The organism is Arthrobacter sp. B0427-1-12, assembly GCF_059092905.1.
On record NZ_JBNHIC010000011.1, the window covers coordinates 1 to 104,623 of the forward strand.

Annotated in this window: 100 protein-coding genes, 1 pseudogene and 2 riboswitches; of the genes and pseudogenes, 58 read left to right on the plus strand and 43 right to left on the minus strand. The window is 65.7% G+C overall.

The genetic code is table 11. The features are described 5' to 3' along the window. From AC5RWU_RS09020 to AC5RWU_RS09035, 4 genes are all read right to left on the minus strand, one after another. The coding region (locus AC5RWU_RS09020) for a DODA-type extradiol aromatic ring-opening family dioxygenase (protein ID WP_494036958.1) at positions 1-323 on the minus strand (323 nt) is incomplete at its 3' end. Between the two features lie 28 nt (positions 324-351). Next, positions 352-1,212: an alpha/beta fold hydrolase gene (locus tag AC5RWU_RS09025; RefSeq protein WP_494036959.1), complete on the minus strand. Its 861-nt coding sequence runs from the start codon at positions 1,210-1,212 to the stop codon at positions 352-354. A gap of 24 nt (positions 1,213-1,236) precedes the next feature. Beyond that, complete coding sequence (locus AC5RWU_RS09030; protein WP_494029750.1) at positions 1,237-2,994, minus strand: bifunctional 3-(3-hydroxy-phenyl)propionate/3-hydroxycinnamic acid hydroxylase; 1,758 nt, start codon at positions 2,992-2,994, stop codon at positions 1,237-1,239. A 175-nt stretch (positions 2,995-3,169) separates the two neighbouring features. Then, on the minus strand, positions 3,170-3,862 hold the full coding sequence (locus AC5RWU_RS09035) for an IclR family transcriptional regulator (RefSeq protein WP_494029749.1): 693 nt from the start codon (positions 3,860-3,862) through the stop codon (positions 3,170-3,172). 193 nt (positions 3,863-4,055) lie between these two features. Here AC5RWU_RS09035 and AC5RWU_RS09040 point away from each other — a divergent pair, with 193 nt between their 5' ends. Beyond that, the gene (locus AC5RWU_RS09040) at positions 4,056-5,423 is read left to right on the plus strand and encodes an MFS transporter (RefSeq protein WP_494029748.1); all 1,368 of its coding nucleotides are present in this window, start codon (positions 4,056-4,058) and stop codon (positions 5,421-5,423) included. Between the two features lie 133 nt (positions 5,424-5,556). On the opposite strand, the gene AC5RWU_RS09045 is transcribed toward AC5RWU_RS09040, so the two are convergent. Beyond that, positions 5,557-6,906 (minus strand): phenylacetate--CoA ligase family protein, encoded by a 1,350-nt coding sequence (locus tag AC5RWU_RS09045; protein WP_494029747.1) that lies wholly within the window; start codon positions 6,904-6,906, stop codon positions 5,557-5,559. Positions 6,907-6,950: 44 nt separating this feature from the next. On the opposite strand from AC5RWU_RS09045, the gene AC5RWU_RS09050 reads away from it, so the two are divergent. Next, positions 6,951-7,373, plus strand: a complete 423-nt coding sequence (locus AC5RWU_RS09050) for a VOC family protein (RefSeq protein ID WP_494029746.1) — start codon at positions 6,951-6,953, stop codon at positions 7,371-7,373. A gap of 13 nt (positions 7,374-7,386) precedes the next feature. Here the strand turns inward: AC5RWU_RS09050 and AC5RWU_RS09055 are convergent, their stop codons facing one another. After that, positions 7,387-8,244 (minus strand): SDR family oxidoreductase, encoded by an 858-nt coding sequence (locus tag AC5RWU_RS09055; RefSeq protein ID WP_494029745.1) that lies wholly within the window; start codon positions 8,242-8,244, stop codon positions 7,387-7,389. Positions 8,245-8,266: 22 nt separating this feature from the next. On the opposite strand from AC5RWU_RS09055, the gene AC5RWU_RS09060 reads away from it, so the two are divergent. Together AC5RWU_RS09060 and AC5RWU_RS09065 are read left to right on the plus strand one after the other, a co-directional pair. Then, positions 8,267-9,583 carry an AI-2E family transporter gene (locus AC5RWU_RS09060; protein ID WP_494029744.1) on the plus strand — a complete coding sequence of 439 codons (1,317 nt, stop codon included), beginning with the start codon at positions 8,267-8,269 and terminating at the stop codon, positions 9,581-9,583. Between the two features lie 61 nt (positions 9,584-9,644). Continuing rightward, positions 9,645-10,466: an SGNH/GDSL hydrolase family protein gene (locus tag AC5RWU_RS09065; protein WP_494029743.1), complete on the plus strand. Its 822-nt coding sequence runs from the start codon at positions 9,645-9,647 to the stop codon at positions 10,464-10,466. A 41-nt stretch (positions 10,467-10,507) separates the two neighbouring features. On the opposite strand, the gene cycA is transcribed toward AC5RWU_RS09065, so the two are convergent. Continuing rightward, positions 10,508-12,004 carry a D-serine/D-alanine/glycine transporter gene (cycA, locus tag AC5RWU_RS09070; RefSeq protein ID WP_494029742.1) on the minus strand — a complete coding sequence of 499 codons (1,497 nt, stop codon included), beginning with the start codon at positions 12,002-12,004 and terminating at the stop codon, positions 10,508-10,510. A gap of 380 nt (positions 12,005-12,384) precedes the next feature. Then, a riboswitch (glycine riboswitch) is annotated at positions 12,385-12,490 on the minus strand. Between the two features lie 154 nt (positions 12,491-12,644). Between cycA and AC5RWU_RS09075 the strand changes: the two genes are divergently transcribed. After that, entirely contained in the window at positions 12,645-13,418 is a 774-nt protein-coding gene (locus AC5RWU_RS09075; protein ID WP_494029741.1) for a hypothetical protein, read from the plus strand. Here the strand turns inward: AC5RWU_RS09075 and AC5RWU_RS09080 are convergent. After that, the gene (locus AC5RWU_RS09080; protein WP_494029740.1) at positions 13,393-13,854 is read right to left on the minus strand and encodes a MarR family winged helix-turn-helix transcriptional regulator; all 462 of its coding nucleotides are present in this window, start codon (positions 13,852-13,854) and stop codon (positions 13,393-13,395) included. The genes AC5RWU_RS09075 and AC5RWU_RS09080 overlap by 26 nt on opposite strands. Positions 13,855-13,932: 78 nt before the next feature. Between AC5RWU_RS09080 and AC5RWU_RS09085 the strand changes: the two genes are divergently transcribed. Next, positions 13,933-15,144 carry a multidrug effflux MFS transporter gene (locus AC5RWU_RS09085; RefSeq protein WP_494029739.1) on the plus strand — a complete coding sequence of 404 codons (1,212 nt, stop codon included), beginning with the start codon at positions 13,933-13,935 and terminating at the stop codon, positions 15,142-15,144. On the opposite strand, the pseudogene AC5RWU_RS09090 reads toward AC5RWU_RS09085, so the two are convergent. After that, positions 15,107-16,567: pseudogene (locus tag AC5RWU_RS09090) on the minus strand (alpha-amylase family glycosyl hydrolase). The gene AC5RWU_RS09085 and the pseudogene AC5RWU_RS09090 overlap by 38 nt on opposite strands. A 135-nt stretch (positions 16,568-16,702) precedes the next feature. On the opposite strand from AC5RWU_RS09090, the gene AC5RWU_RS09095 reads away from it, so the two are divergent. Then, a complete protein-coding gene (locus AC5RWU_RS09095; protein WP_494036960.1) occupies positions 16,703-18,190 on the plus strand; it encodes a DUF4389 domain-containing protein in 1,488 nt (495 codons plus the stop codon). On the opposite strand, the gene AC5RWU_RS09100 is transcribed toward AC5RWU_RS09095, so the two are convergent. The 4 genes from AC5RWU_RS09100 to AC5RWU_RS09115 form a co-directional block, all read right to left on the minus strand. Continuing rightward, on the minus strand, positions 18,187-18,348 hold the full coding sequence (locus tag AC5RWU_RS09100) for a hypothetical protein (protein WP_494029737.1): 162 nt from the start codon (positions 18,346-18,348) through the stop codon (positions 18,187-18,189). The two genes, AC5RWU_RS09095 and AC5RWU_RS09100, sit on opposite strands and share 4 nt — an antisense overlap. A 53-nt stretch (positions 18,349-18,401) precedes the next feature. Then, a complete protein-coding gene (locus tag AC5RWU_RS09105) occupies positions 18,402-19,358 on the minus strand; it encodes a TIGR03885 family FMN-dependent LLM class oxidoreductase (protein WP_494029736.1) in 957 nt (318 codons plus the stop codon). Between the two features lie 300 nt (positions 19,359-19,658). Next, on the minus strand, positions 19,659-20,843 hold the full coding sequence (locus AC5RWU_RS09110) for a thermonuclease family protein (protein ID WP_494029735.1): 1,185 nt from the start codon (positions 20,841-20,843) through the stop codon (positions 19,659-19,661). Positions 20,844-20,974: 131 nt separating this feature from the next. Continuing rightward, positions 20,975-22,024, minus strand: coding sequence for a hypothetical protein (locus AC5RWU_RS09115; RefSeq protein ID WP_494029734.1), 1,050 nt, complete (start codon positions 22,022-22,024; stop codon positions 20,975-20,977). A gap of 162 nt (positions 22,025-22,186) precedes the next feature. Here AC5RWU_RS09115 and AC5RWU_RS09120 point away from each other — a divergent pair, with 162 nt between their 5' ends. Next, positions 22,187-23,458 carry an MFS transporter gene (locus tag AC5RWU_RS09120; protein WP_494029733.1) on the plus strand — a complete coding sequence of 424 codons (1,272 nt, stop codon included), beginning with the start codon at positions 22,187-22,189 and terminating at the stop codon, positions 23,456-23,458. Between the two features lie 32 nt (positions 23,459-23,490). Here the strand turns inward: AC5RWU_RS09120 and AC5RWU_RS09125 are convergent, their stop codons facing one another. The 3 genes from AC5RWU_RS09125 to AC5RWU_RS09135 form a co-directional block, all read right to left on the minus strand. Next, positions 23,491-24,651 carry an AI-2E family transporter gene (locus AC5RWU_RS09125; protein ID WP_494029732.1) on the minus strand — a complete coding sequence of 387 codons (1,161 nt, stop codon included), beginning with the start codon at positions 24,649-24,651 and terminating at the stop codon, positions 23,491-23,493. 159 nt (positions 24,652-24,810) lie between these two features. Next, a complete protein-coding gene (locus AC5RWU_RS09130) occupies positions 24,811-25,776 on the minus strand; it encodes a hypothetical protein (RefSeq protein ID WP_494029731.1) in 966 nt (321 codons plus the stop codon). 155 nt (positions 25,777-25,931) lie between these two features. After that, positions 25,932-26,279: a DUF3024 domain-containing protein gene (locus tag AC5RWU_RS09135; RefSeq protein WP_494029730.1), complete on the minus strand. Its 348-nt coding sequence runs from the start codon at positions 26,277-26,279 to the stop codon at positions 25,932-25,934. A gap of 88 nt (positions 26,280-26,367) precedes the next feature. On the opposite strand from AC5RWU_RS09135, the gene AC5RWU_RS09140 reads away from it, so the two are divergent. The 6 genes from AC5RWU_RS09140 to AC5RWU_RS09165 all read left to right on the plus strand — a co-directional run bounded on the left by AC5RWU_RS09140 (position 26,368) and on the right by AC5RWU_RS09165 (position 32,199). Then, positions 26,368-26,868: a DUF456 domain-containing protein gene (locus tag AC5RWU_RS09140; protein WP_494029729.1), complete on the plus strand. Its 501-nt coding sequence runs from the start codon at positions 26,368-26,370 to the stop codon at positions 26,866-26,868. Between the two features lie 96 nt (positions 26,869-26,964). Further along, positions 26,965-28,044 (plus strand): MBL fold metallo-hydrolase, encoded by a 1,080-nt coding sequence (locus AC5RWU_RS09145; RefSeq protein ID WP_494029728.1) that lies wholly within the window; start codon positions 26,965-26,967, stop codon positions 28,042-28,044. 1 nt (position 28,045) lies between these two features. Further along, positions 28,046-29,083, plus strand: coding sequence for a YeiH family protein (locus AC5RWU_RS09150; protein ID WP_494029727.1), 1,038 nt, complete (start codon positions 28,046-28,048; stop codon positions 29,081-29,083). Between the two features lie 160 nt (positions 29,084-29,243). Continuing rightward, positions 29,244-29,612 (plus strand): DUF6507 family protein, encoded by a 369-nt coding sequence (locus AC5RWU_RS09155; RefSeq protein WP_494029726.1) that lies wholly within the window; start codon positions 29,244-29,246, stop codon positions 29,610-29,612. Continuing rightward, entirely contained in the window at positions 29,609-31,576 is a 1,968-nt protein-coding gene (locus tag AC5RWU_RS09160; protein ID WP_494029725.1) for a hypothetical protein, read from the plus strand. Before AC5RWU_RS09155 ends, AC5RWU_RS09160 begins: the two co-directional genes overlap by 4 nt. Before the next feature lie 32 nt (positions 31,577-31,608). Continuing rightward, positions 31,609-32,199 (plus strand): hypothetical protein, encoded by a 591-nt coding sequence (locus tag AC5RWU_RS09165; protein WP_494029724.1) that lies wholly within the window; start codon positions 31,609-31,611, stop codon positions 32,197-32,199. Here the strand turns inward: AC5RWU_RS09165 and AC5RWU_RS09170 are convergent. Beyond that, complete coding sequence (locus AC5RWU_RS09170; protein ID WP_494029723.1) at positions 32,196-33,725, minus strand: MFS transporter; 1,530 nt, start codon at positions 33,723-33,725, stop codon at positions 32,196-32,198. The two genes, AC5RWU_RS09165 and AC5RWU_RS09170, sit on opposite strands and share 4 nt — an antisense overlap. Before the next feature lie 143 nt (positions 33,726-33,868). Between AC5RWU_RS09170 and AC5RWU_RS09175 the strand changes: the two genes are divergently transcribed. Beyond that, positions 33,869-34,435, plus strand: a complete 567-nt coding sequence (locus AC5RWU_RS09175; RefSeq protein WP_494029722.1) for a TetR/AcrR family transcriptional regulator — start codon at positions 33,869-33,871, stop codon at positions 34,433-34,435. Between the two features lie 4 nt (positions 34,436-34,439). Here AC5RWU_RS09175 and AC5RWU_RS09180 read toward each other — a convergent pair whose 3' ends face one another. After that, a complete protein-coding gene (locus tag AC5RWU_RS09180) occupies positions 34,440-35,354 on the minus strand; it encodes a LysR substrate-binding domain-containing protein (protein ID WP_494029721.1) in 915 nt (304 codons plus the stop codon). Positions 35,355-35,484: 130 nt separating this feature from the next. Here AC5RWU_RS09180 and AC5RWU_RS09185 point away from each other — a divergent pair, with 130 nt between their 5' ends. From AC5RWU_RS09185 to AC5RWU_RS09210, 6 genes are all read left to right on the plus strand, one after another. Then, positions 35,485-38,982 (plus strand): bifunctional proline dehydrogenase/L-glutamate gamma-semialdehyde dehydrogenase, encoded by a 3,498-nt coding sequence (locus AC5RWU_RS09185; RefSeq protein WP_494029756.1) that lies wholly within the window; start codon positions 35,485-35,487, stop codon positions 38,980-38,982. 60 nt (positions 38,983-39,042) lie between these two features. Then, the gene (locus tag AC5RWU_RS09190; protein WP_494029720.1) at positions 39,043-40,512 is read left to right on the plus strand and encodes an amino acid permease; all 1,470 of its coding nucleotides are present in this window, start codon (positions 39,043-39,045) and stop codon (positions 40,510-40,512) included. A gap of 81 nt (positions 40,513-40,593) precedes the next feature. Further along, the gene (locus tag AC5RWU_RS09195; protein ID WP_494029719.1) at positions 40,594-41,640 is read left to right on the plus strand and encodes an LLM class flavin-dependent oxidoreductase; all 1,047 of its coding nucleotides are present in this window, start codon (positions 40,594-40,596) and stop codon (positions 41,638-41,640) included. Positions 41,641-41,674: 34 nt separating this feature from the next. Then, positions 41,675-41,798, plus strand: a riboswitch (SAM riboswitch). Positions 41,799-41,853: 55 nt separating this feature from the next. After that, positions 41,854-42,360: a flavin reductase family protein gene (locus AC5RWU_RS09200; RefSeq protein WP_494029718.1), complete on the plus strand. Its 507-nt coding sequence runs from the start codon at positions 41,854-41,856 to the stop codon at positions 42,358-42,360. Positions 42,361-42,370: 10 nt separating this feature from the next. Beyond that, positions 42,371-43,651, plus strand: coding sequence for an MFS transporter (locus AC5RWU_RS09205; RefSeq protein ID WP_494029717.1), 1,281 nt, complete (start codon positions 42,371-42,373; stop codon positions 43,649-43,651). A gap of 171 nt (positions 43,652-43,822) precedes the next feature. Next, complete coding sequence (locus AC5RWU_RS09210; protein WP_494029716.1) at positions 43,823-44,296, plus strand: aromatic ring-opening dioxygenase LigA; 474 nt, start codon at positions 43,823-43,825, stop codon at positions 44,294-44,296. A 93-nt stretch (positions 44,297-44,389) separates the two neighbouring features. On the opposite strand, the gene ppsA is transcribed toward AC5RWU_RS09210, so the two are convergent. After that, a complete protein-coding gene (ppsA, locus tag AC5RWU_RS09215; RefSeq protein WP_494029715.1) occupies positions 44,390-46,780 on the minus strand; it encodes a phosphoenolpyruvate synthase in 2,391 nt (796 codons plus the stop codon). A gap of 174 nt (positions 46,781-46,954) precedes the next feature. Further along, the gene (locus tag AC5RWU_RS09220) at positions 46,955-47,794 is read right to left on the minus strand and encodes a pyruvate, water dikinase regulatory protein (protein ID WP_494029714.1); all 840 of its coding nucleotides are present in this window, start codon (positions 47,792-47,794) and stop codon (positions 46,955-46,957) included. A 91-nt stretch (positions 47,795-47,885) separates the two neighbouring features. On the opposite strand from AC5RWU_RS09220, the gene AC5RWU_RS09225 reads away from it, so the two are divergent. Then, positions 47,886-49,817: an S-layer homology domain-containing protein gene (locus tag AC5RWU_RS09225; protein ID WP_494029713.1), complete on the plus strand. Its 1,932-nt coding sequence runs from the start codon at positions 47,886-47,888 to the stop codon at positions 49,815-49,817. A gap of 208 nt (positions 49,818-50,025) precedes the next feature. Next, positions 50,026-50,553, plus strand: a complete 528-nt coding sequence (locus AC5RWU_RS09230) for a DedA family protein (protein WP_494029712.1) — start codon at positions 50,026-50,028, stop codon at positions 50,551-50,553. Between the two features lie 36 nt (positions 50,554-50,589). On the opposite strand, the gene AC5RWU_RS09235 is transcribed toward AC5RWU_RS09230, so the two are convergent. The 3 genes from AC5RWU_RS09235 to AC5RWU_RS09245 are packed head-to-tail and all read right to left on the minus strand — an operon-like array spanning position 50,590 to position 53,016. Then, a complete protein-coding gene (locus AC5RWU_RS09235; protein ID WP_494036961.1) occupies positions 50,590-51,465 on the minus strand; it encodes a DUF1206 domain-containing protein in 876 nt (291 codons plus the stop codon). A 2-nt stretch (positions 51,466-51,467) separates the two neighbouring features. Then, positions 51,468-52,265: an SDR family oxidoreductase gene (locus AC5RWU_RS09240; RefSeq protein WP_494029710.1), complete on the minus strand. Its 798-nt coding sequence runs from the start codon at positions 52,263-52,265 to the stop codon at positions 51,468-51,470. 55 nt (positions 52,266-52,320) lie between these two features. Beyond that, positions 52,321-53,016 carry a PAS and ANTAR domain-containing protein gene (locus AC5RWU_RS09245; RefSeq protein ID WP_494029709.1) on the minus strand — a complete coding sequence of 232 codons (696 nt, stop codon included), beginning with the start codon at positions 53,014-53,016 and terminating at the stop codon, positions 52,321-52,323. A 215-nt stretch (positions 53,017-53,231) separates the two neighbouring features. On the opposite strand from AC5RWU_RS09245, the gene AC5RWU_RS09250 reads away from it, so the two are divergent. Further along, positions 53,232-54,128 carry a glucose 1-dehydrogenase gene (locus AC5RWU_RS09250; protein WP_494029708.1) on the plus strand — a complete coding sequence of 299 codons (897 nt, stop codon included), beginning with the start codon at positions 53,232-53,234 and terminating at the stop codon, positions 54,126-54,128. Positions 54,129-54,188: 60 nt separating this feature from the next. Beyond that, a complete protein-coding gene (locus AC5RWU_RS09255; protein ID WP_494029707.1) occupies positions 54,189-56,432 on the plus strand; it encodes a catalase in 2,244 nt (747 codons plus the stop codon). Between the two features lie 66 nt (positions 56,433-56,498). On the opposite strand, the gene AC5RWU_RS09260 is transcribed toward AC5RWU_RS09255, so the two are convergent. The 3 genes from AC5RWU_RS09260 to AC5RWU_RS09270 all read right to left on the minus strand — a co-directional run bounded on the left by AC5RWU_RS09260 (position 56,499) and on the right by AC5RWU_RS09270 (position 59,630). Continuing rightward, complete coding sequence (locus AC5RWU_RS09260; RefSeq protein ID WP_494029706.1) at positions 56,499-57,362, minus strand: pullulanase X25 domain-containing protein; 864 nt, start codon at positions 57,360-57,362, stop codon at positions 56,499-56,501. A gap of 119 nt (positions 57,363-57,481) precedes the next feature. After that, complete coding sequence (locus AC5RWU_RS09265) at positions 57,482-57,865, minus strand: DUF7793 family protein (protein WP_494029705.1); 384 nt, start codon at positions 57,863-57,865, stop codon at positions 57,482-57,484. Between the two features lie 61 nt (positions 57,866-57,926). Continuing rightward, positions 57,927-59,630, minus strand: a complete 1,704-nt coding sequence (locus AC5RWU_RS09270; protein WP_494029704.1) for a BCCT family transporter — start codon at positions 59,628-59,630, stop codon at positions 57,927-57,929. A 99-nt stretch (positions 59,631-59,729) separates the two neighbouring features. On the opposite strand from AC5RWU_RS09270, the gene AC5RWU_RS09275 reads away from it, so the two are divergent. Further along, positions 59,730-60,368: a cob(I)yrinic acid a,c-diamide adenosyltransferase gene (locus AC5RWU_RS09275; protein ID WP_494029703.1), complete on the plus strand. Its 639-nt coding sequence runs from the start codon at positions 59,730-59,732 to the stop codon at positions 60,366-60,368. A gap of 3 nt (positions 60,369-60,371) precedes the next feature. On the opposite strand, the gene AC5RWU_RS09280 is transcribed toward AC5RWU_RS09275, so the two are convergent. The 4 genes from AC5RWU_RS09280 to AC5RWU_RS09295 all read right to left on the minus strand — a co-directional run bounded on the left by AC5RWU_RS09280 (position 60,372) and on the right by AC5RWU_RS09295 (position 63,478). Further along, complete coding sequence (locus AC5RWU_RS09280; protein WP_494029702.1) at positions 60,372-60,701, minus strand: biotin/lipoyl-containing protein; 330 nt, start codon at positions 60,699-60,701, stop codon at positions 60,372-60,374. Further along, positions 60,694-61,764, minus strand: coding sequence for an alpha-ketoacid dehydrogenase subunit beta (locus AC5RWU_RS09285; RefSeq protein WP_494029701.1), 1,071 nt, complete (start codon positions 61,762-61,764; stop codon positions 60,694-60,696). The genes AC5RWU_RS09280 and AC5RWU_RS09285 overlap by 8 nt, the downstream gene beginning before the upstream one ends. Then, positions 61,757-62,806 carry a thiamine pyrophosphate-dependent enzyme gene (locus AC5RWU_RS09290; protein ID WP_494029700.1) on the minus strand — a complete coding sequence of 350 codons (1,050 nt, stop codon included), beginning with the start codon at positions 62,804-62,806 and terminating at the stop codon, positions 61,757-61,759. Before AC5RWU_RS09290 ends, AC5RWU_RS09285 begins: the two co-directional genes overlap by 8 nt. 255 nt (positions 62,807-63,061) lie before the next feature. After that, complete coding sequence (locus tag AC5RWU_RS09295) at positions 63,062-63,478, minus strand: CBS domain-containing protein (RefSeq protein ID WP_494029699.1); 417 nt, start codon at positions 63,476-63,478, stop codon at positions 63,062-63,064. 248 nt (positions 63,479-63,726) lie between these two features. Here AC5RWU_RS09295 and AC5RWU_RS09300 point away from each other — a divergent pair, with 248 nt between their 5' ends. Beyond that, positions 63,727-64,170 (plus strand): DoxX family protein, encoded by a 444-nt coding sequence (locus tag AC5RWU_RS09300; RefSeq protein ID WP_494029698.1) that lies wholly within the window; start codon positions 63,727-63,729, stop codon positions 64,168-64,170. A gap of 195 nt (positions 64,171-64,365) precedes the next feature. Next, a complete protein-coding gene (locus AC5RWU_RS09305) occupies positions 64,366-64,812 on the plus strand; it encodes a hypothetical protein (protein ID WP_494036962.1) in 447 nt (148 codons plus the stop codon). On the opposite strand, the gene AC5RWU_RS09310 is transcribed toward AC5RWU_RS09305, so the two are convergent. Next, positions 64,809-65,294, minus strand: coding sequence for a hypothetical protein (locus AC5RWU_RS09310; protein ID WP_494029696.1), 486 nt, complete (start codon positions 65,292-65,294; stop codon positions 64,809-64,811). The two genes, AC5RWU_RS09305 and AC5RWU_RS09310, sit on opposite strands and share 4 nt — an antisense overlap. 36 nt (positions 65,295-65,330) lie before the next feature. On the opposite strand from AC5RWU_RS09310, the gene AC5RWU_RS09315 reads away from it, so the two are divergent. Next, positions 65,331-65,660, plus strand: coding sequence for an antibiotic biosynthesis monooxygenase family protein (locus tag AC5RWU_RS09315; RefSeq protein WP_494029695.1), 330 nt, complete (start codon positions 65,331-65,333; stop codon positions 65,658-65,660). A gap of 123 nt (positions 65,661-65,783) precedes the next feature. Here AC5RWU_RS09315 and AC5RWU_RS09320 read toward each other — a convergent pair whose 3' ends face one another. Then, positions 65,784-66,020 (minus strand): hypothetical protein, encoded by a 237-nt coding sequence (locus AC5RWU_RS09320; protein ID WP_494029694.1) that lies wholly within the window; start codon positions 66,018-66,020, stop codon positions 65,784-65,786. A gap of 77 nt (positions 66,021-66,097) precedes the next feature. On the opposite strand from AC5RWU_RS09320, the gene AC5RWU_RS09325 reads away from it, so the two are divergent. The 6 genes from AC5RWU_RS09325 (at position 66,098) to AC5RWU_RS09350 (ending at position 69,414) form a co-directional block, all read left to right on the plus strand. Beyond that, positions 66,098-66,571, plus strand: coding sequence for a sensor histidine kinase (locus tag AC5RWU_RS09325; protein WP_494029693.1), 474 nt, complete (start codon positions 66,098-66,100; stop codon positions 66,569-66,571). Further along, positions 66,568-67,053 carry an ASCH domain-containing protein gene (locus AC5RWU_RS09330; RefSeq protein WP_494029692.1) on the plus strand — a complete coding sequence of 162 codons (486 nt, stop codon included), beginning with the start codon at positions 66,568-66,570 and terminating at the stop codon, positions 67,051-67,053. Before AC5RWU_RS09325 ends, AC5RWU_RS09330 begins: the two co-directional genes overlap by 4 nt. 109 nt (positions 67,054-67,162) lie before the next feature. After that, on the plus strand, positions 67,163-67,804 hold the full coding sequence (locus tag AC5RWU_RS09335; protein WP_494029691.1) for a dTMP kinase: 642 nt from the start codon (positions 67,163-67,165) through the stop codon (positions 67,802-67,804). Positions 67,805-67,839: 35 nt separating this feature from the next. Continuing rightward, positions 67,840-68,379, plus strand: coding sequence for an NAD(P)H-dependent oxidoreductase (locus tag AC5RWU_RS09340; protein ID WP_494029690.1), 540 nt, complete (start codon positions 67,840-67,842; stop codon positions 68,377-68,379). Positions 68,380-68,422: 43 nt separating this feature from the next. Further along, positions 68,423-69,223 (plus strand): MerR family transcriptional regulator, encoded by an 801-nt coding sequence (locus tag AC5RWU_RS09345; RefSeq protein ID WP_494036967.1) that lies wholly within the window; start codon positions 68,423-68,425, stop codon positions 69,221-69,223. A gap of 44 nt (positions 69,224-69,267) precedes the next feature. Continuing rightward, a complete protein-coding gene (locus tag AC5RWU_RS09350; protein WP_494029688.1) occupies positions 69,268-69,414 on the plus strand; it encodes a hypothetical protein in 147 nt (48 codons plus the stop codon). Between the two features lie 187 nt (positions 69,415-69,601). Here the strand turns inward: AC5RWU_RS09350 and AC5RWU_RS09355 are convergent, their stop codons facing one another. Both AC5RWU_RS09355 and AC5RWU_RS09360 read right to left on the minus strand, forming a co-directional pair. Continuing rightward, positions 69,602-70,015, minus strand: a complete 414-nt coding sequence (locus AC5RWU_RS09355; RefSeq protein WP_494029687.1) for an Hsp20/alpha crystallin family protein — start codon at positions 70,013-70,015, stop codon at positions 69,602-69,604. Positions 70,016-70,196: 181 nt separating this feature from the next. Next, entirely contained in the window at positions 70,197-70,541 is a 345-nt protein-coding gene (locus AC5RWU_RS09360) for a hypothetical protein (protein WP_494036963.1), read from the minus strand. 287 nt (positions 70,542-70,828) lie between these two features. Here AC5RWU_RS09360 and AC5RWU_RS09365 point away from each other — a divergent pair, with 287 nt between their 5' ends. From AC5RWU_RS09365 to AC5RWU_RS09390, 6 genes are all read left to right on the plus strand, one after another. Beyond that, entirely contained in the window at positions 70,829-71,155 is a 327-nt protein-coding gene (locus tag AC5RWU_RS09365; protein WP_494029685.1) for a DUF4235 domain-containing protein, read from the plus strand. Positions 71,156-71,208: 53 nt separating this feature from the next. Then, positions 71,209-71,673 (plus strand): nucleoside deaminase, encoded by a 465-nt coding sequence (locus AC5RWU_RS09370; RefSeq protein ID WP_494029684.1) that lies wholly within the window; start codon positions 71,209-71,211, stop codon positions 71,671-71,673. Between the two features lie 65 nt (positions 71,674-71,738). Beyond that, complete coding sequence (locus AC5RWU_RS09375; protein WP_494029683.1) at positions 71,739-72,044, plus strand: acylphosphatase; 306 nt, start codon at positions 71,739-71,741, stop codon at positions 72,042-72,044. Positions 72,045-72,295: 251 nt separating this feature from the next. Further along, positions 72,296-72,805: a diaminobutyrate acetyltransferase gene (gene ectA, locus AC5RWU_RS09380; protein WP_494029682.1), complete on the plus strand. Its 510-nt coding sequence runs from the start codon at positions 72,296-72,298 to the stop codon at positions 72,803-72,805. A gap of 128 nt (positions 72,806-72,933) precedes the next feature. Beyond that, complete coding sequence (gene ectB, locus AC5RWU_RS09385; RefSeq protein WP_494029681.1) at positions 72,934-74,205, plus strand: diaminobutyrate--2-oxoglutarate transaminase; 1,272 nt, start codon at positions 72,934-72,936, stop codon at positions 74,203-74,205. A gap of 43 nt (positions 74,206-74,248) precedes the next feature. Further along, entirely contained in the window at positions 74,249-74,653 is a 405-nt protein-coding gene (locus tag AC5RWU_RS09390; protein ID WP_494029680.1) for an ectoine synthase, read from the plus strand. A 104-nt stretch (positions 74,654-74,757) separates the two neighbouring features. On the opposite strand, the gene AC5RWU_RS09395 is transcribed toward AC5RWU_RS09390, so the two are convergent. From AC5RWU_RS09395 to AC5RWU_RS09435, 9 genes are all read right to left on the minus strand, one after another. Next, positions 74,758-75,630 carry an endonuclease/exonuclease/phosphatase family protein gene (locus tag AC5RWU_RS09395; protein ID WP_494029679.1) on the minus strand — a complete coding sequence of 291 codons (873 nt, stop codon included), beginning with the start codon at positions 75,628-75,630 and terminating at the stop codon, positions 74,758-74,760. 151 nt (positions 75,631-75,781) lie between these two features. Further along, positions 75,782-75,994, minus strand: a complete 213-nt coding sequence (locus AC5RWU_RS09400; RefSeq protein WP_494029678.1) for a hypothetical protein — start codon at positions 75,992-75,994, stop codon at positions 75,782-75,784. 283 nt (positions 75,995-76,277) lie between these two features. After that, on the minus strand, positions 76,278-77,138 hold the full coding sequence (locus AC5RWU_RS09405) for a 3-hydroxyacyl-CoA dehydrogenase family protein (protein WP_494029677.1): 861 nt from the start codon (positions 77,136-77,138) through the stop codon (positions 76,278-76,280). Beyond that, the gene (locus AC5RWU_RS09410; RefSeq protein ID WP_494029676.1) at positions 77,138-78,322 is read right to left on the minus strand and encodes a thiolase family protein; all 1,185 of its coding nucleotides are present in this window, start codon (positions 78,320-78,322) and stop codon (positions 77,138-77,140) included. Before AC5RWU_RS09410 ends, AC5RWU_RS09405 begins: the two co-directional genes overlap by 1 nt. A gap of 66 nt (positions 78,323-78,388) precedes the next feature. Continuing rightward, positions 78,389-79,654, minus strand: a complete 1,266-nt coding sequence (locus tag AC5RWU_RS09415; RefSeq protein ID WP_494029675.1) for an acyl-CoA dehydrogenase family protein — start codon at positions 79,652-79,654, stop codon at positions 78,389-78,391. A 54-nt stretch (positions 79,655-79,708) separates the two neighbouring features. Continuing rightward, positions 79,709-80,479, minus strand: coding sequence for an SDR family NAD(P)-dependent oxidoreductase (locus tag AC5RWU_RS09420; RefSeq protein WP_494029674.1), 771 nt, complete (start codon positions 80,477-80,479; stop codon positions 79,709-79,711). 33 nt (positions 80,480-80,512) lie between these two features. Beyond that, the gene (locus AC5RWU_RS09425) at positions 80,513-81,526 is read right to left on the minus strand and encodes an LLM class flavin-dependent oxidoreductase (protein ID WP_494029673.1); all 1,014 of its coding nucleotides are present in this window, start codon (positions 81,524-81,526) and stop codon (positions 80,513-80,515) included. A 3-nt stretch (positions 81,527-81,529) separates the two neighbouring features. After that, on the minus strand, positions 81,530-83,698 hold the full coding sequence (locus AC5RWU_RS09430) for an acetate--CoA ligase family protein (RefSeq protein WP_494029672.1): 2,169 nt from the start codon (positions 83,696-83,698) through the stop codon (positions 81,530-81,532). Between the two features lie 42 nt (positions 83,699-83,740). After that, positions 83,741-85,717 carry an oxidoreductase gene (locus AC5RWU_RS09435; RefSeq protein ID WP_494029671.1) on the minus strand — a complete coding sequence of 659 codons (1,977 nt, stop codon included), beginning with the start codon at positions 85,715-85,717 and terminating at the stop codon, positions 83,741-83,743. Positions 85,718-85,859: 142 nt separating this feature from the next. On the opposite strand from AC5RWU_RS09435, the gene AC5RWU_RS09440 reads away from it, so the two are divergent. From AC5RWU_RS09440 to AC5RWU_RS09520, 17 genes are all read left to right on the plus strand, one after another. Beyond that, complete coding sequence (locus AC5RWU_RS09440; RefSeq protein WP_494029670.1) at positions 85,860-86,657, plus strand: enoyl-CoA hydratase/isomerase family protein; 798 nt, start codon at positions 85,860-85,862, stop codon at positions 86,655-86,657. Between the two features lie 202 nt (positions 86,658-86,859). After that, entirely contained in the window at positions 86,860-88,020 is a 1,161-nt protein-coding gene (locus tag AC5RWU_RS09445) for an acyl-CoA dehydrogenase family protein (RefSeq protein WP_494029669.1), read from the plus strand. Between the two features lie 111 nt (positions 88,021-88,131). Further along, positions 88,132-89,277 (plus strand): acyl-CoA dehydrogenase family protein, encoded by a 1,146-nt coding sequence (locus AC5RWU_RS09450; protein WP_494036964.1) that lies wholly within the window; start codon positions 88,132-88,134, stop codon positions 89,275-89,277. Positions 89,278-89,285: 8 nt separating this feature from the next. Beyond that, complete coding sequence (locus AC5RWU_RS09455) at positions 89,286-90,080, plus strand: amidohydrolase family protein (protein WP_494036965.1); 795 nt, start codon at positions 89,286-89,288, stop codon at positions 90,078-90,080. Positions 90,081-90,404: 324 nt separating this feature from the next. Continuing rightward, complete coding sequence (locus AC5RWU_RS09460; protein WP_494029666.1) at positions 90,405-91,169, plus strand: SDR family NAD(P)-dependent oxidoreductase; 765 nt, start codon at positions 90,405-90,407, stop codon at positions 91,167-91,169. Positions 91,170-91,214: 45 nt separating this feature from the next. Next, positions 91,215-92,255: an ABC transporter substrate-binding protein gene (locus AC5RWU_RS09465; protein ID WP_494029665.1), complete on the plus strand. Its 1,041-nt coding sequence runs from the start codon at positions 91,215-91,217 to the stop codon at positions 92,253-92,255. A gap of 40 nt (positions 92,256-92,295) precedes the next feature. After that, positions 92,296-93,468 (plus strand): ABC transporter ATP-binding protein, encoded by a 1,173-nt coding sequence (locus AC5RWU_RS09470; protein WP_494029664.1) that lies wholly within the window; start codon positions 92,296-92,298, stop codon positions 93,466-93,468. A 280-nt stretch (positions 93,469-93,748) separates the two neighbouring features. Then, positions 93,749-95,215, plus strand: a complete 1,467-nt coding sequence (locus tag AC5RWU_RS09475; RefSeq protein ID WP_494036966.1) for an ABC transporter permease — start codon at positions 93,749-93,751, stop codon at positions 95,213-95,215. Between the two features lie 51 nt (positions 95,216-95,266). Further along, a complete protein-coding gene (locus tag AC5RWU_RS09480; RefSeq protein WP_494029662.1) occupies positions 95,267-95,773 on the plus strand; it encodes a pyridoxamine 5'-phosphate oxidase family protein in 507 nt (168 codons plus the stop codon). Positions 95,774-95,828: 55 nt separating this feature from the next. Next, a complete protein-coding gene (locus tag AC5RWU_RS09485; RefSeq protein WP_494029661.1) occupies positions 95,829-96,605 on the plus strand; it encodes an SDR family NAD(P)-dependent oxidoreductase in 777 nt (258 codons plus the stop codon). 277 nt (positions 96,606-96,882) lie between these two features. Further along, the gene (locus tag AC5RWU_RS09490; RefSeq protein ID WP_494029660.1) at positions 96,883-97,683 is read left to right on the plus strand and encodes an SDR family NAD(P)-dependent oxidoreductase; all 801 of its coding nucleotides are present in this window, start codon (positions 96,883-96,885) and stop codon (positions 97,681-97,683) included. Positions 97,684-97,752: 69 nt separating this feature from the next. After that, positions 97,753-98,805, plus strand: coding sequence for an LLM class flavin-dependent oxidoreductase (locus tag AC5RWU_RS09495; RefSeq protein WP_494029659.1), 1,053 nt, complete (start codon positions 97,753-97,755; stop codon positions 98,803-98,805). Continuing rightward, positions 98,802-100,463, plus strand: coding sequence for an AMP-binding protein (locus AC5RWU_RS09500; RefSeq protein ID WP_494029658.1), 1,662 nt, complete (start codon positions 98,802-98,804; stop codon positions 100,461-100,463). The genes AC5RWU_RS09495 and AC5RWU_RS09500 overlap by 4 nt, the downstream gene beginning before the upstream one ends. Positions 100,464-100,496: 33 nt before the next feature. After that, positions 100,497-101,663 carry an acyl-CoA dehydrogenase family protein gene (locus AC5RWU_RS09505; RefSeq protein ID WP_494029657.1) on the plus strand — a complete coding sequence of 389 codons (1,167 nt, stop codon included), beginning with the start codon at positions 100,497-100,499 and terminating at the stop codon, positions 101,661-101,663. Next, the gene (locus AC5RWU_RS09510; RefSeq protein ID WP_494029656.1) at positions 101,663-102,553 is read left to right on the plus strand and encodes an HpcH/HpaI aldolase/citrate lyase family protein; all 891 of its coding nucleotides are present in this window, start codon (positions 101,663-101,665) and stop codon (positions 102,551-102,553) included. Before AC5RWU_RS09505 ends, AC5RWU_RS09510 begins: the two co-directional genes overlap by 1 nt. After that, complete coding sequence (locus AC5RWU_RS09515; protein ID WP_494029655.1) at positions 102,550-103,023, plus strand: MaoC family dehydratase; 474 nt, start codon at positions 102,550-102,552, stop codon at positions 103,021-103,023. Before AC5RWU_RS09510 ends, AC5RWU_RS09515 begins: the two co-directional genes overlap by 4 nt. After that, a complete protein-coding gene (locus AC5RWU_RS09520) occupies positions 103,020-104,507 on the plus strand; it encodes an aldehyde dehydrogenase family protein (protein WP_494029654.1) in 1,488 nt (495 codons plus the stop codon). The genes AC5RWU_RS09515 and AC5RWU_RS09520 overlap by 4 nt, the downstream gene beginning before the upstream one ends. Positions 104,508-104,623 lie beyond the last annotated feature (116 nt).

Here is a 104,623-nt window from a genome sequence, read left to right on the forward strand (position 1 = left end):
GAGATCGCGGTGTCGATGTCCCGGTCGATGACGAACTGGGCCAGCTCCTCGGCGATGCCGGTCGGGACGTTGATTGGTCCTTCCCAGGAGTCGTAGTCGCCGGTGCCCACCGCCTCGTAGCCGATGCAGAACGGGGGCATCAGGTCATAGAAGAAGCCGTTGTAGTGGTCCGGGCCGAAGTTGACCACCAGGTCCGGGTTGAAGTCCCGGGCGAACCGGCGGGCCGCCTCGAAGGCGGCCTCGACGGCGGCCTTCACCTCGGCCGGCGGGTTGGTGTGTTCCAGCAGCGGACTGTGGGACATGCACAGCAGGGCCTGGTTCATGGCTGCACTCCTTTGATCATCCTGATGTTCAGCGGCTCACGCCGTGGACGGCGAGGTACTGCCTGACGATCTCGTTGAACTCGTCGGCGCGCTCGACCTGGGACCAGTGGCCGCACTGGCTGAAGATATGCGCGTCGGCGGTCGGGATGACATTGAGCAGTTCCCAGGTGCGCGAGACCGGGATCACGACGTCCTGGACACCGTGGATCAGCAGAACCGGGATCTGAAGCCTGGAGAGCACCTCGAAGTCCAGCGGCAGCGCATCGCGGTCCCGGTCCCGGGCGGTGACAACCTCGATCAGGCGGTCCGAGGCGGTGTCGTTCAGCGCGGCCGCGTAGCGCAGTGAGACCAGTTCGTCGGTGACCAGGGACTTGTCGACGACGAACTGCTCCAGCGTGCGGCGGATGCCGGCCTCGGACAGCTCCGGCTTGGAGTGGCCGGACAGGGCTGCGGTCTTCTTGGCCCCGCCGGTGCCCATGGACACGATGCCCAGCAGGCGCTCCGGGAAGTCGATGGCGAACTGCATGGCGACCCAGCCGCCGATGGAGTTGCCCACGATCCAGGTCTTCTCGATGCCCAGCGCGTCGAGCACGCGCACCGCGTGGCGGACCCATTCCCTGATGCCGTATTCGGTGCCGGGGGCGACGATGGTCTGGCCGTAGCCGATGGAGTCGATCGCGATGCAGCGGCCCTGCTCGGCGATCTGCGGCAGGTTCAGCCACCAGTTCGCCGCGGCGGTCACACCCGTGCCGGAGCCGTGCAGGAACAGGATCGGAGTGCCCTCGCCCAGCTCGTGGTAGTGGGTCAGTTCGCCCTCGGCGGTCTCAAGCCACTTGTCCTCGAGGCCGAAGAAGGCATCGGTCGTGTAATCAGGAATCTGGATGGTCATCTTTTGCTTGCTCCTTATTTGAACCTATGAGGCGAGGGCGTGGGCGCCGTCGGTCGCTGCTGTATCGGTGGCCGTTGCCCCGGGAATGAAGGACATGGACGTCAGGACCGCCTCGAGGGTGCGCCCGGCGTTCTGGGCCAGGCAGGCGCCGGCAATGAAGCGGTCCGGCCGGATGAACAGCACCGGGGTGGGTCGGTCGTCGAACCACTTCTTGAGCTTGCCCGTCACGTCGCCGACAACAATGACGTCCTTCGGATATTCGGCCTCCGCCCAGCCGCGCTGGGTTTCCGGAACGACGGCGGTGAAGGTCGCCCCGAGCGCCTCGAGCTTGGCCAGCTCCTCGGCGGAGAACATACCCTTCGGGTTATTGCCCCAGGCGAGCACGGTCCACCACTTGCCCATGGCATCGTCCAAGGGCAGATTGACGGCGTCTTTGGTGTTCACCCGCGGCTGGATGAACTGGACGCCCACCGGGGAAGTACGGTTGTTGGCGGTCAGCGTCGGGATGAGCCGGCTGGTCAGCCTGGCGGCGGCCTTGCCGGGGGTGGACTCGGTTGGATCCACCACCACACCTTCGGCGTAGCGCGGCATCGGCTTGAACCGCATGTCGGAGAAGTAGGACTTCACCTGCGGGAACAGGTTCAGGGCGGCGGCGATGCTGTCGCGGGCGCCGACGACCACAGGGTTGGTCGGCTTGATGATGGCCCCGAGGGTAAGCGACAGGTCGATCATGGCCTTGGCATGGTCGCGCCGTTCCACATCGTAGGTATCCAGCAGGGCGTCGCTGGCCTGGCCGCGCAGGATGGTGGCCAGTTTCCACGCGAGGTTGGTGGCGTCACGCACGCCGGAGTTCCAACCCTGTCCCATCCACACGGGCATCAGGTGGGCGGCGTCGCCGGCGATGATCTGGCGGCCCTTGCGGAAGGAGCCGGCGATCCGGCCGTGGTGGGTGAAGACACGTTCTCGGATGACGTTCAGGCTGGCGGGATCCGGGACATGGTCCTGGAGCAGTTTGTGGATGAACTTCTTGTCGGTGACCTCTTCGTCCGTCTCATGGTCGAAGATCATGAATTCCCAGCGCCGGACAGCGTGCGCCAGGCCGATGGACACGTAGGGGCGCTTCGGGTCGGCGCCCAGGAAGACGTTGGGAGTGCCCAGCGGGTCGTTGTTCACGTCAACCACCAGCCAGCGGGTGGAGGGCGACTGGCCCTCGAAGCTGACGCCAAGGCGCTTGCGGGTGGGGGACTTGCCGCCTTCGCAACCGACCAGGTACTGGGCGCGGATGCGCTTGGTTTCGGTGGTGCCCGCGTTGTCGAACTCCACGGTGGCAATGAGGCCGTCGGCCGTTTCATCGACGCTTACGACCTTGTGGCTGAAGTGGACGCTGACGCTGGCGAACCGGGACAGTCCGTCACAGAGGGCCTGGTCCACCAAAGGCTGGACGAAGCCGTTCTTGCGCGGCCAGCCGAACTCGTCCGCCTTGGGCTCATTGGTCATGATGATCTTGCCGCGGCCGTTGACCAGGCGCATGATGTGCTGCGGTGTGGTGTGGGGCAGGACCTCTTCGGTCAGGCCGATGGTCTGGACTGAACGCAGGGACTCATCGTCGATCCCGACGCCGCGGGGGTAGTCGATCAGTTGCGGGAGTTGCTCCAGCAGCATAACGTCCCGGCCGTACATGCCCAGCAGGTTGGAGAGCATCAGTCCGACGGGGCCGGCGCCGACCACCAGGACCTCGGTTTCGGCGTCAACGGGGGCATTGAGGTCTGCGACGTTGTTCATGACTGCTTTCTGCATTCTTGAAGGGTTGGCCTTGTGTAGATATCGCACTTATTAAGGCGGTATTTGCACTTCAATGGCAAACATCACAGCATGGGCGCAGGGTATGTGTCAAACGCCACGGGGCGAGGTGGTGCAGGTGACGGAGGCCTGTGGCCAGGCCTCGGAGCCGGAGTGGTCAGGCCAAGCGGCTGGAGATTCGCTCGGCCGCGGCGATGATGGCCGGCCCGGCTCCCTCTGCGAGTTCCTTGCGGGTGGTGATCAGGTTGATGCAGGCAGGCACTTCCAATGCTTCACCCCGGATTGGAGCGGCAAGGCCGTACATGTTCGGCTCAACTTCTCCGTAGGTGATGGCGTAGCCCTTGGCGCGCGCCTCGCGCACGGCATCGGTGTCGGCGTCCGACGGCGGATACCAGGCCTGGATGGCATGCCCGGCCGCTCCGCGATCCACCGGATGCCGGCTGCCTTGGGCGAAGGAAACGTGATAGGCCGCCATTCGGGGTTCGACGACGGCAAGCGCCACCGCATCCGGACCCTCCTTGACCAGCAGGGACAGCGTGGACCGCAGCTCATTGGCCACGTCGCTCAGGACGGGAAGGGCCGCTGCGCGCATAGCCGAATAAGCCGCCGTCGAAAGCGTCAATAGTCCAGCTGACCCGCGGTAGCGGTTGTCCGCCGAGCGGTGGATCAGCTTCTCGTCGCTGAGCGTGTTCAGGACCCGGTAGGCAATAGTGCGGTGGACGCCGAGCCGGTCGGCGACCTCCTGGATCGTCAGGCCGTCACTGGCATCGGCGACCGCTTTGAGTGCCGCGAGGCCGCGGGCAAGGGTCTGGGAGCCGGCCGTGCGTGAAGCTGATTCGTTAGATGCCACACGGAACATCCTAGTGATCCCGATGCTCCGGGCGCGGACACCTGCCTTCAGTCAACAGACCGAACGTTCCGTTTTGACTTAACCGGTGATGCCCATCACCCTTATATCTGTTATCGCTCACATATGAGCGTTAGTTACACAAGCGCATTTCGCAGGCCGGACCTCACCGTCCTGCCAAAGCAACGGAGTTTCGATGACCCAGACACACAGCAACAGCGCGGGGCGCACCCCTGCCCGGACAGCTCAGGACGCTAAGGCCAGCCGCTTGGCGATGCTTTCCAGCTACGTCGGTTCGTCGTTGGAAATGTACGATTTCCTGCTCTACGGCACTGCCGCCAGCCTGGTCTTCCCGGCACTGTTCTTTACCGGCGTGGATCCGGCTCTGGCACTGGCGCTCTCCTATGTGACGCTGGCCGCCGGCTATGTCGCGCGGCCACTGGGCGGCATCATCTTCGGCCACTTCGGGGACCGGCTGGGGCGCAAGAAGATGCTGATCATCACCATGGCCATGATGGGCATCGTCTCCATCGCCGTGGGCCTGCTGCCCACCGCTGCGCAGATCGGTGTCGCCGCACCCATTGCGCTGGTCACCCTCCGCGTGATCCAGGGCATCGCGATGGGCGGCGAATGGGCCGGCGCGGCTTTGATGTCCATGGAGCATTCCGCGCCGACCCGGCGCGGCTTCGGAGCCTCCATCGCAGTCTCCGGCGGGCCCTCCGGCGCGGTGCTGGCCACCCTGGTGCTGGGCATGTTCGCCGCCCTGCCCGAAGAGGACTTCATGACCTGGGGCTGGCGCGTCCCGTTCCTGCTCTCGCTCGTCCTGCTCATCGTCGGCCTGTTCCTGCGCTACCGGGTGACTGAATCCCCGGACTTCGAGAAGGCCAAGGCCGAAGACAAGGGCCACGCGGGCGCGCCCCTCCTCGAGGTGCTGCGCCGCTACCCCAAGGCCGTGGCGCTGTCCGTTGTCGGCGGCCTGGCCCCGCTGTTCATGCAGTCCCTGCTGGCCACGTTCGCGCTGACCTACGCGGTCAACGTCGGCCACGAACGCTCCGACGCCCTGATGATGCTCACCATCGCGAACGCCCTCCACATCCTCACCATCCCGGCGGCGGCACTGCTGTCCGACAGGCTCGGCCGGCGCCCCGTCATGGTGGCCGGCGCCGCCGCCGGCATCATCGGCATCTGGCCGATGTTCGCCCTGATCGAGAACGGCTCCACATTCCTGCTGCTGGTCGGCTTCATCATCGGCAATCCGCTGGTCCAGGCCCTGATGTACGGTCCGATGGGCGCATGGATCGGCGAAATGTTCAGCACCCGCACCCGCTACACCGGCCTTTCGCTGTCCTACCAGCTCGCCACCACGCTCGGCGCCGGCTTCGCCCCGCTGATCGCCAGCTCGCTGCTGGCTGCCGGCGGCGGATCCACTACCTTGCTGGCGGTCTTCTTCGGCGCACTGTGCCTCATCAGCGGCATCGCCTTCCTGCGGGCCAAGGAAACCGGCGGCCGCCGCGCCGCCGCCGAAGCGGATTCAGCTGAGGCGGAACCGGCCGGGGTCCGCTAAGGGCAGGTTCCGCATCGCCCGCTTTTGGTGAGGGCCGCCGTCGGAATCACCGTGTCCGATGGCGGCCCTCACCGTTGCGTCTACCGGCCGGTCCGGTGCAGCACGGCACAGATAATATGGCGGAGTTTTCCGCTCACCGGGTTCGCGGCCGGCGGGTCCGGCGACAGGTCGAGGGCCACGCCGGCAGGCCTTGCTGGTCCAGGTAGCCGCGGAGGCGGCCGGAAACCCTGCCCCAGACATCACTGAGCGCCGCGTCCGGGCCCGGTTCCAGCCGGACTGTGAGGGCGGCCGGGGCGGTCTGCAGCACCTGGAAGCGGTGCACGCCCGGCGTCTCTTCCACCACCGTAGCCAGCGCCATCGGCAGCAACTCCACCCAGCCGGCGCCGGGACTTGGCAGCTTCAGGACGTCGTCGGTGCGTCCTTCGACCTCGACGGTGGGCAGGGGGCTGCCGCAGGGGCAGGGCTGCGCCCCGATCGTGATGCTGTCGCCGAGCTCGTAGCGGATGAGCGGCTGGACGAAATTCGCAAGGTTGGTCACCAGGGCTGACGCTGAGCGGCGGCCGGGCGGGACCGGCCGCCTTGCTTCATCGACGGGCTCCAGAATGTACCAGTCGGCATTGACGTGCTGTCGGCCCCGGCGGCACGGCAACGCCAGTGGCAGCGCCTCGGAGGCGCTGTACGTCTCCGTGAGCGGTGCACCGAAAGCCGCCTCGACGCGCTGACGCGTGCCGGGCAGTAGCGGTTCCCCGCCGCTGAAGACCAGTGCGGGACGGATCCGCAGGCATCCGGCCTCCTGCTCGGCCGCCAGGACACCGAACGCGCTCGCATAGGACGAAAGGATGGCCGGCCGGAACCCGTTCAGCTGCTCCACCAGCTGCGGCAGCGGGTCCAGGACGGACAGGAACCGGGCCTGTCGGCGGCGGGAGGCCCTGGCGCGAAGCCGGCGCTCGAACATGGTGGCGCTGAGGAAATGGCCGCCGGAAGCGAAGACTGCCGACAGCCGTCCGCCCCGGGCAAAGACCCTGACCCACGTGGCGGCGGGGACCGCGCGAAGGTAGCGGACCACCATCAGCCCATTCATGACGGCCAGGGCACTTCGGTCCTGCACCAGCAGCGTGGGGACGCCGGTGGAGCCCGACGTGGTGAAGACGGCGTAGCGGCCCAGGAAATCCGCGCCCAGATTACCCGGACCGGCCACGAAGGACCGCACGGCCGGCAAGGTGACCTCGGGATCGGTCACCCAGTCATCGAACCGGGCCATCAGCTGTTTCTTGTCCGTCGGCGGCAGCTGCTGCAGATCCGCGATGCCGGCCGGCAGGCCGTGGTACTGCTCACCGTAGAAACGGGAGCGGGAGCGGGCATAAGCGACCAGGGTCCGGAGGCGTTCGGCCTGCCGGAGGTGGATGGCCCCGGGCCCTGCCCGTACGGTGGCCCGGGCATCCCGGGCTACCCATGAGGCCGTGACATCATTCCGGGTGGTCACTGCACGAGTCTAACTTTGATCCCGGACAGTGAAAGGATCGGTCCATGGACATTCTGGGCAGCCGGATCCTGATCTGTCTCTCCGACCTGGCCCGCAGCCGGAGGTTCTACCGGGACCAGCTGGGTCTGGCGGTGTACCGCGAGTTCGGCAACCGCGCGGATCCGGGCGTGGTGTTCTTCCTGGGCGGCGGTTTCCTTGAAGTCTCCGGCTCCAGCGGCGGCGGCTCAGGCGGTGGCTCAGTCGGCAGCACCACCGAGGGCGCCGCCGGCGGCGCGGCCGTGTGGCTGCAGGTCCGGGATGTAGCGGCGGAGTACGAGCGGCTGCGGCAGGTCGGCGTGACCATTGTCCGGCCTCCCCGGCGGGAGCCGTGGGGCCTGCTGGAGATGTGGATCAGCGACCCGGACGGCCTGCGCATCGTGATCGGGGAAGTTCCGGCGGACCACCCGCTGCGCCGTGATCCGCGGTAGCCGGCGCCGCCGGCTACTCGTCGATCTGCTGGCGCAGGTAGTCCCGCAGAGACATCGGTTCCCTGCCGGTCAGGTCTCTGACCGCCGTCGTCACGCCGGCGAGTTCCCCGGCGGCGATGGCCGTGTAGGTGCTGACCCAGGCGTCCAGCTGCCAGTCCGGCGCGCCGTAGGCGGCCCGCGACTCGTAGGCCTCCGGCACCGACTCAGCATGGTAGCTGACCGCGGTTCCGCTTTCCTCGCCGATGATCCGCGCGGCCTCGGCCAGCGTGAGCGCCTCGGGTCCGGTCAGGCTGTAGGTCGCGTTAGCATGCGCGGCAGAATCCTGGAGTACGACGGCGGCCACGCGGGCTATATCTTCGCGGGTCACCGCCGCGACAGCGCCGTCGCCAGCGGGGCCGCGGATGACGCCGTCCTCGCCGGCCAGCGAGGGCAGGAAGTCGATGTAGAAGTTGTCCCGCAGGAAGGTGTAGGTCATCCCGCTGGCCTTGATATGTTCTTCGGTGGCGTAGTGGTCCCGGGCCAGCGTGAAAGTGGCGTCCGGGGCTGCTCCGTAAAAGGAGGTATAGACGATGTGCCGGACGCCGGCCTCGGCGGCTGCGTCGATGAAGGTGAAGTGCTGGGCCAGGCGGTCCTCCGACTCGGCGCCGGAGACCATGAACAGGACATCGGTGCCTTCCAGCGCAGACAGCGCCAGGGCCTTATCCGCGTAACTGAACCTCACCGGCGCCGCACCTTCGAGCTGCGGCGCCCGGCCGACATCGCGCACCAGCAGCCGCTGGGCAATCGAGGCATCGGCGAGCCGGCGGGCCAGCAGCCTGCCCAGGTAGCCGGTGGAGCCTGTGACGGCGAGTTCGGGCAGCGCGGTATTCACTGTGGACCTCCTTGGCTGAAGCATGGAGAACGGTACTGCCAGCCAGCCTACTGCCGTGCGCCCTGCCGATGTCAGTGCGGCATGCAAGGATGGTGTCGAACCGCAGGTCGACGATGGGACACTGATGGGATTGATTGCGCGCACGGCCAGAACAGCAGAAACGGCCAAAACAGCAGAAACCGCCAGCACGGCCGAAGCGGCCAGAGCGGCGGAAATACAGCAGGCTGAAGCCACAACCCGTGGTCTCTGGGCGGACGGGCTGGGCAGGGCCGGGGCACGCGCCGCGCAGGTCCTGCTGGTTCTGGCCCTGGTGTTCATCTCCGTCTACGCTCTGCTGCAGGTCCAGTTGGTGGTGATTCCGCTGCTGATTGCACTGATCATCGCCTCGGCGATGGCCCCGCTGATCCGGCTGCTGCGCCGGAACATGTCCGCCATGATGGCAGCCTGGGTCGCGTTCCTGGGCGTGGGAGTGGTCCTCGGCGGCGTGGTCACCGCGATCGTCTTCGCCGTGCGCAGCGAATGGGGTGAACTGGCTACTTCGGCCACCGAAGGCTTCGGCCAGCTGCAGAGCTTCATCGAAAACGGACCCATCCCGATCGACCAGCAGCAGATCAATGAGGCGGTCGACGCCGTCGTGAACTTCGTGACCAGCAGCCAGTTCCGTGCCGGCGCGCTGTCAGGCCTGTCGGCGGCCAGCCAGTTCCTGACCGGACTGGTCCTGCTGGCTGTGGTCCTGTTCTTTTTCCTCAAGGACGGAGACAGGATCTGGAGCTTCTTCCTGAGCTGGGTCAGCCCCCGGAACAAGCCGCGGTGGCGCCGGTCCGGAACCCGGACGGTGGAGGTGCTGGGCGGGTACATGCGGGGCACCGCCACCGTAGCCGCGGTGGATGCGATTGCCATCGGTACAGCCTTGCTGGTCCTGCAGGTGCCGCTCGCGCTGCCGCTGGCCGTCGTCGTATTCATCACCGGCTTCATTCCTATGGTGGGCGCGACGGTGGCCGGAATCCTGGCCGCGCTGGTGGCACTGGTGGCGAACGGGCCTGTGATCGCGCTGATCGTTGTCGCCGTCGTCGTCGTGGTGAACCAGCTGGAGGGCAACTTCCTGCAGCCGGTGCTGATGGGACGTTCACTGAGCCTGCACGGTCTGGTGATCCTGCTGGCCCTGACCGCGGGCACCGTCCTGGGCGGGATCGTGGGGGCGATCCTGGCCGTGCCGTTCACGGCGGTGGCTTGGGCGATCGTCCAGGTCTGGACGGGCCGGGAAACGCCGGAGGAGAAACGGTCCGGCCGGCTCCCCGAGGCGGCGCCGGCGGAGGCGGATGGAGCACAGGCCGGATAGCCGGGTGCGAGTTCACCGGAAGTTTGCCCTTCGTCGTCCATTTTGGACTAGCGTGGGCTAAGTGGCAGGGCGGTTTGTTGCACTGGGCGATTCATTCACGGAGGGCGTAGGTGACTGGGAACCGCGCCTGCCCAACGGCGTGCGCGGCTGGGCGGACCGGGTGGCCAAGCAGCTGAGCCGGCAGGATCCGGACTGGGAGTACGCCAATCTGGCGATCCGCAGCAAACGGCTGCACCAGATCATCGAAGACCAGCTTGAACCGGCGATTGCGATGAAGCCTACGCTGGTCAGCCTCTATGCCGGCGGCAACGACATCCTCGAATTCCGCAAGGACTTGGACGGCCTGATGGACCAGTACGAGGCCTTGGTGGCCCGGCTGGCGGAAACCGGTGCGCAGCTGCTGCTGTTCACCGGCTACGACGTGCAGTTGCATCCGATGCTGGAGCCGATGAAGCGCCGCAACTGGCGGTACAACGAGGCCGTGCGCCGGATCGCCCGCAAGTACGACGCGCTGCTGGTGGACTTCTGGTGTTTCGACGCCTACCACGATCCGCGCATGTGGGACGCGGACCGGCTGCACATGTCCAAGGCCGGGCACAAGTACATGGCCGCGCAGGTGCTGCGCGTCCTTGGCGTGGACCACAAGATCAAGCTCAAACCCTTTGAACCCTGGGACACCAAGCGGACGGTCCGGCAGTGGGCGGCCATGGAGCGCGAATGGATGCGCGAATGGGTGCTGCCGATGTTCGGCCGGCGGATCCGCGGCATTACGCTCGGGGACACGCTCAGCCCGCGCTGGCCGGTGCCGATCAAGCCGGCTGACGGGCTCAAGACGCTGGCCCGGGAGCGCCTGCTGGACGCGGCGGAGGCCCGGGAACCCTGAGAGTTCCCGGGCCTCCGGGGTGCTTCACGGTACTGCCGAGGTTACTTCGCCGCGGCGAAGTACTCCTTGGCGGCGGTCTTGTCCGAGGAGACCTCGGCCGCGTGCTCGGCACGGCGGGCCTGGTGCAGCGGCGTCTTGCGGACGAACCAGTAGAAGGCACCCAGGCCAACGAACCAGAGCGGGGTAACCAGCAGGGCCTGCAGCGTATCCGCTTCTTGGGTCAGGGCCCAGAGCAGGAAGCCGAAGAAGGCAAGCACCACGTAGCACATCGCGACACCGCCGGGCATCTTGAACTTGGAGGCCGCATGCAGGTGCGGGCGGCGCTTCCGGTAGACGATGTAGCTGACCAGGATGATGGTCCAGACGAACATGAACAGCAGCGCGGAGATCGTGGTGACCACGGTGAAGGCCTCGATGATGGACTTGCCCGCGTAGAGCAGCACGACGCCGGCCAGCAGGAAGGAGCAGGAGAAGACCAGTGCGTTAGCGGGGACCCGGCGGCGGTTCAGCTGGCCGAAGCGGCGGGGCGCATCGCCGTCGTGCGCCAGGCCGAACACCATGCGGGAGGTGGAGTAAATGCCGGAGTTGGCCGAGGAGGTGGCGGAGGTCAGCACGACGAAGTTGATCACGCCGGCGGCGATGGCCAGGCCGGCCAGTGTGAACATGGTGACGAAGGGGCTCTTGTCCGCGGTGATCTCGCGCCACGGGGTCACGGAGATGATTACCGTCAGGGCGACCACGTAGAACAGCATCACGCGGATCGGGATGGAGTTGACCGCGCGCGGCAGGTTCTTCTCCGGGTCCTTGGTCTCGGCGGCGGCCGTGCCGACCAGTTCGATGCCTACGAAGGCGAACACGGCGATCTGGAAGCCGGCGACGAAGCCCATCGGGCCGGTCGGGAACATGCCGCCGTCGTTCCACAGGTTGGCGAAGGAGGCGGAGTTGCCGTCCGGGGAGGTGAAGTTGGTGAAGACCATGACCAGGCCGACGACGATCAGCGTCACGATGGCGACGATCTTGATCAGGGCGAACCAGAATTCGGTTTCACCGAAGGCCTTCACGGTAGGCAGGTTCAGCGCGAGCAGCACCACGATTGCGGCCAGCGCCGGGATCCACAGCGGCGCGTCGCCCCACCAGAAGGTGACGTAGCCGGCAATGGCGATCACGTCCGCGATGCCGGTGACGATCCAGCAGAACCAGTACGTCCAGCCGGTGAAGAACCCGGCCCAGGGCCCCAGCAGGTCGCCCGCGAAGTCGCTGAAGGACTTGTACTTGAGGTTGGAGAGCAGCAGCTCGCCCATCGCCCGCATGACGAAGAAGAGCATGAAGCCGATGATCATGTAAACGAAGATGACCGACGGACCGGCCAGCGAGATGGTCTTGCCGGAACCCATAAACAGGCCGGTGCCAATGGCGCCGCCGATGGCCAGCAGCTGGATGTGGCGGTTGGAGAGGGAACGGGAAAGATGCGCTTCCTCGGAATGGGCGACGCCGGCGCCGACAGGGGCGGCGTCCGGGGCCTTGGTGGTTTCAGACATGGTGGTCCTTTGGCTGGTGACGGGTTGTGCCGGCACGGTGGCCACAACGGTGTGGCCGATGTGCGGTTGAGGTGCGCACTGGGCGCTGGAGTTCGCCGGACGCAGCTGTGCTGCCCGGGCGGGAAAGGCTAGGCGCGGGGCATTGCTGTTAGCGATCGGCTAGGTGCCGATGGCCGGTGGATGCCCGGCGGGCAGGAGAAGGATCGGGGAGCAGCGACTGCGGGCCGTCATGAGGAACTCCGGTGGTCAGCGGCGCACGGGTGCGCCGCAGTGGATTGGGTTCCTCCCCGCTCTGTCATGGACCTGAGAGTTTCCGCGCAACTGCGGTGCGCTTGCCCCGTCGGTGGGCCGGCTGACAGCCGGCCGCTTTCCAGAGGTGCCTATCCGCGGCGGTACAGGGGCCTGAGAGATTCCTGGGGAGGAGTTGCTCCTACGGCGCCTGCTGATCGATTGGTGGAATCGGCAGGACTCTCCCGCGGCGGATCAGAGGCATATTCAGTTGGATTGCGGATCACCTGAGTGACCCGAGTCACAACTGTACCGGAACTGCCGGGGCATGGGCAAGCGGAGTTTTTGGGACTACGCTCGAAGGACAGTCTCGGCATCCATCGCGCGGGAAATCGGGTGCAACATGGAGAACATGGTGGAGAAGAGGAATCCTCCGGCCTCGTTCGGCGGGAAATCCTTGCTGCGGTGGCAGCGCTGGGCGCTCGGACTGCTTGGCCTGGCGCTGACCGTCCCCGGACTGGCCGGCGTCTTCATGCCCGGGACCAACGTGGGCGGCGTGCCCCTGCTGATCGCAGCGGGCGCGGTGCTGCTCTACATTGCGGTCTCCGGCCAGCAAGTGCTGGCCATCGGCGCGGATGCGCTGGCGCTTTCGCCGCTGCAGATTAAGAGGATGTTCGTCCAGCAGGTAGTCGACGACGTCCGGAACCAGCCGCTGTCCCTGGTGCGCGACGCCGTCGGATCCGCCCGCGGCGACGGCCTGGCCGTCGACATCCCGCCGGAGGTGGACCAGACCCTGCTCGCCTACGAGCGCCTGGACCGGCTGGGCCGCAGGCACGGCTTCCGCGTTGACCAGCCGGACCGCCCGGAGCAGCAGGGCGCGGATCTGCTGATCACCAGGCTCGACGGCGGCCGGTTGCCGGTGGAGGTGAAGTTCCACCATGCCGCGTCCGGGCCGGTGGTGCACAGCGCCATCCGGCAGGCTGAGTCGATCGGGGCCAAAGAGGCGCTGATCATCCTCAATTCCGAGCCGCCGGAAGGCCTGCTGCCCGCAGGAGTGGAAGTGGTCAACGGAACGGTCGACCGGGACGCGTTCGAAGCTGCCGCCACCGGGGCGCTGGTGCGGCTGGGCGTGATCCGGGACGACGTGCGGCCCGTCGTCGTCAACGCCCGGCCAAGCCGTCCCTGATAATCCGCAGTGCCTCCATGGCCGCGTCCAGGTCGGGTGTGGCAGTGCCGATGGCATCGCGGAGCAGGCGGGCGCGTGCCCGGCGGAATGCCGCCATGTTCCGCAGCGCCAGTTCGGTGGCAAAGAGCTCGATGCAGCGCGCATCCGAGGGGCTTGGGCGTTTGTCGGTGAACCCCTTGCGGGCCAGTGAGTTCAAGGTGTTGCTCAGATTGCTCCGCTGCATGCGGGTCCGTGCGGCCAGAGCGGCCGGATGGATGCCCGGCTCGGCGGCGATATGCCGCATGACGGTGGCTTCGGCCGGCGTCAGGGGGGTGGCTCCCGAAATCTCCTCAGCCCTGGCGCGTAGTTCCCGGGCCAGATCGAAGATGAGGTTGACCAGATCGGCTTTGTCGTCGTCGTCATGCGCTGCATCTGGTGTGGAATGCTGGACGCTCACTCTTGGAAGCATACGCGGAATATGGAAAAGTAGTTATGTCTCAATAATTACTTTTGCATAGTCGGAAGGCGGCGCGCCTTGGCCCTTGCCACTGGATCTGCCACAAGGACAGGCAAGCCGATCACCACGCCTCTGCTGCTGGTACTGGCGCTGCTGTCCGCCACCGGGCCCTTTGCCACAGACCTCTACTTGCCGGCATTCCCGCTGATCAAGACGGACCTGGCCACGGATGCCACGGGGGTCCAGCTGACCCTGACCGCCTTCATGGTCGGCATTGCATTCGGGCAGCTCTGCTTTGGGACGCTCTCGGACCGCTTTGGCCGGGTGCGGCCGCTGATCATCGGCTCCGCGGTATGCGTGCTGGCCTCCATTGGCGCGGCGGTGGCTCCGACCCTTTCCCTGCTCGTGGCGGCGCGCTTGGTGCAGGGCTTCAGCGCCGCGGCCGGCGTGGTCATAGCCCGCGCCGTCGTCTCCGACCTCGCCGCCGGCGCCGCCTCCGCCCGGATCTTCAGCCTCATGATGACGGTCAGCGGCATCGCCCCGGTCATCGCGCCGTTCGTTGGCAGCCTGCTGGTCGAATCGCTGGGCTGGCGCGGGGTGCTGTGGACGCTCGCGGGCCTGTTCTTACTGATGCTGGCCGGCATTCTGGCCGGAGTACGTGAAACACACCCGCCGCACCGGCGCGGAACCGGAACCGGCCTTGGGCCGCTGCTGCGCGTGTTCAGGGAACGGCGGTTCGTCGGCTACGTGCTGCTGTTCGCCTGCAGCTTTGGGGTGTTGATGAGCTATATCTCGTCCTCGCCGTTCGTCTACCAGACCATGATGGGGCTGAGCCCGGTGCAGTACGGGATCATGTTCGGCGTCAACGCATTCGGGCTCATCACCTGCGGCGCCATCTCCGCCCGGCTGGCCCACCGGGTCGGGCCGCGGCGCATGGTCCGTGCCGCGGTTCCCACGATGCTGGGAATGGCCCTCGCGCTGCTGATCATGGTCCTGGTGGACGCTCCGCCGCTGCTGTTCGCCATTCCGATCTTCTGCGCCGTCGCCAGCATCGGCTTCATCATGGGCAACACCACCAGCCTGGCGCTTGCCGAGGTGCGCCATGTCGCCGGCAGCGGCTCGGCCGCCTTGGGCGGAACGCAGTTCCTGTTCGGGGCGCTTGTGTCTCCGCTGGTGGGACTGGCTGGGGACCACTCCGCGCTGCCGCTGGCCCTGGTCATGGTGGCTTCCGCCTCCCTGGCCCTGGCCGCGCTCATATGCACGCGCGACCGCACAAAATTCCTCCGCTAGGGCTGCCGGCGCTCCCGGGGCGTTGGACGCGCAGCCACCGGTAGCCGTAGGCGTCCAAGGCCAGGTCCGCCGACCCATCCGGTTTGAGCTCGGTCCTGCCGTCCTGGAGCAGATCCACTAGGACGGTGCCCGCGGCGGGCGGGTTGCCGGCGTCGTCCGTTAAGGCCAGCGGCACGGTCAGCGCTTCTCCGCCCAGATTGTGCAGTGCGACGATGCTGAAGGATTTCCAACTGCAGCGGTGCGCGAGCACCTGCCGGGCCGGCTGCTCCAGCAGTTCGAAGCGGCCCCAGCCCAGCTCGGGGCACTCGCGGTAGCGGCGGATGAGCAGCTGCATGAACGTCAGCAGCGAGTCCGGATCGCGTTTGGCATCGGCAACGTTCACATGCTCCGGGCCGTAGCCGCCTCCGACCACGGGGGAGACCAAGTGTCGCGCGCCGGCGGTGGAGAAGCCGCCGTTCTCCTCGCCGGTCCACTGCATCGGGGTCCGGACCGCCATCCTGCCGTCGGCCTCGAGGTCCTCGCCCATGCCGATCTCCTCGCCGTAGTAGAGCACCGGAGTGCCGGCAGCGAGAACAGCAGCGAGTAGACCATCCGGATGCGGCGGGGGTCGCCGTCGAGCATGGGCGGCAGGCAGCGCTTGAGGCCGCGGCCGAAGACCTGGCCGAACGCGGCGAAGACCTCCCGGCGTTCGTCCTCGGTGAGCTTGTCCGGTGTGAGTTCGTCGTGATTGCGCACGAACGTGGCCCGCTGGGACGACGTGTCCAGCGTCGGGCGGCCGGTCAGCGCCTTGGCGAGGGGGCCGGCGTCGGACCTGGCCAGGGAGAGGTAAAGGTTCTGCATGGCGATGAAATCGAACATCATGGTGAGTTCGTCGCTGTCCTTGCCGCCGAAGAATTTCACCTGTTCCTTGAACGGCAGGTTCACCTCACCCAGCAGGATCGCGTCGCCTTGCGGCGGCCCAGGAAGCTGCGCAGCGCGCGCAGGTAGGCGTGCGGGTCGGCGAATTCCTCCAGCGCGGTGCCGTCCTGGCCGGTGGTGGCCAGGAAATACGGGACCGCGTCCGCGCGGAAGCCGTCCAGACCCACCTGCAGCCAGTAGTCCATGGCCTTGGCGACCTCGTCCTGCACCTTCGGGTTGGCGACGTTCAGGTCCGACTGGTGCTGTAGAAGTGGTGCAGGTACCACTCCCCGGTTTTCTCATCGAGGGTCCAGATGGAGTCCTCCTGGTCCGGGAAGACCACGTCGGATAGAAGGGCATCAGCCAGAGGCAGGTGACGCCCAGGTCCGCCAGATAGTCCACGCGCTCGGCCAGCCCGGTGATGTCCCCCGATGCCGTCGCCGTCGGAATCGAAGAAGGTCTCCACATGCAGGCAATAGACGACCGCGTTCTTCCACCACAGGTCCGAGGTGTCCGTGAGCCGCATGCCCCCGTGTCTAGCACGCCGGCGGCGGGGCGGGCAAGGGTGGGAACGTCCGAGGGCGGCGCGCGGCCTGCCGCGTTGCCCGTCACTCCTGGGCGGCGATATCGTGAAAGCACCCAGCCCGTTCGAGGTGACCATATGGCCGTGAATTGTCCCGCTGACAACTATCCCGCCGGTACTTATCCCGTGCGGGTGGTGGCGTCCCCGGCACCCGGTCCCAACCAGTGGCTGTGGCTGGTGAAATGGCTGCTGGTGATTCCGCACCTGGTGGTGCTGCTGCTCCTGTGGCTGGGGTTCGCCGTTGTCACGGTCATCGCCTTCTTCGCCATCCTCTTCACGGCGCACTATCCGCGGCCGCTGTTCGACTTCAGTGTGGGCGTGCTGCGCTGGCACTGGCGGGTGGCGTACTACTCTTACGGCGTGCTGGGCACCGACCGGTACCCGCCCTTCACTCTGGCCGAGGTCCCGGACTATCCCGCGCATTTCGACGTCGACTATCCGGAGCGGATCTCGCGCGGGCTGGTGCTGGTCAAGTGGTGGCTGCTGGCCATTCCGCACTATCTGGTCCTCGGCGCCGTCTACGCCACCGGAGCCTGGGCAGCGGGGGCGTGGAACCGCGGCGACTGGATGGGCGGCACCGGCGTGGGCAGCGACTGGACGGGTGATGGCTGGCTGGGCGATGGCTGGACGGGCGTCCGCGGCGGCCTCTCGCTGGTCGGAGCGCTGGTCCTGATCGCGGCGGTCTGGTTGCTGTTCACCGCTGTCTATCCGAAAGGCATCTATGACTTCCTGTTGGGACTGCACCGCTGGGCGCTGCGCGTGGCCGGATACGCGGCGCTGATGACCGACCGGTACCCGCCGTTCCGCCTCGACCAGGGTCCGGAGGAACCTGCCAGGTACGACGGCGGTACGCCTCCGGGTGCCGCACCGCCGGCGGCTACCGGGCCGTGGACGCCAGGCTGGGTGGCCGCGCTGGTGCTCTCCGTCCTGCTGGCCCTGGGCGGGCTGGCCGCTGCAGGTGCCGGCGCCGGCGCGCTCGCCGTGGACAGCAGCCAGCGCCAGGGTGGCTTCCTGACATCCGACAGGGTCTCCGTTTCGTCAGCGGGACACGCGATTGTGTTCGACGAGATCCGGATCCAGACGAATGGCCGGGATGACAGCCTCACCGGTCTTGTCGGGCAGCTCCGGCTGCGTGTTTCGGCAGCGGATCCTCAGCAGGAGCTGTTCGTCGGCCTGGCGCCCCGGGACGAGGTCACGGCGTACCTGGATGATGTGGCCCGGGCGCGGGTTGTTGACACTTCAGGAGACGGCACGGATGTCCAGGAACTGCCGGGCTCCCGAGCGCCCGGCCCGCCGGCCACGGAGACGTTCTGGGACAGCCGGACCAGCGGCACCGGAACACAGCAGCTGCAGTGGACGCCGGCCAGCGGCGACTGGGCGCTGGTGGTGATGAACGCGGATGCCTCACCCGGGGTGACGGTCACCGGCGACGTCGGCGTGCTGCTGCCGTGGCTGCCGGTCCTGGGCGTCGTGCTGTTGGTGGCCGGCGGGGTCGCGCTGGTGTTGGGCGCCGCCGCCGTCGTCGTGATCTGCGTGGCCGTTAACCGGAGGAAGGCGCAGGCCTAGCGGAGCTGGCTGACCAGACCCGCGACGGCGGCCGCCAAGACCAGTCCGATCAGGACCCAGCGCCGGCTGCGGAGCGCAAAGGCCGCGTACCTGTTCCGGCTGCGCACCTTGCTGTCCGCCGCCCGGCGTTTCCCGGTTCCGTTGTCCTTGGCTGCCACGGCATCTTCCTTCCGCTTTGCGGTCCTGCCTGACAAGCCTAGCGCGTCGCAGGTCAGCGGAACTCCGGCAGCACCTTTTCCGCGAAGGCCTCGATGAACGGCTTCTGCTCCTGCCCGACGAAGTGCAGGTAAAGCTCGTCGAAGCCCAGGTTGAGGTATTCGTGCAGCCAGTGCGCGTGCCGCGTGAGGTCATGCGAGACCAAGGTTGCCTCCCGCACCTGTTCCGGGCCCACATGCTGTCCGGCGGCGTCGAAATGAGCCACGGTGGGAAGGTCCGAGGACACGGGCGGCGGGAAAACATTGGTCCGCCACTGGTCATGTGCGATCGCCATCGCCTCGGTGTTCGTGGGCGCCCAGGAGAGGTGGATCTGCAGGATAGCCTTGCCGCGTCCGCCGTTCCCGCGATAGGCATCGAGCATGTCCCGAAGATGCTCTTGCGGCTGGTTGACCGTAATCAGGCCGTCCGCCCAGTTGGCGGAGCGCGCGGCGGTTTCAACACTGAGGGCCGGCGCTATCAGCGGAGGTTTGGTGTCCGGCACGTCCCACAGGCGCGCGCCGTACACGGTGACTCTGCCGCGGTGGCTGACCTCCTCGCCGTCGAGCAACCTGCGGATAATGTCCACGGATTCCTCCAGCCGGAGCTGGCGGTCCTCCTTGTCCGGCCACGGATCCCCCGTGATGTGCTCATTCAAATTTTCGCCGCTGCCGACGGCCAGCCAGAACCGGTCGGGAAACATGGAGGAAAGGGTGCCTGCGGCCTGGGCGATGATCGCCGGGTGGTAGCGCTGGCCGGGAGCATTGACGACGCCGAAAGGCAGCTTGGTGGTGGCCAGCGCGGCTCCCAGCCAGGCCCAGGCAAAACCGGAATGGCCCTGCCGCTGCGACCAGGGCTCGAAGTGGTCCGAGCACATGGCGGCCTGGAAGCCGGCCTGCTCGGCGAGCTGCACATCGGCCAGCAGCTGGCCCGGCGGGATCTGTTCGTGGGAGGCGTGGAATCCGATGACGGCCATGGCTATGTGTCTAGCACGCGCGGCAGGGGCTGTCGAGGGTCCGGCAACTCCGGCAACGGGGCCTGGCTTACCATGGAGGGACTATGAAACATATGCGCAAACTGCAGATGCCCCTGGTCTGGCTGCTCATTATCGGCATGGTGGCCAGCGTCGGCGCGGGGCTGCTGAACGTCCTGTAGCTGCCGCAGCTTCTTCTTGGCAGCCGGAGCCGCGAACCATCTCCCACGCAAAAAAGTGATTGCACTGATAGCAGTGCAATCACTTTTTACGCAGCGGTACAGATTGCTGAAAGGTCAGCCGCTAGCAGGGGCGCCAGGTTTTGCCGCCGGGCGCATAGCAGCGAGGCCCGGTGTAGCCGGGATACGGATTGGCCGGCGCCGGATCGGGAGCAACGTAGGGCGCAGGTCTGGGCGCAGGTGCGGGAGCCGGCGCCGGTGCTGGCGGGATGTAGGGCTTAGGTGCGGGAGCCAGCGGAAGATTCCTGATGCGTTCGGCTTCCGCGGCCGCCGCCTGCTGGGCAGCAATGCGTTCGGCCTCTACCCGTTCGGCTTCGGCACGCTTTGCGGCTTCCACCCGTTCCGCCTCTGCCGCCCGTTCCGCTTCAGCCTGGGCTGCGGCCGCGGCTTCTGCCTCGACCGCCGTCAGGCGCGTGACCTCCGCGTTGACCTCGCTTTCCCGAGCTTTTGCCTTCGAGATGGCATCGCCCATGCTGGAGATCTTGGTGGCAGCGGCTGTCGCGGCAAGCGCGCCCCACACAAATTTCTCGCTGGCCTTCACCGGTGCCTTGGCAGCCGACTCGAGCACTTGGGCTGCGGTGATCGCGGCCGCGAGTGCTGCTGCGGTGGCCGCGCCTGCGGCTGCTGTGGTTCCCACGGGGGCCGTTGTGGCTGCTTCCAGAGCGCTGATCACCGCGGCCACCTGGCCGGGTGCAGTACAGCTTATGGTTTCGTCGTACAGCCCAATCTGGGCGGTGACCGCTTCGGCATGCGCAGCTTCAACTTCGGGCAGGAACCTGTCATTGCCGTCGAAGACGGCCGGAACGCCCAGGCCCTGCCGCGCGATCTCGGCGTTAATGAGGGTGCCCTGCTCAGTGAAGACGGCCGCCAGCGTCCGGCCGTACTGGTCGGTGCGCTGGTCGTCGAACGCCAGCTTCACCTTCGTTCCCGGCGGCAGGGTTCCCTCGAGGTATTCGGTCGCTTCCGGCCCAAGGCACTGGACGGGTTCGTCGGGATCCTTGGTCTCCGGCGTATCGATGTTCAGCAGCCGGATCGTTTCCACAGTGGAGTTGTAGCTGATCTCGAGCGTGTCGCCGTCGATGATCCTGGTGACCGTGCCGTCCTTGGCCTCGGCTTCCGCACCCGTCCCGCAGGATGCGACGGTCAGCGCGACTATGGCGCTCATCGTGATCCATGCCCTGCGGGTCTTCGAACGGCGGCGCGGATTGGCCGGCGACGGATTGTGCGCCCCGGCATCAGTGATATTCATGAATTCCCCAACTGAACTGCAAGCTAATGTGGTGTGGCCCGCACCAGCGTACGGGCCACACACGACATTATTGCCCGGGTCATCCGAATGAATGAATCGGGGGACCGGCAGCAGCTGTCAGTGCGGGCGGACTACTGCCCTGCAGGCACCTTGGTCCAGCTCAGGACTTCCGCATCCTTGGCGGCCTGGCCGTTCGGGCTGACGGTGACCTTGAGCCAGTTGTCGGCATTGGCGGAACCGTCCACCGTGACGCGGGTCAGGTTGTCCGCGCTCCGGTCCAGTCCGTAGAAGTCCAGCCACTTGGAGCCCTCGGCCAGCGGCTTGTCCTCGTTGTAGACATGGCTGTCGCCGTCGAACAGGTAGACCGGTCCGTCGAAGCGGTTAGCTTCCTCGAGGAGGGTTTCCACAATCGGCGTAAAGGCGCTGTAATTGGCCGGATCGGGGTTGGCCACGGTGGGATCGAACATGTCCGCCTGGGTCAGAACGACGACGGCACGGCTGTTCCGCTGGCGGGCGTCGCCGAAGGTCTCCCGCAGCTGCTGGACCGCGGCCTCCGTGCGTGCTTCGGCTTCGGCCGCCTGCTCTTCGGTTGCGGCGGTGTTGCCCGTCCAGGGCGCCGTGGAGTTGTTGCTTCCCACGACGTGCACCGCGGTGAAGGCGATGCGCTGTTTGTCGAAGTCGACGTTCTCCGGGAAGCCGAGCCCCGCCTGGGAGTCGACGGGCATGTTCTGTCCCAGCGTCTTGCCGGGTTCGGCGAAGAACACCTCTCGGATCTTGTCCAGACGCTCCAGCGGGTTGTAGCCGCCGTTGTTGGGGCGGTGGCAGTCGGTCCACTCGTTGTCGCCGGGCGTGTAGACCAACGGGTGCTCCAGGGTATCGAAATCCGCCTTGATCCGGTGGAAGTATTCATCGGTGCACTCGGTGGAGCCGCTCTTGATGTCGCCGACGTGCGCGATGAACGCCAGGCCGTCGTCGGCGTTGAGGCTGTCGATGTAGGACGGGAAGGCCTCCACGGCGGCAGCGCCGTAGGGGACGTCACCGATCACGGCGAAGCTGAGGGCGTGGTCCCGGACTGGATCTTCTGCGGCCTGGACGGGAGCCGCGGCCATGCTTGTCGCCAGTACCGCGGCTCCGATCAGAGCCGCAGCTGAAACTGCTGCTGGTTTGCGCCGTGCGCGCATGCTGTCTCCTCGAGGGGGAAGGGGTGGTAACAACGTGACGTTAGGAGCCGAAGGCGACGGGAATCGGACCATCAGGCGAACAGCAGGGGAACGGCGCCGGCGGGCATAGACTTTCCTCATCACTTGCTGCACCTTGTCCGCACTCCCAGGAATCTTGAGGCCATGACCGTGTCCGACAACACCGGTACCCCTGCGTCCGGACCGGCGACGGCCGGCGCTGCCGCGGAACCGACCATTAACGTCCGCGCCCGCTGGATCACCGGCGTCGTCCTGGTGAACCTGGGCATCAATGCCGCGTTCTTCGCCCCGCTTCAGGTGCTGCTGGCGCAGCAGTCCCAGGCCTTCGACGCCGTCAACAAGGAGGCGGTCCTTGCCCTGGCCACCGGTTCCGGCGCGGCCGTTTCGCTGATCGCCAACCCGCTGTTCGGAGCGCTCAGCGACCGCACCGTCAGCCGGTTCGGCCGCCGGGTGCCGTGGATCGCCGCCGGAGCCGTCCTTGGCTTCGCGGCCCTGCTGGGACTCTCCGGAGCGCCCAACATTGCCGTCATGGTGCTGCTCTGGTGCTGTGTGCAGGCCGGCTGCAACGCAGCCTATGCGGCCCTTTTCGCGGCAATCCCGGACCGTGTTCCGCGACTGCAGCGCGGCCAGGTCGGTGGCCTGGCGGCTATGGGACAGACACTGGGCATCGTCTGCGGCGCGGTCATCGGCGCCATCGCCGGCGGATTCGTCGTCGGCTACATGATCTGCGCAGTGGCCCTGCTGGTCAGTGTGATTCCGTACCTTCTTCACAGCCAGGACGAGCCGCTGGACCGAACCGAGCGCGCACCGTTTTCGCTGCCTGCCTTCGCCCGAAGCTTCTGGATTTCACCGCGGCGCTACCCGGACTTCGGCTGGGCCTGGCTGACCCGGTTCCTGGTCAACCTGGGCACCAACATCGTCACGCTCTACCTCTTCTTTTTCCTGCAGGACGCAGTCGGGCATCCGGAGCCGGAAGTGGGAGTGCTGGTGCTGACCGGAATCTATGCGGCCATGGTCATGGTCACAGCCGTCATCGGGGGACCGCTGAGCGACCGGGCGGGCAAACGCAAACCGTTCGTCATCGGTTCCTCGGTGATCATCGCCACCGCTGCCCTGATCCTGGCCACCTTCCAGACCTTTCCTGCCGCGATTGTGGGTGCGGCCGTGCTCGGCATCGGCTACGGCGCGTACCTGGCGGTGGACTTCGCTCTGCTCACCGAGGTGCTGCCTTCCGGGCTGAGCCGCGGCAAGGACCTGGGCGTCATCAACATCGCCAATTCGCTGCCGCAGGTGGCGGCTCCGGTCCTCGCCGCGTTCATCGTCACCCGCTTCGATTACGGGATCCTCTTCGTCATCTCGGCCGTGATCGGCCTGCTCGGTGCCGTATTCGTCGTGAAGATCAAGGGCGTGGCCTAGCCATTCGCCCCAGCCCCGGTCGGGCTGCCGCCCTATCCTGTGACAGGAGAGCCCGCCCGCTGAACGGTTCTCCCCCTGATTCCTGCCCGTGCCCCGGAGCGGGAACTTGCTTCGGCTTCCCCGCTGTCGTTCCTGGTCCAAACCTTGATCGTTGCCCAGGCCACCGCGGTGAGAGGAACACCGAGAACGGCGCCGATTATGCCGCCCAGGATGGTGCCAGCTGTCAGCGCGATCAGGACTACCAGCGCATGTAGCTTGAGGGCCTGGCCCATCACCACAGGCTGCAGGAAATCGCCTTCCAGTTCCTGGACCAGAACCACCACACCCACCACAATGAGGGCATTGATCGGGCCGTTTGCCACCAGCGCCACGAGCGCCGCTAGAATACCCGCAATCGTGGCACCGATCAGTGGAATAAAGGCACCGATAAAGACGATCAGAGCCAGAGGCAGCGCGAGGGGAACCTGCAGGACGAGCAACGCGATTCCTATAACTATTGAATCTGCTGCGGCGACCGTCGCTGTTCCTCGCACATACCCGCCAAGGACAGCCATTGCCCGATTTCCGGAGAGCTCCATTCTGTTCCGTGTCCGTCGCGGGAACCACCGCAGCAGGAACCACCAAATTCGCTCTCCGTCTTTAAGGAAAAAGAAGAGGATCACGGCCATGAGCAAAAATCCGGTGAGGAACTCGGCCGCAATTGACAACCCGGACAAGGCACTCCGTCCCATAGCTTCACTGGTGACAAAGCCGATGACGGCCTGTAAAGCTGTATCGATCTGGCCCTGCTCAATCGGGATCGGACCTGATTGAATGAACTCCTGCAGTTGTTCCCAGCCGGCGCGTGCAGACGAGACCAGTTCATCCCACTCACTGCGTATGGCAAAGACAATGCCCGTCGTTACGCCACTGAACACGATCAGGATTGCAAGGAAGGTGGTGATCGTAGCCAGGGATCCCGGCCACCCGTGGCTGCGGAGGAAACGCACAACGGGACCAACTGCGGCTGCAAGGATCAATGCGACCAGCGCAGCTACGACCACTAACCGAATCTGTAACAACCCATAAACAGTCACGGTAACCGCAGCCAGAATCAGCAGGAACTGCCCTGAACGGGCTCCTGCCCTGCCGAACGTGTCTGCCCATACGCTACGTGCGGGCAGTCCACTTGCCGCCTGGAAATGACGTCTCATTCCGGACCCCTTCGTCACCGGCCCTGCCGGTCTTGAAATGCCCTTGAACCGGGTTTCCGATCCGATCCGACCGGGTTCTGAATATCGGCTCGTTAAAAGACTGAACGGACAACGCGATTGGGGGGACACGCTGTCCGTTCAGTGTGGGGGAGCCGGCGGTTACCGCGCGGTCTCCCGATTGCCGTCATCGACGCCGCCGTCGTCGAATCCGGCCCGGTCCACCCTGCGGTGGAAGCGCATACCGGCCAGCCCGCCGAGAACTGCGCCGGCCAGGGCGACCAGTGCAGCCACAGCGACGGCAATAATGCCGGCAGTGGTCATTTCCGGTGAGACGGGGATGTTGGCGCCCAGGTCTATCTGGCTGCCGATGACAGCGCCCAGTATGGTCAGCACGACGCCGGCCACGATGGCCCAGAGCCACACCGCCACACCTTGCCGGGCACCCTGGAAACGGGCCATCCGGCCAGCTACATAGCCGCCGCAGTAGTACGCGATCAGCAGGATGGCCAGGATGACGATGGCCCCGATGATTCCGGCCCCGGTCGGGTCCTGGGTCACTTGCTGGATCGCTTCGTTCGGATCGGTGTTGGTGGACGCACCGATGGCGCTGGCGATACCGGCCACGAGCGTGGTCAGCAGCACGGTCATGCCCATCGCGGTGACCCAGCCGAAGAACGCAGAGCCGATCTTGATGCCTCCGAACTGCTCACGTTCACGCGCAACGACCGATTTCCGGTCGAATGCTTCGCTGCGGCCGGCGGTGTCCCGGTCTCCGGCGGCAGCGCCGGCTGAACCGGCGGCTGGTCCCGGACGTTCAGCGGAAATGTCCGGTTCGGTATCCGCCCGGTGGCTGGCCCGGTGGGTGGTGTCCATGGCTTGGGTCTCGTCCCCGGTGCCTTCTTTGCGTCCGGTGTCTTCGCCCGGGCTGCCGGTGAACCCGCTGTCCGCGGTTTCGATCGGCGCCTCACGGTCCTTCGCGCCCTTGCCCATCAGCCGGGTGGGTGTGCGTTCGGCCTTGGCGCGCTCGGCAGCGCCGCGCGCATCCGGGCTGTCGTCCCGGCGTTGCCAGAAATGATGGCGGGGATGGCGGTCCCGGACATCTCGTCCATGGGTACGGTTACTCATCTCATTGCCTCCTGAAAACAGTGTGCCGACACGAAGTGCCGATATCGGCGATGCCGATACATCCCTGCTTTATAAGTAAGCTTACAATCTTGGAGCGCGGTGCGGAAGATGCCAGGCAACTGCTCTGGTATTCCTAGGGAAACCAGCCCGGGAGACTACCCCCAGAAAAGGTTGTATGGGTCCTCGTCCACTTCGTTGAACAGCTCGTCCAGGGAGCCCGCCTCGGGCAGGGGCTCATAAAGGTGGAAGCTGCCGTCGGCCGCGAAGTATAGACGCCAGCCCGTGTCCAGGCGCCGCAGCCGCGCCACCGGCAGCGCATCCCATTCCTCCACTGGGGCAGCGGGGGTGTCCTCCGGCAGCCGCCGTTCCACGATATCCGCGTCGCTGCCAGAGAACCGTGCCTCAAGGAAGACCTGGCCGCGGACGTCGGCGGAGAACTGTTCCGCCACCCACTCCGCAATGCGCGCGGCCTCTGCGGCGGGGATGGCACTGGATGTTTCCATGGCGGTCCTCAGCGGTCTGCAGGGTTGAGCTGCACGCTCAACACGGTGAGTTAAGTCTAGGGTGGGAGCATCGCCGAAAGGAGAAGGCATGGACGCTCAGATCGTTACCTCCATCATCTGCGGCCTGCTGCTGGCCGTGGGAGTCCTCGGAACCATCATTCCGGTGCTTCCCGGCTCGCTGCTCATCATCGCGGCCCTGCTGATCTGGGCACTGGTGCTGGCCAACCCCATCGGCTGGATCGTCTTCGGGATCGGAACCGTGCTGGCCGTCGTCGGAATGCTGGCCAGTGCCATGCTGACCGGGCGCCGGCTCCGGGAGCGGAAAATCCCCAACCATTCCATCGTGATCGGCCTGGTCTGCGGTGTAGCCGGCATGTTCCTGATCCCCGTGGTGGGCCTGATCCTCGGCTTCATGCTGGGGCTGTTCCTCAGCGAGTCCGCCCGCCAGCGGGACTTCAGCCACGCCCTCTCCTCCAGCTGGGCTGCACTGAAGGCCACCGGCGTCGGGATCCTGGTGGAGTTCACCTGTGCCTCACTGGCCGGCACCGCCTGGATCATCGGTGTCTGGATCCACTTCGCCACGCGCTGACAGTCTCCGCCCGGGAAGCGGCCACAGGCCCGGGCCTGCGGGCGCGCGGGATAAGGTGGGAGCTACGCACCGCCGCGACACGACCGGAAGGACCTCATGAGCCACGCCCCGATCACCATCACCGGCCACGCCCAGAAGGACGCATGGCGGGACAAGGTCATGCCGCCGGTGGAGCAGATCCGCGAAGGCGTTTGGTCCATCCCCATCCCGTTTCCGGGCAATCCCATGCGCTACACGCTCAGCTACCTGCTGGTGGGCGACGGGGATGCACTGCTGGTGGACCCGGGCTGGGAGAGCGACGGCGGCTGGCAGGCCCTGGAGGCAGGGCTGCGCCGGGCGGGACTTGGGATCACGGACCTGACCGGAATCGTGGCGACCCACTTCCATTCGGACCATCTGGGCATGGCAGCGCGCCTGCGGAAGGCGACCGGAGCCTGGGTGGCCATGGGCGAACACGAACGGCGCCGCCTGACGAACTCGGATGACACTGCGGCGGTCCTGGCTGCGGACCGGGCCCAGCTGAGTGCGTGGGGCGTGCCCGCGGAACGGCTGGCCGATATTGCTGTCAGTGACAGCAGCCTGGCCCACCTGCGCCGGCTCGCCGACCCGGACCTGCGGTTCACGGACAGCCAGCTGATTCCCACGGCCGGGCTGCAGCTGCGCGTCAGGACGACCCCGGGCCATTCGCCCGGCCACATCTGCCTGGTGGACGAATCCCGCGGGCTCATCCTCAGCGGAGACCATGTCCTGCCCCGCATCTCTCCGCATATTGCGCTGGAGATCCCGGGTCCGGCCAATCCGCTCGCGGACTACTACGACGCGCTGGAGCTGATCGGCTTCGAGGACGACATGGAGGTCTGCCCGGCCCACGAGTACCGCTTCATCGGCATGCGGCGTCGTGTTAACCAGCTGATCGAGCACAACCGGGCGCGGTCCGCGGAAGTCCTGCGCGTGGTGGCGGAGCAGAAGCCTGCCACGGTCTGGGACATCGCCCGCCACCTGACCTGGTCCCGCGGCTGGGACTCGCTGCAGGGCTTCTCGCTGCGGCTGGCGGTTTCCGAAACCGCCAGCCATGTGGTGTACCTGCGCTCGCAGGGGCACCCGATTGAGGTACCGGTGCAGGCGGCAACCGCTCCCATGTTCGACGACCCCGCCGCCGTCCCCGGACAACGCTGAGGTGCGGCGCGGAATCCGCGCCGCACTGCCCGGCACCGAGGCCTGGCCCGGCCTGACCGCCGCGGCCGGGGCAGTAGCCGCCGCATGGGCTGTCCACCTGGCCATGCCGCAGCTTCCGATGCTGACGGCGGCCGTGGTCCTGGGCATCCTCAGCGCCAACCTGCCCGGACTCAAGCCCCTGTCCCAGGCCGCGTGGCAGCCCGGTCTGGGCTACGCCGCGCGGCGGCTGATGCGCCTGGGCATCGTGCTGCTCGGGCTCAAGCTCAGCCTCCTGGATGTTGCCGCACTGGGATGGCAGGCACTGGCGGTGGTGGCCGGCGTCGTGCTCCTCACCTTCTTCGGCACCCTGGCGCTGGGCAAGGCGATGCGGCTGCCCGGGGGCCAGCCGCTGCTGGTGGCCGCCGGATTCGCCATCTGCGGCGCGTCCGCGATCGGCGCGCTGAGCGCCGTCACCCGCACCAGCCACCGGGACACCGTCACCCCGATCGCGCTGGTCACCCTCTGCGGAACGCTGGCCATCGCGGTGCTCCCGGCACTGCAGGCCCCGCTCGGCCTGGCGGATGAAGCCTTCGGTTACTGGGTCGGCGCGGGCGTGCATGACGTCGGCCAGGTGGTGGCCACCGCCCAGACCGCCGGTGCAGCGGCACTGGCTGCCGCCGTCGTCATCAAGCTCACGCGGGTGCTGATGCTCGCGCCGATGGTGACCGGCACCGCCCTGGTGCTGCGCCGGCGGCACCGCAGGCGGCAGAACGGGAACGACGCCGGCTCGCACCTCGAGCTGCCGCCGCTGCTGCCGCTGTTCGTTGCGGGGTTCCTGGCGATGATCGTGGTGCGCACGCTCGGAATCCTGCCCGACGGGGCGCTCGAGGCGGCGGCCGTGGCGCAGGATCTGCTGCTGGCGGCTGCGCTGTTCGGGTTGGGAGCCGCCGTCGATCTTCGCGCCCTGATCCTCAGCAGCGGGCGGGCGATCGGGCTGGCCTTTGCCGCCTGGGTGCTGGTCGCGGCGCTGGCCTACGGCGGCGTGCTGCTGCTCGGCTAGCCGGTCACGGCTGCCGCTGCCGCGGGGAGCGACCATTGGTCCCAGGGCCGGCGGCAGCCACCTGGGCGGCGTGGCAGACATGGGCAGTTCTCCCCATTCCGTGCCCACGCGCGGTGCCGCTAGCGTGCATGGTGGCAGTGGGGGCAGCGGAGGGGACGGAATGGTGGAATACAGGATCAGCGTGTCCGGAGTGCGCGGCGTACTGGACGAGGTTGCCGGCAACGGCCAGGCCCTTGACGACGCCGGCACCGGGACCGCCGCTGCCGGCGACGCCTTGGACACGGCGCTGGGAAACGCGGATACGGTGGCAGCGGCGCTGGCTGGTTTCCTGGCGGAGCGCGCTGACGTGCCCCGCCTCCTCTCCGGCAGGCTCTATGCCTCCTGCGCCGCCGTGGCCGATGCCACCGCCGCTTTCGCCGCCGGGGACCAGGAAATGAGCCGGAATGCGGAAGCCGCCCTGGCAGTCTCCGCCCCCGGTGTCCTGCGCGCAGCCGCCGGACCGCTGAAATTCTCGGTGGGTGGACCGTGATCCGCGAGGTTCCGGAAGTCACCACGGACTTCGGGCAGCTTCGTGACCACGCCGGCGAGCTGCGCCACCGGGCCGCAGCCGTGGCGGCCGCCGTCGAAGAGGCCGACGGCGGGTGGGCGGCTCTGGCGGTTCACTACCGGGAACCTGCCACCGAAGACCGTGTGCTGTCCGCCGTGAAGCGGCTGCCGGCACCGGCAGCGGACTTCCACGCCGCCGTCGGACTGGCAGCGGCGGCACTGGAGGACTTCGCGGACCAAGGCGTTTACCACGCGCGCTACCTGGAGGAACTGCGCAGCCGGCGCGCCTCATTCAACATGGCCAACCCGGATATTTTCCTGGTCTGCACGGACGATCCGTGGGAGGGGCAGGCCCGGGAAGCGGATCGGCGCCTGGACGAGGAAATCCGCCTGGCCGTGGAACGCTGGGAAGCACTGCAGCAGTCGTGCGCGGACGCGCTGAACGGCATCCGGCACGGCCGCGGGGAAGGGCTGGGGAATGCTGGCTCCGCGAGATTCTTCGCTGCGGGAGCGTTCGCGGCGGGAACCGCCGCCCTGGGCGCACCTGCCCGGCAGCCGTGGAGCACCTTCGGTGCACGCTTTGACCGGTCCGTGCAGGAAGCGGCCGGACGGCTCGCCGCTGGCTTGGCCGGCAAGGCACCGGGCGAGGTGCTCGACTGGGCCCGGAACAATCCGCAGGCCGCGGCGCTGCTCGCGGCGAACCGGCTGCCGCAGCACCCCGTGCCCGGATCGGCCGAGGCCGCCCTGCTGGCGGCGCTCAGCACCAGGACGGAGCCGCGCCGCCGGATTGACGTCGTCCGCGCGGCCTTCCTCGGCCTGGCCCCCGCGGAACGGGAGCGGATGGCCTTGCAGTACCCGGGAATTCTTGGCGTCGCCAACGGTGTGCCCTTTGCCCACCGGGTGCTGGCCAACAAGATCAATGCGGTGGCCGAACGGCAGAAGCGCGAAGGGCGGCTGGCCGCCCTGCAGCGCCGGCGGGCGGAACTGCCGGAACCGAAGGTGAACCCGTGGGCGGGCCGCGGCGCCGCAACTCTGTACCTGCACGATCTGGAAAAGATTGAAGAGCTGGAGTCGCAGATCCGGGACGCCGAGCGGGCGATCGCCGGGTACGACTGGGCGATCGAACACAACCGGCAGTTGGTGCTGGTCAGCGACGCCGGCGACGGCCGGTACGTGGACATGCGCGGCACATTCGGCGGAGGCACGGAGAATGTCTTTTCGCTGGTGCCGGGCACGGGCGCGGATATCAGCAAGAACCAGCAGTACGCAGGGTACCTGGACAACCTGTACGCCGGGACGGCACCGGAGCGGACCGTGGGCCTGTACTGGATGGGGGCGGACCTGCCGGACGAAATTCCCGACAACATCACGGACCGGTATTCGCGCGAGGGCGCTGACGAACTGGCCGAATTCGGCTATGCCGCCGACCTGGAATCCCCGCCCGCCGCGCGCACCACCACGATCTCCTACAGCGCCGGAGCCTCGCTGCATGGCGCGGCGGAAACCAGGGGGTACGCCACGGACAATGTCATCTACGTCGCCCCTGCGGGCCCCGGCCCGGACGTGCACGACGTCGGCGACACGGCAAATCCCGATGCGCGCCGCTACTGGATCCAGACCAGGGACGATCCGATCAGCTGGGCCCAGCTGCTGGGCCACCATGTCCACGGCGGAAGCCCGGCGCAGCTGGACGTGGTTCGTCTAGAGTCAGGTTACGTGGACAAAGACAATCCCTCGGCCGGGCTGCTGGGCGGCCACGTTTCCTATTTCGATGGAAACACCACGGCCGTCGAGAATATGCGTGCCGTCATCAACGGCGACGGAACCGAGGCAACGCTGCACGTGCCGGACGAGGTCCGGCCGGGCTACCGCTATCCCATCGTCACGAATCCGCTGGTCCTGGACCCCACTGGCTTCGACGACTGGCGGAGGGTGCCGGCCGAATGAATGGTACAGACCGGATCAGCAGGACCGGCCGCATGAGACTGAACATCATGGCGGCGGCAGCCTTGGCGCTGCTGCTGGTGGGCTGCGGAAAGGCAGAGGTGGAAACCGTGGATGGACTGGATCTTGACGGAGCCCGGACACAATCCGAGGCGGTGGTGGCGGAACTGCTGGAACGGACGGCCGTTTATCACGACGGCGGCACGAGCGTCCTGCGGAACAGGGAGCAGACCTGCGCCCGGCCGGAGCTGGACACGCCGCAGGTGTCCACCAACTGGACCATCGCCAAAGCCGTACCGCTGGCCCCGGAAGCCGATCCCGCCGCCGTCGAACGGGTGGTTGAAGAGCACCTGGCCGGCAGCGGCTGGACCGCCAACACGGAGGGCCAGACCCCCGGACCCGGGCATGCACCCCATGGCAGCATCCTCTTCCGCAGCTTCCACGGCTTCGCGCAGTCGGTACGGATGGACGTGGTGGAGCAGGACGGGCGGCGGACGCTGCAGCTGGCAACCAACACCGCCTGCTTCGACCACGACGAATCCCACCGGATGACGCGGGCTTCGGAGGATCCGGATTACGGTAAGGCGGATACCTTCTACGACTACCAGCGGGAGCGGGAGGGCTAAGCCGCCGTCCGGGCGCGGCGCAGCGTGGCCAGGGTAAGGGCGACGGCGGCGAGCATCAGGAAGAAGCCGATGGCCGACGTGGTCGTCGCCCCTGAGTCGAAGGCATGCCGGGCCGATTCGAGCAGCGCCTGGCCCTGGTCCGCCGGAAGCGTCGCCGCGGCTTCGGTGGCGCCGCCCAAGGTCTCCCCGGCGCTCTGCCGGGCGGCTTCGCCAAGTCCCTCCGGCAGCACGACGGCTCCGCGGTAGGCTGCCGTCAGGATGCTGCCCAGGACCGCCGTTCCCAGCACCGTGCCCAGCTCGTAGGCGGTTTCCGAGATGGCCGAGGCGGCACCGGCCTTGGCTGGCGGCACGCTGCTGAGGATCAGGTCGTTGGAGATGGTCTCCGAAGCGCCGACGCCGGCGCCCAGGATCATGAAGGCAACCAGCAGGCCGCCGATCGACGCACCTCCGGTGAGCAGGATCGTGGCGTAGCCGGCGGCATTCAGCGCCAGCCCGCCGGCGACCACGTAGGCCGGCCTGATGCGCCGTACGATGCGGACGACGGCGAAGCCGGACACCACAGTGAGGACCAGCCCGGGCAGCAGGACCAAGCCCGCTTCCAGGGGCGTCAGTCCGGCCACGAGCTGGAGATGCTGGGAGACGAAGAAGAGGAAGCCCACCATCGAGAAGATGCTGAGCAGGTTCGCCGTGACCGCGCCGCTGAACACCGGATTCCGGAACAGGCGGACGTCCAGCATCGGGACCGGGCGTGCCAGCTGGCGCCCAACGAACAGCAGACCGAAGAGCAGTCCGGCGGCGACGGCGCCGGCCGCGTTGATGGTCAGCCCGTCCTTGGCGAAGGCCTTGATCCCGTAGACCAGCGGAGCCATGGCCAGCAGGGACAGGACGATGCTGGGAATGTCGATGGGGCCGGGGGCAGGGTCCTTGGACTCGGCGACGAAGCGCGGGGCCAGCGCCAGCAGCGGAACCAGGACCGGGACGGCCAGCAGGAAGACGGCGCCCCACCAGAAGTGCTCCAGCAGGAACCCGCCGACGATCGGGCCCAGCGCCGCGCCGCCGGAGAAGCCGGCCGCCCAGACAGCGACCGCCGTGCGCCGCTGCGCCGGATCGATGAAGATGTTCCGGATCAGCGACAGCGTCGCGGGCATCAGCATCGCGCCGAAGAATCCCAGCAGGGCGCGGGCGGCCACCAGTGCCGCAGCCGTCGGCGCGAACGCCGCGAAAACGGAGACGGCGGCGAAGCCGGAGCTGCCGATCAGCAGCAGGCGGCGCCGGCCGATCCGGTCACCCAGGCTGCCCATGGACACCAGCAGGCCCGCCAAGACCAGCGGGTAGATGTCCACGATCCACAGCAGTTCGGTACCGCTGGGCCGCAGCGCCTGCGAAATCGCGGGGACGGCGAAGCTCAGGACGGTGTTGTCCACCGAGACCAGCAGGACCGGCAGCATGAGCACCGCCAGCGCGGTCCATTCGCGGCGGCCGGCCTTGGAGGGGGTTTGCAGTGCAGTCGCGGGGGACAAGGACATGGCGGAACTCCTTCCGGTGGTTGGTGGGGGCGGGACTGAGCTACTGTACCGTCTGGACGGTATGGTTTTCAAGTGTTCGACGGCGGTCCGGCGGCTCCTGCTCCCGGCTCTTGCGCGCTCGCCTCATGCGATACGGTGAAGCAATGCCTGGACAGCCTTCTGCGCGGGAGAAGATCCTGCTCGCCTTCGAACGACTCCTCATCGACGAGGGGGAGCGGGCGGCGACCCTTGATGCGGTCGCCGGGGCGGCGGGCGTCTCCAAGGGCGGCCTGCTGTACCACTTCAAGAGCAAGGAAGCGCTGACCTCTGGACTGATCGCCAAGCTCCGGATCCTGGCGGAGGCGGACTACGAGGCCATGAAGGCGGCGCCGGACGGGCGCGCGGCCTATTACATCCGCAGTTCGGTCTACGAGGACACCGATTTCGACCGGACCCTGATCGCGGCCACGCGGCTGCACCACGGCCAGGACCCGCAGTCGCGGGACGCCCTGCAGGAACTGCAGCGGACCTGGTATGAGCTCATCCTGGAGGAAGTGCGGGATCCGGCGGTGGCCCGGGCAATCCTGCTCATGGGCGACGGCCTCTACTACAACGCCATCCTCGCCGGAGGCTGGCCGGAGGCGCAGGCGGGCAAGCCCGAAGCGACGATCCAGGACCTGCTGGGTGTCGTGCAGGTGCTTGTCGGGCAGGCAGCGAAACCGAACACCTGACCGGTCAGCGGGGTGCGGGCGTGGATGCATGTGCGGCCGCGCTGGCCAGCACCTCCCGGCAGGCCAGGATGGCCGGGCGCTTGGCGCTGGCCCGGCGGACCGAGGTGAAGACGGTGCGCATGGGCCGGCCGGGCAGGTCCAGCAACTGGCAGGTGGTTTCCCGTCCGGTCCAGACCAGATCCGGCATGAAGGCCACCGCATTGCCGGATTCGATCAGCCGGATCTGCGCCTGCAAGTCCGCCGTTTCATAGCGGACATCCGGCTCGAAACCGGCGCTGCGGCAGGCCTGCTCTGCCCAGTGGCGCGAGGCGGCGCCCCGCGGTTCCATCACCCACGGGGCATCCTTGGCGTCCTCGACGGCTGAAATGCCGAACCTGTCCCGGGCCGCCGGCGGGACGGCCAGCCGGATGGCGTCGGAGGTCAGCTTCCGCCGGTCCAGCTCCGGCCAGTGCGGGGCGGCATGGCCGGGATACTGCTCAGCGATCACCAGGTCGAAGTCCCGGGCCCAGGTTTCATGCAGTGCCGTTTCCGGTTCCCGCTGCACCATTTCCACCCGGACATCGGGATACTGCAGGCTCATCATCGTAAGCGCCTCCGGCATCAGGGCCAGGGCAGCGGACTGGAAAACGGCCACGCGCACCGTGCCGGTGACCGCGGTCAGGGATGCGGCCAGATCCGCTTCCGCCCGTTCCAGGGTTTCCAGCAGCTGGGCGGTGTGTGCCACCAGCACCTCTGCCTGCGGGGTCAGCTGCACCCGCCGGCCGGTCTTCCGGAGCAGCTTAACGCCGGCTTCCTTCTCCAGCAGCGCCAGCTGCTGCGATACCGACGACGGACTGAACTTCAGTGCCTCTGCCACCTCCGCGAGGGTGCCCCGGATCTTTAGTTCCCGCAGCAGGCGGAGCCTGCGCACGTCCAGCATGAGGGCCTCGCCTTTCTTTGGGAAAACCGATGGATATCCATCAGAAAAGGTCACTTTATCTAATTGAACCGCGCTTCCATACTGGTGTGAACCAAGTAACCGACGTCACAGAAAGCGGAGGTCCACCATGATGCAGAACTTCCTGACTGATCCCGCCGCCAGCCCTCCGGCCAAGGACGACGCCCCACTGCAACAGGACGCGTTGGCCCAGGAGGTGATCGCCCAGGTCCGCCGCTGGCTGGCGGAAGCGGCGAAGGTGCCGGCGGAAGTTTCGGCGCAGCGTCTGGCTGGGGTGCTGAAGGACCCGAACGGCCTGGACTTCACGGTGGGCTTTGTCGACGGCGTCATCCGCCCCGAGGATGTGAAGGTCGCCGCCCGGAACCTGGCCGCGCTTGCGCCGGAGGTGCCCGCTTTCCTGCCCTGGTACCTGCGCTCAATGGTCCGGCTGGGTGGGGCCGCCGCGCCGGTCCTGCCACAGGTGGTCATCCCGGCCGCGCGCCGGGCGCTGCGGGCGATGGTCGGCCACCTGATCGTGGACGCCACGGACGCCCGGCTGGGACCCGCGATCGGCAAGCTCCGCAGCGACGGCACCCGGCTGAATATCAACCTGCTGGGCGAGGCCGTCCTGGGCCACCGCGAAGCCGCCCGCCGCCTCGAGGGGACCCGCAGGCTCCTGGCGCGTGACGACGTCGACTATGTCTCCATCAAGGTCTCCTCCACGGTCGCCCCGCACTCGCAGTGGGCCTTCGAGGAGGCGGTGGCCGCCGTCGTCGAAAGCCTCACCCCGCTGTATGAACTGGCCGTGTCCTCGCCAACCCCCAAGTTCATCAACCTGGACATGGAGGAGTACAAGGACCTGGACCTGACCATCGCGGTCTTCCGGACGATCCTCGACCAGTCGCGCTTCCGCGGCCTCGAAGCGGGCCTGGTGCTGCAGGCCTACCTTCCGGATGCGCTGGGAGCCGCCATCGCACTGACGGAATGGGCCCAGGCGCGCCGGGCCGCCGGCGGGGCTCCGATCAAGATCCGCGTGGTCAAGGGCGCCAACCTGCCGATGGAACAGGCGGAGGCGTCCCTGCATGACTGGCCGCTGGCCACCTGGGGCTCCAAGCAGGAATCGGACACCAATTACAAGCGGGTCCTCAACTACGCCCTCACTCCGGAGCGGACGGACGCGGTGCGCATCGGCGTCGCCGGGCACAACCTCTTTGATGTGGCGTATGCATGGCTGCTGGCCAAGCAGCGGGGCGTGCAGGAGCGGATCGACTTCGAGATGCTGCTGGGCATGGCGCAGGGACAGGCTGAGGCGGTGAAGAAGGACGTCGGCCGGCTGCTGCTCTACACCCCGGTAGTCCAGCCGCAGGAGTTCGACGTCGCCATCGCCTATCTGATTCGCCGCCTCGAGGAGGGCGCGAGCCAGGAAAACTTTATGTCTGCAGTCTTCGAGCTGGCGGAGAACGAGGCGCTGTTCGAGCGGGAAAAGCAGCGCTTCCTTGCCTCGCTTGCGGAATTGGACGACGGCGTACCGGCGCCCCACCGCACGCAGGACCGGAACCGGCCGGAGCCGCCGGCGCCGGCCGGCTACTTCCGGAACACCCCCGACACCGACCCGGCGCTGCCCGCCAACCGCGCCTGGGGCCGCGCCATTCTGGCGCGGGTGCCGGCGTCGACGCTGGGCGAGGACACCGTTGCCGCGTCCACCGTCACCGACGAAGCGGGGCTGAACGAGGTCGTCGACACCGCAGTCCGGGCCGCAGCCGCCTGGGGCGCGCTGACCGGAGCCGAACGCGCGGCGATCCTGCACCGCGCCGGCGATGCGCTCGCCGCCCGCCGCGGACAGCTGATCGAGGTCATGGCCAGCGAGACCGGCAAGACGATTGACCAGGCCGATCCGGAGGTCTCCGAGGCGATCGACTTCGCGCACTACTATGCTGAGCTGGCGAGAAGGCTCGACGACGTCGACGGTGCCACGTTCGTGCCGTCGCGGCTGACCGTCGTCACTCCGCCGTGGAACTTCCCGGTGGCGATCCCTGCCGGGTCCACGCTGGCAGCGCTGGCCGCGGGCTCCGCCGTCGTCATCAAGCCGGCCAAGCAGGCCCGGCGCTGCGGCGCCGTGATGGTGGAGGCGCTGTGGGAGGCCGGCGTTCCCGGGGAGGTGCTGGCCATGGTCCAGCTCGAGGAGCGGGACCTGGGCCGGCAGCTGGTGGCGCATTCGGCGGTGGACCGCGTCATCCTCACCGGCGGCTACGAAACGGCGGAACTGTTCCGCAGCTTCCGCCCGGACCTGCCGCTGCTGGCCGAGACCAGCGGCAAGAATGCCATAATCGTCACGCCCAGCGCGGACTTTGACCTGGCGGCCAAGGACGTGGCGTATTCCGCGTTCGGCCATGCCGGACAGAAGTGTTCCGCAGCCTCGCTGGTGATCCTGGTGGGCTCGGTGGCGAAGTCGCAGCGTTTCCGCAACCAGCTGGTGGACGCCGTGCAGGCGCTCAAGGCCGGCTACCCGGCCGATCCCTCCACACAGCTGGGCCCCGTCATCGAACCGCCCGCCGGAAAGCTGCGGGACGGTCTGACCGTGCTGGGGGAGGGCGAGTCCTGGTTGATCAGGCCGGAGCCGCTTGACGCGTCCGGGCGGCTCTGGAGCCCAGGTGTGCGCACCGGCGTCCGCCGTGGTTCCTACTTCCACCGGACCGAGTTCTTCGGCCCGGTGCTGGGGGTGATGACCGCGGCGACGCTGGGGGAAGCCATCGAACTCCAGAACGACGTGGACTACGGCCTCACTGCCGGGCTGCACTCGCTGGACCCGCAGGAACTTCGGCTGTGGCTGGATACGGTTCAGGCCGGCAACCTGTACGTCAACCGCGGCATTACCGGCGCAATCGTCCAGCGCCAGCCGTTCGGCGGCTGGAAGAAGTCCGCGGTGGGCGCCGGCACCAAGGCCGGCGGGCCGAACTACCTCATGGGCCTGGGCGGCTGGGAACCGGCGGAAAGCGCAGCCACTGAGCCGGTGGGCCATCCGGGCGTGCGGAAGCTGCTGGCAGCCGCCGGAACTTCCGGCGCCGGCCTGTCCGCGGAGGAGCTGGACGGCCTGCACCGCGCTCTGAAGAGCGATGCCGCGGCCTGGGCGGAAGAGCTCGGCACGGCCAAGGATGTGTCCGCCCTGGCTGCCGAACGCAATGTCTTCCGCTATCTTCCCGTGCCGGTGGCCGTCCGGCTCTCGGAGGGTGGGCGGCTGGCGGAGCTGGTGCGCATCCTGGCGGCCGGCGTGCTGGCAGGTTCCGAGGTCACGGTGAGCTCCGCCGTCGTTCTTCCGTCCCCGCTGGAAGCGGCGGTGAGGGAACTGAATATTCCCGTCACGGTGGAGAACGACGCCGAGTGGCTGGCGGCCGCCGGCAGACCAGGTGGCGGGGGACCCGCCGGACGCGTGCGCCTGATCGGCGGCGACACCCAGGCGACCGCGGGGGCGCTCGCGGCAGCAACCGGCGGCAGGCCGGATCTGGCTGTCTATGCCGGACCCGTCACCGAAGCCGGCCGCGTGGAGCTGCTGCCGTTCCTGCACGAGCAGGCTGTCAGCATTACGGCGCACCGCTTCGGCACGCCGAACCACCTGTCCGACCATTTGATCTAGCGGTACGGTCCGCCGAGGGCGAGACTGGATTGCAGCAACCGCACCACCAGGAGTTCTCCGATGAGCAGCAGAGACCTTTCCCAGTCCATTATGCGGCGGAAGCCGATCGAGGAGATCCAGGACGAAGCCGCTAAGAGCGCGCTCTTCAAGAGCCTCGGCCTCTGGCAGTTGACTGCCATCGGCGTCGGCGGCATCATCGGTATCGGCATCTTCACCCTCGCCGGACTGGTGGCCAACGGCGGCGCGGAGGGCGCGCCGGTGGGGCCCGCCGTCGTCATTTCCTTCCTGGTCGCAGGCTTGGCCAGCGCCGCGGCCGCCCTCTCCTATGCGGAATTCGCTGGCATGATTCCCCGTGCCGGCTCTGCCTACACCTACGGCTACGTGGCCCTCGGTGAAGTGATCGGCTGGTTCATCGGCTGGGACCTGCTGCTTGAATACATCGCGATCGTGGCTGTTGTGGCCATAGGCATCTCCGGATACTTCACCGAGTTCATGGCGGGCATCGGCATTGAGGTTCCTGTTTGGATGCAGGGCACACCGGACACGGTGGAGGGCGGCGTGATCAACCTGCCCGCGATCGTGGTCTGCCTGTTCATCACCTGGATCCTGAGCCGGGGTACCAAGACGTTCGGCCGCTTCGAACTGGTGGCCGTTGGCGTGAAGATCCTGCTGATCCTGTTCATCATTGGGCTTGGGTTCTTCTACGTGAATGCGGAGAACTACACGCCGTTCATGCCCAGCGGCTTCAGCGCCGTCTTTGCCGGGGCGGCGACGGTGTTCTTCGCGGTCTTTGGCTATGACGCCATGAGCACCGCGGCTGAGGAAGCCACGGACGGCAAGAAGCACATGCCCAAGGCCATCCTGCTGTCCCTGGCCATCGCCATGACGTTGTATGTCCTGGCCACCCTGGTGCTCACCGGGATGCAGAACTACACGGACATCAGCCCTACGGCGGGATTCGCCTCCGCGTTCCAGAACGTTGGGCTGCCCGTGATCGCCACGATCATCTCCGCCTTCGCAGTGCTCTCCATCCTGACAGTGATGCTGACCTTCCTGCTGGGCGTCACCCGGGTCTGGTTCGCAATGAGCCGGGACGGTCTGCTGCCCATCTGGTTCTCCGCCACCGACAAGCACGGCACACCGCAGCGGGTCACCTGGATCGCCGGCATTGCCGCAGCTTTCCTGGCCGGTGTGTTTCCCATCCGTGCGGTCGCGGACCTGACCAACATCGGGATCCTGGCGGCGTTCGTTGTGGTGTGCGTGGCCGTCATCGTCCTGCGCCGCACCCGCCCGGAGGTGCCCCGGACCTTCCGCCTGCCGCTCATGCCGGTGGCGCCCGCATTCGGCGTGCTGGCCTCCGGCTTCCTGATGCTGCAGCTCGACTGGCAAACCTGGGCGCGGTTCGGTATCTGGCTGGTCATCGGCCTTGTCCTGTACTGGTTCTACGGCCGCAGGCACTCGCTGATGAACCCGCACAGTCCGCGGCACGGCCACCACGGGCTGCTGCACCACCGGCGGCCGCTGGACTGAGCGAGCGCCGAGAGAACCCACGGTAAACTTGACACTTCAAGTAAACTGGAAGCCGAAACCATCCACCAGCCAGGGAGCACCATGGAATTCGGCATCTTCACCTTCGGCGAGCTGACCCGCAACGCAGGCACCGGCGTCGGACTGTCCCCGCACCAGCGGCTCACCGAGCTGATCGAGCTGGCCAAGATTGCGGATCAGTCAGGTATTTCCTTTCTCGGTCTCGGCGAGCACCACCGCCACGACTTCGCCCTTTCCGCCCCGGAAATCGTGCTGGCCGCGATCGCCCGCGAGACCACGAAGCTGCGGCTGGCTACGGCCGTCACTGTACTGTCCACCCAGGACCCGGTGCGCCTGTTCGAGCAGTTCGCCACCCTGGACCTGATCTCGGACGGGCGGGCGGAGATCTTCGCCGGCCGCGGTGCGTTCATCGAGTCCTACCCGCTGTTTGGCTATGACCTGGCGGACTACGACGAGCTGTTCGAGGAAAAGCTGAAGATGCTGGTGGCGCTGCGGGAAAACCGCAACCTCACCTGGACCGGCCGCCACACGCAGTCGCTGCAGAACGCGGAGATCGCCCCACGACCACTGCAGGAGCAGCTGCCCGTCTGGGTGGGCGTCGGCGGCACGCCGGCCAGCTTTGAGCGCGCGGGCCGGCTGGGCCTGCCGCTGTATGTGGCGCTGCTGTCCGGGCCCCAGCACTTTGTGCGGCTGGTCGACTACTACCGGCAGACAGCCGCCGCCAACGGGCACGACGCCGGCCGCCTCGCCGTGGGTGCCGGCGGCCACTTCTACGTCGGCGGCACCTCGCAGCAGGCCCGGGACACCTTCTATCCCTACTACAAGGCGTACTTCGAGCAGAACATGCCCCGGCCCGCGGGCCACTTCCCGCGGCAGACCTTCGACCTGTGGACCGAGCCGGGCGGGGGACTGCTGGTGGGCAGCCCGCAGGAAGTGATCGAGAAGATCATGGTGATCCATGAGGCCCTGGGCATCGACCGCTACATGGCCCAGGTCGGCCTGGGTGGGCTGCCGTTCGCGGAAACCGCGCGTTCGGTGGAGCTGCTGGCGACCGAGGTGATGCCCGTGGTGCAGAAGGAGCTGGGGTTACGAAGTGTGTCCAATGTTTGACCTGGAACTAAGGCGATCCTAGTCTGGATGCCAGAATCATGAGCTCCAACGCATAAGCCCTGGCTGGTTGGACGGCAACCCTCTCGCTGTAGTGGGGTGCTCCAGGTGATGATTCGGCCCGCGCGGGGCGAAGGAACCTGCGCAGGCAAGTACGGCGCTCTTCGTGCCCCAGGCCCGGAGCCGCCATCAAGTGCGCGAAGCCAGGAGTCTTCCATGTCTTTGACCAACGACCTGCAGCCCGCCGCCCTGCGTCAGGCCTTCGGCCGCTTCCCGTCCGGCATTGCCGCGCTGTGCGCGCAGATTGACGGGGCGCCGAACGGTATTGTGGCGTCCTCCTTCACCGTGGGCGTTTCGATGGAACCGCCGCTGGTCATGTTCGCCGTTCAGAACACCTCACGGACGTGGCCGGTGCTGCGAGGCGCTGACCGCATCGGGGTCTCCATCCTCGGAACAGAGCACGACGGCGTCTGCCGCCAGATCGCGTCCCGGACCGGTGATCGTTTCGCCGGCCTCGAACTGCACACGTCCGACGGCGGTGCGGTCTTCCTGGAGCAGGCCGCCCTGTGGCTGGACTGTTCGGTGGAGAATGAGGTCCCGGCGGGCGACCACCAGGTGGTGCTGCTGCGCGTGCACGGCTTCTCCACGCATGACGGTGCCCACGAGCCGCTGGTCTTCCACGGTTCGGAGTTCCGCCGGCTGGAGCAGCCGGCATTCGTATAGTGTTCGTTGCATGACCCCAGGCCCCCGCGATCCCGAATTGTTGGTCGACGCCGAGGTTGACGAGGTTCCGGCACCGGAACCCACCCAGATCAGGAGTCGGCGGGGACTCATTTATCTGGGCATCTGCCTGGTGCTGATCGGACTCAACCTGAGGACCCTGTTCTCCAGCTTCTCCGCGGTGCTGGCCGAGGTCACGGCCGCCACCGGACTGCCGGCCTTGGCGGTTACCGTCCTGACCACGGTCCCGGTGACCTTCCTGGGTGTCTTCGCCCCGCTGGCACCGGGGCTGGCCCGGCGCTTCGGCGCCGAGCGGGTCCTGCTCGGCGCAATGATCGTGCTGACGGCCGGACTGGCCGCACGCGGGCTGGAAGTTCCCGGCGCCGGCCATCTGCCCGCACTGATGCTCGGCACCGGCGCCTGCGGCGCGGCCATCGCCGTCGGCAATGTGCTGCTGCCCGGCGTCGTCAAGCGGGATTTCCAGCACCGGCTGGGACTGATGGGCGGACTCTACACCACCGCCATGTGTGCCTCCGCCGCCCTCGGTGCGGGCTTCACCTACCCGGTCTATGCCGCCACCGGCTCGTGGGAGTTATCGCTGGCCTTCTGGGCACTCCCGGCTGCCGCCGTCGTGCTGCTGTTTGCGCCCATCGCCCTGAGGCGGCATCACGGCCGGCACACCGTCGCGGTCTCCGGACCGAATGTCTGGCGCTCGGCGACCGCCTGGCAGGTGACCGTCTTCATGGTGCTGCAGGCGATGATGTCCTTCAGCGTCTTCACCTGGCTAGCGCCGATCCTGCGGGACCGCGGGATCGACGGCGGCACAGCCGGGGCCATTGTGGCCGTTTCGATCGTGCTGCAGATGACCGGATCGCTGTTCGCGCCGGCACTGGCAGCCCGACTGCGGGACCAGCGCGCGCTCAACGTGGCCGTGGCGCTGATGACCGGCGGCGGTTTCGCATTGAGCATCTTCGGCCCGCTGGAGCTGATCTGGGTGTGGACCGGGCTGCTGGGACTGGGGCAGGGAAGCCTGACCGCGGTGGCACTGACCATGATCATGCTCCGCACCCGGGACAGCCACACGGCTGCGCATCTGTCCGGCATGATGCAGGGCGTGGGCTACGGTGTCGGATCCTCCGGGACTCTGCTGGTGGGTCAGCTGTATGCCGGAACCGGAGGGTTCACCGCCGCCGGCATCATGTTCCTGGCGGTGGGTGCGCTGGCTGCAGTGTTCGGCTACCGGGCGGGCCGGAACCGCTTCGTCGGCGAACACCAACGTTCACTCCGCGATTGACGCACCACAAATGCGTTTTTCGTGCGGGGGCTGCCGACCCAGCGGGGCAAGAAGAGCCGCTCCGAAGGGGTCCTAACCTAGAGCGGTTCCTATACTTGAAGTAGGCCGCATGCCGGCACCGCTGACTCTGCGGCCGGATAACTATCCGTCCCCCACAAGCGAGTGATCCTCATGGCACACGAAACCACAAGCGGAGTGCATTTAACCCCCGAACAACGCAGCCACAAGGCGACAACGATCCGTCTGATCGGACTCATCAGCATCATTGTCGGTGCGCTCATGATCATCGGCGGCGGCATTACCTGGGGCATCGTCAGCTCCCAGTTGGCCGACGAAAGAATCCCCATCTCCGCAGATGCCCCGATGTTCGCCGGCGAGCAGGTCAATGGCCCGATCGACGCCTTCATCCAGGCCGGCGTGATCAACAAACATTCCCTCGAAGCCACCGGCGGCAGGACCTATGGCGAAATGGAACAGGATGACCCCGAGCGCCAGACCGTCATGACGGCATCATTCCTGCGGGCGTCGCTGTTCACCTCCGTGGTGGCGTTTGGCCTGGCGCTCTTTGCCTTCGGCGCCGGGCTGATGCTGGTACTGACCGGCCTGGCACTGCGCGCGGCCGGGCAGGTCCTGCGCAGTACGTAAACGAGTACATAAACCGTTCCGCAGAGCGGGTGTGAGGGGTGGCCCAGCGCGGACGCCCCGGATACTTCCGGGGCGCCCGCGCGCCGCGTCAGGCTAGACGGCGGAGGCTTCCTTGGAACCGGCCAGCCGCACCCAGGTATCCACCACGGTGTCCGGGTTCAGCGACACGGATTCGATGCCCTCGTCGACCAGCCATTCGGCAAAGTCCGGGTGGTCGCTGGGTCCCTGGCCACAGATGCCCACGTACTTGCCGTGCGCCTTGCAGGCCTGGATGGCCATGCTGAGCAGGCGCTTGACGGCGTCGTTGCGCTCGTCGAAGCTGCCAGCGACGATCGCCGAATCGCGGTCCAGGCCCAGGGTCAGCTGGGTCATGTCGTTGGAGCCGATGGAGAAGCCGTCGAAGTACTCGAGGAACTGGTCCGCGAGCAGGGCGTTGGCCGGCAGTTCGCACATCATGATGATTTCCAGCCCGTTTTCGCCGCGCCGCAGCCCGTTCTCGTCCAGCAGATCGATCACGCCGGCGGCCTCGTCGACGGTGCGCACGAACGGGATCATGAGCTTGACGTTGGTCAGGCCCATTTCGTTGCGCACGTATGATAGCGCCTCGCACTCCAGGTCGAAGCAGTCCCGAAAGGACGGCTCAAGGTAGCGGGAAGCACCGCGGAAGCCGAGCATCGGATTTTCCTCGTCCGGCTCGTAGGCCGGGCCGCCGATGAGATTGGCGTACTCATTGGACTTGAAGTCGGACATGCGCACGATCACCGGCTCCGGCGCGAACGCCGCCGCAATGGTGGCCACGCCCTCGGCCAGGCGCTTGACGTAGTACTCGCGCGGTCCGGCGTAGGCGGCGATCCGCTCCCGGATTTCCGCGGCCACAGGGGCGGGCTGATCGTCCAGGTTGAGCAGCGCCTTGGGGTGGATGCCGATCTGGCGGTTGATGATGAACTCCAGCCGCGCCAAGCCGACGCCGTGGTTCGGCAGCGCGGCGAAGGTGAAGGCCTGCTCCGGAGTGCCGACATTCATCATCACCTTGACCGGCGCTTCGGGAAGCTGCCCGAGCTCGGTTTCCTCGACGCGGAAGTCCAGCAGCCCCTCGTACACGAAACCGGCCTCACCTTCGGCGCAGGACACGGTGACTTCGGTGCCGTCGGCCAGAAGGTGGCTGGCATCCCCGGTGCCGACGACGGCGGGAATCCCCAGTTCGCGGGCGATGATTGCCGCGTGGCAGGTGCGGCCGCCGCGGTTGGTCACGATGGCGCTGGCGCGCTTCATGATCGGTTCCCAGTCCGGGTCCGTCATGTCCGCGACCAGGACGTCGCCCGTCTGGAAAGCGGCCATCTGGTCGATGGACTTGAGGATGCGCACCTTGCCGGCGCCGATGCGCTGGCCGATCGCGCGGCCCTCGACCAGCACGCGGCCGGTCTCGTTCAGGCGGAAGCGGCTGAGCTGGCCGACGGCCTTGCGGGACTGCACCGTTTCGGGACGGGCCTGCAGAATGTACAGGCCGCCGTCGATCCCGTCCTTGCCCCACTCGATGTCCATCGGGCGGCCGTAGTGCGCCTCGATGGCCAGGGCATGGCGGGCCAGCTGCTCGACATCGGCGTCGGTGAGGCTGAAGCGCTGCCGCAGTGCCGGTTCCACGGGCACGAAGTCGACCGTGCGGCCGACCTCCTCGCTGGCGGTATAGGTCATCTGCAGGGCCTTCTCGCCGAGGCCGCGCTTGAGGATGGCGGGACGGCCGGCCCGCAGGGCCGGCTTGTAGACGTAGAACTCGTCCGGATTGACCGCGCCCTGGACCACGGCCTCGCCGAGCCCGTAGGAGGAGGTGACGAAGACGGCGTCCTGGAAACCGGATTCGGTATCCATGGTGAAGATGACGCCGGAAGCTCCGATGTCGGAACGCACCATCCGCTGCACCCCGGCCGAGAGTGCCACCTCGGCGTGCTCGAAGCGGTGGTGCACGCGGTAGGCGATGGCGCGGTCGTTGTACAGGGAGGCGAAGACGTCCTTGATGGCCAGCAGGATGTTCTCGATCCCGCGGACATTGAGGAAGGTTTCCTGCTGGCCGGCGAAGGAGGCGTCCGGCAGGTCCTCGGCGGTGGCGCTGGAGCGCACGGCCCAGGACAGGTCCTCGGAACCGCCGTGCTTCTTCACCAACTGCTCGTAGGCGGAGCGGAGCTGGGCCTCGAATTCCGGCAGGAACGGGGTCTCGCGGATCATGGTCCGGATCTCGCTGCCGGCGGCCGCCAGGGCGGTCACGTCGTCGGTATTGAGGCTGTGCAGGCGGTCGGCGATCCGCTGGTCCAGCCCGGAGTCGCTGAGGAAACGGCGGTAGGCATCGGCCGTGGTGGCGAATCCATCGGGAACCTTCACCCCTGCGGTGGTGAGGTTCTGGACCATCTCGCCGAGGGAGGCGTTCTTGCCGCCTACCCGGTCAAGGTCCTTCAGGCCGAGTTCGGAAAACCACAGGATGTCTGTCGTCATGGGTCACTGCTCCTTCGCAGGTGTCAGGCACGGGCCGGGGTACAGCCCGATTGTAGGAATCGCCGTACCGGGCGGCGGAATTCTTGTCCATAGTGACAGGCCGACGCCCCGGATTCCATGTGAAGTGCAACACAGCGTAGTGTGCAGGACTTCCCTGCCCCCGGGCGAAGCGTGCTAATGCCGCAGCTTCATCCGCTGCAGGATCACAGCGGACATCTCCTCCACGGACATATTCGACGAGTTCAGGTGCGGAATCCCGTGCGAAACGTAGAGCCTTTCGGCGCTGCGCAGTTCGAAACCGCACTGGCGCAGGGAGGCATAGGGGGAGCCTGGACGGCGTTCGGTCCTGATCTGGCTCAGCCGCAGCGGGTTGGAGGTGAGGCCGAAGCACTTCTTCACAAACGGTCTTAAAGGCTCCGGCAGGTCCTCCTGCTCGAAGTCCTCCTCCACCAGCGGGAAGTTCGCAGCGAAGATCCCGTGCTGCAGCGCCAGATACATCGTGGTCGGCGTCTTGCCGCACCGCGAGGGTGCCACCAGGATGAGCTCGGCCTTCTCCAGCGCGCGCAGGCTCTGGCCGTCGTCGTGTTCCATGGCGTATTCGACGGCGGTCATCCGCGACTGGTAGCGCGCTGCATTGCCCAGCCCGTGCGCCCGGCCGGGTTCGCCGCTGGCCGGTACGGCCAGCGCCTCTTCCAGTTGGCCCACATGCGCCCCGAAGAGATCCACCAAGGTCCCCCGGGACTTGGCGAGAATCCGCCGGATGTCGCCGTTGACCGCCGTCGAAAAGACGATCGGGGCCAGGCCCTGCTCGGCGAGGCCGTTGATGGTGGCGACAACTTCCTGGGCCTGGGCGGCTGAGGTGATGAACGGCACCGTGGTGCGGTCGAATTGTCCGGCGGGGAACTGGGTCAGCAGGGTATTGCCGAGGGTCTCCGCCGTGATGCCGGTGCTGTCGGAGAGGAAGAACACCGGGCGCGCAGTGCCGCCGTTGGGTGCCGGAACGTCATTGGCCATGAACGAATTGTGCCTGCCGCGGTTCCGGTTAAGAAATTCACAGGGTGGAAATCCAATGATCTAGATGGGGCATTTCCAAATAGGGGGGAATATGAAACGGAAAGTGGATCCTGGATCCAGTCCGCACCGATCAGCTCGCACTCCGGCCGTCATCGGGGCCGTCGCGGCATTGGCAACGGGGGCAACGGCCTTGGCTGGCCTCGGCCTCGTGGCGCCTGCGGTGGCCGTCCAGCCGCATGCCGTCACCACCACCGGCCTGAATCTGGCCGCCGGCGCTATCCAGGATCCGGACGGCCGGGTCTGGATAGCGGACGCCGCGGCCGGATTCTGCCGGCTCATGGAACCGGGCGCCGGTACGTCCGGCCAGATTGAAGAGCCGCAGGAGACGCAGGACGGCACCGGGGCAACGTGCCTGGGCGGGCCGCTCGCCGGGGCGGGCGAAGGACCGGCCGAGCCCGGTGCGCCGGCCCTGCTTGATCCGACGCCGGAGGCCGCGGGCAGCGGCGACGAGGTCGCGCTCATCCCGGATGCCGCGACCGGCAGCAGCGCCGTGGTCCGGGCGGTCTGGAATCCGGAAACCAGGCTCTTCGTCCAGCAGGACACCATCGCGACCAGCGGCGAGGGCACGCGCCCAGCGGCCGTCAGTGTCGGCGCCGACGGCCATGCCTACGTATCATTCCGCAATTCCAGCACGGTCCAGCGGATCGTGGATCCGCTGTCCGCGGCGCCGGCGGCCGACGTCGTCGCCAATCTTGCCGCCAGTGCGCCCGTTGCCGCGGCCGCCGAGGATTACGACGGCGATGGCCGGGTTACCGTGTACGTCAGCGAAGCCACGGGTCTGACCAGCTTCGAGGCGCCGCTGCCCGGCGGCTCACCGGTGGCCACCGTGCCGTCCCACAACGTCGGTCTGCCCGCGGCCCTGGTCTACGACCACGCCGAACACGCGCTGTACGCCGGTTCGGCCGATGGCTCCGGCAGCGCGGACAAGGGCCGGGACGCGGTCCACCGCGTCGACCTGACCGAGCCCAGGTATGCCTCGGTGGCTGCCGAATGGGCCGCCGGCTACAGCATGGTCACCGGCCTGGGTCTGAGCGGCGGCGACCTGCTGGTCTTCGACGACGAAGCCCGGCTGGCGGGCAGTGGCGGCCAGGGCCTGATGTACCGGGCCGGCCCCGAGGTCAACGGCGACCCGACCGATACCACGGCGCCGGTGGTCACCGTCACGCCGGACGGCGGCTCGCACGCGCCCGGCATGACGGTCACCCTGACCGCCGACGAATCGGCGTCCATCCGCTACACCACCGACGGCAGCAAGCCGACGCTGATCAGCCCCGTCTACACGGGCCCGATCCAGCTCAACCGGACGACGACGATCACGTTCTTGGCGACGGACCGGGTGGGCAACCAGTCCGCGGTCCAGAGCCGGGACTTCACGATCAGTTCCATGTTCACCGACGTGGCCGAGGACCATCCGTACTTCAAGCACATGATGTGGCTGGCGGATACCGGTATCTCCACCGGCTGGCCGGACGGCACCTACCGCCCGTACCAGCCGGTCAACCGCGATGCGATGGCTGCCTTCATGAACCGCTACGACGGCGACACGGACTTCGCGCCGCCCGCGCAGTCCCCGTTCGCTGACGTGGCCACCGACAACCAGTTCTACCGGGAAATCGCCTGGCTGAACGCCGAAGGCATCAGCACAGGCTGGGGCGATCGCACGTTCCGCCCGTACCAGCCGGTCAACCGCGACGCGATGGCGGCCTTCATGTTCCGCTGGGCGGGCTTGGACGAGGAAGACTACACCCCGCCGACTGAATCGTCGTTCGCGGATGTCGCCACGGACAACCAGTTCTACACGGAAATCGCCTGGCTCCATGAGACGGGGCTGTCCACGGGTTGGGACGAGGGGGAGGGCAATAAGCCCACCTTCCGCCCGTACCAGCCGATCAACCGCGACGCCATGGCCGCCTTCCTCTACCGGTTCAACGAGAAGGGTATCGAGACAGTGGACCTGGACTGACCCCAAGACCGCGATCACGGATCGCAGTGCAGCAGGAACACCCCCGCTGAAGCGGAATTGAGGGAGGTGTTCCTGCTTGCCGCCGCCGGTAGAACGGGCCGGCGCGTGGCAACGGAAGGACGACGGCGGTTCCCCACTTGCGCCGGGGAGCCGCCGTCGTTCTGCTGTTTCCGTTGCCCGATTTTCTACCTGCTGTAGAATAAACCGGGTGGAGTATTTCCTCTCGCTTCCTCTCGGCTATGCCATCGCTGCGCTGTTCGTGATCGTGATGCTGCGGGCCAACGGCACCTACTGGCTGGGCCGGGGAATCGCTGCCGGTGCACGGCGCACGCGGCTGGAACGCTACCTTGACAGCGCGGCGGCCGGCCGTGCGGAGCGGCTCATTGCCCGGTGGGGTCCTGCTGCCGTGACGCTGTCCTTCTTCACCTTCGGGATCCAGACCGCCGTCAATGCCATCGCAGGGGCCGCGCGCATGCCGCTGCGCAAGTACCTGCCGGCGGTTGTAGTCGGCTGTCTCTGCTGGGCCGTCATCTACGCGACCGTGGGGCTGGCGGCCATCGCCGTCGTCGTGCAGGCAGCGATGTCGCATCCCGCGGTCCCGGCGGTGCTCCTTGCGGCCGCCGCCGGGGTGACCGTCTATGCGGTGCTTAAGCGGCGACGGGCGCGACAGGCGGATGGCCGCCGTCAAGTGCCGCATACCGATGAGCCCCACACCGATGACGTTTCCACGAAGTAAGGCGCCGGTCCCGGTGGTCCAGTTGAACGAACCGTGCTACATGCGCCCGTATTTCGCCCGGACGATGGCGAAAACCCCGTAGCAGACGAGGCCCAGGCCGATGGCCAGGAGCGCATGGACGCCGAAGGGATGCTCTGGCAGTGCCTTCAGGCTGCCGTCCAGACCTGTGGATTCAGCCGGATTGTGTTGGAGGGCGGCGATGATGAACAGCAGGCCGACCAGCCCCAGGGCAACGCCCTTGGCGATGTGGCCCGCGATTCCCAGTCCCGTTATCAAGGCGTCGGCAGTGGTGCCCTCAAGGTGCAGTTCATCCTTGAACTTTTTCCGGGCCCCCTTGTCCACAAAGTAGCCGCCGATGACCAGCACCCCTGCTCCCAGCCCGACCAGCAGCGATACCCCCGCCGGCGCCTGCATCACCACGGCGCTGAAATCCCGGGTGGCGGCACCGGAATCAGCCTGGCGGCTGAAGCTGAAGCTGGCGAAGAGCAGCGCGATTGCCGCATAGGCGATGCTCAGCGAACCCGAGGAAATGGACTTCGACAGCCGGTGCCGGCCGTCAAGGTGGCGCGCCCGAAGGGTCGCTTCGCTCAACTGCCACAGGGACAGCCCCAGGCAGCCGGCGAAGCCGGCCCACATGAGCAGCGGACCGCCGGGCAGCACGGCCAGGGCCTCCACCGCGCCGGCCTGGTCGGCCTCGGCCGGACTCCCGAAGGCGATGCGCATGGCCAGCGCCCCGATCAGCACATGCAGCAGTCCGACGACGGCGAAACCGGTGCGCGCGACGACGTCCAGGGTCTTGGTGTCGGACACTTCCTCGGCGGTGTCCGCAGCCTCCTCTATGCCGTCCTTCGCCTGGTGCCCCAGCCTCTTCCCGGCACGCAGCCTCTTCCCGGCACGCAGGCGGCCGGCCACGCTCAGCCCTTCCGCCATTCGCCGCTGGTGAGATGGGAACCGGCCTGCGGTCCCATCTGCAGCATGCCGCCGTCGACGACCCAGGAAGCGCCGGTAACGTAGCCCGCGGCAGGGGAGGCGAGGAAGGCGATGACGGCGGCGATCTCGCGGGCGTCCCCCGGGCGCCCGAGCGGGACCCCCGGCCGGTCCACCGTGTGGGGGTCCACATCCGTTTGGCCGGTCATCGGCGTTGCGATCTCGCCCGGCGCCACCGAGTTGGCGGTGATGCCGTGTCCACCCAACTCCAAGGCGATGGTCTTGATCAGCCCGCCAAGACCGTGCTTGGCGGCGTCGTACGCGGCGGAGCCGACCCGGGGCTGGTGCTCGTGGACGCTGGTGACCGCGATGATCCGGCCGCCGCTGCCGGCGGCAACCATCCGGCGGGCGGCGCGCTGTATGCAGACGAAGGCTCCGTCCAGGTCCGTGGCCACGATCTGGCGCCACTGCCCGTAGTCCATCTTTAGCATCGGGACGTTGGCACCGGTTCCGGCGTTGTTGACAAAGACATCCACACCGCCGAGCTCGTCGGCGAGGTGGTCCACCACGTCGCCGCAGCCGGGCAGCTCGGTGGCATCGAGGCGGGCGACGGCGGCGCGGCGGCCGTGGGAGCGGACTTCCTGGGCTGTGCGTTCAGCACCGTCCGCGTCCTCGTGCCAGGTGATACCGACATCCATTCCGTCCCGGGCCAGCGCGACGGCGGTGGCCCGGCCGATTCCCGAATCCGAACCGGTGACTATCGCGGAGCGCGGGATGAAAGCCATGCCCCGAGTGTTCCAGTAGTTCCCGCCGCTGGCAATGTCCGCCGACGGTGGCTGCTCAGCCGGCCGCCGGTGCTTCGTCGCGGGGTTCACGCCCGCTGTCCGCGTCCGCTGGCGGATTCTCGCTGTGCATGAAGAGCCGGCGGATGCCTTCCGCTCCAAACTGCGGGTCGCCAATGGCATCGAGCAGTTCCCGGCAGATGGCCGCCACGGGCGTATTGAGGTTCTGGCTGAGCTGGCTGAGCATGGCGAACGCGGCCTGGTCATCGATGGAGAACTGCATCATGAGCGCACCTTTGGCCTGCTCGATGACTGCGCGGTTCTCTGCCGAGCGTGCGACGGCGGCAGCAGTCTCGGGTCCCAGTTCGGCGGCTATGGTGCTGGTCAGGTCCGCAATGGTGCCGCAGAGCCGGACCACGCTCCCGTCTCCGCCCCGCTGGCCTTCGCCCACGGCAAGGATGCGTCGCAGCTTGCTCTTGGTATTGATGATCCGGTGGTAGGCGGCGAATGGCGCGCCCGTCCGTTTGGCCTGATCCAGGACGGCGGCGATGTCCGCACGGTCCTCCACGTACGTGTGGGACAGCAGCAGGTCCGCAGTGGGAACGACTTCACCGGCTGCGAAGCCGTAGATCCTGAAGACCTCATCCGACCAGGACACCTTGTCGGTCGCCGCATCGTAGGAAAACGTGCCCACCGGAAACGATCCGCTCGCAGTCAGGGCTGACGAGTAAGTGTGGATAGCTGGAGTTGTCACGGCACGCCTAGGAAGGAGATGGGTGAGCCAGCTTCATGACCCAGACTCCCAAACCTTAGCACTTCACCCACCTGCATCCCTGCGTTGGCGCGGCTTTCACAATGCGTTGCCGGTTGCGGTCTTGAAGGACAACAGGCACATGGCTAGGTTGATCAGTAGGCTTATGTTTTCCATGAGCAGTGCAGTAACGACCATGCCAGGAGGATTTGAGCATCATGGGCATCGACCAGTACACCTTCCAGGATCCCGTTAAGCGTTACCCGAGCATCTCACCGCCCGAACAGGACCAGCCGGAGCCCGGCCTGGATGCGAAACTGACCCCTCAGACGGACCGGGGCGAGGAATCCTACCGCGGAACCGGCAGGCTCCAGGGCCGCAAGGCCCTGATTACCGGCGCCGATTCCGGCATCGGCGCAGCCGTGGCCATCGGCTATGCCCGGGAGGGCGCCGACGTCGCACTGTCCTACTTGCCGGAGGAGGAAGCGGACGCGAAGGAAATCATCGCGCTGATCGAGGCTGAAGGCCGCACCGCCGTCGCGCTTCCCGGCGATGTCACGGATTCGGAATACTGCCGCGAGCTGGTGCAGAAGGCTGTCGACGGGCTCGGTGGGCTGGACATCCTGGTCAACAACGCCGGCCGGCAGATCGCCGTGGAGAAGCTTGAGGACATCAGCGACGAACAGTTCGACCGGACCTTCAAGACCAACATCTACGCCTTCTTCTGGATCACCAAGGCGGCGCTGCCGCACCTGAAGCCGGGATCCAGCATCGTCAATACGACGTCGATCCAGGCCTACATGCCGTCCCAGGACCTCATTGACTACGCGGCGACCAAGGCGGCCATCAACAACTTCACCAAGGGCCTGGCCCAGCAGCTGGCCCCGCGCGGCATCCGCGTCAATGCCGTGGCCCCCGGCCCCTTCTGGACCCCGCTGCAGGTCTCCTCCGGGCAGCCAAAGGAGGCGCTGCCCGAGTTCGGCAAGTCCACGCCGATCGGCCGGGCCGGCCAGCCCACCGAGCTGGCGCCGGCCTATGTCTTCCTGGCCTCCTCCGAATCCAGCTACGTGATGGGGGAGACCCTCAACGTCAACGGCGGCTCGCCCACTCCGTAGCCGCCGCACCTACCGACCGAACAGCAACCCAGAAACAGCATCCCAGCAGGAGGTATTTCCATGCCCGAAAAGACCCCGGCCGCCAATCAGCAGGCCATTCCCGGAGCCCCCGGCAGCGAACCGCCCACGGTCGCCGAACCCACGGCGCCGCGCGAGCCGCTGCCGCCGAAACCGGATCAGCGTTCGCCGGAGGCTGTTTCCCCGACCGGTACCCCCACCGGCGCGCCGGCCCAGTCGCGAGCGCAGTCCGGCCCGTACCTGACCACCGCCCAGGGCGTGCGCCTGGCGGACACCGACCATTCGCTCAAGGCCGGTTCGCGGGGGCCGACGCTGCTGCAGGACCACCACCTGCGGGAAAAGATCACGCACTTCGACCACGAGCGTATTCCTGAGCGAGTGGTCCATGCCCGCGGGGCCGCCGCCCACGGCACCTTCCGCTCCTATGGAACCGCCGCCAAGATCACCCGTGCCGGCTTCCTCAAAAAGGATGTGGAGACGCCGGTCTTTGTCCGTTTCTCCACGGTGCTCGGGTCCCGTGGTTCAGCGGATACCGTGCGGGACACCAGGGGGTTCGCGACCAAGTTCTACACCGATGAGGGAACCTTCGACCTGGTCGGCAACAACATCCCGGTCTTCTTCATCCAGGACGGGATCAAGTTCCCGGACATCATCCATGCCGGCAAACCGCATCCGGACCGGGAAATTCCGCAGGCGCAGAGCGCCCATGACACATTCTGGGATTTCGTCTCGCTCCACACCGAGGCCCAGGCGCACACGATGTGGAACATGTCGGACCGCGGCATCCCGCGTTCCTACCGGACCATGGAGGGCTTCGGCATCCATACGTTCCGGCTCGTCGACGCGGAAGGGAACACCACCTTGGTCAAGTTCCACTGGAAGCCGAAGCAGGGCGTCCACTCCCTGGTGTGGGAGGAGGCCCAGATCATCAACGGCATGGACCCGGATTTCCACCGCCGCGACCTGGCTGACGCCATTGAATCCGGCGCCTTCCCCGAGTGGGAACTGGGTATCCAGACCTTCCCGGACACCGAGGACCAGATGTTCCAGGGCATTGACCTGCTCGATCCGACCAAGTTCGTGCCCGAGGAACTGGCGCCCGTGCAGCCGATCGGCCTGCTGACGCTCAATGCCAACCCCACCAACTTCTTCGCCGAAACGGAGCAGGTGGCCTTCCACCCCGGGCATCTGGTACCGGGCATCGATGTGACAAACGACCCGCTGCTGCAGGCTCGGCTGTTTTCCTACCTGGACACGCAGATCAGCCGGCTGGGTGGACCGAACTTCGCACAGATCCCGATCAACCGTCCGCAGGCCCCGGTCAACGACATGTTCCGCGATGGTATGCACCAGACCGGCGTCCACGCCGGTGTGGCCCCCTACAAGCCGAACTCGCTGGACGGCGGCTGCCCGTTCATGGCCGGCCTGAACGGCGACGGCGCGGCCGTGGGGGCGTTCGTGGACGTTCCGGAAGCGTTGGCGGCGGCTGCCAAGAAGCGGGAAAACCCCGCGTCCTTCGACGACCACTTCAGCCAGGCACGGCTATTCTTCCGCAGCCTGACGCCGGTGGAACGGGACCATCTGGTCCAGGCCTACACGTTCGAGCTCGGCAAGTGCTATGAAACGGCGGTGCGCGAGCGCCAGCTGCAGGCCCTGGCCAACATCGACGCCGAACTGTGCGCCGCCGTCGCCGCCGGCCTCGGCCTGCCGGCGCCGGCGCCCACCCAGCAGCCGGCCGACGTCGAACCGAGTCCGGCACTGTCCCAGGTCGGCCGGAAATGGCCGACCGCGGGCCGCGTCATCGGCATCATCGCGGATGAAAAAAGCGACCTTGCCGGAGTGCGCCGGCTCCGCGAGGCCATCCTGGCCGCCGGTATGGTGCCGCTGGTCATCGCCCCGACAGGCGGTTTCCTGGACGGTGGCCTGACCGTGCAGCGCACCTTCCTGACGGCCCGCTCGACCGAGTTCGACGCGCTGCTGGTGGCCGGTGCGCCGGCCCGGGGCGCGGACGCCGTGGACGGCAGGGACGCCAAGGCCGGCGATCCGTTCCAGGTGGCCGGGGACGTGGTGGATCCGCGCGTGACGATGATGCTTTCCGAGGCTTTCCGCCACGCCAAGGCGATCGGCGGCTGGGGCGAGGCGGAGATCGTCACCACCGCCGCCGGGATCGACGCCGGCGCCCCCGGCGTCGTGCTGAACCTGGATCCGGAGGACGTGCTGAAGAAGGTCACCGAACTGCTGGCAGAACACCGCGTCTGGGACCGCTTCCCGGCGCTGTCTTCCTAGCGGCCCAAACAGTCGACGGCGGCACCCGGGTGGATGCCGCCGTCGACAGCGTTAAGGATCAGGAGCTTAGGAAGTGCTCACGGTCTTGGTGCGGTGGTCGTAGTGGAAGGTCACCGCACCGCCCGGGTGGTGGAGGTCGATGTTGGCGCCGTCGCGGTGGCCGAAAGCGCCGTAGTTCTCATCCCAGGAGCGGTTGATCGCGGCCTTGTAGGCGTAGGTGCCGGCCGGAAGGTCCACAGTCAGCTTCCACAGCTGGTCCTTCGGGTCGAGCCGCAGCTGCACCTCGTCCCGCTCCGGCGCCCAGTCCGCCGGGCAGCCCAGGAAAGTGTTCAGCGTGCCGGCGATGGCTACGGCCTCCGGCTGCGGGAAGGTTTCCACGGGAGCTTCGTCCGTTTCCTCCGCGATATCCGGCTCGTTCTCCGCGGTCGGAACAGCGGAGGCCTCCGCGGATCCGCGCACGGCATCCTCGAGGACCGCTTCGGTTTCCGCAGCCTTGTCCTTGGCCTCGTCCTCGGCCAGCTTGACGGCGGCCTTGGCGGTCTTGCCGGCTGCGCTCTTGGGCGCTGCCTTGGGCTCGGCCTTCGCGGTGGACGTATTGCTCTGCAGGGCGTCCATCAGTTCCGGGATCTCGGGGAAGTCGGCGCGCGCCTGGCGGCCGGCATCGGTGATGCTCCACAGGCTGCGCCCTTCCTTGACGATCCAGCCGGCCTTGACCAGCTTGGCCGTGGCGGTCGCCAGGGCCTTTTCGCCGCGAGGTACGCCGCTGCTCAGGAGTCCGCTTTCATGCGCGGTCAGCGGCACGCGTTCGATGGCCTGTGCCAGTACAGCGTTGCGGCTCAGTTTCTGGTCCGCCTCGGCGGACGGTTCGGCAAGAATGTCAAGAACGGCCTTCAGGCGAAGGGCAGTGTTTTCAGCGGTGTTTGTACCCAATGTTGTTCCTTCAGTCACAGGCAGCACGTATCCGCAGTCTCGCACAGGACGGCCGGTTCCGGCAGCATTTGACGCATTAATACGCGTTAAATGCGGGTGAATAAGCGCAAACAGGTGGTTCAGCCGGCGGAAAGCCCTTCCGCGAGCCACTTCATGGCGTCCGGCCGGGAGTTGAAGAAGCGGGTCGGGCACGGCGGGGTATGGACCCCCAGGAAGAAGTTGGCCAGCACGCGGTCCACTGGAGACCGGCCCAGCAGGGCGATCCGGTTCGCCGCGCAGGGAATGGAGAACACGGCCCGCGCGCTGCGGCTGACGGAAGCGGTGGTGGCCATGTCCACCAGCATCGGATGCTCACTGTCCCCGCAGATTTCATTGACCTTGGCCATGGCCGCCTTGGCGTCCACTTCCTCGATGGCCACGTCCTGGTCCCAGATCAGGTGCAGGATGCCGTCGCTGCGCAGTTCGAGCGTGCCTTTGCCGCCTTCGAAGGACTGCCTGGTCATCGGTTGCTCCTTCCGGAAGGTCAGGTCAATGAAATCCAGTCTGGACCAGAACCCAGTGTATTCAACGGGGGTGGGGGCCGGATTCCTCGGGCGGGGCAGCGTCGGAGTCCTCCGCTTCCGCCATGGCCGCCTGGCTGAACGGCACGGCCTCGGGCACGGCCGGGGCGCTGCGCACCGGTACCGGCCGGCGTTCACGCAGCGGGTCGCGGCGCAGGTCCGCGTACAGGGCAACGCACAGGCCGATCATGATCAGGACGAACGGCGTTGATGCCAGGATGGTGAAGGTCTGCAGCGCGCCCAGTCCGCCGACAAAGAGCAGGACCGCGGCAACAGTGCCGGTGAGGATGGCCCAAAGGATCACCAGGGGTTTCCAAGGGTCCTTCCGGCCGCCGGTGGACAGCGTGCCCAGCACCAGCGAACCGGCATCGGCGCCGCTGACAAAGAAGACGGCGGTGAGCGTCATGACCACCAGCGCCGCACCGATGAAGAACGGATACTCCTGCAGGGCCGCGAAGAAGCCGGCAGCCTCGCTGCCCGTGCCGGCGATGTCCGTGCCGCCCAGCTGCAGGTTGATTCCTGCGCCGCCGAACACGGTGAACCATACGGTGCTGACTGCAGTCGGCACCAGCATCACGCCCAGGACGAATTCACGCACCGTGCGTCCCCGGGAAATCTTGGCGATGAAAGTGCCGACGAACGGCGTCCAGGAAATCCACCAGGCCCAGTAGAAGATGGTCCAGCTGGCCAGCCAGTCAGTGCCGCCGAAGACGGCGGAGTGGAAGCTCATCGGGATCAGATTCGTCAGGTAGGACCCGATGGAGTTCGGCAGCAGGTCCAGGATGAAGACCGTAGGTCCGACCACGAAGACGAACACCAGCAGGACAGCGGCCAGCACCATATTGGTGTTGCTCAGCCACTTGATACCGCGGGAGATTCCGCTGGCGGCGGAGATGACGACGCCGACGGTCAGCACGCAGATGATTATGATCGGCAGGCCGGCGGTCGGGTTTTCATCGAATTCCCCGGTAGTCAGCAGAGACAGCCCGGCTGCGATCTGCAGGGCGCCCAGGCCCAGCGACGTCGCCGAACCGAACTTGGTGCAGATAATGGCCAGGATGTCGATCGGCTTGCCCCAGCCCTTGTCCACGATCCGCTCCTTGCCGAACAGCGACTGGAACGGTGCGCTCATCAGGTTCCCGCGGCCCATCCGGTAGGTCGAATAAGCCAAGGCAAGCCCGACGACGGCGTAGATCGCCCACGGGTGCAGCCCCCAGTGGAAGAACGTGTACGCCATGGCGGTGCTGGCGGCTTCCGGACTTCCTGGTTCGACATCCACGAACGGTGGCGGCGAGGCCAGGTGCGTCACCGGTTCGTAGACCCCGAAGAACATCAGACCGATGCCCATACCGGCGCTGAACATCATGGCGACCCAGGACAAGGTGGAAAACTCCGCTTCCTCGCCGTCGCGGGCGAGGGGAATCCGGCCGTAACGGCCGAAGGCCAGAACCAGCGAAAAGGCCACGAAGCCGGTGGCCCCGAGGATGAACAGCCAGCCAAAGTTACCGGTCACCCAGGACAGGGCGGCTGCCGTGGCGGTGCCCACTGCCTCCGTGAACATGACGCCCAGCAGGCAGACGACGGCGATGATGCCCACCGACACCCCAAAAACCGTCTTGTCGACCGTGGCCCAGCCTTTGGCCGGAGGGGCAGGCTGCGCGTCTCCCAGACGCGATTTCAGGGTCTCGTCCGGTGGGTCGATATGCATGTCACTCCTCGCTGGTTGGGGGCAGTTCCGCGACGGGCGCGGGCCCAGCGGAAGCTACGCCGTCGCGCTGTGGTGACCGTCCTGAGTATAGTTGCCGCCATGACTGAAGGCGATGTTGCAGGAACCGGCGAAGTGGACTACTACACGCGCAGCGGGGATTCGGGCCGCACGGATTTCGGCGCGTACGGCAATCTCCCCAAGCATGACGTTCGGGTCGCGGCCTATGCGGAATGCGATGAGGCCAACGCCGCAGTCAGCTTTGCCATTGCCGGCAGCGGCCTGCCCACCCACCTCATCTCCACGCTTATCAGCGTCCAGAACGATCTGTATGACCTCGCCGCGGACCTCCATGTTCCCCTGAACAGCCCCGAACCGGCAGAGGCCAGGATCGTGGCCGAGCACGTCGAGCGACTGGAGCGGGCCATCGACCATTTCGCCCCGACGGCAGGAGACCTCAGCGGGATGGTCCTTCCGGGCGGCACCGTTGCGGCGGCGCTGCTGTACCAGGCCCGCGCCGTGGTCAGGCGCGCCGAACGAGCCGTCTGGACCGCGGTCGAACAGCATCCGGACGGGATCAATCCCATGGCGGCCCGCTACCTGAACCGGCTGTCGGCGCTGCTGTTCGTGCTGGCCCGCGCAGCCAATGCAGAACATGGCGATGTGGTGTGGGTGCCCGAGGCCTCCGTGCGGCCGCTGGCCACCGGCGGCGGGGACGCGGCGGCCGCAGAAGGCGATTGAGGTCTAGTCCTCGTCCAGCGCCGCGGACAGCCGGACCCGCCGCTTCGGCGCTTCCTCCGCCGGCACGGTGCCAACGATACCGGCGGTGTCATCGGCGACCTCGAAGACAATCAGTGGGTCGCCCACGTTGATCGTCCCGCCGGGCTCGCCGTAGACCCGCAGGACCCTGCCGGCCTGCGGCGAGGGCAGTTCCAGCGAGGATTTGGCGGTCTCCACCTCGACCATCGGTTGGTTGCGCTCGACCTGGTCGCCCTCGGCGACCAGCCATTCCAGGATCGTCGCCTCGATGAGGCCTTCGCCAAGGTCCGGAAGCGGGACGGACAGTTCAGCCACGGCGGTACTCCAATACGCGCTGGATTCCATACAGGATGCGGTCGATGTTCGGGATGTATTCGTCTTCGAGGTCGCCGGAGGGGTATGGGACGTCGAAGCCGGTGACACGCTCCACCGGAGCGCGCAGGGTGCCGAAGCAGCGTTCGGTGGCCAGCGCGGCCACCTCCGCGCCCAGGCCGGAGGTCAGCGGCCCTTCATGGACGACGACGGCGCGGCGCGTCTTCGTGACGGAGGCCGCCAGACCGTCGGCGTCGATCGGCTTGAGCCAGCGCAGGTCCAGCACTTCGGCCTGGATGCCGTCCTCGGCGGCCAGTTCCGCCACCTGCAGGCAGCGGGCGACCATGGCGCCCCAGGCCACCAGGGTCACGTGCTTGCCGGGGCGGACGACGACGGAACCGGACAGGCCGCCGTCGTTCTCCAGGTCCACCTCTTCGCGGTGCCAGTAGCGGGACTTCGGTTCCATAAAGACCACCGGGTCCGGCATCGCCACCGCGAGCCTGAGCAGGTGATAGGCCTGGTGTGGGTTCGACGGCGAGACGACCTTCAGCCCCGGAACGTGGGCAAAGAGCGCCTCGAGGCTTTCGCCGTGGTGTTCGGGCGCGCGGATTCCGCCGAAGCTCGGCACCCGCAGGGTCACCGGCATGGGCAGGCTGCCGCGGCTGCGGTAGTTCATCCGGGCGAGCTGCGTGACAATCTGGTTGACCGCCGGGTAGGCGAAGCCGTCGAACTGGACCTCCGGGATGGGATGCCAGCCGGCCATGGCCAGCCCTACAGACATGCCGAGGATGCCGGATTCGGCCAGCGGGGTGTCGAAGACCCGCTCCGCGCCGAATCTGGCCTGCAGCCCATCGGTGATCCGGAAGACGCCGCCGAGCCGGCCGACGTCCTCGCCGAACACCAGCGCGCGGCCGTCCCGCTCCAGGACGTCGCCCAGGGCGCGGTTGAGTGCCTGCTGCATGGACAGGGACATCAGTCCGGATTCGGTGGCTGAGGGAACGCCGGTGGTTGAGGGAGCGAGGGACGAGCGAGTCGAAGCCCCTGCTGCGGCGGTTGTCTCAGACATGCTCGGACTCCTCTCGCCAGCGGCGCGCCTGCGCCTGCAGGGCAGGTGTCGGTTCCTGGAAAACGAAGTCGAACATTTCACGGCCGGGGCGGCTGCCCAAGGCTGCCAGGCCCTGCCGCACGACCTCTGCTTCCTGCCGGGCCAGGGCGTCGGCTTCGGCGAAGAAGTCCTCGCCGGCCACCCCGGTCTGTGCCAGATGGCGGCGGAACCGTGCGACGGGATCCTCCCCGGCATCCCGCCGTTCCTCCTCCAGGGTGCGGTAGCGCCCCGGGTCGTCGCTGGTGGAGTGCGGTCCGCGCCGGTAGGTCATGGCTTCGACGATCACAGGTCCGTCCCCGGAGCGGGCGTGGGCCGCGGCGCGGGAAGTGGCCTCCAGCACGGCGAGCACGTCGTTGCCGTCGACGCGGAAGGCCGGCATACCGTAGCCGGCAGCGCGTGCGGCGACTGAACCGCCGGCCACCTGCCGTTCGGTGGGCACGGAGATGGCCCAGCCGTTGTTCTGGATGAAGAAGACCACCGGGGCCTTCATCACGGCGGCAAAGTTCATCGCCTCGTGCGCGTCTCCCTGCGAGCTGGCACCGTCGCCGAAGTACGTCAGGGCCACGCCGGAGGCGCGGTCCAGCTTCTGCCCGAGGGCCCAGCCGACGGCGTGCAGGATCGATCCGCCGACCACCGCCTGGATCGGTGCCAGTCGGGTTTCGGCAGGGTTGTACAGGCCGCCGTGCCAGATCGCCTTGTGCGTGGACATGTACTCGACCATGTCCACGCCCACGGTGCGGGCGACGCCCATTTCGCGGTAGGTGGGGAAGATGAAGTCCTGGTCCAGGTCCATGGCGCAGCCGCTGCCGACCTGGGCGGCCTCCTGCCCGTGCATCGGGGCATAGCCGGGGATCAGTCCCTGCCGCTGCCAGACGACAGCGGCGGTGTCCAAAACCCGGACGGCGGACAGCAGCCGGTACAGCTCCCTGAGCCGCGCGCCGTCAGGCCGGGCGGCCGGGTACAGCACGGGGGCGGTGCCGAGGTGTTCCAGTGGAGAACCCATGGATGCTCCGTTCATCGGGGCGGATCAAGGCGTAGTGAAAAGGAACTTAGCCGGGTCCGAATGACTGTGCAATAGTGGCAATCATTCCATGGCAAAATGTGCAGATATACGGAAATTAGAGCGATGCTCCTGCACATATTGCCATCCGAATGGAATGCAAGGCTGTAAATCTGCAAACAGCGGCGGCATCCGGAACCGGCGCGCCGCCGGCGGGTGCCGCCGTCGTTCCTTTCAGCCGCAGTTCCGCTCAGCGGCTTAGCGCGAAATCGCGTGCACCACCTCTCCGATCTGGGCCTCCTGGCAGTGCCGGGCGAGGTCGCCCTGGCTCAGCATGCCAACCAGATTGTGGCTCTCATCGATCACCGGAAGCCGGCGGATCTGATGCCGCTCCATCAGCTCCATGGCATGTTCAATGCTCTCGTCCGCACCGATGGTGACGGGCTTGCCCTCGGCCAGATCCCCGGCCTTGGTGCTGCGCGGATCGCCGCCCATCGCCAGGCACTTAATGACGATATCGCGGTCCGTGATCATGCCGTGAAGGCGCTGGTCCTCGCCGCAGATCGGCAGCGAACCGACGTCCAGTTCCCGCATCTTCCGGGCGGCCTGTTCAAGGGATTCATTCTCACCGATGCATTCGCAGCCGGTGTGCATGAACTCGCGTGCGACGCTCATTTGGTTCCTCCTTCATCGACGGTTGCCGACGCGGAGCCATCGGCTCTGTGCCGACACTTCCACGGTATTCCCGCCCGAATACCGTGTCTACGGGCAAAATCTGCCCGCCTCCGCGTCATTACTTGAAGGTTTTCCCAACCAGAAGCGGCGACGCTGGCATAGGCCGCAGCCTGACCAAAGGCTCTCGCTATCCGCTCTACCGAACCTGATCGAGGACCAGACCGAGGAAACAAGGAAAAGAGGATTCCGTGGACACGTCTATCCGCAGCCAAATCAACCAGATCGCCCTGACAATCGTCCGGGTCGTTGCCGGCTTCATTTTCGCAGTGCATGGCTGGCAAAAAATCAATGACTTCACCGTGGCGGGAACCGCGGCGAATTTCGAGCAGATGGGGGTTCCGCTGCCCCAGCTCATGGGCCCCTTTATCTCCTACCTGGAGTTCATCGGAGGCATACTCCTGATCCTGGGCCTGGTGACCCGCCTGGCGGCAATCCTGCTGGTGGGCGACATGATGGGCGCCTTCTTCATCGTCCATCTGCCGGCCGGCTTCTTCGTTGCGGAGGGCGGGTACGAACTGGTCCTGATCCTGGGCACCGTGGCGCTCGCGCTGGCGCTGGTGGGACCGGGCAGGTACTCCGTTGACCGCTACGTCTTCGGACGCCGGGAATCCAAGGTGGCGGTCCTCGCCTGACCACTGCTTCAACTGCATGGAGGCCGACGGCGGCACTCACCGAAGTGTCGCCGTCGGCTTGTGCAGGCTGGTACGGAAGTGCCCTATGAGGCATATGATCATTTCGTGATGCCCGGTGTCGACGGGCCTTAGCTGGGGGATGAATCCATGGGTGGGACACCGTTTGGCTGGACAGGGCTTGGATCGCGGAGGATCTTGCTTTCTTTCAGGCGAGCCCGCACTGTCCTTGGTCTATGCGCCGTGTTCTGGCTCTGGCTGCTGGTTGGCGGGCCTGGATGGCTCCCCGGTGTCTACGAGTCCTTGATGCCCACGATGATGGCCTTGTATGCCGTCAGCGTCCTGCTCCCCGCCTCGATGCTCGCCGGTGCGGTCGCCGGCGCCCTGATCCGCCGGTACGTCGTGCTGCAGGGATCCTCCGCTGCCCAGGAAAGCATTTCCGAAGCACGAGGCCCGGCCAGCATTTCGGGCCGTCCAGTCCTGACCGTTATCCAGGGCTGGCAGGCGCCGGTGAACCGGCTGGCGCAGAGCCGCTGGGCGCAGGCAGGACTGGAGCAGGCGCGCGCACTGCAGAGTAAATGGATCCAGCCGTGGACCGGGGGCAGGAATGGGTGCGGAAGGGGCGAGCAGCAGCGCGCCGGCTAAGTTCCCTCCGTCTCGGGGACGTGCTGGACGAAGCGCCGGTAGCCGAGGAACAGCACCACCGCCAGGCCGATGGCGACGGTGATGAACGTCGTCGTCGCATCGCCTGAGACCAGGCCCCGCCCCACGGCATAGAGCAGGGTGAAAAGACCGCCCAGCATGATGCCGTTGGGGATGACCTTGTTTTTCTTTTCCAGCAGCAGGCTCAGGCCCAGCATCGTCACGGCGAGGACCGTCGAAACGATGGAAACGTTCCGGTTGTAGGATTCCAGCTCATCCTGGAAGGCGCGCTGCTCCTGCTCATACTCGCGCTGCTGCTGGACCTGTTCAGGGGACGGATCGCCGGCCTGCGGGGTGGACAGTTCGATCGGGAACTCCGGCATTTCCGGCGGCGGGTAGAAGGTGCGGATCCCCAAGCCGGCAAAGAGCGCCAGCATGACACCCAGGAAGAACGCGTAGACGATCCTGAGCACTTTGTCATCCATGGACAAATTTTAGTCGCGGGTGGACATAATGGCCCCATGAGCATCATCAAAATCAACGCCATCACTGTGCCCGCCGACAGCGGAGACGAGCTTGCGCACCGGTTCGCCGCCCGTGCCGGCGCCGTCGACAACCAGGACGGCTTCGAAGGCTTCGAACTGCTGCAGCCCACCGATGACCGCACCACCTGGCTGGTCATCACCCGCTGGCGGGACGAGGAATCCTTCAAGGCCTGGGTCTCCTCCAAGTCCTTCTCCCAGGGGCACCAGTCCGAAGCAGCCAGCGGCGAGCAGAAGAAGCCCGTGGGCATGAGCTCCGAGCTATGGAGCTACAAGGTTGCCGGCGGCAGCAAGGGCAAGCAGGCCTGAAACGGCAACCGGCGGCGGCCGGAAGACCGGCCGCCGCCAGCACTGCTTCCTAGGTACGGCCCTGCCGGTCAGGTGAAGTTGCCGCCGCGGAACGAACTGCCGGCCGTGCGGAAACCGGACGGTTCAACGGATGATCCTGTGCCCGGCGTGCCGTAGCTCCGTCGTCCGGAGCGCCGTCCTGCGTGCCGCGGCGCTTTGCCTCGCACGGGTCCGCACCGGCGGTGCCGGCGCCGGGCTCTCGGCGGCGTTGGCCGCCAAGGCGCCCACCCCCACTCCGCCTGATGCCACGGCTGCGGCCAGCGCGAGCCCCGCCATGCGGCGCTTCCCGGCCCTGCCGGCGTCGGCTTGCTCTGTCGTCATGGTCTTCCCTTCCTTTGTGTTCCTGCCTGCCAGGAGGCAGGCAATGCCATGCTCCGGCGCGAGGCTATGACTGGGCTGTGCCTGTTCTGGCGTTCGTGATCGACTCGGTCAGCGATGTCCGCGTGGCCGCGCCGGGCCACCGGTGGACGCTGGAGCTGCCGGATGACCCGGTGGAGGTCCGCGGCGATGCCGGGCAGCTGCGTCAGGTGCTGATCAACATGCTGTCCAATGCACATAAACACACCGACGCCGGCACCGCCGTGGCCACGTCTCTCACCGCGTTGCCGGACGGCGGGGCCCAGATCCGGGTGGTGGACAACGGCCCGGGGAATCCGCCGGAGTTCCTCGAGCGGATCTTCTCCCGCTTTGCCCAGGCCGATGCCGCACGTTCAGCCGCCGGGTCCAGCGGACTGGGACTGGCCATCGCCGAGGCGATCGTGAACAATCATGGCGGCAGCATCGGCGTCGCACGTGAACCGGGACGGATCGAATTCACGGTCCTCCTTCCGGCCGGAGCGGGCGTCCCCACCGACGGGAGGGATCCTTCATGAGCACACCCATTCCGCATGACCGTCCGGCCGCTTTGGCGCTGTGGCAGGAGTACCTGGTCGCGTTCCCGGACCGCACTTTTCCCGGCGAGCAGCCGGTGATCGACCATTTCGGGGATTCACCGGAGCTGGCCGACGAGCTGCTCGAGTTGGTCCTCGACGGGACCAAGCGGGCCACGGCCACGCTGCTGGTGGACCTGCTGGCCGACGGCGAACCCCTGCCCAGCATCGGCGGGCACTGGATCGCCTGCGACGGCAGGGGCCAGCCGCGGGCCGTGCTGCGGACCACGGAACTGCGGATCGGCCGGGCGGACAGCGTGGACGAAGACTTTGTGCGCGACGAGGGCGAATTCGACCGCACCCGTGAGGGATGGCTGCAGGGCCACCGCCGGTACTGGAAACGTGAACAGGCGGACCGCGGCAGCGAATGGAACGAAGAGCTCGAGGTCGTCTTCGAACGTTTCGAGGTGGTCTGGCAAATTTAGGCAACTCCCAGCGAGTGTTCAGGAAACACCATGGAACCTGAAAGTTCCCCTCGCTACGATGGTGCTCCATTGCAGACGTGGCATAGCGGGGGGAGGGAACGGAAAGGACATGGACGCAGGACCGTCGCGCCCGCTGGTCATTGCGCTGATCGGCATCGACGGGGCCGGAAAAACGACGGCGGCCCGGCACTTGGTGGAGCAGCTCGCCCTGCGCGGCCGTCCGGCACGCCTGCTGCGCAACCCGGGTGGCCGGAAGAACCTCGACAAACTGGCCGCCCGCTTCCGATCATCCGCCGAGCGGCTCCTGGGGAGCCGCATGCTGGGGCGGCTTGAAACCCTGATCCGGGTGCTGGCCCTGCTGCGTCTTTTCCTGCCCGTGGAGCCCGGCGCCGTCACTGTGCTGGACCGCCACCTGTACTGCCAGCTGGCGCTGCTGAGAATGCGCGGGTGCCGGCCGGGCTGGCTGCTCCGCTGGGCCCTGCGGCACCTGCCCCGGCCCGACGACGTCGTCTATTTTGCGCTGCCGCCGGAGCGTGCGTGGGAACGGATTAACCGCCGCGGCGAAGACCGCGAAACCCTGGAGTATCTGGCGGCCTTCGACAAGGCCTACCGGTCCCTTGAGGACTTTCCGTCCTTCCACCTGGTCGACGCCGGCACCTCCCTTGACGAGATCCAGCGGCAGCTGGACCGGATCATCGCCGCGGCAGCCGGCGCGGAGTACGGATCCGCCGTCCTGCCGGCCCGGGAATAGACTGCAGGAGTCCCTACCTGGGAGGAGATTCCTGATTGAACGTCCCAAAGCTGAAGGTAGCCATTCTCGACGGCAGTTACTTCACGCCCTCCAAGACAACGGTCTTGCTGGAGTCCGTGGCCAGGGAGCTGGGCCGGCACCGGGAGGCCGAGATCAGGGAAATCAGCGTTGGCGAACTGGGCCCGGGCTTCACCTCCGCGCTGTCGCGCGACGAGTTGGCCGCCGACGTCCTGGCCGAACTGGAGGCCTTTGAGCAGGCGGACCTGGTGATCGCGGGCAGTCCCGTGTACAAGGGGTCCTACACCGGGCTGTTCAAGCACTTCATGGACTTTGTGGATCCGGGAGCGCTGGTGAACAAGCCGGTGCTGCTGGTGGCCAATGGCGGCAGCGACCGGCACCTGCTGATGATCGACCACGAATTGCGGCCGCTGTTCGGCTTCTTCCAGGCGTTCATTGGACCGGCTGCGGTCTATGCCAGCTATGACGATTTCGACGGGCTGGTGATCGTCAACCGGCGCCTGAATTCCCGCGTCAGCACAGCGGTGCGTGGTCTGCTGCCGGCGCTGCCGCAGTGACCGTTTGGACCCTCCCGCCGCGGGAGGGTCCATAGTGGCAACCATGGATGCGGCGAGAATCGGAGTCTTTGCCCAACTGACCGGGCTGAGCATTAAGGCATTGCGTTGGTATGACGAGCAGGGGGTGCTGAAACCGGATTACGTTGATCCACGTACGCGGTACCGGGCCTACAGCGTAGGGCAGCTCGATGAGGCACTGACGATCAAAGCGCTCCGCGATGCCGGTGTTCCGCTTGCCTCCGTGGTCACTGTCCTGGCCGGCGAAAGCGATGCGGCGGAAGTGCTGGCAGGCCACCGGGAAGCGGTGGAGGAGGAGCGGAGCGTACAGGATGCCGCCTTCGCCGCAGCCGCGCGGTTCCTCACGGAAAAGGACGGTGACTTCGGCCTGCGTGTTGAGCTTGCGGACGCCGTCCCATACCTGTCCCTGACGGCAGCAACCATCGCGCCCGCCGATGCGCAAGGCGGCGGGCAGGCCGAAGACGCCGTGGCCCAGGCGCTGGAACGTGCCTACGGCGCTTTGCAGCGGGCCGGCGTGGAGCCGGCAGGGACGTGGTGGCTGTGCTTTGCGGAATCCTCCGCAGCCGGTTCCGTGGACGTCAACGTCTATTGGCCGCTCGAACGGCAGTGTCCTGCCGCCGTCGAGGTCCTGGGCGCGGGGGCGTCGACTGGAACCTGGCCGGGCGGGCGGGAAGTCGTCGTCGAACGCGCCGTCGGCACGGACGAGGCTGCCACCAGCTATAATCCCGGTTTGCTCGCCATGATCCATGTCGCCCGCAGCCGGGGGGGGGGGGGGGGAACCTGCCATCGACTCGGTGCGGCAGTTCAGCCCGTGGCCGGCGGCTGATGGCGGGATGGCTGTGCGGCTGAGTGCTTCGCTCGGAGGGCAGCGTGGTTGATTCTGCGGCACTGTCCGCCTCAGGGCCTGTACCGGACCTGGCTTCGTACCATTACTGCGTCTTCGTCCGGGACCGGCCGCTGTCCGGCATTCAACGTGCGACGGCGGCGCTGCGCACCGTGGCCAGCGAGGAACCCTAGGACCTGCGGCCGATCCCCCGGCTCTTAAAGAGAGCGACACCGGCGGGGTGTAGGGAGCAGTTGGGGGAAGCTGCTCGACCCGCCGGTGTCTTCATCACTCGCACCTTATGAGGTATTTAGAACATTAGGACCAGGAAATGAAAGAACCCGGCGTGCAGCCTGTTAATAGGCTGGGAACGGGGCGAATTCAGTCCCGGATGATTGGCACCTTCGTTCCTGTAGGGGCGGGCTGTTCGGGCACCGGGATGCGGACCTCCAGTACCCCGTCCTTGTATTTCGCGCTCACGTCCTCCTGCCTGCAGCCGGCAGGCAGCGAAATGTTGCGGACGAAAGTTCCGTAGCGGAACTCGGACCGGTATCCCGTCTTGTCCTTGTGCTCGGTCTTTTCCTGGCGCTCGGCCCGGATGTGGAGGACGCCGTCGGTCACGGAAACATCCACGTCCTCATCCGGATCGACCCCGGGCAGCTCGGCCCGCACCACCATCGTGTCGCCGTCCCGGAATTCTTCCACCCGGAGGGAGGATGCGTCCCAATCACCTTCGAAGAAACGGCGGAAGGGCTCCGGAAATTCGAAGCGGTCCCGCCGCGCGATTCCAACCATGATTGCATCTCCTGTCAATCTGACGATCACCAGATTACTCCGGTACGGGGGCGCCGGAGCCTGCGTACCCGGCCGCCTATCGGAAGGAACGAAGGCTCTCGCCCGATATCGCTGCGGCCCTCGAAAACAAGCGACGGCGGCACTAATGTGCCGCCGTCGGTGGTCTTGCTATGGGTGGAGCTTAGAGAAGCGTTGTCTGGCCGTAGGCCTCGAATATGGCCGCGCCGCCAAGGCGCTCATACATGGCCAGGACCCCGCCGGCCAAGGCCAAGGAAGCAGCCAGCCAGATGCCGGAAGCAATGGAGATGAACTTCGCGTCCTCACGCGTCAGCACGGCCCCGGACTCGACTGCGACGGAAGCACCGGCAGATGAAATGACGTTGGAGGCCCTGTCCGCCGTGCCGTCGTCGAGGTAGGCGACCATGGTGTTGTTGCGCCGGTCGAAGGCCATTCGGCAGATGCTGTTACCGTGGCGGGCCAGCAGAATGTCTTCCCCAATATGCAGCCGCCGACGTTGCAGTATCACCTATACCTCCGAAGTCCATTGCATGAATGCGAGGCGTCCCGCAGATACCGGGCGCTACTAAAATGTTATCCCGCAAATGTGGCGACCCACGCCGATTATCGAGTAAGATCCGCCACCACAGGATGTGATGCCCTTCATGGCGGCCGAAATCTGCTCCGAAGGTCGCCGGCCGCAGCAACCCAACGGCGGACCCACCCTGGCTGCTGACACGCAGGACTCCTTTCGGTACGTTGGAGCGCAGACCGTCCTTTGCCGCGGCTTCCGTTTTCAACGACTGGAGGATTCCGATGTCCCTGAAGCAGCCCCTGCCGACGAAGCAGACAAGCAAGACCGCGAAGATCCTGTATCGGCCGATTGGCCTGGTGTCCGGCATTGTCGGGGGCCTTGTGGCTGCCCAGGTCTTCAAGCAGATCTGGAAGCGGGTTTCGCCCGGCCATCAGGCCGGTGCCCCAAAGGCGCTGGATGCCGGCTATTCCTGGAAGGAAATGCTGGCAGCCGCATTTATCCAGGGTGCGATCTACGCGGTGGTCAAGGCCCTCATTGACCGCGGCGGCGCACGCGCCTTCGAGAGCCTGACCGGGCAGTGGCCCGGAAAGCTGCCGGAGATCGAGTAGGTGCCCAAAATCCGGAACGGACTCTCAATCGCAGCAGCAGTTACCCTGACATAATGAACGAATCCTTGCCCGATGCCGTGAATGCAGAGGCCTTCGAAGCCGCCGTCGAAGCCGCGCGGAAGAGCCTGGCGGAAGGCGGCATCCCCATCGGGGCCGCCCTGGAGCGCGGCGGGCGAATCATCGCCACCGGGCACAATGAGCGCGTACAGAACGGCGACCCGATAGCGCACGGGGAAATGGCCTGCCTGCGGGCGGCCGGGCGGCAGGCGACCTACCGCGACACCACCCTCTACACCACGTTGGCCCCGTGCGCGATGTGCACCGGAACCATCATCCAGTTCAAGATTCCGCGCGTGGTGGTCGGTGAGGCGCGGACCTTCGCTGGTGAATTCGAGTTGCTGCGTTCCCGGGGCGTGGATGTGGTGGTGCTGGACGACGCGCGCTGTGCCGGGATGATGGAGCGGTTCCAGCAGGAGAACCCCCGGCTGTGGGCTGAAGACATTGCCGAGGAGGACTAGCATCCAAGGCCCTCCCACCACTCGTTGCGCTCGCAGCGGGTCCCTGGGGCGATAGGCTTGGAGCCATGGCTGAAGATCCTGATCCGCAGACTGCCGTACCCGAAGCCCGCCTCGTGGCAACCGTGACCGGAAACGTCCAGGGCGTTGGCTTCCGCTACTGGGTCCGCGCGGAGGCCGAGGAGCTGGGACTGAACGGCGTGGCCACGAACCAGCTGGATGGCTCCGTGGAGGTGGTCGCCGAAGGCACCCGGGAGGCCGCCGAGAAGCTGCTGCGGGCGCTGAAATCAGGCAGGACGCCGGGCCGGGTCGACGAAGTCGACGCAGATTTCGCCGATGCCACCGGCGACTATATCCGCTTCCACGTGCGCTGACGCTTCCGGGGGCGCTGAGCAGGCGGGCCACCGGGCTGTGGAGGGCAATTGTGTCGCGGCCTAATGTAACAAAATGATAACTTGTTCAGACTGCTGATTTCCGGTGTTCCCGGACCCTGCCGGATCGTTGCCAGTTAGCGGCTGGATCGGGGTTGCCCCCGCACCTCTGGAAGCCCGTCATGAGCGCGATCCGGGCCCTTTTTGCCCCTTCCCCGGTTGCATCTGAATCTGAGCTCGTTAAGTTGGAATGGATGCTTGAACAACTGGTAAAAACCCCGATAAGTCAGCAGCTCGAACTCACACTCCGTACGCCGGCGCTTGAAGATGGACAGTCCATGTGGCGCATGGCCAGGGACTCCAAAGTCCTGGACCTGAACTCCTCCTACTCTTACATCCTGTGGTGCCGGGACTTCGCCGAAACGTCGATCATGGCCGACGTCGATGGTCGTCCCGCGGGCTTCATCACCGGCTACCTGCGGCCCGATGAACCAGGAACCCTGATGATCTGGCAGGTGGCAGTCGATGAGGCCTACCGCGGCCAGCGGATCGCCGGCACCATGCTCGACGCGCTGGCCTCCCGCACCGGGGCCAGGCGGGTGGAAACCACCATCACCGATGACAATGAAGCCTCCATGCGTCTCTTCCACGGCTTCGCGGCTCGCCGGAACGCCGGACTGGAACGTTCGCCGCTGATCCTGGACACCATGTTCCCGGACGGCCACGACACCGAATTCCTGTTCCGCATCGGCCCGCTGGGCTGATTTCTCCGGCATTATTTTGCCGGCTTCGCCGCCGGCAGCACGCACGATTCCCCCATTCCGTGGCTACCCGTGTCTCCGGCAATCGGCCGGAAGGCGCCGGGCGGCTCCAACCGAAGGAAATCTTTCCCGTGACAGACATTTTTGAAACCCTGGAATCCGAAGTCCGCAGCTACTGCCGCAGCTGGCCCGCCGTCTTCGAACGGGCACAGGGCAGCACCATGTACAGCGAGGACGGCCAGGAGTACCTGGACTTCTTTGCCGGCGCCGGTGCCCTTAATTACGGGCACAACAATGCCGCCCTGCTGGAGCCGCTGCTGGACTACCTGCGCAGCGGCGCCCTGGTGCACAGCCTGGATATGAAGACCCCGGCCAAGCGCCGTTTCCTGGAAACCTTCCAGGACGTGATCCTTAAGCCGCGCAACCTGGACTACAAGGTCATGTTCCCCGGCCCCACCGGCACCAACACCGTTGAGGCCGCGCTGAAGCTGGCCCGCAAGGTCACCGGCCGGCAGCACATCCTCAGCTTCACCAACGCCTTCCACGGCATGACGCTGGGCTCGCTGTCCGTCACCGGCAACTCCATGAAGCGCAAGGGCGCCGGCATCCCGCTGACCAACAGCTCCAAGATCCCCTACGACGACTACTTCGACGGCGAAACGGCGGACTTCCTCTGGCTGGAGCGCGTCCTCGAGGACAGCGGTTCCGGCGTCGACAAGCCCGCCGGCATCATCGTGGAATCCGTCCAGGGCGAGGGCGGCCTGAACGCCGCCCGTGCCAGCTGGCTGCGCGGCCTGCAGGACCTGTGCCGGAAGCATGACATCCTGCTGATCCTCGACGACGTCCAGGCCGGTTGCGGCCGGACCGGCACGTTCTTCAGCTTCGAGGAAGCCGGCATCACCCCGGACATCGTGTGCCTCTCCAAGTCGATCTCCGGCTTCGGCCTGCCGATGGCGCTGACCCTGTTCCGCCCCGAGCTGGACGTCTGGGGACCGGGGGAACATAACGGTACCTTCCGCGGCCACAACCCGGCCTTCGTCACCGCCACCGCCGCACTGGAAACCTTCTGGCGCGACGGCGGCTTCGAGGACCAGATTGCCGCACGCAGCAAGGAGCTGCATGAGGGCCTGGCGAAGATCGCCGCCCTCACACCCGGCGCCTGCGTGCGCGGCCGCGGCCTGCTGGCCGGCGTCTACTTCGAGGACCAGAGCGCGGCCGGCAAGATCGCCGCCGAGGCCTTCGGGCGCGGCTTGCTGGTCGAGACCTCCGGCCCGGAGAGCGAAGTGGTCAAGGTGATGCCCGCCCTGACGATCAGCGCCGAGGACCTGGCCCGCGGTTTGGACATCCTGCTCGACGCCGCCCGCACCGTGGTCGGCGAACGCGAGCTGGCCGGCGCCCTCTGACCAGCAGAAAATCCGACTTCCCAATCCAGCCAAGGAGCAGAGAATGTACGTTGTAAACCTGAACGACCTTAACGACACCGAGCGTGACATCAAGTCCGAGACCTGGCGCAGCCGCCGCATGGTGCTGGCCCGTGAAGGTGTCGGTTTTTCCCTCCACGACACGGTGATCTACGCCGGAACCACCTCCACCTTCCACTACGCCAACCACATTGAGGCCGTGTACTGCGTGCAGGGCGAGGGCACACTCACCAACGAGGTCACCGGCGAGGTGCACGACCTGCGCGACGGCACCATGTACCTGTTGGACGGCAATGAGAAGCACACCGTACGCGCAAAGACCGAGCTTCGCATGGCCTGCGTCTTCAACCCGCCGGTCACTGGCCGCGAGGTCCACGACGAGAACGGCGTCTACCCGCTGGTCACCGAGGACACCCAGCCGGTCCGTTAAGGCTCCCGCCGACACCGCTGACTCAGCAGCTCGCGCCCCTTTGAACGCTCAAAGGGGCGCGAGCTGCTGAGTGAACGGGGTGAGTCAGGCGTTGCCCTGAAAAGCTACTTGGCCAGGCCGTTCGGCGTCTGCGCGATGGTCAGGTCCGCGAGGATCGGCAGGTGGTCCGAGGACGTGGTGTGAAGAACCTCGGCGTATGTGGGCTCGATGTCGCCCTGGGTCAGGACATAGTCAATGCGGCGGGTCGGGTTCTCCACTGGGATGGTGTAGTCCGCGTCCTGGCCCAGCACGGCGAAGGTGTCGGTGAACTGCGTCAGGAGGTCCTGCATCTCCGGGGACGTCGGGACGGCGTTCAGGTCGCCGACCAGGACCGACGGGCGGTTGGACTCCTCCGTGATCGCCAGGATCTCCTTGACCTGGGACTGGCGCTGTTCGCTGCGCTGGTGGTCTAGGTGCGTGTTGTAGAAGCTGATGTGGTTGCCTTCCACATTGATGACCGCCTCCAGCAGGCCGCGCTGCTCCGTGGGGCGCTCAGCGTACTCGATGTTAGTCAGCAGATGGTTTTCGGACTCCAGGATCGGGTATTCGCTCAGGATCGCGGTGCCGTATTGGCGGCGCTCGGTCTGGCCTTCCGCCGGATCGCGGTCCAGGTTCGCCGCGTAGGTGTAGTGCATGTCCAGGCGGTCGGCCAGCCAGGCGGCCTGGTCCACGAAGTCGCTGCGGGAGGACCAGTGGTTGTCCACTTCCTGCAGGCCGATGATCTCGGAGCCGGTGGCCTCGATGTCACGGGCGATGCGCTCCAGGTCCAGGTGGTCGTCGCCGTCAGCACCGTGGTGGATGTTGAAGGACATGACGCGGACGTCATCCTCGCCCGTGGTCTCCACGGCGGGGGCTGCCGTTGCTGTGGCGGACACGGCCAGCGCGGCGGTGGCGGCGAGGGTGGCAGCGGAGCAGGCGGTTAGGAGTTTCTTAAACACGAGTGATCCCTATGGAGTTGGCTGTTGGGGGCGGGATCAGTAGAGCAGGCCCTGATGAATCGTTCCACAACGTCAGGTGAACGGGACAACGACGGCGGCACTTTGGTTCCGTTTCCAAGAGGGAACCTTAAGTGCCGCCGTCCTGGTGTATTCAGTTCCGGCGGGCCTGCCAAATGGAGAACTCCTCTTCGTGAATGATCTTGCGGGTTCCAACACCGTTCTCCCTGATCCACACGACGCCCAGACCGGGAGCGGTGTCTTCCACCCGGCCTCGGTGGCGCACCATATTCAGGTCGCGGGCTTCGATCTCGTCGCCCCGGCGCAGGGCGGCAAGGTCGCGGATGCGGATGGGTTGCAGTGTCATGTCAATCTCCGGGACGAGGACGGAAGTCGGCAGCTGCCGGAAGGACTCTTCCATCGTCCCGGGCGGATGTTGCGGCCGCGTTTCGGCAAGGTAATTTCCGTGTTCCCGGGCGCCGGAGAAGTGAGCCGCCGTTACTGCTGGGCGCTGTTGCTGACAGTCCTGATCCAGGTTGACACGAACGACGGCGGCACAAAAGCTGCACAAAATTTGGGGGAGTGGCGCACCTGCGGTTTCGTGTGGGACCGGTCAGCGGGGCCCTTCGGCGCCCGCTGACCGGCTGGAGCTAATGATCGTAAATACCGCGTCCGGTCTTTGAGCCGAGGTGTCCGGCGTCTACGAGCCGGCGCAGATTGTTCGGCACCACGAGCGCCGGATCAGGCGATTCCGCGTACATTGCGTCCGCAGCGGAACAGATGACGTCGAGGCCGATGAAATCCGCGAGCTTCAACGGGCCCATCGGATGTCCGCAGCCCAGGGTCATGCCGGCGTCGATTGTTTCCGCCGAAGCATAGCCGCTGTCCAGCATGCGAGCTGCTGCCAGCAGGAACGGAATCAGCAGGGCATTTACTACGAATCCGGGACGGTCCTCGATAGCGACGGGCGTCTTGCCCAGTCCGGTCTCCACGAAGTGCTTGGCCGCCGCAATGGTGCCATCGTTGCTGGCCGGGGTCCGGATGACCTCGACCAGAGGCATGCGCGGCACGGGGTTGAAGAAGTGCAGCCCAAGGAAGCGGCCTCGGTGCTGCAGCGCCTGGGCGAGCTTCGTGACCGGAATTGAGGAGGTGTTGCTGGCGATGATTGTAGTATCGGCGACGTTCTCCTCCAACGTTGCCAGGACGGAGAGCTTGATCTCCAAGACCTCCGGCACCGCTTCGATCACGAGTTGGCAGCTGGAGAGCGCGTCCAACTCCGCGGCCGGGGCCAGCGCACCGAGGTAATCCGAAGCCTCCTGGGCTGAGAGTTGGTCCTTGTCGACGGATCGCTGGAGGTTCGCTTCGATCTGCTTGCGCGCTGCACTCAGCGCGTCCTGGGATGTGTCGTGGAGGATCACCCGCAGCCCGGCGCGCAGGGCGCTTTCAGCGATGCCGCGTCCCATGGCCCCTGAACCGACGACGCCTACCGTGGTAATGGTCATGATACTCATCAAGACTCCCACCTCTTGAACAGCGCGGCGATGGCTTGCCCGCCGCCAATGCACAGCGTGGCGATGCCGAACTCCAGCTCACGGCGCTGGAGATCCAGAGCCACGCGCAACGCCAGAATGGCGCCCGTGGCGCCCACCGGGTGGCCCAGCGCGATCGCTCCGCCGTATGGATTGGTTGCGGCCGGGTCCAGCCCGGCATCCCGGATGACTGCGACGGCCTGGGCGGCAAAAGCCTCGTTCAGTTCGATGATGCCAATGTCCTTGGGCTGCAGGCCGGTTTCGGCGAAGAGTTTCTGCAGAGCCAAGGTGGGTGCGTAGCCCATCAGGGCCGGGTCGATACCGGCAACCGTGACGTGCTCGAGGGTTGCGAGCGCACTCAGGCCGTGTTCGCGCAGGGTACCCTCCCGCATCAGGACCATCGCGGCGGCGCCGTCGTTGATACCCGAGGCATTCCCCGCGGTCACGGATCCGCCCTGCCGGAACGCCGGACGCAGGCCGCTTAGGCTCTCAAGGGTGGTATCCGGACGCGGATGCTCGTCAGTGGTAACCGTTACAGGGTTCCGGCCCGGGACCTTCACCGACGTGATCTCCTCCGCGAAGACCTGCAATGCCGCTGCCGTGGATGCCCGCCGCTGGCTTTCCAAGGCGAATTCATCCTGCTCCGCCCTGCTGATCTTGTACTTGTCCGCAACGTTCTCGGCGGTGACGCCCATGTGTTCGTTGCTGAATGGATCAGTGAGCATGGCCAAGGTTCCATCGACCATGGTGCGGTTGCCCAGCCGCGGATTGGAACGTGACTCGAAATCGAGGAAGGGCATCCGGGACATCGACTCGTCGCCTCCGGCAAGGACAACCTGGGTGGAACCCCAGCGCAGCTGCTGGGCGGCAGACCAGACGGCCTGCAGGCCGCTGCCGCACAGCCTGTTGACCGTCAGAGCCGATGCCGAGGGCAGTACGCCGGCAGACAATGCGACCCGGCGGGCATTATAGGCGTCCGGCCCCGTTTGGCCGACGCAGCCCATGATGACCTCGTCAACGTCCTCAGAGTAGACGCCGCTGCGTTCCAGGGCGGCGGTGGCGGCGATGGCACCGAGTTCATGGGCTGGCAGGCTCATCAGGGAACCTCCGTACCTGCCAACCGGGGTCCTGGCGCCGCCGGCAATGACTATTTTTTCCTGTGGCATGGTTGCTCGATTCTCTGCGGTCCGCCGCAGCGGCGGAGATGGATGGTTGTGCCGGTAAGTTGACGCTTAGCCTGCGATGTCGCGGCCGAGCAGCTGGCGGGCGATGATCCATTTCTGAATCTCGTTGGCCCCTTCATAAATCTCGGTGACCTTGCTGTCCCGGTAGACGGCTTCGACCGGTCCGCGTGTGCCGTCCGCTCCGAGTTCCTGCGTGAACCCGAGTCCGCCGAAAAGCTGGACTGCGTCGCGGGCGATGTCAGCAGCCAGGGAGGTGCCGGCAAGTTTGGCCATTGCCGCTTCAGGCTCCGGGAAGGGGTTTCCGTCGTCCAATCTGAGCGCCGCCTTGATGTACAGCGAGCGAGCGGACTCGAGGGCCAGCGCCCGATCCGCCATCAGGAACTGCCAGTGCTGCATTCCTCCGAGCTTCTGTCCGAATGCCTCCCTGGTCACCAGTCGGTCAGTCATATGGTCGAATGCTGCCTGTGCCATCCCCACTCCGGCGGCAGCAATGGCGATGCGACCGTAGGTCAGCATGGACAGGGCGATCTTCAGGCCACCGCCCTCGTGCCCCAACAGGGCACTTTCCGGCAATTCGACGCCGTCGAGCACCACATCCGCGGTGAGCTGGCCCTTGTTCCCGAGCTTGCGGTCTGCCCGCCCGATGGTGACGCCGGCGGCACTGGCGGGGACTATGAACATGGAAAGCCGCTCGCCTGTGCGGGCCAGGACGAGGATGACGTCCGCTACCGGCGCATTCGTTATCCATCGCTTGCGTCCGTCCAGCCGCCAGCCCGTGGCAGTCCTGATCCCGCTGGTCTGCACGGACTGTGGGCTCAGATCGCTTGACGAACCAGTCTCGCTCGTGGCGAAGGCCCCGATCATGTCTCCACGGATCAGGGGCACGAGCCATTGCTGGCGCTGCTGGGCTGAACCTTGGTTGAGTGCGGTCCCGGCAAGGACGCAGTGCACATCGAATATTGCCGCCACCGAATTGGAATGGTAGGCGAGTTCCTCCATTGCAGCGGCCGTTGCGGAGGCCGGACGCATCAGTCCAAGTCCGCCGACATCCGCGGGGAACGTTATCTGGAAGAGGTTTTCCCGCGCCATCGCCTCGAAGACGTCGGTTGGGAACCCGTCTTCGACCTCGTCACCGGTGGCAATCCTACCGGCAGCCGCTGCGACGACATCGTCCGCAAAGCGGCGGACACGTTCACGGATTCCGAGCGTCTCCGGGCTGGAGAGCATGTCGTGGTATAAGCGCTCTGCCTGCCGGACAGGCGCGGTGGTGGCGGCCAGTGGTTTGGTTGCGGGGACGCCGGGGGCGGGGGACATGGAATCTCCAAGGTTCGTGTTGACGATCAGAATGTTTGGGTCGCAGGGTGTCTTTCAGCTGCTCGTATAGCCGGCATCCACGTGGATTGTGCTGCCGGTGACATAGGACGACAGATCCGAGGCCAGCCAAAGCGCCGCCTGCGCTACCTCATCGGCCTGGCCGAACCGGTTCAGCAGGCTCAGCTGCGGGGCAAAGTCCGCTTCTGCCTGGCCCCTTCGTGCAAGCGACGCCTGCAGCATTGGCGTGTCGATCGCTCCCGGAGCTACGGCGTTGACGCGGATGTTTCTGGATCCGTTTTCCATTGCTGCGACCTTGGTCAGGCCGACAACGCCATGCTTGGCCGCGACATAGGCCGCCGCATTGGACCGGGGCCGGAAACCCCGGACGGAGGAGACATTGATGATGGATCCGCCGTGGTCCTGTTGGATAAGCTGCTGCAGCTCGTATTTCAACGAGAGCGCCACACCCTTGAGGTTGACGGACATCAGCCTGTCCCAGTAGTCCTCGTCGAACTCGTGAAGCGGGTTGACGTCCGGCGTAATGGCAGCATTGTTCACCGCGACGTCCAGCCGGCCGTAGGTGGCGGCGACGGCGTCCACCATCGCTTCAACCTGGTCCGACCTGGACACGTCAACTTGGATGTAAAAGGCGGTGCCGCCGTCGGCCTCGATTTCGGCGACGGTTTTCGCTCCGGCTTCTTCATCTAGATCGGCCACTGCGACCTGCGCGCCGGCTGCGGCGAAGAGCTTGGCGGTGGCCGCGCCCAATCCCGATCCGGCGCCGGTAATCAGTGCGACCTTCTTTTGTAGGACGGGGTATGTCATGTGGGTCTCGTTCCTGGCGTGGAAAAGCGACGTTCAGCGGAAAGACGGAAGTACTTCGTTCTTGAACAGTTCCAGCGTGCGCAACACTTGCTCCTGCTCCAGTGCGTACCACTGCATGCGCAGGACGATGTAGGTCAGGCCCTGATCCTCCAGAGCCTTCAGTGCGACGACGGCGGAGGCCGGGTCAGTGAACAGATACGATGCGTCGGCGGTCTCCGTCGCTGCCTGCTCCGTGGCCAGATGGGCGTAATTGCCCGTCTGGTCCGGCGCATTGTACTTGGCGTATTCACGAGTGAGCGAGTTGCGTGCATTGAGGCCGATGGACCGAGCACGCTCGGCGTCCGGGTCCAGGACCAGCTCACGGCGGACCACGAACTCCGAGGCCGCGCCCAAAGCCAGGCGCTCACGTTCGGCGCGATAGTGCCCAAGCACAATTTCGAGCTTCTCCGGGGAGGTATGCGGCGGAACAATCCAGGCGTCCCCCAGACGAGCGGCCCGCTCGGCGCCTTTGCGATGGGCACCTGCGCCGATCCAGATGGGCGGCCCGCCGTGCTGCACGGGTACAAGGCTGATCCGCTCATCCTCGATCTGGAAGTGATTACCCTGGAAGGAAATGCGTTCCCCGCTCCAGAGCCGGCGTACTAGCTGCACGCTTTCTTCGAATCGTCCTACGCGTTCCTCCATCGGTACTCCGAAGGATTTGAACTCGTTCTCGCGGTAGCCCATGCCAAAGCCGGCGATCGCGTTGCCGCCCGAAAGATGGTCGAGGGTGGAAAACTCCTCTGCGGCGCCCACAGGGTGGCGCAGCGGCAGGATGTACATGTTGGTTCCCAGCTTCATGTCTCCGGCATCCTGGGAGAGCGCGGAGAGCAGATGCACCGGCTGCAGCGTCGGCATGCCGCCCAGATAATGCTGAAGGACCCACAACGAATCTATCCCGGCCCCGCGTGCTGCGCGCACCTGCTCTCGCAGCATGGAGATGCGGTTCGCCGGTACGACGTCCTGCGGGAAATCGTTCATCAGGGCCAGCCCGAACTTCAGTGCCATCTGCTAACTCCTTAATTGATGGGGGGTGAGTACGAGGGCGGCGTCTACGATGACGGCTCCGCCCTCCTGTTTGTCGGAAACAATGACAGGATTCAGGTCGGCTTGCAGTAGCCAATCGGATGCGGCAAACAGCTCGGAGAACCGCACGACCATGTCGATCAGCGACGGCAGATCATATTCAGTACCTCGGTAGCCTCTCAGGAGGCGCCCGACGGCGAGTTCGTCAAGCGCCTTCCCGGCTTCCTGGTGATTGATAGGGCATTGGCGGAACACGACGTCGTTCGTCAGCTCGGCCAGGACTCCTCCTGCTCCGATCATCACCAAGGGTCCGAACTGCGGGTCCCGGACTCCGCCGATGATGACCTCGGCACCCTTGCGGAGTTCAGCCAGCAACAATCCCTCGGAGTCCAGACCATGTCCGCGCACGACGGTGCCGAACTCCTCCACCGCCCTAGCCAGTTCGGCTTCGTCACGCACGCTCACCCGGACCAGCCCGAGATCTGATTTATGCACCACATTGGCGCAGAGCTGTTTGGCCACCAGCGGCCAGCCCACCTCGGCCGCAGCCTTTGCCGTGGCTACCGGGTCCGCCGCCGAGTCCGGCAGCAGGACTTCACGCGAGGTGTTCAGCCCCTGCATCGCCAGGAAGGCCTTGGCCTGGTGCTCGCTTGGCAGGTCGGCCAGCTCAGCCGGACGCGGAACCGGCACGGCCCTGCTCCGGGCACCGCCGTCCCCGGCACTGGGACGCATGGCGGTCCACCGGGCCAGGTGCGACAGCGCAGTCAGGGCCGCGTCAACCGAACCGAAGTGGGCGGCGTTGCTGGCTGCGAGAAGCCCTTCTCCCCGCTCGGTGAGATTGGCCGCGGTCCAGGCGGATATGACCGTCGGCTTAGTGCTGGACTCTGCTGCCGTAACGAAACCTGTCAGCAGCCGTTCGGCGTCGTGCGGACCCCATGTCGGGATCGCGTAGAGCACCATGTCGAATTCGGGTGCGCGTTCGAGCTCATGCAGGACATCGAGGAGAAACTGGGAATTCCCGATGATCTGGCCGGTCAGGTCGAATGGATTGCTTGGCGTGCCGAACCGCATGGTCTGCGATAGTGCCTCGACCGTTTTGTCCGAGAGCGCGAGGACGTCCAGCCCGAGCTCGGTCGCCCGGTCGGCGGCGTAGCTGCATTCGCCGCCCGAGGGAGAAACGATCAGTACCCGATTCGATGCCGGCAACGCCGCCCGCGTCATCAGGTCGGCAGTGTCGAGCAGGGCATCGACTGTATCGGTCTCAAGGACGCCGAGCTGCTCCATGACGTCACGGAAGACGGCGTGCGAGCCGGCCAGGGCACCGGTGTGGGAGAGCGAGCTGCGCTGTCCGGCATCGGAACGCCCCACCTTCAGGGCCAAGACCGGCTTGCCAGCGCGGTGCGCCTTGGCCACCGCGGTCCTGAACGCTGGCGCATCCCGCAGTTCTTCGACAAAAAGCGCGATCACCTTGGTTTGCGGGTCGTCGGCAAAGGCACCGACCAGATCCGCAATGTCAATGTCACTCTCGTTGCCCACGCTGACGAATCCGCGGATCCCGACGCCGCGACCCTGCGCCCGGTTGAAGAGGTTCACGGCCATGCCGCCGCTTTGGCTGATGATGCTGATGTTTCCGGGTGTATAGGTGTCAGTGATATTCAGCGTTGGACACGGGATAACATTCTCCGTCACGCTTACGGCACCGATGCAGTTCGGTCCCAGGATCCTGCTGCCCCGCGTGCGGGCGAGGTCGACGAGCTCCTGTTGGCGTAATCTTCCGGCCTCTCCATCTTCGGCGAAGCCGGCGGAACAGATGGTGATGACCTTGACCCCCGCGTCAGCGCACTCACGCACGGCCCCGGGGACCAGATCGGCGCGGACCAGCAGAATAGCGGCGTCGATGGGCTCGCCGATATCACTCACACTGGCGTAGCAACGGTAGCCCTCAAGTTCGTCGTAGCGCGGGTTGACAGGAAAGATCTTGCCCGAGTAACCCGTCCTCAGCAGATTGGCGAGGCTGCGTGAAGAGTAGCCGGATTCGTTGCCGGAGGCGCCGATAATCGCGATGGAGCGGGGTGCAAGGAGTGCCGCAAGATCCAGCGGCTGGCGGTCACGGGCCTCTGGAACACCGGGGCCCACCAAGGTTTCTTCACTCAACTCGGGTCCAATCAGTTACGGGATGTGTTGTTGGGGACGTACTCAAAGCATTTTGGCCAGTGCATATGCCTGTCTTGTGGCGAAGACCAACCGGCGGGGCGCGTAGGCATCACCAAGCAGATGGACGTCTTCACGTCGTTCGCGGAGCGTTTCGAAGAGAGCGCTCTCCGAAACGCCGCCGCACGCGAGTACCACCGAATCAAAATCACCCAGGTCCTCCTCGATGCCGGAGTACACGTTGCGGGTCGTCACTGTGTCGGCGGTGATGGACGTGACTTCCTCCATGAACCGGAACTGGACCTTCCGGGCACTGAGCCGGCCGAGGATGCCTCCGACGATGTAGCGGCCCAGCAACTGTGCCGGCCCGTTCGTTGCATAAACCAGGCGCACCCGATGGCCGCGCGAGCTTAGGTGGTCGGCCAGCGCCAGCGGCGGCATGTGGTCGTCCTGGGCCACGATGATCACACGTTCACCAGGCGTGGCCTTGCCGGTGAGGACGTCGCGGATTTCCAGCACAGACTCATCCTGGGCGCCCTCGATCGGGGGACGCCGTGCCGAAGCGCCGGTGGCGACGGCCACAATGTCGGTCTCCTCGGCCAGGACGTCCTCGGTCGTAGCCGCGTGGTTCAGACGGATCTTGACACCAAGGTTCTCAAGGCGTTTCTGCTGCCAGCCAAGGTACTCTCCAAAGCGTTCGTGCTTCGGGGCGGCGACGGCGATGCGCAGTTGGCCGCCCAGCTGTTCGTCCGCCTCCCACAGGTCGACGCTGTGCCCGCTCTCCGCCGCCAGCCCGGCCAGCTCCAGTCCGGCAGGTCCACCGCCAATGACCAGCAGGCGCTTGGGATTGGGCGAGCGGAACCAGGGGCCCTCGACTTCCTTGGCTGCATGGGGGTTGACTGCGCAACCGAAGGGCAACCCGTCCACATAGCGCCGATTAATGCATTCGTTGCCCCCCACGCAGGGGCGGATCTCTTCGGTCCGCCCTTCGGCCGCTTTGACGAGGATCTCGGCGTCGGCGATGTGCGCCCGGGCCATGCCTACGACGTCGGCATGGCCGGATGCGAGGATGCTTTCCGCGATCTCCGGGGTGTTGATCAGCCCTGTGTGCACCACCGGCAGGGAGACTGCTCGCCTGAGGCCCCCGGCGAGATCCGACCACTGACCGGCGTCGAAGAAGTGCGGCTGGATATAGCTTGGGTTGCCCCACGGAGTGCCGACGACGGCGTGGATGAAGTCGATAAGACCGGTGGATTCGAGGTACTGGGCAATCTCGATGCCGCCTTCGGCGTCATACCCACCGGGAACCTCTTCCTTGAGGTTCAGCCTCACGCCAACCGCCATGGAGCTGCCGACGACGTCCCGGACGGCAGCGAGGACCTCCGTGACGAATCGTGCGCGGTTTTCCAGCGAGCCGCCATAGGCGTCCTGGCGGTTGTTCGTCAGCGGGGAAAGGAACCATTCCAGGAGGTCGTCATGGTTGACGTGGAGTTCAATGCCGTCCAGCCCCGCTCGCTGCGCCTGCCCGGCGGAGTACGCATATTCCTGTACGAACCACCCGATCTCCCTGGTGGTGAGCACATGTGGCAGGGCGTTGCTTACCGGTGAGCTCAGACGAGCCGAGGGGGCATGCGGGAAACCGCCGATCATGGTCATTTGGCAGGTGACCACGGCCCCGGCGGCGTGCAGGGTGTCGGTGACGCGCTGCACGCGGTCAACGAAATAGGGGAGCCTGAAATAGCCCTTGGTCTCGGCGCTGATACCAGACGGTTCAAAGCCTGGAATGAACTGGTTCTGGATCCTGCCGGTGACTCCGCCAATCCAAGCCACGCCTGCCTTGGCGCGGGCCTCCAAGTACGCGATGGTCCGCTGTGCCTCGTCCTCATCCGTGCCCCAAAGGTTGCCGATGGCGGAATTATGTGGGGGCATCATGACGCGATTGCGCAGCTTCATCGGACCCAGCTGGATAGCCGAGAACAAGTGGGGAAAGCCCACCTTGCCCAATCTGTAGTCATGATTCATATAATTAACTTAGATCCCGCTTCTTTTGCGGTCAAGGAGGGTGGTCTTGATCGCGGAATCTAATCTATGCGCATAGACTCGTGGTCAGTCGCCGTAGTTGGCGGATCATGAGGACTTGGACCTACGTCAGTTTGGAGCTGTTATGTCTGCAGTCGGTGTCAGCGTGGAGCAAAATGAAGGAGTCGTTCGGATTAGGCTTGAGCGTCCCGAACGGCGAAACGCCTACGATCTTGAGATGGCCAAGGCGATGATTGAGGGGCTGGAGTCGGCCTTCAGGGCGGAAGCCGTGGTCATTGAAGGTAGTGGCGGTTCCTTCTGTGCGGGGGGCGCCCTGGGTCAGCTCAGCGAGCCGGATCCGGACCAGCTTCGCGAGCTCTTCACCACCTCCCTGCGGCTGGTGGACGCCATCCGCGCGTGCCCCAGGCCGGTCATTGCGGCAGTGGATGGCGCAGCGGCGGGTGGCGGCAACGAACTGGTCATTGCCTGCGACTTCGCCATTGCTACCCAGCGCTCGACCTTTGGCCAGACCGGTCCGAAAGTTGGTTCGGCCCCGGTCTTGGGCGCCACGAACCTCGCCGCCGTGCAGATCGGTGAAAAGCGGGCCAAGGAGATGTCCTTCATGTGCCGGCGCTACACGGCAGACCAGGCGTATGCAATGGGCCTTATCAATGAGGTGGTTCCGGACGGGTCGCTGGATGCTGCCGTGGACCGCTGGCTGGCGGAGATCCACGCCCTGAGTCCGCGCTATCTCGAGATTTCCAAAGTGAGCTCCAATCTTTGGTGGAACGCCTCGAAAGACAATATGCAGGCAGGGCTGGAATCCCTCATCCAGGCCATCGGCAGTGAGGATATGCGCGAAGGAGCGCAGGCGTTCATGGAGAAACGCAAACCGCAGTTTCGGCCGGCTGTGAAGCCTGCGGCCCGCGACGTGCTCGCCTGATCCTTGCGCGAGCTCGTCTGAATCAGGCTTCCCATGGTGATTTGGGTGGGGATCTTTCCATTCCCGGAAAAATCTAGGATAATGAATACAACGGACGTCCGGATTGCTCGTGGCTCTTGAGTTTGTCGGATCCGGCGTTCCTCATTCGGCGGTTGTGTACTGACCGTCTTACTTGTGACCGATGTTATTGGAGGTGGGGGCCGTGACGGTTTCCGTTGTTGATGAGCATTCCGAAATTCGTAACCTGGCCGCCAGCGTAGCCGAAGAGGTTTACGCGCCTATGGCCGAGCATCTCGACGTGACCAGGACGCCGATTCCCTTGGCGGAGCGCAAGCGTCTGGGGGATCTGGGCTTCCTTGGCATTGCCCACCCGGAGCGCTTCGGAGGTGCGGGCGCTCCTCTGGCCCAGGCCTTGGCTGTCATCGAAGAATTCGCCAAGGTTTGCCGGCCGGCGGCGTTCCAGATCTTCGAATCGAACACCGGTCCTGCGCAGGTCATCAACCATCTCGGAACGGAGGAACAGCGGGAGCGGCTGCTGCCCAGCATTATCTCCGGGGACATGACCATGGCGGTCGCGATTTCGGAGCCCGACGCAGGTTCTGCCGCGACGGACGCCAGGACCACTGCCCGGCCGGTAGGCGAAGGATACGTGGTCAACGGGGCCAAGCGATGGATCTCCAACGGCGGAGAAGCCGACCATTACCTGGTGTATGCCCGTCTTTCCGATGCCCCCGGAGCGAAGGGCCTCGGCGCCATCGTGGTGGATAAGACGATGCCCGGAGTCAGTTTCGGCGTACCGGAGCGGCTGATGGGCTTCCGCGGAATTCCTTCCGCCGACGTGATTTTCGACGACGTCCTCGTTCCAAAGGAGAATGTGGTTGTCCCAGCTGGCGAGTTCAGTTCGTTGTTCGGGGCCTTCTCCATCGAGCGCATGGGCAACGCGACGATGTCCTTGGCAATCGGGCAGGCCGCACTGGATAAGACGCTGGCCTATGTCCAGGAACGTGAGCAGTTCGGCAAGCCCCTTGTTGAATTCCAGTCCATCCAGATGATGGTTGCCGACATGGTGCTCCAGGTCGAAGCGGCCCGACTGCTGGTCGAACGAGCCGCCCATAGCGGCAAGGACGGGCTACCGGATCCCCTGCAGGTGTCTCTGGCCAAGTGCACGGCGAATGAGATGGCCAAGAAAGTCACCGACCTGGCCATCCAAGTCCACGGAGGCAATGGCTATACCGAGGAATACGGCCTCGAGCGGCTGCACCGCGATTCACACGGCTGGGCAATCGCCGGAGGCACACCGTCGATGCAGCGCATCCGCATTGTTTCCGAGGTTCTCGGCCGCCGCTTCGATCAGCGCCGCTGATGCTGGCCAGGCGTATGGATAGTCCTTAAGGGTGTTTGATTTGTGCAGGTCATCGGTTGAGAGGCAGGAATTGTTGTGGGCGTGGACCTAAGTACGGACTTGGAATCTGTTGTGGAATCATTGGGGCCGGAGTTCGACCTGAGCGCAGGCCACAGGCTGATCAGGGAGCAAGCGCGTGCGCTCGCGGCCGAAGTCGAATCCTTTGCGCCAGAGGCTGACGCTTCAACTGCCATGCACGAGCCCACCCGCGCGGCGCTGGCCGCATCGGGTCTGGCAGGACACGTGGTGCCGGCCGCCTATGGGGGGTTTTCGGAGACGCTGGATCCGTTGGCCATCACGGTGATTCGCGAGGCCCTGATGTACTCATCGGCGCATTTGGACTCGCTTTTCGGGGTTCAGGGCATCGGTTCCTACACCCTGACTGTGGGCGGGCGTGAGGAATTGAAGAAGTATTGGCTACCCAAAGTGGTGACGCTTGAAGCGGTCGCAGCAATCGCACTGACGGAACCCGACGTAGGGTCGGACCTTCGGGCCGTGCAGACAAGTATCGAACCCGTCGAGGGCGGACTGCGGGTACGCGGGCGCAAATCCTTCATCACCAATGGCGGGGCCGCCTCGTTCTACTGCGTCCTCGGCCGGGAATCCGACGGGTATTCAATGGTCCTGGTTCCGGCGGATGCGCCCGGGCTGCGGACGCGGCCCGGGGACGACCTGATCGCCCCGCATATCCTCGGCGAGTTGGAATTCGATGACGTGATCGTGCCTGAGGGGAACCGTCTCGGCGTTCCAGGAAAAGCTTTTTCCCTCATGCTCCAGGCCCTTGCGGTCTTCCGGGTCTCCGTGGCCGGTTCGGCGGTGGGCCTGGCGCAGGCCGCGCTCGATGAGGCTCTGGCTCATGCGCGGACGCGTGAACAGTTCGGCGCCCCGCTCATCGAGCTGGGCTCCATCTCCCAGTCTTTGGCCCTGTGCTGGACCGAGGTGGAGACCGCCCGGGCCATGGCCTACCGGGCCGCTGCCCTGGCCCGTACCGATCCGCTGGCGCATCTGGACTACTCGTCCATAGCTAAGATCAGCGCCACCGAGGCCGCCGGACGCGTGGTGGACCGCTCGGTGCAGATCATGGGCCGTTTCGGACTTATCCGAGGCTCCAAAATTGAACGGCTGTATCGCAATGCCCGGCCACTGCGGGTCTACGAAGGTGCAACAGAGGTGCTGCTGGATTCGCTGGCCAGGCGCCTGCGGAAGGCAGCGAAATGAAGCCCGAGTTGATCATTGACGCGCACACCCACGTCTGGCCGGAGAAGATTGCGGCGATTGCGCTTAGCGCCAACCCGGTGCCGGGACTTGAACCTCGCGGAAACGGAACTGTGGGTGGGCTCGACGCTGCAATGGACGCACACGGAGTCGGCCTCAGTTGCTGCCTGGGCATCGCAAATGAGGCCCGGCACGTTGACTCAGTGAACCGTTTCGTTGCCTCATTGAGCAGCGCGCGCCGGCACCCCGTGGGAACCGTCCATGTGGACCTTTCCGTCGAAGAGAACCTTGCGAGCCTCAAGCGGCACGGTATCAGAACCGTGAAGCTGCATCCTTTGTTCCAGAACTTTGCCCTGAACGATCCCCGGCTCTGGAACATCCTCGAGGCTTTCGGCTCCGAGATCGCCGTGATCACGCATGTGGGGGAGGGTGGCGATGCTCGAAGGAACGCACTTTCAAGCCCCAAAATGATTGCGGACCTGGCCAGACAGTTCCCTGAACTGACGCTCATGGCCTGCCACTTCGGGGGCTACAAGATCCTCGACGACGCCGAAGAGATGCTCTCCGGTGCGGACGTCGTTTTGGAAACGTCCTGGCCCCCCACGTTGGCCACACTGGCGCCGGAGCGGGTCAGACGTTTAATCCGGAACCATGGCGCCGAACGCATCGTCTTTGGCTCCGACTGGCCAATGACCAGCCCCGGCGAGGAGATCGCAGCTATTCACGGGCTGGGGCTTACCGATGAGGAAACCCGCCAGATTTTGGGCATGAACTTGGCCCGCTTCCTCAACCTGCCCACCGCGTAACACTTCGGGGCCAAAACAGGCCGGGCCTCAATGCCGGGGACAGAACCGGCATTGAGGCCGACGAAACAATGCATTTAATTCTTCCGCTTGAGCCTCGCGTTGCCTAGACTCGAATCCGCAGGATGACGAACATCACAACATGATTTCCCTCACGGGGGCTCTGTCGTACGGCCGCAAAATCTAGTATAACGATATTAATCAAGCTGTTAGTTATGGGGCTGGAGCTCGCCTATCGGCCAGCCAGACCCGAATGTACTTCCCCACAGGGCGGCATCTTGTGTCCGCTGCACTCAGAGATTCATCCCAAGAGAAAGGACCCTGATCATGGGCCTGACTGGACGTATTGCACTTGTTACCGCTTCGGGATCCGGCATGGGACGCGCTGTAGCGCGCCGGCTGGCCTCCGACGGGGCGCACGTCATTGTCGCCGACATCAACGACGTCGGCGTCAAGGAAACGGTTTCCCTCATCGAAGATGCCGGCGGCTCCGCTGAAGCGGCCGTGGGCGATGCCTCGGATGTTGCCTACCTGACCGAACTCATCGAGAACATTGACGCCCGCCATGGAAAACTCGACATCCTCCACAACCATCTGGGAATGCCCGGAGCTGGCGGCGTCATGGTCAGCGAGGCCGAGTGGGAAAAGAATATCGCCATCAATATGAAGTCAGCGTTCTTCACTTCGGGCCTGGCGTTCCCGCTGCTGAAGAAGAGCGGCAAAGGGTCCGTCATCTTCACCGCATCCACCTCTGCGATTGTTGGTTCCCCGTTCTCGCCGCTGTACTCCATGACCAAAGGCGCAGTGGTTTCCTACGCCCGCGCCCTGGCCCTGGCCGGCGCAGCAGACAACATCAGGGTCAATTCAATCTGCCCGGGATCGGTGGATACCCCGATGCTCCCGACCTTCTTCGGCCGTGAGCCGGGGGCCAGCATCGAAGATCTGATGGCCAACTTCATTTCCCTGATCCCGCTGGGACGCCCGGCCCAGCCTGAGGAAATCGCCTCGGTGGTGGCCTTCCTCGCCGGCGACGACTCCAGCTTCGTCACCGGCGTCAATATTCCTATCGACGGCGGCCTGACTGCAAAGTAGCAGTTGCCGCAGCATCATTCATAGATTTAGCCAAGGAGTCTTACCGTGTGGAAAAAGCACGCAGCTATCGCCGGATTGGCCGTATCGGCATTGTTTCTCTCAGCCTGCGGCGGGCCGGGTGCGGCGGAAGCGGAGGAACGTACTGTCAACGCGGCGGACGAAGCGGCCCAGGAACTCATCGATGCGGCCAAGGAAGAGGGCAGCGTTGTCTGGTACTCCTCCATTCCTGAGGCTCCGACCGAGGCTGCGGCTTCGGCCTTCGAGGAAAAGTACGGCGTCACGGTCGAAATCGTGCGTGCCGGCTCGGAAATCCTGGCCCAGCGCTACGGGACGGAGCGCGACACGGGTGATGTCGTCGGCGATGTCCTGACTTTCCCGGAGGACTACGTCTTCTCGGACTACATCGAGAAGTCGTGGTTGGCTCCCTTCGATAAAGAGAAAATGCCGGCCGTGAACCAGTGGCCCAGCGACCAGCTATATGAAAACTCCTACGCGCTCGTCAACATCCAGCCGATCGGTGTGGCCTATAACACTGATCTGGTGAACGGTGAAGACCTCAAGGACTGGGAATCAATCCTGGACGAGCAGTACAAGGGGAAAATCGTCCTGGCGGACCCGGGAGCAATCGTCCCCTGGACCGAATTGCTGCGGCTGCTCAACGAGACGTATGGCGCGGATTACCTGACCTCCTTCAAGGAGCAGAACTTCCAGATGCAGCCATCCGCGGTGCCTGGCACTCAGCAGGTGGCAGCCGGCGAGTCAGCGTTGGCCTTCCCGTCCCTTTACTCCGTGGTGAATCCGCTCAAGGAGCAGGGCGCACCCATCGACATCAAATTCTTTGAACCCACCACAGGCGTGCAGCAATTCACGGCTATGAGCGAAGGCAGCGACCACCCGAACGCTTCGGCGCTGCTGGTCAACTACCTGCTCTCGGCCGAGGGCCAGTCCGTACTCAACGAGGGCGTCGCGGCATCCGTGCTCGAGGACGTGGCCGGAACGGTGCCGCTGCCGGAGGGTTACCGGATGCCTGACCTGCTCAAGGCTCTGGATGAGCAGAAATCCCTCCTTGCACTTCTGGGCCTCTAGGCCCGGCCGCTGAACTGTTGACAGAGAAGGAACTCCAGTCATGACCGATACATTGGTTCACCAGGAAGCGAGAGCTGGCATTGAGACACGCTTCGGGGTCGAGATTTCAGGCCTGCGCAAGCACTTCAAAGATCCGCACACGGATGCGATAGTCGCCGCCGTAGACGACGTCGAGCTGCGCATTCCTGAGGGCCAGTTCTGCGTGCTGCTCGGACCGAGCGGCTGTGGGAAAACCACGCTTCTTCGGTGCATCGCGGGACTGGAGTCTCCGTCGCAGGGATCCATCGTCGTTGAGGGCAGGACGGTGTTCGACGGCCCCAAGATCAACCTGGAGCCGCAGCAGCGGCCCATCGGCATGGTGTTCCAAAACTACGCACTGTGGCCGCATATGAGCGTGGCGGGGAATGTGGCATTCCCGCTGCAGGCCGGTCCGCGTTCAAAGCGGCCCTCCAAGGAAGAAATCGCCGCCAGGGTCCAGCATGTCCTCGAGGTGATGGGCATCGGCAGCCTCGGCAAGCGCAAGATCGGCCAGCTCTCCGGCGGGCAGCAGCAGCGCGTCGCCCTGGCGCGCGCTGTTGCCGCCGGGAACAAAGTCGTCCTTTTCGACGAGCCGCTCTCGAACATTGATGCCAAAGTGCGTGAACAACTGCGCCGCGAACTGCGTTCCATGCAGCGGGAACTGGGATTCACCGCGGTCTACGTCACCCATGATCAGTCGGAGGCCATGGAGATGGCAGACGTCGTGGCCGTGATGCGTGAGGGCAGGGTGGCCCAGCTGGGTACGCCCGAAGAAATCTACTTCCATCCCAAGACCCGCTACGTGGCGCAATTCATCGGGTCGACGAACATTGTTCCGGTCACGGCCGGGATGAATGATGCGGATACCGCTGGCAGCGTGAGCACCGACATCGGCCGGTTCCGTACGTCAAGAGGCCATGGGCTGCTGGGCGAAGTCGAGAAGACCGTGGTGATCTCCAAAGCCCAGCACTGGTGGATCGGTGAGGCCGGTACCAGGAAGGAAGGTTCCAACGGCTGGGTGGGGGCTCTGGCCGCTGTCAGCTTCATGGGCACCCACACCGAGTACACGGTGGACGTCAACGGCATCGCGATTCGTGTCTGGGGTAATGGCTCCTTCCGCGGTTCAATCGGGGACCAGGTGGCAGTGGGCGTCGAACCCGAATTCGCCGAGGTGGTTGTCGATGACTCTCATTGATGCCCCCGAGCGGGAAGGGGCAGCCGCGAAGCAGTCCGAAGCAGCCGGGACGAAGCAGCCGAAGAGGCGGTTTTCGCTTTTCCATGGTTTCGGGTGGCTTGTTACAGCTCTCCTGTGCTTCTTTATCATCTATCCGCTGTTCAGGACACTGCTCAGCGTCGTCGGGGTCGACGACGACGGGTGGCAGCTTCCGCGCCTGTTCGAGGTGTGGGGGCGTCCGGAGACTCTGCAGTCCCTGCTGAACCTGCTGGTTGCCGTCGGCCTCGGCGGCGGCCTCGCAATGGTCGTCGGTTCGTTCCTGGCATGGCTCAATGTGCGCTCTGACGCCAGGATCGGCTGGGCCGCTGATGCGCTGCCGCTGGTCTCACTCTTCGTGCCGGCCATAGCCAGCGCCGTGGGCTGGGTGTTTCTGGCCAGCCCGCAGGCCGGGTTCCTCAACGTTGTGATCCGTGGGGTTCTCTCCTGGTTGGGAATTGATCTGGAGCAGGGGCCTCTGGATATTTTCACGTGGCCGGGCCTGATCTTTGTTTACGTTCTCTTCCTGACCCCCTATGCCTACCTCGCAGTTTCCACTGGTCTGCAGTCACTCGATCCGGCTCTCGAGGAAGCGGCACGAATGTCGGGCCACGGCCCGTTCTCAACAGTGTTCAAGATCGCGCTGCCCAACCTCGTGCCGGCGCTGGGTGCGGCGGCGGTGCAGGTTCTGACCATCGGGTTTGCGCTGTTTGCGGCTCCCGTGGTGATTGGGACGGCGGCTGGAATCGAAGTGTTGCCGGTGTCAATTGTCTATTCGCTGACGCGGGAGTATCCGCCGGATCTGTATTCGGCTGTCGGTATGTCTTTGGTGCTGGTATGCCTGGTCGTGGCCGCTACCAGATCTTTGAAAAAGATCACGGAAAAGGGTAACTACGCCAAGATCGGCGGACGTGGAGCGCGTCAGAACCTGGTGCAACTGGGCAAGTGGAAATGGCTGGCCCGTTCCGTGATGGTTGGATACTTGGTGCTGACATCGGTGCTGCCCTTTATAGGACTGCTATTCGTCTCCCTGCAGGGATTCTGGAGCGCGAACGTCAAGTGGAGCACGATGAGCCTGGACAACTACGAGGCCGTCGGCGAGCAGGCATTGCTTAAGCAGGGTCTGCAGAATTCCCTCTTCCTGGGCCTTGGAGTTGCCACGGCGGCTGTGTTCCTCACGGCGATCACCGCGTATTTGATACACCGACGGAACAACAGAACGAACCGTGCCATCGACGCGGTCCTGAAAGTTCCAGCAGCGATCTCGCATATCGTCGTTGGCATTGCGTTCCTGGTCGCCTTCAGCGGAGCACCGTTCAAGCTCAACGGCACCCTGATGATCCTACTGCTGGCCTACGTGGTCATCTTCATCCCGCAGGCTTCGCTCTACGCGAATTCCGCGGTCCAGCAAATAGGCAAGGAAATGGTGGAAGCGGCTGAAGTCTCCGGAGCCCGCCCCGGGCGGATCTACTTCAGGGTCATGCTGCCGCTGATGGCGCCTTCACTGGTTGCCGCATGGGCCCTGCTGTTCGTGCTCGGAGCCAGTGAAGTCAATGCCTCCTCCATGCTCTCAGGTCCAGGAGCACCCGTGGTGGGCATGGCAATCCTGGATCTGTTCACCAACGGAACCTATCCGCGCCTGGCGGCGCTCGGCGTGGTGATCTCACTGATCTCCAGCGTCGTGGTGGTTTCCGTTCTCATCATCGGGCGGCGGAGCAGCCGGCGGTCCTAGCGCCGGGCATTCGTTGATTCCTCAGTTTCACAGCAGCGAACGGAGCGGGACATGGGCAGGGTCGGAATCGATGACATTGAGGATCTGCGGGGCCTGGGACTGGGCAAGGAGGGGCAGTCCGAACTGCTGGACACCCAGACCGAGTGCACCTTTGTCTTCACGAACGAGGCCGGCTGGCCCGGCGGCGTGGTGATGAGCTATGTCCAGATTGGGGATGCATTCTGGCTCACGGCGGTGGAGGACAGAGGCCATGTGCGCGCCGTGGCGGCTGATCCCCGCGTGAGCCTGGTGATATCCAACGCAGGCACGAACCTGCCGGGGCGCCGCATGCTGTCGCTGCGCGGGACTGCGATCGTCCACCGGGATGCAGCGACGAAGGCTTGGTTTCTTGAAAAGTTCGCGGCCAAACACCAGCCGGAGGCCCCTGAGTCTTTCATCCGGCTACTGGACAGTCCGAACCGCGTCGTCATTCAGGTCCACCCTACGGCCATTGCCGCTAGTCATGACTCGAACAAGATGCCCGGCAACGGCCGTGGCGGCCCGGCGAAATCCGTATGAGATTGCGGGAATGTTGTGGGGGAGTAGAGCAGCGCAAAGCAGAGGAGCTGGAGAAATGACGGGTATTGAGAACAAGAGAATCATCGTGACCGGTGGCGCAAGCGGTATCGGGGAGGCCACAGTCAAAGCATTTGCCCGCGCCGGAGCTCACGTTGCGTCTTTTGATGTGAACGATACGCGGGGAGAGGAAGTTGCTGCTGATGCCACTAGGCGGGGACCCGGAACCGTTAGTTATTTTCATGCGGACGTCTCACAGAAGGCCGACGTCGAAACGGCAACCCGTGCTGCGGTGGCTCAGCTGGGCGGACTGGACTCTCTGTTCAACATTGCCGGTATCTGGCATGCTTCTTCGGCGGAGAGCATCACGGAAAAAGACTGGGACCGCATTTTCGACATTAATGTCAAAGGAACGCTGCTGACGAATCAGGCGGTTTTCCCTCATCTGAAGAAAGAGGGAGGCAGTATCATCAACACAGGCTCGGATGCTGCCCTTATGCCGTATCTCCAGGGCGCTCATTACTCAGCTTCAAAGGGTGCTGTGATCTCATTCACCCGCACTATTGCCGGTGAATGGGGTAAACACGGCATTCGGGCCAATGCCGTCGTTCCGGCAATCTGGACAGCAATGTATGAGCAGAAACGGGCGGAGCTTAGCCCTGAGGAACTGGCCGCGCACGATGCCCAGCGGGCAGCAGAGATTCCCCTCGGCGGCAAGCTTGGGGACCCGGACACTGATCTTGCACCTGTGCTTGTGTTCCTGGCTTCGGATGCCTCCAAATTCATCACGGGACAGATCATTCCCGTAAACGGTGGCTTGGGGCAGGTGCGCTGAGAAGTCAACAGCGCCGAAGCTGGCCGTCATCTGCTCGACCCCTACGTTGTACATAAAGCGCAGGCCGGCTGCCGTTCGGGCCTCCGTATCCACGGAAATGCCGTGTGATAGTTCGTCTTGGGACATTTCTCGTTCGTTGCAACAACTATCCATATTCTAGGCGCATGATTGTCAGAGTATGGGATCTGGTGCTACCTTCGTAGTTGTTAGCAGCACCACTTATTCGGCGGCGGTCATTGGGGACCGTTGCTCTCGTACTGCTTCAGGAGGCTAGTAAATGACCGTCGTCGACACCGCCGTCGAAATGCCGGGGGAAGGGACCAGCGAAGCCATCCGTGGCGTCGTCGTGACCGGGGCCGCGAGAGGCCTCGGCAAGGCCATAGCGGAGCGCTTTGCCTCCAGCGGTGCAGCAGTTGTTGGCGTCGATGTGTCAGAGGCCGCTCTCAAGGACACCGTCGCCGGGTTGGGGCGGGGACATGCCGCCGTCGTTGGCAACGCGGGGGATCCGGGGGTCATCGCGGCGTCCATTGCAGAGGCTGAGCGTCTGGGCGGGGGGCTCAAGACCTTCGTGGTCAATGCCGGCATTGCCCAGCCCGGCGAGAGCCTGGATTTCGCGCTCGAAGACTGGGACCGGATTCTCAACGTCAACCTGCGCGGGGCATTCGCCGGCGCGAAGGCAGCGGGAAGGCATCTGCATGAGGGCGGGAGCATCGTGATGCTGTCCTCGATCTGCGCCACGGAGGGATTCGGGGCCAGGGCCGCCTACTGCGCATCCAAGGCAGGAATCGAGGGACTGGTCCGGTCGCTGGCAACCGAGTGGGGTCCGCGAGGCATCCGGGTCAATGCCGTGGCGCCGGGGACGATCAGCACGGAGATGCAGGCCTCAATGGTAGCCACCGGCATGGTTTCCATGGACAGCTATCTCGAGCGGATTCCGATGGACCGAGTAGGGCGTCCCGAAGAAATCGCCGATGCGGTGGCCTACCTCGCCTCCGACCGTGCCAGCTACATCACCGGAGTTGTGCTTCCGGTCGACGGCGGATGGGCTGGCGCTGGCCTGCGGATTCCCAGCACCTGAAGCTTCCAGTTATCCAGTTTGCCGCCGACGGCGGCGTGTCCGATTTACACCTAGAGATGAGGTTCAGCAATGGTACAGGTTGGTTTGCTGCTCAGTGACGTTCCCAAGTCAGTGACGCCAGCGCAACAGTTCAAGGACGTGCTGCGGATCGTGGAGGCAGCCCAGGAAAACGGGTTCACATATATCGCCATCGGACAGCATTTCCTCTACGGGGAACTCCGCTGGCTACAGCCGGTGCCGCTGCTCGCTCGTTTGGCGGCCGAGGTGGATCCGCACGTCAAGCTCGTCACCCAAATCATGATCGCGCCACTTTACCACCCGGTCATGTTGGCCGAGGAGATTGCCACGCTGGACGTCGTGACCGAAGGCCGCCTGATCTTCGGAGCCGGCTTGGGCTACCGTCCGGAGGAGTTCGACTATCTGGACGTGCCGTATAAGCAGCGTGCCGGCCGCTTCGATGAATCCCTCGAGCTGATGAAGAAGCTCTGGACCCAGGAAACCGTCAACCACGACGGCAAGTACTGGAAGCTCGAGGATGTCCGCCCGCACCTCTTTCCGGTGCAGGACCCGCATCCGCCCATCTGGATCGGCGCCCATGCCATTCCCGGCGTGAAGCGCGCGGCGAAGTACGGAGACGCATATGCCTGCCCGCCCGAGACTCCGAAGCATGAAGTGGCCGAGCGCTTTGCCATTGTTCGTGACGGGTTTATCGAGCGGGGCAAGGAGTTCACCCCCCAGCCGCTGCGCCGTAACTGCCTCGTTGCCGACTCCCGCGAAGAGGCAATGGTCGAGTACGCCCGCGTGGCCCAGGGCCGCTACCTGACTTACGCGAACAAGGGCCTGGACGTCATGAAGAACACAGATCTGGAGAATGAATTCGCGAAGGCTGTTTCCGGCCACGCAGTGATCGGTTCTCCTGATGAGGTGGTCGCCGAGCTGACGGACCTGGTGGAGACCCTCCCAGTGGATCCGCTGTTACTGCGTCCGCAGTGGCCGACCATGACCGCGGACGAGACGATTGCCGCGATTTCGCGCCTCGGCCGCGAGGTGGTTCCGGCAATGAACGCCCTGACCGCCCGGACCGACATTCCCGAAGAGTCCTACCTCGAGGTCGTACGATGACCGCGGCACGGCAGGTCTACACCGATCTGGTACCGACATTCCCGGACCCGCAGACCTGGACCCTGGACCACGTGTTGCGCCACCACGCCGGCATCCGGCCGAATTCCGTCTGCCTGGACGCACCGGTGGAGGATGCCCGTTGGACCTATGCAGAGGCGCTGGACAGTGCGGAGCGGATTGCGGGCACCTGGCTGACAGCGGGTGGAAAGCCCGGGGACCGAGTGGCGATCATGGCCATGAACTCCTCGCAGCTGGTTCGTTCCTGGTGGGGAGCCGCCGTGGGAAACCTCGTCGAAGTGCCCATCAACACCAATTACGAGGGGGAGTTCCTGCGCCACCAGCTCTCCGTGGTCGACGCCCGCTTCGCGGTCATTGATGACACTTTCGCGGAGCGTTTTGTGGCCATCTCGGAGCATGCCCGTGGCATTGAGCACTTCTGGGTGATCGATTCGGGCACCGGCGTCCGGGAGTTCGCCATCGAACTCCTGCGGGACAACGGCTGGAAGGCGGCGCCCTGGGAGGAGCTGGAAGATGGCCCCATTGTTGACATGGTGCCGCCCCGGCCGCAGGAGCTTGGCGCCATCTTCTTCACCTCCGGGACCACAGGTCCCTCCAAGGGCGTCTCCATGCCGCATTCCCAGCTCTACTTCTTCGCTCAGGAAGTGGTCTGCCTGACCCGGCTGACGCCCGAGGACACCTATCTGACCACGACACCGCTCTTCCACGGAAACGCGCAGTTCATGGCCGTCTATCCCATCATCATTGCCGGGGGCCGTGCGGTCATCCGTCCGAAGTTCAGCGCCAGCCGCTGGATCGACCATGTCCGCGACTCGGGGGTCACCGTCACGAACTTCGTCGGCGTCATGATGGACTTCGCCTGGAAGCAACCGCCCCGCGACAATGACCGGGACAATGTGCTCCGGGCGGTGTACGCGGCCCCGACAGCCAGCACCATCGTGGAGCAGTTCAAGGAACGTTACGGGATCGAGGCCTTCGTCGACGCCTTCGGTCTAACGGAAACCTGCGCGCCGATTCTTTCCCCCTATGGGGTCCCCCGTCCAGCCGGCGCGGCCGGCCTGGCGGCTGCCGAATGGTTCGACGTCCGTCTGGTTGATCCGGAGACGGACCGGGAAGTTCCGGTCGGGCAGGTCGGCGAGCTCGTTGTCCGCCCGATCCAGCCTTGGACGTGCAGCAACGGATACTACGGCATGCCGGAAAAAACCCTCGAGGCCTGGCGCAATCTTTGGTTCCATACCGGGGATGCCCTCCGCCAGGACGAGGATGGCTGGTTCTACTTCGTTGACCGCTACAAGGACGCCCTTCGCCGCCGCGGCGAGAACATCAGCTCCTATGAAATTGAGGCGGCGGTGATGGGCCATCCGGCGGTCGTCGAATGCGCTGTCGTCGGCGTTCCTGCCGATGTGGAAGCCGGGGAGGACGAGGTCCTTGCGGTCGTCGTCGTCAATGACAAGGTCACCCCTTCGGAAATCCTTTCTTGGTGCGAAGGCCGGATTCCTGCATTCGCAATTCCCCGGTTCCTTCGCATCGTGGACGAGCTGCCCAAGACGCCTTCACAGAAGATCCGCAAGGCTGTCCTGCGCGCGGGCGGTGTCGACAGCGCGGAAACGTTCGACCGACTAGCAGTTAGCGTTCCCTGACGGGACGCCCCTTACACGAGAAAAGAGAAGATCATGGACTTCAGTTCGAACCCCATGCACGAGGACATCAGATCCTCTGTGCGGGCATTGTGCAAGAACTTTCCGGATGAGTACTGGATGGAGCACGATGAATCCAAGGAGTTCCCCTGGGAGTTCTACAACGCCGTCGCCGAGGGCGGCTGGCTGGGTCTGACCGTACCGGAGGAATACGGCGGCGGCGGCATGGGTGTCACCGAAGCGGCCATCGTCGAGCAGGAAATCGCCGCTTCGGGCGCAGGCATGGGCGGCTGTAGCGCCGTGCACATCGGCATCTTTGGGTTCGAGCCGATCATCCACCACGGCAGCAAGGATCTGAAAGACCGGTTCCTCAAGCGGGTGGTTACCGGCGAACTGCACACTTCCTTCGCGGTTACCGAGCCGGATGCCGGCACAGACACCACCAATATCTCCACCTTCGCGAAGAAAGTCGAGGGAGGATATCTGATCTCCGGCCAGAAGGTCTGGATCACCAAGGCCCAGGAAGCCGAGCGCATGCTCATCCTGGCCCGTACCAGCCCCCGGGACCCCAACGGCAAACGTACTGCCGGGATGACGCTGTTCTTCGCCGAAATGGACCGGGACAAGGTTTCCATCCGTCCGATTCCCAAGATGGGCCGCAATGCGGTGGATACGAACGAACTGTTCATCGATGAGCTCTTCGTTGCGGATGAAGACGTTGTCGGCGAGGTCGGCCACGGTTTCCGGGCCATCCTCGGCGGGTTGAACGCCGAGCGCGTGATCTCCGCCAACGCTGCCCTCGGCATCGGCAAGGCGGCGCTGCGCCGCGGGGTGCGCTACGCGAACGAGCGTGAAGTCTTCGGGCGTCCCATCGGTAAGAACCAAGGAATCGCCTTCCAGCTCGCCGAGGCCCAGATCAAACTGGACGCCGCCGAGGCCGTTGTGCAGAAGGCTGCTTGGATGGTGGATAACGGCATCCCCTGCGGCCGCGAGGCCAATGCGGCCAAGTACCTCTGCGCGGAGGCGGGCTTCTTCGCCGCCGACGTTGCACTCCAGGTCCACGGAGGCTTTGGCTACGGCAAGGAGTTCCACGTGGAACGCTATTTCCGCGAAGCCCGGCTGATGCGAATTGCACCAATCAGCCAGGAGATGGTCCTGAACTACTTCTCGGAGCATGTGCTCGGCCTGCCGAGGAGCTACTGATGCAGCCGTACCGTTCCATCCTTTTTGTCCCGGGCCATCGTCCAACCTGGGTCGAGAAAGCCATCGACTCCGGCGCCGACTGCGTGGTCCTGGATCTGGAAGACTCCGTACCGGCCGCGGAAAAGGCCGCCGCACGGAAGCTGGTCGCGGAGTCCATCCGCCGGGTCAGGGCCAGTAACGCCGGCGTCGGGCTTTTTGTCCGCGTGAATCCGCTCGCAACCCGGCTTACCGGCGGTGATCTTGAGGAAGTGGTCATACCTGGTTTGACAGGGATCTTCGCCCCGAAGGTGGAAAAGGCCACGGATGTGCTGCAGTACGATGCCCTGCTGGACCACTTTGAGGAACGTAACGGCGTCAGCAAGCTGGAATACATTGTCCCGGTCGAGACGGTGCAGGCTATCCAGAACTGCCGGGAAGTTGCCCTTAGCTCGCCGCGGATCGGTGCCATGATCGGTCCCAGCGCCGAGCATGCTGATATCGCGCGGGAGGTCGGTTACGAGTGGACTCCAGAGGGCATGGAGACGCTGTACCTGCGCAGCAGGGTGCTTTTGGCCTGCCGGGAGGCCGGTATCCATGCACTGACAGGTCTCTGGGAGGACCTGGAGAACATCGAGGGACTGCGGGAGTTCGCCAGGCGCGGCCGGCAGTTGGGCTTCCGGGGCATGATCGCAATCCATCCCAAGCACGTTTCCACTGTGAACGAGGTCTTCTCGCCGTCGGCTGAAGACATCACTTTCTACGAGGGAATGGTCAAGGCCTACGAGGCCGCGGCAGCTGACGGGACGGGCGCCCTGCGATACCGGGGCCTGCACATCGACAAGGCGCACTATGACAAGGCCGTTGAGTGGCTCGACCGCGCGGCACAAATTACTACGGGAGGAAATCGATGACGATGCGCGGACTATGGTTCGAGGAATTCGAAGAAGGTGCTCACTACAAGCACGCTTTGACCCGCACCATCACTGAAATGGACAACGTGATGTTCACATCGTTGACCATGAACCTCCAGCCCCTGCACTTGGACGAGGAGTTCTCCAAGAATTCCATCCATGGCCAGAGGGTGCTGAACAGCCTCTTTACTGTTGCACTTATCGGCGCGTTCCATGTTCCGGAGCTGACTATGGGAACCACTCTGGGCAACCTAGGGTACGACTCCATCAAGTTCCCCCACCCCGTATTCCATGGCGACACCCTCCGCGCGGAAACCACCATCCTCAAGAAGCGCGAGTCGAAGACCCGCGACGATTCCGGCATCGTGTGGTTCGAGCACATCGGCCTCAACCAGCGCAACGAAGTCGTCTGCGAGATGACCCGGGTCGGCCTGATGGCCAAGCGGCCCACGAAGGAGAATGAATCATGACCCTCAGCGTCGAAGCCACACAAAACCCGCTCAAAGACTGGGTCCCGGATACCCGTACGCTACTAATCGGCGACGCCCAGGCCCAGCCTGAGGGCGAGACCTGGGACGTGTTCAATCCAGCCACAGAGGCAGTGATCGGCACCGTCGGCGGCGCCTCAAGCCAGCAGGTGGACGCGGCAGTCGCCGCGGCGCGGGAGGCCTTCCCGGCGTGGGCGGCACTCTCCGGCGAAGAGCGTTCGCGCCACATCCACAGGTTGGCCGATGTGCTCGAGGCGGCAGCGGACAGGCTGCTTCCCTCCATCGTCAACGAGGTCGGCACACCCGTCTCACTGGCCGAGTACCTGCAGGTCAAGATGGCGGTCGAGGAGCATCTGCGCTGGGCCGCGGATGCGGCGAAGCTTGACCGGATCCAGCACCTCGGTGGCTATGACAAGCCGCATCCGACCATGAGTGACGTCGTGCACCAGCCGGTCGGCGTGGTGGCCGCCATCACCGGCTACAACTACCCGCTGAACCTGGCCATTTTCAAATTCGGCGCGGCACTCGCCGCCGGCTGCACAGTGGTCCTCCTGCCGTCACCGCGCACGCCATTGACGACCCTGTTCCTGGGCGACCTGATTCGAGAAGCGGGGCTGCCGGCAGGAGTCATGAACGTCATTATTGGCGGCGCCGATGTAGGACAGCAGCTCTCATCCCATCCTGGCGTGGACCGTGTTTCGTTCACTGGTTCTGATGGCGTGGGCGCCAAGATCATGGAACAGGCGGCTGCCAATCTTACGGGCGTGACTCTGGAATTGGGCGGCAAGTCCCCGACTCTCGTGCTCCCCGGCGTCGACGTCCAGAAGATCGCCGTGGAAATGCACCTGCGCTGGGCCCGCAATGGCGGTCAGGGTTGTGCTGCGCTGGCGCGGATTCTGGTCCACGACAAGCTGTACGACGAATTCCTGGAGGCCGGCGCTTCCGCCTTCGACCAGATGGTTGTGGGTGATCCTTGGGATCGGGCCACCAACGTCGGTCCGATGATCCGTCCTGACCATCAGGCCCGAGTCCAGGGCTTCATCGACGGGTCTGTGGCAGAAGGAGGCCGGAAGCTGCTCGAGGTCACCAAGCCGCTGCCGGAGAAGGGCTGGTTCGTCAACCCGGTGCTGCTTGGCGGGCTCCCGCACAGCGCGCGCGCCGTACAGGAAGAAATCTTTGGACCGGTGGCGGTCATCGTGCCGTTCAAGGACACCGAGGAGGCGATCCGCCTGGCCAACGACACTCCTTACGGTCTTGCTGCCAACGTCTGGTGCGGTGAAGACCTGGCCGAGGGCCGGCGCGTTGCCGAACAGATCCGGGCAGGAACCGTATGGATCAATGGCGGCGGTGCGATGCGCCCCGACGCTCCGTTCGGTGGCTATGGCCGTTCCGGTGTGGGACGTGAGTTCGGCGAATGGGGCATGCGCGAGTACCTGGAGGTCAAGCACATCCAGTGGCGGGTGTAAGACCAGCTCCTGATCCTTGTCGGGGCCAGCGGGGGTTGTCTCACCGGGGGGAAGTTTGTTCTTTTCCAAACCCCCACCCCTCCTCGGAAGGAAGAAAAGGAGGAAAACGTGTCTGC

Bases quoted from the DNA above. Each gene is read 5' to 3' on its own strand.
- AC5RWU_RS09420 (WP_494029674.1), bottom strand. From the start codon at position 80,479: ATGACATACCCCGTCCTACAAAAGAAGGTCGCACTGATTACCGGCGCC.
- AC5RWU_RS09255 (WP_494029707.1), top strand. From the start codon at position 54,189: ATGCCCGAAAAGACCCCGGCCGCCAATCAGCAGGCCATTCCCGGAGCC.
- AC5RWU_RS09195 (WP_494029719.1), top strand. From the start codon at position 40,594: ATGGAATTCGGCATCTTCACCTTCGGCGAGCTGACCCGCAACGCAGGC.
- AC5RWU_RS09130 (WP_494029731.1), bottom strand. From the start codon at position 25,776: ATGAGTAACCGTACCCATGGACGAGATGTCCGGGACCGCCATCCCCGC.
- AC5RWU_RS09115 (WP_494029734.1), bottom strand. From the start codon at position 22,024: ATGCGCGCACGGCGCAAACCAGCAGCAGTTTCAGCTGCGGCTCTGATC.
- AC5RWU_RS09155 (WP_494029726.1), top strand. From the start codon at position 29,244: ATGGTGGAATACAGGATCAGCGTGTCCGGAGTGCGCGGCGTACTGGAC.
- AC5RWU_RS09110 (WP_494029735.1), bottom strand. From the start codon at position 20,843: ATGAATATCACTGATGCCGGGGCGCACAATCCGTCGCCGGCCAATCCG.
- AC5RWU_RS09075 (WP_494029741.1), top strand. From the start codon at position 12,645: ATGGTGGAGAAGAGGAATCCTCCGGCCTCGTTCGGCGGGAAATCCTTG.
- AC5RWU_RS09275 (WP_494029703.1), top strand. From the start codon at position 59,730: ATGACTGAAGGCGATGTTGCAGGAACCGGCGAAGTGGACTACTACACG.
- AC5RWU_RS09460 (WP_494029666.1), top strand. From the start codon at position 90,405: ATGGGCCTGACTGGACGTATTGCACTTGTTACCGCTTCGGGATCCGGC.
- AC5RWU_RS09475 (WP_494036966.1), top strand. From the start codon at position 93,749: ATGGTCGTCGGTTCGTTCCTGGCATGGCTCAATGTGCGCTCTGACGCC.
- AC5RWU_RS09440 (WP_494029670.1), top strand. From the start codon at position 85,860: ATGTCTGCAGTCGGTGTCAGCGTGGAGCAAAATGAAGGAGTCGTTCGG.
- AC5RWU_RS09240 (WP_494029710.1), bottom strand. From the start codon at position 52,265: ATGGCTTTCATCCCGCGCTCCGCGATAGTCACCGGTTCGGATTCGGGA.
- AC5RWU_RS09190 (WP_494029720.1), top strand. From the start codon at position 39,043: ATGAGCAGCAGAGACCTTTCCCAGTCCATTATGCGGCGGAAGCCGATC.
- AC5RWU_RS09415 (WP_494029675.1), bottom strand. From the start codon at position 79,654: ATGTCCCCCGCCCCCGGCGTCCCCGCAACCAAACCACTGGCCGCCACC.
- AC5RWU_RS09185 (WP_494029756.1), top strand. From the start codon at position 35,485: ATGCAGAACTTCCTGACTGATCCCGCCGCCAGCCCTCCGGCCAAGGAC.
- AC5RWU_RS09505 (WP_494029657.1), top strand. From the start codon at position 100,497: ATGGACTTCAGTTCGAACCCCATGCACGAGGACATCAGATCCTCTGTG.
- AC5RWU_RS09175 (WP_494029722.1), top strand. From the start codon at position 33,869: ATGCCTGGACAGCCTTCTGCGCGGGAGAAGATCCTGCTCGCCTTCGAA.
- AC5RWU_RS09050 (WP_494029746.1), top strand. From the start codon at position 6,951: ATGGACATTCTGGGCAGCCGGATCCTGATCTGTCTCTCCGACCTGGCC.
- AC5RWU_RS09410 (WP_494029676.1), bottom strand. From the start codon at position 78,322: ATGCCACAGGAAAAAATAGTCATTGCCGGCGGCGCCAGGACCCCGGTT.
- AC5RWU_RS09510 (WP_494029656.1), top strand. From the start codon at position 101,663: ATGCAGCCGTACCGTTCCATCCTTTTTGTCCCGGGCCATCGTCCAACC.
- AC5RWU_RS09315 (WP_494029695.1), top strand. From the start codon at position 65,331: ATGAGCATCATCAAAATCAACGCCATCACTGTGCCCGCCGACAGCGGA.
- AC5RWU_RS09250 (WP_494029708.1), top strand. From the start codon at position 53,232: ATGGGCATCGACCAGTACACCTTCCAGGATCCCGTTAAGCGTTACCCG.
- AC5RWU_RS09120 (WP_494029733.1), top strand. From the start codon at position 22,187: ATGACCGTGTCCGACAACACCGGTACCCCTGCGTCCGGACCGGCGACG.
- AC5RWU_RS09290 (WP_494029700.1), bottom strand. From the start codon at position 62,806: ATGGGTTCTCCACTGGAACACCTCGGCACCGCCCCCGTGCTGTACCCG.
- AC5RWU_RS09520 (WP_494029654.1), top strand. From the start codon at position 103,020: ATGACCCTCAGCGTCGAAGCCACACAAAACCCGCTCAAAGACTGGGTC.
- AC5RWU_RS09485 (WP_494029661.1), top strand. From the start codon at position 95,829: ATGACGGGTATTGAGAACAAGAGAATCATCGTGACCGGTGGCGCAAGC.
- AC5RWU_RS09225 (WP_494029713.1), top strand. From the start codon at position 47,886: ATGAAACGGAAAGTGGATCCTGGATCCAGTCCGCACCGATCAGCTCGC.
- AC5RWU_RS09495 (WP_494029659.1), top strand. From the start codon at position 97,753: ATGGTACAGGTTGGTTTGCTGCTCAGTGACGTTCCCAAGTCAGTGACG.
- AC5RWU_RS09320 (WP_494029694.1), bottom strand. From the start codon at position 66,020: ATGACGACAGAGCAAGCCGACGCCGGCAGGGCCGGGAAGCGCCGCATG.
- AC5RWU_RS09405 (WP_494029677.1), bottom strand. From the start codon at position 77,138: ATGAGTATCATGACCATTACCACGGTAGGCGTCGTCGGTTCAGGGGCC.
- AC5RWU_RS09140 (WP_494029729.1), top strand. From the start codon at position 26,368: ATGGACGCTCAGATCGTTACCTCCATCATCTGCGGCCTGCTGCTGGCC.
- AC5RWU_RS09355 (WP_494029687.1), bottom strand. From the start codon at position 70,015: ATGGTTGGAATCGCGCGGCGGGACCGCTTCGAATTTCCGGAGCCCTTC.
- ppsA (WP_494029715.1), bottom strand. From the start codon at position 46,780: ATGACGACAGACATCCTGTGGTTTTCCGAACTCGGCCTGAAGGACCTT.
- AC5RWU_RS09165 (WP_494029724.1), top strand. From the start codon at position 31,609: ATGAGACTGAACATCATGGCGGCGGCAGCCTTGGCGCTGCTGCTGGTG.
- AC5RWU_RS09040 (WP_494029748.1), top strand. From the start codon at position 4,056: ATGACCCAGACACACAGCAACAGCGCGGGGCGCACCCCTGCCCGGACA.
- AC5RWU_RS09095 (WP_494036960.1), top strand. From the start codon at position 16,703: ATGGCCGTGAATTGTCCCGCTGACAACTATCCCGCCGGTACTTATCCC.
- AC5RWU_RS09500 (WP_494029658.1), top strand. From the start codon at position 98,802: ATGACCGCGGCACGGCAGGTCTACACCGATCTGGTACCGACATTCCCG.
- AC5RWU_RS09310 (WP_494029696.1), bottom strand. From the start codon at position 65,294: ATGGATGACAAAGTGCTCAGGATCGTCTACGCGTTCTTCCTGGGTGTC.
- AC5RWU_RS09435 (WP_494029671.1), bottom strand. From the start codon at position 85,717: ATGAATCATGACTACAGATTGGGCAAGGTGGGCTTTCCCCACTTGTTC.
- AC5RWU_RS09210 (WP_494029716.1), top strand. From the start codon at position 43,823: ATGGCACACGAAACCACAAGCGGAGTGCATTTAACCCCCGAACAACGC.
- AC5RWU_RS09030 (WP_494029750.1), bottom strand. From the start codon at position 2,994: ATGAACAACGTCGCAGACCTCAATGCCCCCGTTGACGCCGAAACCGAG.
- AC5RWU_RS09295 (WP_494029699.1), bottom strand. From the start codon at position 63,478: ATGAGCGTCGCACGCGAGTTCATGCACACCGGCTGCGAATGCATCGGT.
- AC5RWU_RS09425 (WP_494029673.1), bottom strand. From the start codon at position 81,526: ATGGCACTGAAGTTCGGGCTGGCCCTGATGAACGATTTCCCGCAGGAC.
- AC5RWU_RS09060 (WP_494029744.1), top strand. From the start codon at position 8,267: ATGGAGAACGGTACTGCCAGCCAGCCTACTGCCGTGCGCCCTGCCGAT.
- AC5RWU_RS09145 (WP_494029728.1), top strand. From the start codon at position 26,965: ATGAGCCACGCCCCGATCACCATCACCGGCCACGCCCAGAAGGACGCA.
- AC5RWU_RS09375 (WP_494029683.1), top strand. From the start codon at position 71,739: ATGGCTGAAGATCCTGATCCGCAGACTGCCGTACCCGAAGCCCGCCTC.
- AC5RWU_RS09265 (WP_494029705.1), bottom strand. From the start codon at position 57,865: ATGACCAGGCAGTCCTTCGAAGGCGGCAAAGGCACGCTCGAACTGCGC.
- cycA (WP_494029742.1), bottom strand. From the start codon at position 12,004: ATGTCTGAAACCACCAAGGCCCCGGACGCCGCCCCTGTCGGCGCCGGC.
- AC5RWU_RS09330 (WP_494029692.1), top strand. From the start codon at position 66,568: ATGAGCACACCCATTCCGCATGACCGTCCGGCCGCTTTGGCGCTGTGG.
- AC5RWU_RS09345 (WP_494036967.1), top strand. From the start codon at position 68,423: ATGGATGCGGCGAGAATCGGAGTCTTTGCCCAACTGACCGGGCTGAGC.
- AC5RWU_RS09135 (WP_494029730.1), bottom strand. From the start codon at position 26,279: ATGGAAACATCCAGTGCCATCCCCGCCGCAGAGGCCGCGCGCATTGCG.
- AC5RWU_RS09200 (WP_494029718.1), top strand. From the start codon at position 41,854: ATGTCTTTGACCAACGACCTGCAGCCCGCCGCCCTGCGTCAGGCCTTC.
- AC5RWU_RS09515 (WP_494029655.1), top strand. From the start codon at position 102,550: ATGACGATGCGCGGACTATGGTTCGAGGAATTCGAAGAAGGTGCTCAC.
- AC5RWU_RS09490 (WP_494029660.1), top strand. From the start codon at position 96,883: ATGACCGTCGTCGACACCGCCGTCGAAATGCCGGGGGAAGGGACCAGC.
- ectA (WP_494029682.1), top strand. From the start codon at position 72,296: ATGCTTGAACAACTGGTAAAAACCCCGATAAGTCAGCAGCTCGAACTC.
- AC5RWU_RS09205 (WP_494029717.1), top strand. From the start codon at position 42,371: ATGACCCCAGGCCCCCGCGATCCCGAATTGTTGGTCGACGCCGAGGTT.
- AC5RWU_RS09105 (WP_494029736.1), bottom strand. From the start codon at position 19,358: ATGGCCGTCATCGGATTCCACGCCTCCCACGAACAGATCCCGCCGGGC.
- AC5RWU_RS09125 (WP_494029732.1), bottom strand. From the start codon at position 24,651: ATGAGACGTCATTTCCAGGCGGCAAGTGGACTGCCCGCACGTAGCGTA.
- AC5RWU_RS09285 (WP_494029701.1), bottom strand. From the start codon at position 61,764: ATGTCTGAGACAACCGCCGCAGCAGGGGCTTCGACTCGCTCGTCCCTC.
- AC5RWU_RS09170 (WP_494029723.1), bottom strand. From the start codon at position 33,725: ATGTCCTTGTCCCCCGCGACTGCACTGCAAACCCCCTCCAAGGCCGGC.
- AC5RWU_RS09270 (WP_494029704.1), bottom strand. From the start codon at position 59,630: ATGCATATCGACCCACCGGACGAGACCCTGAAATCGCGTCTGGGAGAC.
- AC5RWU_RS09025 (WP_494036959.1), bottom strand. From the start codon at position 1,212: ATGACCATCCAGATTCCTGATTACACGACCGATGCCTTCTTCGGCCTC.
- AC5RWU_RS09180 (WP_494029721.1), bottom strand. From the start codon at position 35,354: ATGCTGGACGTGCGCAGGCTCCGCCTGCTGCGGGAACTAAAGATCCGG.
- AC5RWU_RS09400 (WP_494029678.1), bottom strand. From the start codon at position 75,994: ATGACACTGCAACCCATCCGCATCCGCGACCTTGCCGCCCTGCGCCGG.
- AC5RWU_RS09335 (WP_494029691.1), top strand. From the start codon at position 67,163: ATGGACGCAGGACCGTCGCGCCCGCTGGTCATTGCGCTGATCGGCATC.
- AC5RWU_RS09370 (WP_494029684.1), top strand. From the start codon at position 71,209: ATGAACGAATCCTTGCCCGATGCCGTGAATGCAGAGGCCTTCGAAGCC.
- AC5RWU_RS09480 (WP_494029662.1), top strand. From the start codon at position 95,267: ATGGGCAGGGTCGGAATCGATGACATTGAGGATCTGCGGGGCCTGGGA.
- AC5RWU_RS09365 (WP_494029685.1), top strand. From the start codon at position 70,829: ATGTCCCTGAAGCAGCCCCTGCCGACGAAGCAGACAAGCAAGACCGCG.
- AC5RWU_RS09220 (WP_494029714.1), bottom strand. From the start codon at position 47,794: ATGGCCAATGACGTTCCGGCACCCAACGGCGGCACTGCGCGCCCGGTG.
- AC5RWU_RS09390 (WP_494029680.1), top strand. From the start codon at position 74,249: ATGTACGTTGTAAACCTGAACGACCTTAACGACACCGAGCGTGACATC.
- AC5RWU_RS09470 (WP_494029664.1), top strand. From the start codon at position 92,296: ATGACCGATACATTGGTTCACCAGGAAGCGAGAGCTGGCATTGAGACA.